The 113,714-nt window shown below is 68.3% G+C and carries 103 protein-coding genes, 1 tRNA gene and 2 riboswitches (1 of these 106 only partly in view); of the genes, 69 read left to right on the top strand and 35 right to left on the bottom strand.

The window, feature by feature from the left end; genetic code table 11:
* The first annotated feature begins 125 nt into the window (after positions 1 to 125).
* From ACLF6J_RS05215 to ACLF6J_RS05190, 6 genes are all read left to right on the top strand, one after another.
* Positions 126 to 407 (top strand): type II toxin-antitoxin system RelE/ParE family toxin, encoded by a 282-nt coding sequence (locus ACLF6J_RS05215; protein ID WP_134353315.1) that lies wholly within the window; start codon positions 126 to 128, stop codon positions 405 to 407.
* Entirely contained in the window at positions 394 to 696 is a 303-nt protein-coding gene (locus ACLF6J_RS05210; RefSeq protein WP_134353316.1) for a HigA family addiction module antitoxin, read from the top strand. Before ACLF6J_RS05215 ends, ACLF6J_RS05210 begins: the two co-directional genes overlap by 14 nt.
* Before the next feature lie 84 nt (positions 697 to 780).
* Entirely contained in the window at positions 781 to 1,098 is a 318-nt protein-coding gene (locus ACLF6J_RS05205; protein ID WP_134353318.1) for a hypothetical protein, read from the top strand.
* Between the two features lie 12 nt (positions 1,099 to 1,110).
* Complete coding sequence (locus tag ACLF6J_RS05200; RefSeq protein ID WP_421076839.1) at positions 1,111 to 2,772, top strand: ABC-F family ATP-binding cassette domain-containing protein; 1,662 nt, start codon at positions 1,111 to 1,113, stop codon at positions 2,770 to 2,772.
* A 202-nt stretch (positions 2,773 to 2,974) separates the two neighbouring features.
* Positions 2,975 to 3,241, top strand: coding sequence for a DUF4190 domain-containing protein (locus ACLF6J_RS05195; protein ID WP_134353322.1), 267 nt, complete (start codon positions 2,975 to 2,977; stop codon positions 3,239 to 3,241).
* 267 nt (positions 3,242 to 3,508) lie between these two features.
* Positions 3,509 to 4,084, top strand: a complete 576-nt coding sequence (locus ACLF6J_RS05190) for an alpha/beta fold hydrolase (protein ID WP_131491875.1) — start codon at positions 3,509 to 3,511, stop codon at positions 4,082 to 4,084.
* A gap of 15 nt (positions 4,085 to 4,099) precedes the next feature.
* Here the strand turns inward: ACLF6J_RS05190 and ACLF6J_RS05185 are convergent, their stop codons facing one another.
* From ACLF6J_RS05185 to ACLF6J_RS05175, 3 genes are all read right to left on the bottom strand, one after another.
* Entirely contained in the window at positions 4,100 to 4,444 is a 345-nt protein-coding gene (locus tag ACLF6J_RS05185; protein ID WP_047523275.1) for a helix-turn-helix domain-containing protein, read from the bottom strand.
* A gap of 107 nt (positions 4,445 to 4,551) precedes the next feature.
* Positions 4,552 to 4,851 carry a Fe-S cluster assembly protein HesB gene (locus ACLF6J_RS05180; protein ID WP_047523232.1) on the bottom strand — a complete coding sequence of 100 codons (300 nt, stop codon included), beginning with the start codon at positions 4,849 to 4,851 and terminating at the stop codon, positions 4,552 to 4,554.
* 107 nt (positions 4,852 to 4,958) lie between these two features.
* Entirely contained in the window at positions 4,959 to 5,468 is a 510-nt protein-coding gene (locus ACLF6J_RS05175) for a GNAT family N-acetyltransferase (RefSeq protein WP_244093622.1), read from the bottom strand.
* 90 nt (positions 5,469 to 5,558) lie between these two features.
* Between ACLF6J_RS05175 and ACLF6J_RS05170 the strand changes: the two genes are divergently transcribed.
* On the top strand, positions 5,559 to 6,104 hold the full coding sequence (locus tag ACLF6J_RS05170; protein WP_134353324.1) for a Dps family protein: 546 nt from the start codon (positions 5,559 to 5,561) through the stop codon (positions 6,102 to 6,104).
* A gap of 20 nt (positions 6,105 to 6,124) precedes the next feature.
* On the opposite strand, the gene ACLF6J_RS05165 is transcribed toward ACLF6J_RS05170, so the two are convergent.
* Complete coding sequence (locus ACLF6J_RS05165; protein WP_134353326.1) at positions 6,125 to 6,640, bottom strand: DUF6328 family protein; 516 nt, start codon at positions 6,638 to 6,640, stop codon at positions 6,125 to 6,127.
* 69 nt (positions 6,641 to 6,709) lie between these two features.
* On the opposite strand from ACLF6J_RS05165, the gene ACLF6J_RS05160 reads away from it, so the two are divergent.
* Positions 6,710 to 6,913, top strand: a complete 204-nt coding sequence (locus ACLF6J_RS05160) for a hypothetical protein (protein WP_134353327.1) — start codon at positions 6,710 to 6,712, stop codon at positions 6,911 to 6,913.
* Positions 6,914 to 6,929: 16 nt separating this feature from the next.
* On the opposite strand, the gene ACLF6J_RS05155 is transcribed toward ACLF6J_RS05160, so the two are convergent.
* Positions 6,930 to 7,523, bottom strand: coding sequence for a 1-acyl-sn-glycerol-3-phosphate acyltransferase (locus ACLF6J_RS05155; RefSeq protein WP_134353329.1), 594 nt, complete (start codon positions 7,521 to 7,523; stop codon positions 6,930 to 6,932).
* 95 nt (positions 7,524 to 7,618) lie between these two features.
* Here ACLF6J_RS05155 and ACLF6J_RS05150 point away from each other — a divergent pair, with 95 nt between their 5' ends.
* Positions 7,619 to 7,765: a hypothetical protein gene (locus tag ACLF6J_RS05150; protein WP_166804714.1), complete on the top strand. Its 147-nt coding sequence runs from the start codon at positions 7,619 to 7,621 to the stop codon at positions 7,763 to 7,765.
* A 34-nt stretch (positions 7,766 to 7,799) separates the two neighbouring features.
* Here ACLF6J_RS05150 and ACLF6J_RS05145 read toward each other — a convergent pair whose 3' ends face one another.
* Positions 7,800 to 9,278, bottom strand: coding sequence for a DHA2 family efflux MFS transporter permease subunit (locus tag ACLF6J_RS05145; RefSeq protein ID WP_134353331.1), 1,479 nt, complete (start codon positions 9,276 to 9,278; stop codon positions 7,800 to 7,802).
* A 164-nt stretch (positions 9,279 to 9,442) separates the two neighbouring features.
* Between ACLF6J_RS05145 and ACLF6J_RS05140 the strand changes: the two genes are divergently transcribed.
* Entirely contained in the window at positions 9,443 to 11,497 is a 2,055-nt protein-coding gene (locus ACLF6J_RS05140) for an ABC transporter ATP-binding protein (protein ID WP_134353983.1), read from the top strand.
* 16 nt (positions 11,498 to 11,513) lie between these two features.
* Here the strand turns inward: ACLF6J_RS05140 and ACLF6J_RS05135 are convergent, their stop codons facing one another.
* Genes ACLF6J_RS05135 through ACLF6J_RS05105 form a run of 7 tightly spaced genes read right to left on the bottom strand, consistent with a single transcriptional unit; the run spans position 11,514 to position 18,854 of the window.
* The gene (locus ACLF6J_RS05135; protein ID WP_134353333.1) at positions 11,514 to 12,287 is read right to left on the bottom strand and encodes an SDR family NAD(P)-dependent oxidoreductase; all 774 of its coding nucleotides are present in this window, start codon (positions 12,285 to 12,287) and stop codon (positions 11,514 to 11,516) included.
* Positions 12,288 to 12,320: 33 nt separating this feature from the next.
* Entirely contained in the window at positions 12,321 to 13,268 is a 948-nt protein-coding gene (locus tag ACLF6J_RS05130) for a glycosyltransferase family 2 protein (protein ID WP_134353334.1), read from the bottom strand.
* Between the two features lie 22 nt (positions 13,269 to 13,290).
* Entirely contained in the window at positions 13,291 to 14,427 is a 1,137-nt protein-coding gene (locus ACLF6J_RS05125) for a cysteine desulfurase family protein (protein WP_134353336.1), read from the bottom strand.
* Positions 14,428 to 14,432: 5 nt separating this feature from the next.
* Positions 14,433 to 15,284 carry a carboxylating nicotinate-nucleotide diphosphorylase gene (gene nadC / locus ACLF6J_RS05120; protein ID WP_134353338.1) on the bottom strand — a complete coding sequence of 284 codons (852 nt, stop codon included), beginning with the start codon at positions 15,282 to 15,284 and terminating at the stop codon, positions 14,433 to 14,435.
* Positions 15,284 to 16,807, bottom strand: coding sequence for an L-aspartate oxidase (gene nadB / locus ACLF6J_RS05115; RefSeq protein WP_134353340.1), 1,524 nt, complete (start codon positions 16,805 to 16,807; stop codon positions 15,284 to 15,286). The genes nadC and nadB overlap by 1 nt, the downstream gene beginning before the upstream one ends.
* Positions 16,804 to 18,141 carry a quinolinate synthase NadA gene (gene nadA / locus ACLF6J_RS05110; RefSeq protein WP_134353342.1) on the bottom strand — a complete coding sequence of 446 codons (1,338 nt, stop codon included), beginning with the start codon at positions 18,139 to 18,141 and terminating at the stop codon, positions 16,804 to 16,806. The genes nadB and nadA overlap by 4 nt, the downstream gene beginning before the upstream one ends.
* Positions 18,138 to 18,854, bottom strand: coding sequence for an NUDIX hydrolase (locus tag ACLF6J_RS05105; RefSeq protein ID WP_134353343.1), 717 nt, complete (start codon positions 18,852 to 18,854; stop codon positions 18,138 to 18,140). Before ACLF6J_RS05105 ends, nadA begins: the two co-directional genes overlap by 4 nt.
* Before the next feature lie 269 nt (positions 18,855 to 19,123).
* On the opposite strand from ACLF6J_RS05105, the gene ACLF6J_RS05100 reads away from it, so the two are divergent.
* The 13 genes from ACLF6J_RS05100 (at position 19,124) to ACLF6J_RS05040 (ending at position 35,367) form a co-directional block, all read left to right on the top strand.
* A complete protein-coding gene (locus tag ACLF6J_RS05100) occupies positions 19,124 to 20,815 on the top strand; it encodes an ABC transporter substrate-binding protein (RefSeq protein ID WP_134353345.1) in 1,692 nt (563 codons plus the stop codon).
* Between the two features lie 41 nt (positions 20,816 to 20,856).
* Positions 20,857 to 21,852 carry an ABC transporter permease gene (locus ACLF6J_RS05095; RefSeq protein ID WP_047523247.1) on the top strand — a complete coding sequence of 332 codons (996 nt, stop codon included), beginning with the start codon at positions 20,857 to 20,859 and terminating at the stop codon, positions 21,850 to 21,852.
* The gene (locus tag ACLF6J_RS05090) at positions 21,845 to 22,822 is read left to right on the top strand and encodes an ABC transporter permease (protein ID WP_047523248.1); all 978 of its coding nucleotides are present in this window, start codon (positions 21,845 to 21,847) and stop codon (positions 22,820 to 22,822) included. The genes ACLF6J_RS05095 and ACLF6J_RS05090 overlap by 8 nt, the downstream gene beginning before the upstream one ends.
* Positions 22,819 to 23,670 (top strand): ABC transporter ATP-binding protein, encoded by an 852-nt coding sequence (locus ACLF6J_RS05085; protein ID WP_047523249.1) that lies wholly within the window; start codon positions 22,819 to 22,821, stop codon positions 23,668 to 23,670. The genes ACLF6J_RS05090 and ACLF6J_RS05085 overlap by 4 nt, the downstream gene beginning before the upstream one ends.
* A complete protein-coding gene (locus ACLF6J_RS05080; protein ID WP_134353347.1) occupies positions 23,667 to 24,545 on the top strand; it encodes an ABC transporter ATP-binding protein in 879 nt (292 codons plus the stop codon). The genes ACLF6J_RS05085 and ACLF6J_RS05080 overlap by 4 nt, the downstream gene beginning before the upstream one ends.
* A 106-nt stretch (positions 24,546 to 24,651) precedes the next feature.
* Positions 24,652 to 24,746, top strand: a riboswitch (glycine riboswitch).
* A gap of 1 nt (position 24,747) precedes the next feature.
* Positions 24,748 to 24,846, top strand: a riboswitch (glycine riboswitch).
* A gap of 53 nt (positions 24,847 to 24,899) precedes the next feature.
* Complete coding sequence (gcvT, locus tag ACLF6J_RS05075; RefSeq protein ID WP_134353349.1) at positions 24,900 to 26,021, top strand: glycine cleavage system aminomethyltransferase GcvT; 1,122 nt, start codon at positions 24,900 to 24,902, stop codon at positions 26,019 to 26,021.
* Positions 26,018 to 26,395 (top strand): glycine cleavage system protein GcvH, encoded by a 378-nt coding sequence (gene gcvH, locus ACLF6J_RS05070; protein WP_046749583.1) that lies wholly within the window; start codon positions 26,018 to 26,020, stop codon positions 26,393 to 26,395. Before gcvT ends, gcvH begins: the two co-directional genes overlap by 4 nt.
* Positions 26,396 to 26,456: 61 nt before the next feature.
* Entirely contained in the window at positions 26,457 to 29,309 is a 2,853-nt protein-coding gene (gcvP, locus tag ACLF6J_RS05065; RefSeq protein ID WP_244093678.1) for an aminomethyl-transferring glycine dehydrogenase, read from the top strand.
* Between the two features lie 216 nt (positions 29,310 to 29,525).
* Positions 29,526 to 31,160: a peptide ABC transporter substrate-binding protein gene (locus tag ACLF6J_RS05060; protein ID WP_134353353.1), complete on the top strand. Its 1,635-nt coding sequence runs from the start codon at positions 29,526 to 29,528 to the stop codon at positions 31,158 to 31,160.
* 101 nt (positions 31,161 to 31,261) lie between these two features.
* Positions 31,262 to 32,188, top strand: coding sequence for an ABC transporter permease (locus ACLF6J_RS05055; protein WP_131491894.1), 927 nt, complete (start codon positions 31,262 to 31,264; stop codon positions 32,186 to 32,188).
* A complete protein-coding gene (locus ACLF6J_RS05050) occupies positions 32,181 to 33,125 on the top strand; it encodes an ABC transporter permease (protein WP_134353355.1) in 945 nt (314 codons plus the stop codon). Before ACLF6J_RS05055 ends, ACLF6J_RS05050 begins: the two co-directional genes overlap by 8 nt.
* On the top strand, positions 33,122 to 34,801 hold the full coding sequence (locus tag ACLF6J_RS05045) for a dipeptide ABC transporter ATP-binding protein (RefSeq protein ID WP_131491896.1): 1,680 nt from the start codon (positions 33,122 to 33,124) through the stop codon (positions 34,799 to 34,801). The genes ACLF6J_RS05050 and ACLF6J_RS05045 overlap by 4 nt, the downstream gene beginning before the upstream one ends.
* Positions 34,798 to 35,367 carry a PH domain-containing protein gene (locus ACLF6J_RS05040; protein ID WP_134353357.1) on the top strand — a complete coding sequence of 190 codons (570 nt, stop codon included), beginning with the start codon at positions 34,798 to 34,800 and terminating at the stop codon, positions 35,365 to 35,367. The genes ACLF6J_RS05045 and ACLF6J_RS05040 overlap by 4 nt, the downstream gene beginning before the upstream one ends.
* Positions 35,368 to 35,372: 5 nt before the next feature.
* Here the strand turns inward: ACLF6J_RS05040 and ACLF6J_RS05035 are convergent, their stop codons facing one another.
* The gene (locus tag ACLF6J_RS05035; RefSeq protein WP_134353359.1) at positions 35,373 to 36,179 is read right to left on the bottom strand and encodes a CPBP family intramembrane glutamic endopeptidase; all 807 of its coding nucleotides are present in this window, start codon (positions 36,177 to 36,179) and stop codon (positions 35,373 to 35,375) included.
* A gap of 101 nt (positions 36,180 to 36,280) precedes the next feature.
* Between ACLF6J_RS05035 and typA the strand changes: the two genes are divergently transcribed.
* Together typA and ACLF6J_RS05025 are read left to right on the top strand one after the other, a co-directional pair.
* On the top strand, positions 36,281 to 38,194 hold the full coding sequence (gene typA / locus ACLF6J_RS05030) for a translational GTPase TypA (protein ID WP_421076838.1): 1,914 nt from the start codon (positions 36,281 to 36,283) through the stop codon (positions 38,192 to 38,194).
* Positions 38,195 to 38,388: 194 nt separating this feature from the next.
* Positions 38,389 to 39,285, top strand: a complete 897-nt coding sequence (locus tag ACLF6J_RS05025) for a phospholipase (protein ID WP_208526525.1) — start codon at positions 38,389 to 38,391, stop codon at positions 39,283 to 39,285.
* Between the two features lie 21 nt (positions 39,286 to 39,306).
* Here ACLF6J_RS05025 and ACLF6J_RS05020 read toward each other — a convergent pair whose 3' ends face one another.
* On the bottom strand, positions 39,307 to 39,855 hold the full coding sequence (locus ACLF6J_RS05020; RefSeq protein ID WP_134353361.1) for a helix-turn-helix domain-containing protein: 549 nt from the start codon (positions 39,853 to 39,855) through the stop codon (positions 39,307 to 39,309).
* Positions 39,856 to 39,959: 104 nt separating this feature from the next.
* On the opposite strand from ACLF6J_RS05020, the gene ACLF6J_RS05015 reads away from it, so the two are divergent.
* From ACLF6J_RS05015 to ACLF6J_RS04990, 6 genes are all read left to right on the top strand, one after another.
* Positions 39,960 to 40,679 (top strand): AzlC family ABC transporter permease, encoded by a 720-nt coding sequence (locus ACLF6J_RS05015; protein WP_134353363.1) that lies wholly within the window; start codon positions 39,960 to 39,962, stop codon positions 40,677 to 40,679.
* Positions 40,676 to 40,990, top strand: coding sequence for an AzlD domain-containing protein (locus ACLF6J_RS05010; RefSeq protein WP_047523077.1), 315 nt, complete (start codon positions 40,676 to 40,678; stop codon positions 40,988 to 40,990). The genes ACLF6J_RS05015 and ACLF6J_RS05010 overlap by 4 nt, the downstream gene beginning before the upstream one ends.
* Before the next feature lie 52 nt (positions 40,991 to 41,042).
* Positions 41,043 to 41,447, top strand: a complete 405-nt coding sequence (locus ACLF6J_RS05005) for a histidinol dehydrogenase (RefSeq protein ID WP_244093623.1) — start codon at positions 41,043 to 41,045, stop codon at positions 41,445 to 41,447.
* A gap of 9 nt (positions 41,448 to 41,456) precedes the next feature.
* Positions 41,457 to 41,777, top strand: coding sequence for a ferredoxin (gene fdxA / locus ACLF6J_RS05000; protein WP_131491902.1), 321 nt, complete (start codon positions 41,457 to 41,459; stop codon positions 41,775 to 41,777).
* A 9-nt stretch (positions 41,778 to 41,786) separates the two neighbouring features.
* Complete coding sequence (gene dapC / locus ACLF6J_RS04995; protein ID WP_134353367.1) at positions 41,787 to 42,899, top strand: succinyldiaminopimelate transaminase; 1,113 nt, start codon at positions 41,787 to 41,789, stop codon at positions 42,897 to 42,899.
* A 140-nt stretch (positions 42,900 to 43,039) separates the two neighbouring features.
* Entirely contained in the window at positions 43,040 to 44,380 is a 1,341-nt protein-coding gene (locus ACLF6J_RS04990) for a citrate synthase (RefSeq protein ID WP_372491360.1), read from the top strand.
* A 132-nt stretch (positions 44,381 to 44,512) separates the two neighbouring features.
* Here ACLF6J_RS04990 and ACLF6J_RS04985 read toward each other — a convergent pair whose 3' ends face one another.
* Together ACLF6J_RS04985 and dapD are read right to left on the bottom strand one after the other, a co-directional pair.
* Positions 44,513 to 45,889, bottom strand: a complete 1,377-nt coding sequence (locus ACLF6J_RS04985; RefSeq protein ID WP_134353369.1) for a DEAD/DEAH box helicase — start codon at positions 45,887 to 45,889, stop codon at positions 44,513 to 44,515.
* Between the two features lie 261 nt (positions 45,890 to 46,150).
* Complete coding sequence (gene dapD / locus ACLF6J_RS04980) at positions 46,151 to 47,098, bottom strand: 2,3,4,5-tetrahydropyridine-2,6-dicarboxylate N-succinyltransferase (RefSeq protein ID WP_134353370.1); 948 nt, start codon at positions 47,096 to 47,098, stop codon at positions 46,151 to 46,153.
* A 65-nt stretch (positions 47,099 to 47,163) separates the two neighbouring features.
* On the opposite strand from dapD, the gene dapE reads away from it, so the two are divergent.
* The 3 genes from dapE (at position 47,164) to ACLF6J_RS04965 (ending at position 49,704) form a co-directional block, all read left to right on the top strand.
* The gene (gene dapE, locus ACLF6J_RS04975; protein WP_131491906.1) at positions 47,164 to 48,237 is read left to right on the top strand and encodes a succinyl-diaminopimelate desuccinylase; all 1,074 of its coding nucleotides are present in this window, start codon (positions 47,164 to 47,166) and stop codon (positions 48,235 to 48,237) included.
* Entirely contained in the window at positions 48,219 to 49,436 is a 1,218-nt protein-coding gene (locus ACLF6J_RS04970; protein ID WP_134353372.1) for a hypothetical protein, read from the top strand. The genes dapE and ACLF6J_RS04970 overlap by 19 nt, the downstream gene beginning before the upstream one ends.
* A gap of 94 nt (positions 49,437 to 49,530) precedes the next feature.
* Complete coding sequence (locus tag ACLF6J_RS04965; RefSeq protein ID WP_017203323.1) at positions 49,531 to 49,704, top strand: DUF3117 domain-containing protein; 174 nt, start codon at positions 49,531 to 49,533, stop codon at positions 49,702 to 49,704.
* 103 nt (positions 49,705 to 49,807) lie between these two features.
* Here ACLF6J_RS04965 and ACLF6J_RS04960 read toward each other — a convergent pair whose 3' ends face one another.
* Positions 49,808 to 50,446: an O-methyltransferase gene (locus ACLF6J_RS04960; protein ID WP_047523069.1), complete on the bottom strand. Its 639-nt coding sequence runs from the start codon at positions 50,444 to 50,446 to the stop codon at positions 49,808 to 49,810.
* Positions 50,447 to 50,535: 89 nt separating this feature from the next.
* Between ACLF6J_RS04960 and ACLF6J_RS04955 the strand changes: the two genes are divergently transcribed.
* Entirely contained in the window at positions 50,536 to 50,910 is a 375-nt protein-coding gene (locus ACLF6J_RS04955) for a twin-arginine translocase TatA/TatE family subunit (RefSeq protein WP_131491909.1), read from the top strand.
* Positions 50,911 to 50,931: 21 nt separating this feature from the next.
* Here ACLF6J_RS04955 and ACLF6J_RS04950 read toward each other — a convergent pair whose 3' ends face one another.
* From ACLF6J_RS04950 to ACLF6J_RS04935, 4 genes are read right to left on the bottom strand one after another with little or no spacing between them, the layout of a single operon-like run.
* The gene (locus ACLF6J_RS04950; RefSeq protein ID WP_047523067.1) at positions 50,932 to 51,426 is read right to left on the bottom strand and encodes a hypothetical protein; all 495 of its coding nucleotides are present in this window, start codon (positions 51,424 to 51,426) and stop codon (positions 50,932 to 50,934) included.
* Between the two features lie 3 nt (positions 51,427 to 51,429).
* Positions 51,430 to 52,569: an Mrp/NBP35 family ATP-binding protein gene (locus ACLF6J_RS04945; RefSeq protein WP_134353374.1), complete on the bottom strand. Its 1,140-nt coding sequence runs from the start codon at positions 52,567 to 52,569 to the stop codon at positions 51,430 to 51,432.
* Positions 52,566 to 53,078: a DUF1003 domain-containing protein gene (locus ACLF6J_RS04940; RefSeq protein ID WP_047523065.1), complete on the bottom strand. Its 513-nt coding sequence runs from the start codon at positions 53,076 to 53,078 to the stop codon at positions 52,566 to 52,568. Before ACLF6J_RS04940 ends, ACLF6J_RS04945 begins: the two co-directional genes overlap by 4 nt.
* Positions 53,078 to 54,346 carry a magnesium transporter MgtE N-terminal domain-containing protein gene (locus tag ACLF6J_RS04935; RefSeq protein ID WP_047523064.1) on the bottom strand — a complete coding sequence of 423 codons (1,269 nt, stop codon included), beginning with the start codon at positions 54,344 to 54,346 and terminating at the stop codon, positions 53,078 to 53,080. The genes ACLF6J_RS04940 and ACLF6J_RS04935 overlap by 1 nt, the downstream gene beginning before the upstream one ends.
* A gap of 85 nt (positions 54,347 to 54,431) precedes the next feature.
* Between ACLF6J_RS04935 and ACLF6J_RS04930 the strand changes: the two genes are divergently transcribed.
* Positions 54,432 to 55,133, top strand: a complete 702-nt coding sequence (locus ACLF6J_RS04930; protein WP_208526526.1) for a general stress protein — start codon at positions 54,432 to 54,434, stop codon at positions 55,131 to 55,133.
* 25 nt (positions 55,134 to 55,158) lie between these two features.
* Positions 55,159 to 55,821: an alpha/beta family hydrolase gene (locus tag ACLF6J_RS04925; RefSeq protein ID WP_134353376.1), complete on the top strand. Its 663-nt coding sequence runs from the start codon at positions 55,159 to 55,161 to the stop codon at positions 55,819 to 55,821.
* Between the two features lie 3 nt (positions 55,822 to 55,824).
* Here the strand turns inward: ACLF6J_RS04925 and ACLF6J_RS04920 are convergent, their stop codons facing one another.
* Genes ACLF6J_RS04920 through ACLF6J_RS04910 form a run of 3 tightly spaced genes read right to left on the bottom strand, consistent with a single transcriptional unit; the run spans position 55,825 to position 59,225 of the window.
* Complete coding sequence (locus tag ACLF6J_RS04920) at positions 55,825 to 56,733, bottom strand: phosphotransferase (RefSeq protein ID WP_134353378.1); 909 nt, start codon at positions 56,731 to 56,733, stop codon at positions 55,825 to 55,827.
* 9 nt (positions 56,734 to 56,742) lie between these two features.
* The gene (locus tag ACLF6J_RS04915) at positions 56,743 to 58,164 is read right to left on the bottom strand and encodes an aminopeptidase P family protein (protein ID WP_134353380.1); all 1,422 of its coding nucleotides are present in this window, start codon (positions 58,162 to 58,164) and stop codon (positions 56,743 to 56,745) included.
* Between the two features lie 38 nt (positions 58,165 to 58,202).
* A complete protein-coding gene (locus ACLF6J_RS04910) occupies positions 58,203 to 59,225 on the bottom strand; it encodes an endonuclease/exonuclease/phosphatase family protein (RefSeq protein WP_047523060.1) in 1,023 nt (340 codons plus the stop codon).
* 100 nt (positions 59,226 to 59,325) lie between these two features.
* Between ACLF6J_RS04910 and ACLF6J_RS04905 the strand changes: the two genes are divergently transcribed.
* Together ACLF6J_RS04905 and ACLF6J_RS04900 are read left to right on the top strand one after the other, a co-directional pair.
* Positions 59,326 to 60,198: a PHP domain-containing protein gene (locus ACLF6J_RS04905; protein WP_131491916.1), complete on the top strand. Its 873-nt coding sequence runs from the start codon at positions 59,326 to 59,328 to the stop codon at positions 60,196 to 60,198.
* A 62-nt stretch (positions 60,199 to 60,260) separates the two neighbouring features.
* Complete coding sequence (locus ACLF6J_RS04900; RefSeq protein ID WP_134353382.1) at positions 60,261 to 61,145, top strand: DUF817 domain-containing protein; 885 nt, start codon at positions 60,261 to 60,263, stop codon at positions 61,143 to 61,145.
* 72 nt (positions 61,146 to 61,217) lie between these two features.
* On the opposite strand, the gene ACLF6J_RS04895 is transcribed toward ACLF6J_RS04900, so the two are convergent.
* Positions 61,218 to 62,738 (bottom strand): DEAD/DEAH box helicase, encoded by a 1,521-nt coding sequence (locus ACLF6J_RS04895; protein ID WP_047523058.1) that lies wholly within the window; start codon positions 62,736 to 62,738, stop codon positions 61,218 to 61,220.
* A 196-nt stretch (positions 62,739 to 62,934) separates the two neighbouring features.
* Between ACLF6J_RS04895 and ACLF6J_RS04890 the strand changes: the two genes are divergently transcribed.
* The gene (locus ACLF6J_RS04890) at positions 62,935 to 63,648 is read left to right on the top strand and encodes a ferritin-like fold-containing protein (protein WP_047523057.1); all 714 of its coding nucleotides are present in this window, start codon (positions 62,935 to 62,937) and stop codon (positions 63,646 to 63,648) included.
* An 8-nt stretch (positions 63,649 to 63,656) separates the two neighbouring features.
* Here ACLF6J_RS04890 and ACLF6J_RS04885 read toward each other — a convergent pair whose 3' ends face one another.
* Both ACLF6J_RS04885 and ACLF6J_RS04880 read right to left on the bottom strand, forming a co-directional pair.
* Positions 63,657 to 63,944, bottom strand: coding sequence for a hypothetical protein (locus tag ACLF6J_RS04885; protein WP_131491919.1), 288 nt, complete (start codon positions 63,942 to 63,944; stop codon positions 63,657 to 63,659).
* A gap of 7 nt (positions 63,945 to 63,951) precedes the next feature.
* Positions 63,952 to 64,176, bottom strand: coding sequence for a DUF3107 domain-containing protein (locus ACLF6J_RS04880; protein ID WP_131491920.1), 225 nt, complete (start codon positions 64,174 to 64,176; stop codon positions 63,952 to 63,954).
* 172 nt (positions 64,177 to 64,348) lie between these two features.
* Between ACLF6J_RS04880 and ACLF6J_RS04875 the strand changes: the two genes are divergently transcribed.
* A complete protein-coding gene (locus tag ACLF6J_RS04875; protein ID WP_134353384.1) occupies positions 64,349 to 67,570 on the top strand; it encodes an ATP-dependent helicase in 3,222 nt (1,073 codons plus the stop codon).
* Positions 67,567 to 71,076, top strand: a complete 3,510-nt coding sequence (locus ACLF6J_RS04870) for an ATP-dependent DNA helicase (protein ID WP_134353386.1) — start codon at positions 67,567 to 67,569, stop codon at positions 71,074 to 71,076. Before ACLF6J_RS04875 ends, ACLF6J_RS04870 begins: the two co-directional genes overlap by 4 nt.
* Here the strand turns inward: ACLF6J_RS04870 and ACLF6J_RS04865 are convergent.
* The gene (locus ACLF6J_RS04865) at positions 71,022 to 72,395 is read right to left on the bottom strand and encodes a phosphotransferase (protein ID WP_244093624.1); all 1,374 of its coding nucleotides are present in this window, start codon (positions 72,393 to 72,395) and stop codon (positions 71,022 to 71,024) included. The genes ACLF6J_RS04870 and ACLF6J_RS04865 overlap by 55 nt on opposite strands.
* A gap of 64 nt (positions 72,396 to 72,459) precedes the next feature.
* Here ACLF6J_RS04865 and nudC point away from each other — a divergent pair, with 64 nt between their 5' ends.
* Positions 72,460 to 73,341: an NAD(+) diphosphatase gene (gene nudC, locus ACLF6J_RS04860; RefSeq protein WP_134353388.1), complete on the top strand. Its 882-nt coding sequence runs from the start codon at positions 72,460 to 72,462 to the stop codon at positions 73,339 to 73,341.
* The gene (locus ACLF6J_RS04855; protein WP_134353390.1) at positions 73,338 to 75,059 is read left to right on the top strand and encodes an ATP-dependent helicase; all 1,722 of its coding nucleotides are present in this window, start codon (positions 73,338 to 73,340) and stop codon (positions 75,057 to 75,059) included. The genes nudC and ACLF6J_RS04855 overlap by 4 nt, the downstream gene beginning before the upstream one ends.
* Positions 75,060 to 75,889: 830 nt before the next feature.
* On the opposite strand, the gene ACLF6J_RS04850 is transcribed toward ACLF6J_RS04855, so the two are convergent.
* A complete protein-coding gene (locus ACLF6J_RS04850) occupies positions 75,890 to 77,281 on the bottom strand; it encodes a zinc-dependent metalloprotease (protein WP_134353392.1) in 1,392 nt (463 codons plus the stop codon).
* 117 nt (positions 77,282 to 77,398) lie between these two features.
* Between ACLF6J_RS04850 and ACLF6J_RS04845 the strand changes: the two genes are divergently transcribed.
* The 3 genes from ACLF6J_RS04845 to ACLF6J_RS04835 all read left to right on the top strand — a co-directional run bounded on the left by ACLF6J_RS04845 (position 77,399) and on the right by ACLF6J_RS04835 (position 82,558).
* Positions 77,399 to 78,490: a YlbL family protein gene (locus tag ACLF6J_RS04845; protein ID WP_134353394.1), complete on the top strand. Its 1,092-nt coding sequence runs from the start codon at positions 77,399 to 77,401 to the stop codon at positions 78,488 to 78,490.
* 77 nt (positions 78,491 to 78,567) lie between these two features.
* Entirely contained in the window at positions 78,568 to 81,477 is a 2,910-nt protein-coding gene (locus tag ACLF6J_RS04840; RefSeq protein ID WP_047523046.1) for a UPF0182 family protein, read from the top strand.
* Positions 81,478 to 81,586: 109 nt separating this feature from the next.
* Entirely contained in the window at positions 81,587 to 82,558 is a 972-nt protein-coding gene (locus ACLF6J_RS04835; protein WP_134353396.1) for an arsenic resistance protein, read from the top strand.
* A 108-nt stretch (positions 82,559 to 82,666) separates the two neighbouring features.
* On the opposite strand, the gene ACLF6J_RS04830 is transcribed toward ACLF6J_RS04835, so the two are convergent.
* Positions 82,667 to 82,740: transfer RNA gene (locus ACLF6J_RS04830), tRNA-Met, on the bottom strand.
* Between the two features lie 94 nt (positions 82,741 to 82,834).
* Between ACLF6J_RS04830 and ACLF6J_RS04825 the strand changes: the two genes are divergently transcribed.
* On the top strand, positions 82,835 to 83,644 hold the full coding sequence (locus ACLF6J_RS04825; RefSeq protein ID WP_134353398.1) for a carbon-nitrogen hydrolase family protein: 810 nt from the start codon (positions 82,835 to 82,837) through the stop codon (positions 83,642 to 83,644).
* 25 nt (positions 83,645 to 83,669) lie between these two features.
* On the opposite strand, the gene ACLF6J_RS04820 is transcribed toward ACLF6J_RS04825, so the two are convergent.
* Positions 83,670 to 84,872, bottom strand: coding sequence for an aminotransferase class I/II-fold pyridoxal phosphate-dependent enzyme (locus ACLF6J_RS04820; protein WP_134353400.1), 1,203 nt, complete (start codon positions 84,870 to 84,872; stop codon positions 83,670 to 83,672).
* 98 nt (positions 84,873 to 84,970) lie between these two features.
* Here ACLF6J_RS04820 and ACLF6J_RS04815 point away from each other — a divergent pair, with 98 nt between their 5' ends.
* From ACLF6J_RS04815 to ACLF6J_RS04805, 3 genes are read left to right on the top strand one after another with little or no spacing between them, the layout of a single operon-like run.
* Positions 84,971 to 86,548: a S1C family serine protease gene (locus ACLF6J_RS04815; RefSeq protein ID WP_134353402.1), complete on the top strand. Its 1,578-nt coding sequence runs from the start codon at positions 84,971 to 84,973 to the stop codon at positions 86,546 to 86,548.
* Positions 86,549 to 86,596: 48 nt separating this feature from the next.
* Positions 86,597 to 87,850, top strand: coding sequence for a CDP-glycerol glycerophosphotransferase family protein (locus ACLF6J_RS04810; RefSeq protein ID WP_134353403.1), 1,254 nt, complete (start codon positions 86,597 to 86,599; stop codon positions 87,848 to 87,850).
* The gene (locus ACLF6J_RS04805; RefSeq protein ID WP_421076837.1) at positions 87,847 to 89,283 is read left to right on the top strand and encodes a CDP-glycerol glycerophosphotransferase family protein; all 1,437 of its coding nucleotides are present in this window, start codon (positions 87,847 to 87,849) and stop codon (positions 89,281 to 89,283) included. Before ACLF6J_RS04810 ends, ACLF6J_RS04805 begins: the two co-directional genes overlap by 4 nt.
* 18 nt (positions 89,284 to 89,301) lie before the next feature.
* Here the strand turns inward: ACLF6J_RS04805 and ACLF6J_RS04800 are convergent, their stop codons facing one another.
* Complete coding sequence (locus ACLF6J_RS04800; protein WP_227991527.1) at positions 89,302 to 90,375, bottom strand: glycosyltransferase family 2 protein; 1,074 nt, start codon at positions 90,373 to 90,375, stop codon at positions 89,302 to 89,304.
* Positions 90,376 to 90,491: 116 nt separating this feature from the next.
* On the opposite strand from ACLF6J_RS04800, the gene ACLF6J_RS04795 reads away from it, so the two are divergent.
* The 6 genes from ACLF6J_RS04795 (at position 90,492) to ACLF6J_RS04770 (ending at position 96,445) form a co-directional block, all read left to right on the top strand.
* The gene (locus tag ACLF6J_RS04795; protein ID WP_134353407.1) at positions 90,492 to 91,775 is read left to right on the top strand and encodes a CDP-glycerol glycerophosphotransferase family protein; all 1,284 of its coding nucleotides are present in this window, start codon (positions 90,492 to 90,494) and stop codon (positions 91,773 to 91,775) included.
* Positions 91,772 to 92,551 carry a biotin--[acetyl-CoA-carboxylase] ligase gene (locus ACLF6J_RS04790; protein WP_134353409.1) on the top strand — a complete coding sequence of 260 codons (780 nt, stop codon included), beginning with the start codon at positions 91,772 to 91,774 and terminating at the stop codon, positions 92,549 to 92,551. Before ACLF6J_RS04795 ends, ACLF6J_RS04790 begins: the two co-directional genes overlap by 4 nt.
* Positions 92,552 to 92,637: 86 nt before the next feature.
* Positions 92,638 to 93,156 (top strand): PH domain-containing protein, encoded by a 519-nt coding sequence (locus ACLF6J_RS04785; RefSeq protein WP_208526583.1) that lies wholly within the window; start codon positions 92,638 to 92,640, stop codon positions 93,154 to 93,156.
* Positions 93,157 to 93,258: 102 nt separating this feature from the next.
* Positions 93,259 to 94,383 carry a 5-(carboxyamino)imidazole ribonucleotide synthase gene (locus ACLF6J_RS04780; RefSeq protein ID WP_134353413.1) on the top strand — a complete coding sequence of 375 codons (1,125 nt, stop codon included), beginning with the start codon at positions 93,259 to 93,261 and terminating at the stop codon, positions 94,381 to 94,383.
* Between the two features lie 143 nt (positions 94,384 to 94,526).
* Positions 94,527 to 94,994, top strand: a complete 468-nt coding sequence (gene purE, locus ACLF6J_RS04775) for a 5-(carboxyamino)imidazole ribonucleotide mutase (protein WP_047523092.1) — start codon at positions 94,527 to 94,529, stop codon at positions 94,992 to 94,994.
* On the top strand, positions 94,991 to 96,445 hold the full coding sequence (locus tag ACLF6J_RS04770; RefSeq protein ID WP_134353414.1) for an LCP family protein: 1,455 nt from the start codon (positions 94,991 to 94,993) through the stop codon (positions 96,443 to 96,445). The genes purE and ACLF6J_RS04770 overlap by 4 nt, the downstream gene beginning before the upstream one ends.
* Positions 96,446 to 96,654: 209 nt before the next feature.
* Here ACLF6J_RS04770 and ACLF6J_RS04765 read toward each other — a convergent pair whose 3' ends face one another.
* Both ACLF6J_RS04765 and ACLF6J_RS04760 read right to left on the bottom strand, forming a co-directional pair.
* Complete coding sequence (locus ACLF6J_RS04765) at positions 96,655 to 97,263, bottom strand: hypothetical protein (RefSeq protein WP_131491938.1); 609 nt, start codon at positions 97,261 to 97,263, stop codon at positions 96,655 to 96,657.
* Positions 97,264 to 97,406: 143 nt separating this feature from the next.
* Positions 97,407 to 99,170 (bottom strand): DUF4012 domain-containing protein, encoded by a 1,764-nt coding sequence (locus ACLF6J_RS04760; protein ID WP_134353416.1) that lies wholly within the window; start codon positions 99,168 to 99,170, stop codon positions 97,407 to 97,409.
* Between the two features lie 122 nt (positions 99,171 to 99,292).
* On the opposite strand from ACLF6J_RS04760, the gene ACLF6J_RS04755 reads away from it, so the two are divergent.
* The 12 genes from ACLF6J_RS04755 to ACLF6J_RS04700 form a co-directional block, all read left to right on the top strand.
* Positions 99,293 to 100,366: a glycosyltransferase gene (locus ACLF6J_RS04755; RefSeq protein ID WP_134353418.1), complete on the top strand. Its 1,074-nt coding sequence runs from the start codon at positions 99,293 to 99,295 to the stop codon at positions 100,364 to 100,366.
* A 101-nt stretch (positions 100,367 to 100,467) separates the two neighbouring features.
* Positions 100,468 to 103,992 (top strand): LGFP repeat-containing protein, encoded by a 3,525-nt coding sequence (locus ACLF6J_RS04750; protein WP_421076836.1) that lies wholly within the window; start codon positions 100,468 to 100,470, stop codon positions 103,990 to 103,992.
* A gap of 30 nt (positions 103,993 to 104,022) precedes the next feature.
* Entirely contained in the window at positions 104,023 to 105,018 is a 996-nt protein-coding gene (locus ACLF6J_RS04745) for a GDP-mannose 4,6-dehydratase (protein ID WP_421076835.1), read from the top strand.
* Entirely contained in the window at positions 105,015 to 106,172 is a 1,158-nt protein-coding gene (locus ACLF6J_RS04740; RefSeq protein WP_134353424.1) for a LegC family aminotransferase, read from the top strand. Before ACLF6J_RS04745 ends, ACLF6J_RS04740 begins: the two co-directional genes overlap by 4 nt.
* Entirely contained in the window at positions 106,169 to 107,338 is a 1,170-nt protein-coding gene (gene neuC, locus ACLF6J_RS04735) for a UDP-N-acetylglucosamine 2-epimerase (RefSeq protein ID WP_134353426.1), read from the top strand. The genes ACLF6J_RS04740 and neuC overlap by 4 nt, the downstream gene beginning before the upstream one ends.
* Positions 107,328 to 108,425, top strand: a complete 1,098-nt coding sequence (neuB, locus tag ACLF6J_RS04730; RefSeq protein WP_134353428.1) for an N-acetylneuraminate synthase — start codon at positions 107,328 to 107,330, stop codon at positions 108,423 to 108,425. Before neuC ends, neuB begins: the two co-directional genes overlap by 11 nt.
* Positions 108,418 to 109,062, top strand: a complete 645-nt coding sequence (locus ACLF6J_RS04725; RefSeq protein WP_166804715.1) for an acetyltransferase — start codon at positions 108,418 to 108,420, stop codon at positions 109,060 to 109,062. Before neuB ends, ACLF6J_RS04725 begins: the two co-directional genes overlap by 8 nt.
* Positions 109,059 to 110,102, top strand: coding sequence for a nucleotidyltransferase family protein (locus ACLF6J_RS04720; protein WP_134353432.1), 1,044 nt, complete (start codon positions 109,059 to 109,061; stop codon positions 110,100 to 110,102). Before ACLF6J_RS04725 ends, ACLF6J_RS04720 begins: the two co-directional genes overlap by 4 nt.
* Positions 110,099 to 110,797 carry a cytidylyltransferase domain-containing protein gene (locus ACLF6J_RS04715; protein ID WP_134353434.1) on the top strand — a complete coding sequence of 233 codons (699 nt, stop codon included), beginning with the start codon at positions 110,099 to 110,101 and terminating at the stop codon, positions 110,795 to 110,797. The genes ACLF6J_RS04720 and ACLF6J_RS04715 overlap by 4 nt, the downstream gene beginning before the upstream one ends.
* A gap of 80 nt (positions 110,798 to 110,877) precedes the next feature.
* Positions 110,878 to 112,272 carry a hypothetical protein gene (locus ACLF6J_RS04710; protein ID WP_208526527.1) on the top strand — a complete coding sequence of 465 codons (1,395 nt, stop codon included), beginning with the start codon at positions 110,878 to 110,880 and terminating at the stop codon, positions 112,270 to 112,272.
* Between the two features lie 52 nt (positions 112,273 to 112,324).
* Positions 112,325 to 113,260 (top strand): ABC transporter permease, encoded by a 936-nt coding sequence (locus ACLF6J_RS04705; protein WP_232762159.1) that lies wholly within the window; start codon positions 112,325 to 112,327, stop codon positions 113,258 to 113,260.
* Positions 113,257 to 113,714, top strand: the 5' portion of a protein-coding gene (locus tag ACLF6J_RS04700; RefSeq protein ID WP_134353438.1) for an ABC transporter ATP-binding protein. The gene runs 277 nt beyond the window's last position; only the first 458 of its 735 coding nucleotides appear in the window; it begins with the start codon at positions 113,257 to 113,259; its stop codon lies beyond the right edge, outside the window. Before ACLF6J_RS04705 ends, ACLF6J_RS04700 begins: the two co-directional genes overlap by 4 nt.

Genomic DNA, 113,714 nt, shown 5'->3' with positions numbered 1-113,714 from the left:
CTTCATTTCGTGCTCGCCGGTGTGCCGCGAATCCTGCGAGCCTATGAGGCTGCTTGGTTATGGCACGTCGCGGGGTCCCGGTATAACGTCTAGCATTATTAACGGGGTCCGTTATATTCTTGGGTGTGATCAGATCGTTCGGGAGTAAGGCGACCGAACGTCTGTGGCGTCGTGAGCGCGTACCGTCGGTCGATCCTCGGATCGTCTCGGTGGCGTTGCGCAAGCTTCGCCAAGTGGGGGCTGCAGAATCGATTGACGATCTTCGTCTCCCGCCAGGAAACCGGCTGGAAGCTCTGAAGGGTGATCGAGCCGGCCAATACAGCATCAGAGTCAATGACCAGTGGCGGATCTGCTTCGTGTGGACCGACGCTGGCCCAGAGGAGGTGGAGATCGTTGACTACCATTGACAAGATTCCCCCGATTCACCCGGGTGAGGTCCTCATGGAGGACTTCATCAAGGGTTTCGAGATCACGCAGAACAAGCTCGCTGTCGCCATCGGTGTGCCGCCGCGTCGGATCAATGAGATCGTGCACGGCAAGCGGGGGATCTCGGCTGATACCGCCCTGCGGCTTGCACGATACTTCGGTGTCTCGGCACAGTTCTGGCTCAATCTTCAGACGCGGTACGAACTGGATCTGGCTGAGGATCGTGCCGCCGAGCAGATCGCGGCGATCACACCACTTCAGGCTGCGTAACGACTGACTCCCACGGATCGGAGGACCTTTGGTGATCGATGAGACCCGGCCGACAGCGGGGTTCGGCAAAGCCGGGAGGCCGTGATGGAGGTCGAGACACCGGATTCGTATCCCGCCGCACTCGGGAGACGACGCACATTGGTCATCCGCGTCTGCCTGGTCATCGTCATCGTGTGGGTGACCGTCTGGGGCCTCATCATGTGCGCGGGTATCGTCCCGCTGGCGGTGATCGCCGGAGCCATCCGTGGTCTGCCGATCGGCTGGCAGCTCATCGACATCTCCTTCGGGGTCGTGGCTGCCGTGCCTCTCACGATCGCACTCGTGCTGACGCGACGACTCGAGAGATCGAATGTCGTCACCGCTGTCGGAGGAACCCCGTCCGTGCACCATCCGCACGGGTGACAGGATTGACGGATGACCGCAACACTCGTGGCCCAAGGGCTGGCCGGCGGGTACGGCCACCGCACCCTGTTCGACTCCCTCGACCTGACCGTCACCGCGGGTGATGTCGTGGGCCTCGTCGGGGCCAACGGCGCAGGGAAGTCGACCCTCCTGAAGCTGCTGGCCGGTGTGGAAGAGCCGCAGGCCGGGACCATTCGGCTCTCGCCGGCGGATGCCTTCGTCGGATGGCTCCCGCAGGAACACGAGCGCGTCGCGGGTGAGAGCGTGGTCGACTACATCGGACGCCGGACTGGGTGTGCGGCGGCGACCAGAGACATGGATGCTGCCGCAGCGGCCCTCGGGGATCCGTCTCTCGCTGCGCCTGGCACAGACCCCGCCGACACCTACTCGGCCGCGCTGGATCGTTGGCTGGCCAGCGGGGCGGCAGACCTCGAAGAGCGGCTTCCGGCAGTGCTCGCCGACCTCGGCCTCGATCTGGGCGAGGATCCGGCCCACACGCTGATGACATCGCTGTCGGGCGGACAAGCGGCGCGCGTCGGTCTGGCCGCACTGCTGCTGTCGCGCTTCGACATCGCGCTGCTGGACGAGCCGACGAACGATCTCGACCTCGACGGCATCGAGCGGCTGGAAGCGTTCGTGCGCGGCCTCCGCGGGGGTGTCGTCGTGGTCAGCCACGATCGCGAGTTCCTCGCCCGATGTGTCACCCGCGTCCTGGAGCTCGACCTCGCGCAGGGGAGCAACCGCGTGTTCGGCGGCGGCTACGACTCGTACTTGGAGGAGCGGGCGACGATCCGTCGACAGCAGCGTGAGAAGTACGACGAGTTCGCGGACAAGAAGGCCGACCTCGTCGCTCGTGCCCGCACCCAGCGTGAGTGGTCGAGCCAGGGCGTGCGCAACGCGATGAAGAAGGCGCCCGACAACGACAAGATCAAACGCAAGGCCTCGGCGGAGTCGAGTGAGAAGCAGGCGCAGAAGGTGCGTCAGATGGAGAGCAGGATCGCTCGGCTCGAAGAGGTCGAGGAGCCGCGCAAGGAGTGGCAGCTCGAGTTCACGATCGGTGCGGCGCCGCGTTCCAGCTCGGTGGTATCCACGCTGAGTTCCGCCGTCTTCCGACAGGGATCCTTCCAGCTCGGCCCGGTGTCGCTCCAGGTGAACGCGGGGGAGCGGATCGGCATCACCGGCCCGAACGGCGCCGGGAAGTCGACGCTGCTGCGCGGGCTGCTCGGGCGGCAACTCCCCGATGAGGGAACGGCGAGCCTCGGTGCGAGCGTGCAGATCGGCGAGATCGACCAGGCCCGTGCGCAGCTCGTCGGCACGCAGCCGCTCGCCGGCGCCTTCGAGGAACTCGTGCCGGAGATGGCGTCCGGGGAGGTGCGCACGCTCCTCGCGAAGTTCGGTCTCAAAGCCGATCACGTGATGCGCGCCGTCGATGAGCTCTCGCCCGGGGAGCGCACCCGCGCAGGACTGGCGCTGCTGCAGGCGCGGGGCATCAACCTGCTCGTGCTCGACGAGCCGACGAACCACCTCGACCTGCCCGCGATCGAGCAGCTCGAACAGGCGCTCGAGTCCTACGAGGGCACTCTGCTGCTCGTCACCCATGACCGTCGGATGCTCGCGACCGTGAAGACCGACCGGCACTGGCGGGTGGAGGCCGGGCAGGTCGTCGAGGTATGACGAGCGTCGACATCGACACGGTTTCCCCGATGTTCGCGGGCGGGCCTGGTAGGCGTCCACTTGGCTCGGTTGAGCGATCCGTGTTGCGGAAGCACCAAGGGGCGGGCCAGAATGTCGCTCAGGATGCCCGACAGTGACGTCGTGGAGCTCCTCGCCCTGAGCCGCAAGCGCTCTGGGTGACCTCTACGACCAGAAGGCCACGATGACCTCGCCCACCACTGCGCCGCGCACGAATATGCTCGCCCTGATCGGCTTCATCGCCGCATTCGTCATGCCTGTCGCTGGCGTCATCCTCGGAGTGTTCGCTCTGCGGCAGCTACGGACACCTGGCAACACCGAGTCGGGAGCTGGACTCGCACGGTGGGCGCTCGTGATCGGGGCGATCGGCACGGTGTTCCTCGTGCTGTTCTTCATCCTGTGGGCCACGCTGTTCTTCTCCGCTTTGAGCGGCCAGCCCATCGGGCGCTGATCCGGGGACCCCATGCGGTCGAAGAAGGCTCGTGCGTCGCTGCCGGGGGACTGGTCCTCTCTGTAGATGCCGCAGCGCTCCGGGGTGGAGGCGCCCGACGCCTCCGAGTCATCGCTCGGTGACACGGCAGCCGGAACATCGTCTCCCTGATCGCCGAGTCGGGATACGCTGGAGGACGGCGGCTCCGGCCGCGGTCCGGTCGCTGGCGTCCGCCGTGGACGTCCCGCCTGAGTTCCTGACACCGACGGCACGAGGAGATTCACGCCGATGACCGACACCCAGATCTTCGAACCCGACGGTCGCGCGATCCCGTTCGTCGATGAAGGCGACGGTCCTGTCAAGCTCGTCCTGATCCAGGAGCGCGATCTGGCGGCCGACGTCCTCGGTGTCGTGGCACACTACCTCGCCGAGGAAGCGGGGTTCCACGTGCTGCGCATCGGCCATCGAGCCGAGGCCAAGCGCGAAGAGGTCTCCCTCGACGATCGGGTCGAGGACGCCCTCGCCGTGATCGACCACGTCGGGTTGGGTGATACCTGGATCGGCGGGCACGGCTTCGGCGGCACGGTCGCACGGGCCTTCGCCTTGGCGCACGCCGACCGGGTAAACGGTCTCGCACTGCTCGGTGTCGAAGAGAACGACCTGCCTCTCGCGCCGGTGATGCCCGTGCTGATCATCCAGGGCACCAAGGACCTCGCCAATCGGTTCGCCAACGGAGAGCAGCTGCAGTCCACGGCACCCGAGCGCGCGAGCGTCAAGAGCATCGACGGCGCTGATCACCTGTTCCCGATGACACACCCGATCGAGACCGCGGTCGTCATCGAGGAGTATCTCGACTGGGATTGAGCCCCTGACGGGCGCTCAGCGCCCCTGACGCTTCTTGTACGGCTTCGGCTGCCCCTTCACAGCGGGCGCCCGGCCCTTGCCCTTCGAGGCTTTGGCCTTGCCTCCGGCCGGGGCAGGGGCGTTGCGCACCGGCTCCGGTGCGGCGGCCACCTCGGCCCGCGCCTCCACCAGCAGAAGCTCGCCGACGGGCGTCAAACGCGTGGGCCCGTCGCGATGGACGATCGGGTGACCCACCTCGGCCTCGAGTTTGTCGATCGAAGTGTAGAGAGAAGCCAGCGGGATGCCGAGCTTCTCCGCCGCGCGCGGGAAGTGCAGTTCGTCCGCGAGGACGACGAAGCGGCGGAGCAGGGAAATCTTCACGATGGCCTTTCGACTGCGCACACGGGCGTGCGAGCTCGCTCCAGGTTACGCGGTGCAGACAGACGGATGCCGCGGCCGAGTCGGCCGCGGCATCTGGAATCCTTCGGTCAGGCGACCTGCGGTGTGACGGCGAACGACACGGAGCCTTCGTCGTCGACGCCGGCATCGAGGATCTTGTCGTCGAGGGCGGCGACAGCGGACTCGTCGAGGAACAGCCGGGTACCGGCGACCTCCACGACCTGGTCCTGCGGCTCCGGGTCGGTGGCGACGAGCACGGCGAGACGTGCACTGCCCTCCGGGCCCTGGGCCTCGGTCGAGTGGATGCGGAGCCCGGCGTCCGGGGCGTCCGTCTGACGGCTGACGAGAGTCGTCACGATTGCGGAGGCGTTGTCGGTGAGGGTGAGCACGAGACTCTCCTTCCGGTTGGGGCATGCCGCGGTCGCGACATGTCCTGGCTACGATGCCCGACGTCGGGAATGCTCTCAACCCCCTTGCGCGTCCTCGGAGGAGACTCTTACCCTGCTCGCAGGTTCTTGCGGAGGAACACCTGCGCGGTGCCGTCGCCGTCGGGAACGCGCTCGTGCTCCTCATACCCGCACGATCGGTAGAGGCGGATGTTCGCCTCGCTCAAGCTCCCCGTGAACAGCTCCGCGACGTCCGCTCCGGACGCCCTCTCGGCGCTCTCGAGCAGTAGTCTGCCGATTCCTTCGCCCTGAACGTCCGGTGCGATCGCGATCCTGCCGATCAGCAGCAGACCGTCTCTCTCGACGTAGCGGATGGCGCCGACGAGGCGCCCGCCGATGCGCGCGGTGAGTCCCGACTCGGAGCGCAGCTCTGCTTCCAACTCGGAGAGCGTCTGGGTCAGGGGTGGCATGTCGACACTGCCGTAGATGGCGGCTTCCGAGACGAAGGCAGCGCGTTGCACCGTCAGCACCTCGCCGGCGTCCTCATCGCTGATCGGGGAGATGACGATTCCCGATCGCGTCTTTTCCTGGTCTTCGTTCACGATGTCCGCGTCACTCACGCGTGTCAGATTCCGGGTTCCGCCCCCGCGGTGTCAACCCCCTCGCTCTCGGCTACGCGCCGGATTAGCGTCGGCCGCAGGAGGTACATCATGGCGAAAAGCACGACCACCAAGAAGGCCGGCGACTCGACGAAGCGCGCGGCGAAGACGACCAGGCAGCAGAACGCGGAGAAGGGCTTCACCGCCTCGAAGACCCTCGCGGACAACCTGCAGGCCGTGCTCGTCGATCTGCTCGATCTCGCGATCCAGGGAAAGCAGGCGCACTGGAACGTCGTGGGGCGCAACTTCCGCGACACGCACCGCCAGCTCGACGAGATCATCGACGATGCACGCACCTTCAGCGACACGATCGCGGAGCGCATGCGGGCCTTGCATGCCGTCCCCGACGGGCGCAGTGCGACCATCGCGAAGACGAGCTCGCTTCCCGAGTTCCCCGCCGGCGAGGTCTCGACCACCGAGACGATCGACCTCGTCACGGAGCGACTGGAGGCGGCGGTCGGAACAGCACGAGACGTGCATGACGCCGTCGACGAGGAGGACCCGACCTCTGCGGACCTCTTGCACGCCATCATCGAACGGCTCGAGCAGTTCGCATGGATGGTCAGCGCAGAGAACCGGAGCCCAGCAGGACGCTGACTGCGGGTGCCGCGGGGCCGTCACTCGGTGGCGGCTCCGCGGGCGTGGGCGCTGCCGCGCATGATCCGCGGAAGCGCCGCCCACAGCGCCGTCACGAGGACCAGCGCCGCGATGAGCGCGATGATGCCGGCGACGCGGTTGACCGTGAAGTCGATGATCAGCGTCGTCACGCCGATGGTCAGCGCGCCGATCACGACGAGGTCGATGCGGACGATCCGCGCCGCGATGCGCACCAGTTCGGGCTTGCGACGCCGACCGAACAGCGCCCGGTGCATCCCCACGGGCGCCAGGGCGAGAATCGTCGCCACCGCCGCAAGAGCGACGAGCACGACGTAGAGATCGCGCTGGAGCGCGTCCATGTCGGTGAAGCGTGGCTGGAAGGCGACCGCGAGGAGGAAGCCGGTGAGGATCTGGGTCCCCGTCTGCATGACGCGAAGCTCCTGAAGAAGCTCTTCCCAGTTGCGATCGGCCCGCTCGTTCGCGGTCTCGTGACGGCCGTCGAGACCGTTCCCTCCACCCGAAGGATCTGATGTCATGGTCTCAGTGTGGGTTCCCCGCTCGGCCGCTGTCCAGACGCTTGCATCCGTGGAACGAAAGAAGGCATGATGACGCTCCCTCCGATCCGCGACTGGTGGCCTGAACTCTCCGAAGACGGGCGACGGGCCGTGCTCGACGCCGATACCCCGCACCTCTACGAGGCGGTGCGCGAGGAGATCCGCGTGATCACCGGTGCTGTCGTCGGGATGGTGGAGTCCTTGAGTGACGAGGATCTCGAGTACGCACGCACACACCCCGCGGAGACGGGCTGATCGCAGGAACCCGCGCTTACGCGGCGTCGGGCTCCGTGGTCTCGGCGCCTTCCTCACGCAGTCGCGGTTCGGTGCGACGCTCGGGCCGCGCGCCGGCCTTGTCCGCGTAGAACGCTCGGATCCGATCCATGTCGGCCCCCACATCGCCGGTCAGATCGATGGTCGGACCGAGCCCGCTCGTCATGGTCGTGCGATCCACGAAGCCGAGCGTCACCGGCATACCTGTCTCGCGAGCGATCCGATAGAACCCCGACTTCCAGTACTCGTTGCCACCTCGGGTGCCGTCGGGTGTCACGACGAGCCCGAAGACGGTACCCGCGTGCACCTGGCCCACGACGTCGTTGACCACCCTCGCGGGGTCGGCACGGTCGACGGGGATTCCGCCGAGCCCACGCATGATCGGACCGCGCCATCCACGGAAGAGGCTCTTCTTGCCGAGCCAATGCACGTCGATGCCGAGTCGCCAGGCGATCGCCAGCATCAACACGAAGTCCCAGTTGGACGTATGCGGAGCGCCGACCAGAACGGTCGGCCGCGTCGGCGCTGCCTCGCTCACGAGCGTCCATCTGCTGAACGCCCAGAACATGCGGGCGAGGAGTCGTTTGGCCATCCCTCAACCGTACGGGAGAACCGCGGTCGATCTGCGGGCATGTCCGACCGTGCGGATCCGGCGCCACCCCTTCCCGACAGGCGTAGCATCGAGGGATGAAGAACACGCGGCAGGATTCCGTGCAGCAGGACGAGCCCGCCGGGCTGCAACCGCTCCTGGACTCCCTGAACCTCCTCGAGGGCGACGCTGCGGGCTACTGCAGCAATGGCGTCTGCCAGTTCCCCGCTCCGAAGAGCGAGTAAGCGACAGACGCCATCGCGGGCCGCCTCCGAACGATCAGTGCCCGGCAGGCAGTGCCTCGCCGGCATCGTCGGAAGGCTTGCGGACGAACGGGCTCAGCGCCACGGCCGCGAGCGAGATGAACGCCGCGATCAGGAACGCCGTGCGAGCACCGGGAGCACCCGCGACCGCGGTCGACAGGCCCTCCTGCTCTCCGGCATGCAGGATCGTGGAGTAGGTCACCAGTAGCAGGGCGACTCCCGTGGCCCCGGCAACTTGCTGCAGGGTGTTCAACACCGCGGAACCGTGGGAGTACAGGGAGCGCTGCAGCGAACCCAGCGAGGCGGAGAACAGCGGCGTGAACGACATCGCGAGCCCGACCGACATGGCCGCCTGGACGATGATGAGCGCCCACCAGATGGTGTGTTCGCCGACCGTCGAGTAGAAGAACAGCGACGACGAGACCAGGATCGTGCCGGGGATGAGCAGCGGGCGAGTGCCGCGCGCATCGTAGACACGGCCCATGATCGGTCCGAGCAGTCCCATCAGCAGGGAACCGGGGAGGAGGATCAGGCCGGACTGGAGCGGGTTGAGCCCGGCGACGTTCTGCAGGTACTGCGGCAGGAGCGTCAGAGTGCCGAACATCGACAGCGCCAGGATCGACATGATGATCACGGACAGCGTGAAGTTGCGGGAGCGGAAGACGCGCAGATCGAGCAGTGCGTCATCGATGCGCTGCAGCAGGAGCTGACGCCAGACGAACAGCCCCAGCGACAGCGCACCGACGATCAGCGAGATGATGCCGGCGGTCTCACCCGATCCGCCCTCGGCACCGAACTGGCTGAGCCCGAACACGACGCCGCCGAAGCCGAGCGCTGCGAGCGGGATCGAGAGGATGTCGAGCGGGACGGACCGGGTCTCACCGAGGTTCGTCATCCACTTCACGCCCATGAGCAGGGCGATCAGCGAGATCGGGAGGATGATCCCGAAGAGTGCGCGCCAGCTGGCGAACTCGAGCACGGCACCGGCGAGGGTCGGACCGATCGCCGGAGCGAGCGAGATCACGAGGCCGACACGGCCCATCATGCGGCCACGCGACTGCGGTGGCACGACGTTCATGATCGTCGTCATCAGCAGCGGCATCATGATGCCGGTGCCGGCGGCCTGGATCACGCGACCGATCAGCAGCACGGTGAAGCCGGGCGCGACGAGGGCCACGAGGGTGCCGAGCGAGAACGCGGTCATCGCGGCGATGAAGACCTGGCGCGTGGTGAACCGCTGCAGGATGAAGCCCGTGGTCGGGATCACGACTGCCATCGTGAGCATGAACGCGCTCGTGAGCCACTGGCCGAGCTCGGGCGGGATGCCCAGGTCGGTGTTGAGGTGGGGGATCGCGATCCCCATCGTGGTCTCGTTGAGGATCGCGACGAAGGCGGCGACGAGCAGCAGCCAGATCACGCGCATGTCGGTGCGGGAGATCTCGCCCCCTGCCGCGGCGGGGGTCGTCGAGATGGAGCCGGTATCGACGGCAGACATGGGCGGCCTCCAGGGCGAAGAAGAAACGGATTTCGCGAGAGTTCGCAAGAGTCAATCAGCGTAACGGCAATCGCCGACATTTCATTCCGAACTCACAGATATCCGTGGAGGACGGGTGCGCGGGCCGTGATGTCCCCGCGCGTGGGTACGCTGGCGCCATGAGCATGGGCGGCGGCATGGGCGGGGGACACCGCGGTGGGTTCCGCGGAGTCGACGAAGACGCGCAGCGGAAGCTGAACGCCGAGGCGCCACGGATCGCCGGGCTGGGTTCGCGGGTGGTCTCGCTCTTCAGCGCCTATCGCTGGCGCATCTTCTTCACGGGGATCCTCGTCATCGTCGGCGCCGCGATCGCCGTCGTCCCGCCCCTGATCGTGCAGCGCATCTTCGACGATGCGCTGTTCCCCGTCGCCGGGGGTGGCCCGCACCTCGAGCTGCTGGCCTGGCTCGTCGCCGCGATGGTCGGCCTGTTCCTGCTCTCCGCGGTGCTCGGTGTCGCCCAGACCTGGCTGACGTCCACGGTCGGCAACAACGTGACGGGCGATCTGCGGGTCAAACTCTTCGAGCACCTGCAAGCGATGGAGCTCGGCTTCTTCACCCGCACCAAGACGGGGGTCATCCAGTCCCGGCTGCAGAACGACGTCGGCGGGGTCTCGGGCGTGCTGACCAACACCGTCACCAGCATCCTGGGCAACGTCGTCACCGTCATCGCCTCGCTCGTCGCCATGATCCTGATCGATTGGCGTCTGACGCTCATCGCCGTCGTCATGATGCCGTTCCTCATCTTCGTCCAGCGCCGTGTGGGCCAGGTGCGTGCGCGGATCGCCGGCGAGACGCAGGAATCCCTCTCCGAACTGACCTCGATCACGCAGGAGACGCTGAGCGTGTCGGGGATGCTGCTGTCGAAGGCGTTCAACCGCCAGCGCACGGAGTCCGAGCGCTATCAGGCGGAGAACCGCAACCAGGTCGTCCTGCAGGTGCGGAGGGCGATGAGCGGTCAGGGCTTCTTCGCGGTCGTGCAGGTGCTCATGGCCAGTGTGCCCGCCGTCATCTACCTCGTCTCGGGGTATCTGATCGCGGGCGGAACCGGGGCCATCACCGCAGGAACCGTGGTCGCGTTCACGACGGTGCAGGCCCGACTGCTCATGCCGTTGATGGGACTGATGCGTGTCTCCCTGGACGTGCAGACCTCTTCGGCATTGTTCGCGCGCATCTTCGAGTACCTCGACCTGGTGCCCGAGATCCAGGATGCCCCCGACGCGATCACGGTCGACCAGGCTCCGGGGCCGCGCGGAAGGCTCGAATTCGTCGACGTCGTCTTCCGTTACCCGGACGCGTCCGCCGAGGCCCGTGCGACCTTGGACGGGGTCTCGTTCGTCGCGGAACCGGGACGGCACGTCGCCTTCGTCGGACCGTCCGGCGCAGGCAAGACCACGATCCTCTACCTGGCTCCGCGTCTGTATGAAGCCAAGGGGGGCGCCGTGCTGTTCGCCGGTGCCGATGTCCGGGAACTCTCCCAGGAGTCGATCATCGACCACGTGGGCATCGTGTCGCAGGAGACGTATCTCTTCCACGCCACCATCCGCGAGAACCTTCGCTATGCCAAGCCGGATGCGACCGAGGACGAACTGATCGCGGCCTGCACGGCTGCCAACATCCACCACATCATCGCCGGGTTCGAGCAGGGCTACGACACCGTCGTGGGCGAGCGCGGGTATCGGCTGTCCGGTGGCGAGAAGCAACGCATCGCGATCGCCCGCGTGCTGCTCAAGGATCCGCCGGTCCTGCTCCTCGACGAGGCGACCTCCGCTCTCGACACCGTCTCAGAACGGGTCGTGCAGGAGGCGCTGGACGAGGCGGCGAAGGGACGGACCACGCTGTCGATCGCGCATCGACTGTCGACCGTGATGGGGGCGGATGTGATCCACGTCCTCGAAGCCGGGCGCATCGTCGAGTCCGGCACCCACACCGAGCTCCTCGCGCTCGGCGGTCTCTATGCCGAGCTCGCAGCGGAACAGGTCGCGGCGTCCCGCGTGCTCGATACCGAGGCCGCAGTCGAACAGGCCGTGACCGGAGGAGCCCCCGTCCCGCTCGCCGATCGTCGTGCGGACAGGGCACCCGCCGACTCTGCGGGCGCCGACGCGGTCGCGACGATCACGGCGGCGGTGCCGTTGCTCGCGGAGCCTCGGCCCGATGAGCCGATCTACCCGCCGGAGTCCTGAGACGCTGTGTTCGGCCTCAGTGCACCGAGAGGCCTCCGTCGACGAACAGCGAGTGTCCGGTCACGTAGGCCGAGCCTGGGCCGGCGAGGAAGACGGCAGCTCCGGCGAAGTCGCTCGGAAGACCGTTGCGGCCGATCATGGTGCGTGCCGCGAGCTCGGCGATCTTCGCAGGATCCTCCTGAAGGCGGGCGTTCAGTGGGGTGAGCACGAACCCGGGCACCAGGGTGTTGCTGGTCACGCCGGTGCCGCCCCATGCCTCCGCCTCAGAACGCATGAGCGACTCCACAGCTCCCTTGGACGCACCGTAGATCCCGCTGCCGACGAAGGCGCGGTGGGCCTGCTGGGAACTGATATGGATGAGTCGGCCGTAGCCGCGTTCCGCCATGCCGGGTGCGTATCGCTGTCCGAGGAGGAAGGGAGCGAGCGCGTTGACCGTCATGGTCGCATCCCAGTCGTCCTCGGTGATCTCCGGGAACGGAGGGCGGATGTTGATCCCGGCGGAGTTGACGAGGATGTCCGGTTCGCCGAACGGCTCCGTGGCCGCCTCTGCGACCGCGTGGATGCCCGCACGGGTGCGGAGATCGCCGACGACCCCCGCGACGCGGCATCCGTGCGCGCGGAGCTCTTCGACGGTCTCGTCGATGCGCGCCTCACCGCGGGCGACGATGACGGTCGCGGCACCGGCGCGGGCGAGCGCGGTGGCGATGCCCCGGCCGATCCCGGAGCTGCCGCCCGTCACGACCGCCGTGCGGCCGTCGAGGGAGAAGAGAGAGGAGAGGTAGTCGTGCATGTCGTGGGTACCTGTTCGGTCGGAGGGCGTGCGTCACCACGCGAGCGCGGCGGCGATGGCGGGGTCGGGCGCGGCGTCGGCGAACTCGGGGAGTGCCCGGAGCTCCGCGATGAACGCATCGACCTCGGCCGCGTAGGCCGGGTCGGGGTGGGTGCTCGCGATCTCGAGCAGGGGTGCGATGTCCATCGCGAGGATCAGGTCGAGGCGGGCGGTGACGGATGCGCGGGCGCCCGCGTCGTGCAGGACGCGGATGCCGCCACGCAACGCCGCGAGGTAGTCGCGCAGGACGGACAGCTGCGACTTGCTCTGCGTGATCGACGTGCCGTCGGCGCGGAGGCGCCATCGCACGACGACGTCGGGGATCACGTCGAAGGCGCGCGCCCGGGTGTACATCAGCTGCGCGACCACCTGATCTTCGTACGCGACACCCTCGGGGAATCGGAGGTCCCGCCAGAAGGCGGTGCGGCTCACCTTCGACCACGCGACGATGTTCGACACCGCCTGCGGGTGCGCGGTGAGGGTCGTGCCGAGTCGCTCCGGTGAGGTCGCGGCCGCCACCCAGGGCTGCACCCGCCCTGCGACGTAGCCGGACCCCTCCGGGCGGGAACGCACGTACGCACCGGCCACGAAGTCGCTTCCGGTGTGGTCGAGCGTGCGGGTCATCCGGGCGAGCGCATCGGGGAGGAGCTCGTCGTCGCCGTCGAGGAATCCGAGGTACCGGGTGTCGACGCGGTCGAGTCCGAGGTTGCGCGCGGCTCCGAGGCCGCGGGAGGCCGGGTGGTGGATCGCCGTGAAGCGTCGGTCCGCAGCCGCGGCCGCATCGAAGATCGCTCCCGTGTCGTCGGTGGACCCGTCGTCGATGAGGATCGCCCGCCACCGGCGCTCGGTCTGCGCACGCAGGGAGTCGAGGGCTGCGGGGGCGAAGGCGGCGATATCGCGTCCGGGGACGACCAGCGTCACGATCGGGTCGGAGGCAGTCACCAGCTGAGTCTATGGCCGGGCATCAGCCTCGGGCCGCGTGCACGGAGTTGGTGACGAGTTCCGCGAGTCGTTCGGGTGCGCCATCGGGCAGTGCCTCCCTGCCGAAGGTGAATCGGACCGAGGTCTGCGCCACCCCGGGGGGCACGCCGCACGCGAGGAGGACGTGCGAGGGGTCGTCGCTGCCCGCCGCGCAGGCCGAGCCGCTCGAGGAGATGATCCCCCGGCGTTCAAGCTCGAGGAGCACCGATTCACCGCTGGTGCCCGCGAAGGTGAAGCTCGCTGTGCCGGGCAGGCGGTGCGCGGGGTCGCCGGTGAGCGCGGCTTCGGGGATGCCGGAGAGCACGAGGGAGATGAACCGTGCCGTGGTCGCCGCGACACGGGGTGCCAGGACCTCCCGCTCGCTCTCCGCGAGTTCCAGGGCGGTCGCCAGTGCGACGGCTCCGGCGACGTTCTCCGTGCCCGACCGACGCCCGCGTTCCTGACCGCCCCCGTGCAGCACCGGTTCCAGGGGTATGCGACCTCGCACGGCCAGAGCGCCGATGCCTTTGGGAGCGCCGAGCTTGTGACCGGCGATGGAGACGGCGTCGGCGCCGAGCCCGGCAAGCGGAAGCCACCCCGCCGATTGCACCGCATCCAGGTGGAGGGGTACGCGAGAAGCCCGGGCCACGGACGCCAGCGCCGTCGCGTCCTGGACCGTGCCCACCTCGTTGTTCGCATGGCCGATGGAGATCAGTGCCGTGTCGTCTCTGATCGCCGACGCGAGCGCAGCCGGTGCGATCCGACCGGCGTCGTCGACGGGAAGCATCGTCACCTCGACCCCGTGGAAGCGTTGCAGGTACGCGGCGGATTCCAGGATCGACTCGTGTTCGATCGGGGAGATGACCAGATGCCGCTTCCCGGCCTCGAGGGCCGCGAGCGTGATGCCCTTCACCGCGAGGTTGTTCGCCTCCGTCCCGCCCGCGGTGAAGACCACATCGCCGGTGCGCAGTCCCAGCACCCGCGCGACCCGGACGCGGGCGTCGTCGAGTGCGCTCGCCGCCGCTTCGCCTGCCGTGTGATGGCTCGAGGGATTGCCGAACACTCCGGTGAGGTACGGACGCATCGCGTCGAGCACCTCCGGACGCACCGGAGAGGTCGCTGCATGGTCGAGGTAGAGCACGATGTTCAGTCGATCCGCAGATCCAGGCCGAGGTCGAGGGCGCGGGCCGAGTGGGTCAGAGCCCCGACTGAGATCACGTCCACCCCGGTGCGGGCGATGTCGCCGACGGTGTCGAGGTTCACTCCACCGGAGGCTTCGACCGTCGCTCGCCCGCCGATCAGGGCGACGCCCGCACGCAGATCGTCGAGGGAGAAGTTGTCGAGCAGCACCGTGTGGGCACCGCCGTCGAGGACGGCCGGGATCTGGTCGAGACGGTCGACTTCGACGACGACGTGCGTGGTGTGCGGCAGCCGCGACAGTGCCTGACGCAGAGCGGTCGCGAGGTCGAGACCCGATCGGGTGAGCACGGCCAGGTGGTTGTCCTTCGCCATCACCGCGTCCGACAGGGAGTAGCGGTGGTTGCGGCCGCCGCCCGATTCGACCGCATGCCGCTCGAAGGCGCGCAGCCCCGGCGTGGTCTTGCGTGTGTCGGCGATGCGCGCAGCCGTGCCCTCGATCGCGCTGACGTACGCCACGGTGAGGCTCGCGATGCCGCTCATCCGCTGCGCGAAGTTCAGCGCCACCCGTTCGGCCGTCAGGATGCTGCGTGCCGAGCCCGACACCGAAGCGAGGACATCGCCCGCGGCGAACTCGTCGCCGTCGCCGACGTGCACGTCGACGATGAGCTCGTCATCGGTGAGCGCGAAGGCGGCGGCGAAGACCGCGCCACCGCTGAACACGCCGGGTTCGCGGGCCACGAGGTCAGCCGTGGCCGTCGCCTCCGCCGGGAGCAGGGTGGTGCTGGTGAGGTCTCCCCAGGGGGCGTCTTCTTCGAGGGCTGCTCCGACGACGCGGGTGAGGGTGGCGCGGGTGAGCATCAGACGGTCTCCAGGATCGATGAGCGGTCGCGGGACGACGGGAGCGCTTCAGGGGTGGGGGCGTCGACGCGATGGTGTGCCCCCACCGAGTCGGTGCGGGCGAGGGCGGCGGCAGCAGTGGCCTCGGCGATCAGCAGCAGGTTCGCGTCTTCGTGCTCCGTGGCCGTGGCCGGAGCGGGGACGGCGGCGGCCCATGCACGCACGGTGGCCCAGGCTCGGGCGAGTTGCGCGCCGGAGCGCAGCAACCCGACGTCCTCCCACATCAGCTGCTGCAAGGCGGTGCGGGTGAAGGCGGGCGGCGCAGACGAAAGGGGCGCGGGCTCGTGGACCGCCGCGGGAGACGGTTCCGGGGAGATCGGGCGCCAGGGAGTCCCGAGCGCGGCCGCGGCTCGGGCCCCGAACACGGCCCCTTCCAACAGGGAGTTGGAGGCGAGTCGATTCGCGCCGTGGACGCCGGTGCGTGCGACCTCGCCGACCGCAGAGAGCCCGGGGATCGTGGTGCGGCCATCGAGGTCGGTGACGATGCCGCCCATCAGGTAGTGGGCGGCCGGAGTGACGGGGATGGGCTCGCGTGACCAGTCGTATCCGCGTTCCCTCGTCACGCGATCGATGGTCGGGAACCGCGCCGCCAGCTTCTCGGCGTCCAGCATCGTGGCGTCGAGACGCACGGGTGTCGCCTGGATCGCTGCGTGCCTCGCGATGGCGCGCGACACGACATCCCGCGGAGCGAGTTCACCGTCCGGGTGACTGTCGAAGGTGAAACGACGGCCGCGGTCATCGACCAGTGTCGCCCCCTCTCCGCGCACAGCCTCCGAGATGAGGAATGCCGGTCCCGACGCCAGGATCGTCGGATGGAACTGGACGAACTCCAGATCGGCGACGGCGGCTCCCGCGCGCAGGGCCGCGGCGATGCCGTCGCCCGTCGCGCCGCGGGGGTTCGTCGTGTGCGCGTAGAGATGCCCGGCGCCGCCGGTGGCGAGGATCACGGCATCGGCGAGGAGCTCGACGGTTTCCCCGCCGACGAGGAGGACGACGCCGCGCGCGGCGTGATCCGCGACGATCACGTCGGTCAGGAGCGCGTGCTCCACGATGCTCATGGACGCCCGGCGGGCAGCGGCGACGAGCGCTGCGGAGATCGCGGCTCCGGTGGCGTCTCCGCCCGCGTGCACGATGCGGGCGTGGCCGTGCGCGGCCTCCCGCCCGAGCTGCAGCTCGCCGTCTGCCGTCCTGTCGAAGGCGACACCTCGGCTGATCAGCTCCGCGATCCGCTCTGCCGCGTCGGCGACGAGCGCTCGCACCGCAGCGGGGTCGGCGAGTCCTGCGCCCGCGTCCATCGTGTCGTCCGCGTGCTGCTCTGCCGAGTCTCCGGGCCCGTAGATCCCGGCCACACCGCCCTGCGCGAGCGCGGTGCATCCGTCTCCGAGCGCACCCTTGGTGACCACCGTCACCGAGTGGCCGGCCTCCTCGGCGTGGAGCGCAGCGGTGAGGCCCGCGATGCCCGATCCGACGACGATGACGTTCATCGCACGCCTGCGGCCACCGGGGGCTTGGCGGCGAGCATCCGCTCCAGCGCCACTCGCGCGGGATCGGCGACGTCGCCGGAGACCGTGATCCGGTTCGGGGTGCGACCCGCCACGAGCTCCTCCAGTACCCAGGCCAGGTAGCCGGGGTGGATGCGGTACATCGTCGAACAGGGGCACACAACGGGGTCGAGACAGAAGATCTCGTGCTGCGGATACTGCGCCGCGAGTCGCCGGACGAGGTTGATCTCGGTGCCGATCGCGAAGACGGAAGGCTCGGTCGCCGCGTCGATCGCCCGCCGGATGTACTCGGTCGAGCCGGCCTCGTCGGCGGCGTCGACAACCTCCATCGGACATTCGGGGTGCACGATCACGCGCACGCCGGGGTGTTCGGCACGGGCTTGCTCGATCTGACCGACCGTGAAGCGCCGGTGCACCGAGCAGAAGCCGTGCCACAGGATCACCCGGGAGTCGAGGAGATGCTCGGCGGACGAACCACCGAGCGCTCGCCGCGGGTTCCACATCGGCATCTGCTCGAGCGGCACGCCCATCGCCTTGGCGGTGTTGCGCCCCAGATGCTGGTCGGGGAAGAACAGCACGCGACGGCCGCGCTCGAAGGCCCACTCGAGCACGGTCTGGGCGTTCGACGACGTGCAGACGATCCCGCCGTGACGCCCCACGAAGCCCTTGATCGCGGCGGAGGAGTTCATGTAGGTCACCGGGATCACCGGTACCCGGCCTTCGGCGTCTGTGGCCTCGAGGTCGCCGAAGACCTCCTCGAGCTGTTCCCAACACTCCTCGACCTGGTCGATGTCGGCCATGTCGGCCATCGAGCAGCCGGCGGCGAGGTTCGGGAGGATCACGGCCTGGTCGGGCTGGGAGAGCAGGTCGGCGGTCTCGGCCATGAAGTGCACCCCGCAGAACACGATCGCCTCGGCGTCAGCCCGGCCTTTGGCGGCGGTGGCGAGCTGGAAGGAGTCGCCGACGTAGTCCGCGTGCTGGACGACCTCTTCGCGCTGATAGAAGTGACCGAGGATGACGACCCGGTCGCCGAGCGTCTCCTTGGCCGCGCGGATCCGTCCGTCGAGCTCTTCCTCGGATGCCTCCCGGTACTCGGCGGGCAGCTCGCCCTGCCGCGGGGCTCCGGTCGGGATGACGTCGCCCATCGAGGAACCGGGACCGTATCCCGGGCGCGCGTCGAAGTCCCAGGGGCCGGCGGCGAGGTCCGTGGTGCAGGTGGCGTCGGTCGACGTGCCGGTGACGATCGCCTGGATCGCATGGTCCACCGAGGGGTCCAGCGGTGGAACGGCGGGAGCGGGTACGAAGGTGATGCTCATCGGGTGCTCGTTTCTTCGGGACCGAGCGGGCCGCGGTCGGCCAGCTCGACATCGGTGTTGTCGCGGTACAGACGTGCAGGACGATGGCTTCCGGTGCGGAAGCGGTCGGTGGGGAGGAGGTTTCCGGCGGCCTCGACCTGGCGGCGGAAGTTCGCCGGGTCGAGGGTCCGGCCGAGGATAGACTCGTAGGCCTCCCGGAGCTCGGCCAGCGTGAACTCCTCGGGGAGGAAGCCTTGGGCGACCCGGCTGTATCCGACCTTGTTGCGGAGTCGCCACAGCGCGTATTCGACGATCTCGGAGTGATCGAAAGCCAGTCGGGGCAGCTGATCCACATCGAACCAGCGCACGTTCTCGGGGGCGCGGCCGGAAGCCTGGTGCGCCGCGATCTGGGCGGTCACGTCGTCCTGGCGGAGCAGCGCCCAGTACACGATCGAGACGACACGGGTGGGGGAGCGGTCGACCGCACCGAAGGCGTAGAGCTGCTCCAGGTAGCTCGGCGCGAGGCCGGTGGTCTCCGCGAGTGTGCGCGCTGCCGCATCGACGGGGGACTCGGCCACCGTCAGCCAGCCGCCGGGAAGCGCCCACTGCTGTGCGAAGGGCTCGCGGGTGCGCAGCACGAGCGGCAGCGCGAGCCGCGCCCGCCCGTCATCCGTGCGCCGCAGCGTCAGGATCACCGTCGAGACGGCGACCCGGATGTCCCTGCTTTGAGTCATAGACACCTTAACCTCCGAGAACGATCTTAGTGTCATGCGGACCCTTAGTGCGCACGTGTGACGCGATCCGTCGCCGAGTCCGAAACGTTATCCGGCGAGCGCAAGGAGCCTTGTTTATCGGCATACGGGTTTGTTAGGTTACTGTCCTAACAAACCCCTTCGTGGTGGCCAGCCGGTCGCCTCCCGGGGCCCGCGAACCCCAGACCCGGGGTTCTGCTCCATCCGGAGCGATCCCTCCTGCAGTGCAGCACCGAGAGGAAACAAGAGAAATGATCCGAAACGGAAAGCGCAAGCTCGCGCTCACCGCCATCGCCGGAGCATCCGTCCTCGCCCTGGGCCTCACCGCCTGTGGCACCGGCGGCAGCGGCGATGACAACGCCGACAGCGACCGCGCCCTTCGTGTCTGGGCCGGCAGCCAGACACCGATCGCCGCGAACTACAACCCGTTCGCACCGACCGTGCTCCATGGCGCGCTCGGGCCGATCTACGAGCCGCTGTTCTTCTTCAACAAGACGGCTGACTCCGAGCCCGTCGGACTCATCGGCGACACGTTCGAGTACAACGAGGACGGCACGGCGATCACGGTCACCCTCAAGCCCGACCTCAAGTGGAGCGACGGCGAGCCGCTCACCGCGGAGGACGTCGCGTTCTCCTTCAAGTACGAGGCCAACAACCCCGAGGGCAACGGCCTGGTCTCCGCCGAGGCCACGGACGACACCACCGTCGTGCTGACCTACTCCTCGGCGCAGTACACGACCGAGTTCCAGCGTCTGGGATCGACCTACATCCTCCCGGAGCACATCTGGGCGGACATCACCGACTTCGCGAACTTCACGAACGAGGAGCCCGTCGGCTCCGGGGCCTACGTCGTCGACAAGACCACGAGCGAGTCGTACACGCTCGTCGCGAACGAGAACTTCCGCGATGCCGACAAGCTCGGCGTCAAGAAGGTCCAGTACATCGCCGTCGACAACAACCAGACCGCTCAGGATCTGCTGGCCGCCGGCAAGCTCGACTGGACGGGCATGTTCATCCCGAACCCGGACGACGTGACCGGCAACGGGAAGATCGACTGGATCAACACCCCGCAGGACCCGACCGTCCTGTACACCTGCTCGAACGCCGACCTCGGCTGCACCGGTCCGCAGACCGACGTCGCCGTGCGCCAGGCGCTCAACGCTGCGATCGACCGCGCCACCATCAAGGACAAGGCGTTCGTCGGTCTGACCGGTGACATCTCGCCGACGTTCGCCCTGCTGCCGCGCGACGAGAAGTGGGTCGCGGACCCGGCCAACGAGGTGAGCCCGCAGGAGGCGAACGTCGCCGAGGCGGGAGAGATCCTCGAGGCGGCGGGCTACACCAAGGGTTCGAGCGGCATCTACGAGAAGGACGGCGTGCCCCTCGAGCTGACCCTCACCTCGGTCGACGGGTGGACGGACTACAACGACGCCGCGAAGCTGATCGCCGAGCAGGCCGAGGCCGCCGGGATCAAGATCACCGCGTCGACGGTGCAGTGGCAGGAGTTCTCCGACGCTCGGCAGGGTGGCGAGTTCCAGCTGATCGTCGGTGGTGTCATCGGCACCTCCGTGGCGGACCCGTTCCAGATCTACCGTGACTGGTTCGGCGGCACCACCGTCCAGTCGACCAGCCCCGTGGGTACAGAGGTTCCGGCGGGCCGCTGGAACTTCAGCCGCTACGACAACCCCGTCGTCGACGAGGCGATCCAGTCGGCCATCAGCACGAACGACGAGGCGGAGAAGAAGGAGCTCTACGGCACGATCCAGACCGAGATCGTGCGTGACCTGCCCTACATCCCGCTCGTCATCAACGCGACCCAGACCTTCTACAACACGAAGGACTTCACGGGCTGGCCGACCGAGGAAGACCTCTACGCCTTCCCGCCGTCCTGGGGTGCGATCGCGGCAGGCTACGTCCTGACGCAGCTGCAGCCGGTCAAGTAACCGAGAGGAGTCGGGGAAGAAGGAAGTCAGGAAACAGTGACATGAAGTTCTATGCACGAAGAATCGGGTTCTACGCGTTCACGCTCTGGGCCGCGATCTCCATCAACTTCCTTCTTCCCCGGCTCATGCCGGGGAACCCGGCCGACATCATGATCGCCAAGATGCAGCGGGCCGGCGGCGAGGTCTCCGAGACGGCCATCCGCAACATCAAGCTCCTGCTCGGCGGCGACGACTCCTCCCTGTGGGAGCAGTACCTGGCGTACTGGGGACGCATGTTCCAGGGCGACCTCGGTGTCTCGGTCACGAAGTTCCCCACTCCGGTGACGGAGCTCATCGCCGGCGCTCTTCCGTGGACGCTCGTCCTGGTCGGCACCGCGACCGTCATCTCCTTCGTGCTCGGCGTCGTGCTCGGCGCCTGGGCCGGATGGAAGCGCGGCACCTGGGTCGACCACCTGATCCCCGCGACCACCGTCCTCCAGTCGATCCCGTACTTCTGGATGGCCCTGATCCTGGTCGCCGTGTTCGCGGTCGGCCTCGGCTGGTTCCCGATCTTCGGCGGCTACGACGTGTTCGACTATCCGGACGGCCCCGAACCGACGTGGGCGTTCTTCACGGATGCCGTGGCGCATGCGATTCTCCCGGCGATCACGATCGTGATCAGTTCGGTCGGTGGCTGGATGTTCGGCATGCGCAACATGATGGTGTCGACCCTCGCCGAGGACTACGTGCTCACGGCGGAGGCCAAGGGGCTTCGTCCGCGACGCATCATGACGACGTACGCGGCTCGCAACGCGGCGATCCCCTCGATCGCGGGGTTCTCGATCACACTCGGCTTCGTGGTCGCCGGTTCCATCGTCATGGAGCAGGTGTTCACCTACCCCGGCATCGGCAAGCTGATGTTCCAGGCCGTGACCAACAACGACTACGCGCTGATGCAGGGACTGTTCCTCGTCATCACCCTGACGGTGCTCGCCGCCAACTTCATCATGGACCTCGTCTATGGCTTCATCGACCCGAGGGCTCGCCAGAATGTCTGACACGAAGAACCCGCTCCTGACGCAGGAGCCGCCGATCACGGCACCGGCCAGCACGATCTCCTTGGCCACTCAGCAAGGACGCAAGAGGCGCCGTATCCTGCCCAGCACCTCACCCAAGTTCATCGTCGGCGCGAGCATCGTGGTCGCGATCGTGCTCTTCGCGATCATCGCGCCCTTCTTCACGCAGGATCCGCGCAGCACCGCGAACCCCGCGCTCCAGCCGCCCTCCGCGGAGCACTGGCTCGGTACGACCAAGCTTGGCAACGACATGTTCGCCCAGCTCGCCATCGGTGCCCAGGGCTCCCTGCTCATCGGCGTCACCGCCGGCGGCATCGCGATCATCCTCTCCCTCTTGTTCGGTGTCCTGGCGGGCTACCTGGGCGGCTGGCGGGAAGACGGGCTCGCGCTCCTCACCAACGTGATGATCGTGATCCCCGGGTTGCCGCTCGTGATGGTGATCGCCTCCTTCGTGCCGCAGCGCAGCTGGCAGCTCGTCGCGTTCGTGCTCGGTATCACGTCATGGGCCGGCGCCGCCTATGTGCTGCGGCTGCAGACGAGGTCGCTGCGCACGAGGGACTACGTCTACGCCTCGAAGGTCGCGGGGGAGCGCTCTTTCCGCGTGATACTCGTGGAGATCATGCCGAACCTGCTCCCTCTGCTCGCGGCACAGTTCCTCTTCGCCATCATTTTCGCGATCCTCGGTGAGGCGGGTCTGTCCTATCTCGGCCTGGGCCCCAATTCTTCGATCACGTGGGGATCGATCCTGAACGACGCCCAATCGGGGCAGGCTCTCGGTCGCGGAGCGTGGTGGTGGTTCGTGCCGCCCGGACTCATGATCGCGTTGCTCGGCGCCGGGCTGTCTCTCATCAACTTCGCGATCGACGAGGTCATCAACCCGAAGCTGCGCAATGCGCCGGAGGCCGCGCGTCGTGTGCGCAAGGCCGCCAAGACCAAGGGAGTCACCGCATGAGCGAGCCGGTGCTGACGGCACGGAACGTGTCGATCGAGTACGAAGTCGACCCGCCGGTGAAGGCGGTGCGTGATGTCTCGCTCACCCTGAACCGCGGGGAGATCCTCGGCCTCGCCGGGGAGTCGGGCTGCGGGAAGACGACGCTGGCGTACGGGATGAACCGCCTTCTCAAGGCACCCGCGCTGATGACGGCCGGGGAGATCGTGTTCCATGACCGAGACGGTCAGGACATCGACGTCGTCGGGCTCGATGGCGAAGGGCTCCGAGCCTTCCGCTGGGACAAGATCTCCATGGTCTTCCAAGGAGCGATGAACTCCTTGAACCCGGTGATCAGCGTCAAGGCGCAGATCTTCGACATCTTCGACACGCACCGCCCTGGCATGAGCAAGAAGGCCAAGCAGGAGCGCGCCGAGGAACTGCTGACACTGGTCGGCGTCGATCCGAGTCGGCTCACGAGCTTCCCGCACGAACTCTCGGGCGGTATGCGGCAGCGCATGATGATCGCGATGGCCCTGGCACTCGACCCCCAGGTCATGATCATGGATGAGCCGACCACCGCGCTCGACGTGGTCGTGCAGCGCGGCATCATCCGGGAGATCATGCGTCTTCGCGAGAAGCTGGGGTTCGCGGTGATCTTCATCACGCATGACCTCCCGATGCTGATCGAGATCAGTGACCGGATCGCGATCATGCTGCAGGGGCAGATCGTCGAGGAGGGGACGGCGGAAGAGATCTACCGCACCCCGCAGCACGAATACACGCGGCGGTTGCTGTCGAGCTTCCCGTCGCTCAAGGGCGAGCGGGGCGACTTCGTCCGCACCGGCGTCAGCCAGGAGGGCGTGCGATGAACGCGAACACCACCACAGAGGCCGCGACCGGCGCCGGGGGGACGGCGACGTTGGAGGCGCGGAACCTGGTGAAGGACTTCCATCTGCGTTCGGGGTTCCGATCGAGCGTCCTGCATGCGGTGAAGGATGTGTCCTTCACGATCGAAGCGGGCAAGACGGTCGCTCTGGTGGGGGAGTCCGGGTCGGGGAAGTCGACGATCGCGCGGATGCTCATGAAGCTGGAGACTCCCACCAGCGGGGAGATCCTCCTCGACGGGAAGCCGTCGGGGACCGGAGGTCGGGCGCTGGAGGCCTATCGCTCGGATGTGCAGATGGTCTTCCAGGACCCGTTCGCCTCGCTGAACCCGTTCCACACGATCGTGCACCACCTGGAGCGGCCGCTGCGCCTGCACCACCCGGAGCTGTCGCGCACGCAGGTGCGGGAGCGCGCGGTGGAGCTCCTCGAGCGTGTGCGGTTGACGCCGGGGGAGAGTTTCGCCGAGCGTCGTCCGCATGAGCTGTCCGGTGGACAGCGGCAGCGCGTCGCGATCGCGCGGGCTCTCGCGCCCGGGGCACGGTTCATCGTGGCGGACGAGCCGGTCTCGATGCTGGACGTGTCGATCCGTCTCGGGGTGCTGAACCTGCTGGCAGAACTGCAGCGCGAGGAGAACCTGGGAGTGCTCTACATCACGCACGACCTGGCGACGGCGAGGCACTTCTCCGACGAGATCATGGTGCTCTACAAGGGCGATGTCGTCGAACGGGGCCCGGCGGACGAGGTCATCCTGAACCCGCAGCACGAGTACACCAAGACCCTCCTGGGCGCGGCGCCCGAGCCGGACAACCTCGGACGTCTCCGTGACGAGGTCCGCCGCGAACTCGGCATCGCGCACTGACGGTCGGCACTCCGCCTTCGAATCGCGCGATTCGAACGCCGTTCCGGAGGATCCGGCACCGAGAATCCGACCGGCTAGACTGGACCCACAACTGAAGACAGGCCGTATGACCCACGCGGGAGAGCCCCGGCGAACGCAGCCGGGCACCGAAGGAGCAAGCCTCCCCGCCAATCTCTCAGGTATGCGTACCGCGCGGGTCCGGCCACTCTGAAAAGCGATCCCGCGACCGTGCGGATCCGCCGACGGTGAAAGCCCCGCCTCTGTGCACGGGTGAAACTCTCAGGCCTATGACAGAGGGGGAGTTCCGAGGGACGGCCCGCCGCCGTTCCGCCCGACACAGCCCGGGAGAACTCCATGTCCGAACCTCGCTACACCCCGTTGCGTGAACGCCACGAAGCGCTCGGCGCCTCGTTCACCGACTTCGGTGGCTGGCAGATGCCGGTCCGCTACACGTCCGACCTCGCCGAGCATCATGCGGTGCGCCAGAGCGCGGGGATGTTCGACATCTCGCACATGGCCGAGTTCACCGTGCGTGGCGACGGAGCCGGGGCGTTCCTCGACCATGCGCTCGCCGGTCGGCTGTCGGCGCTGGCGGTCGGCAAGGCCAAGTACTCGCTGCTGCTCGCCGAGTCCGGCGGGATCATCGACGACGTGATCGTCTACCGCCTGGCCGATGACGACTACCTCATCATCTCGAACGCGGGCAATCGAGACGCGGTGTCCGCTGCGTTGAGCGCTCGCACCGAGGGCTTCGGGGTCGTCGTGCAGGACGTGTCCGACGACTACGCCCTCATCGCCGTGCAGGGCCCGCACGCGGAGGCCGTCCTCGCGGCGACCACCGACCTCACCGATGTCAGCACCCCCTGGGATGAGCAGAAGTACTACGCTTGGGCATCGGCCGGATACGCCGGCAAGCCCGTTCTCCTCGCGCGCACCGGCTATACCGGCGAGGACGGCTTCGAGCTGCTCGTCGCAGCCGACGACGCGGTCGCCCTCTGGGACGCCCTGCTCGCAGCGGGCGCTCCGCACGGACTCGTTCCCGCCGGACTCGCGGCGCGTGACACGCTGCGCCTCGAAGCGGGCATGCCGCTCTACGGCCACGAGCTGAGCCTCGAGACCCGTCCGGCGCAGGCCGGCCTCGGTCGCGTCGTCGTGATGGCGAAGGAGCGGTTCGTGGGCAAGGAGGCACTCCTTGCCTCGGAGCAGGACGACACCTCCGATGCACCGGTGCTGGTCGGCCTCGTCGCCGAGGGCAAACGTGCCGGGCGAGCCGGATACGCCGTGGTCGACGGCGACGGAACCACGCTCGGCGAGATCACCAGCGGGGCCCTCAGCCCGACACTCGGACATCCGATCGCGATGGCCTATGTGCACCCTTCTTCCGCTGACGCGGGAACCGCAGTATTCCTTGATGTGCGGGGGACCAGAATCCCCGCGACCGTGACCGCCCTGCCTTTCTACCGGAGGACCAAATGACCGACCTCGCCGCACTCCACTACACCGAAGAACACGAGTGGATCGCCGCTGACGGCGACACCGTGACGATCGGCATCACCGATTACGCCGCAGAGAAGCTGGGTGACGTCGTGTTCGTCGAGCTTCCCGCGGTCGGCACCGAGGTCACCGCGGGAGCGGTCGTCGGTGAGATCGAATCCACCAAGTCGGTCGGCGAGCTGTACGCGCCGGTCTCGGGAACGGTCGTCGAGATCAACGATGCGGCCGTCGACGATCCCTCGCTCGTCAATGCGGCGCCGTTCGAGGGCGGCTGGCTGCTCAAGGTGTCCGTCGCCGCCGGCGCGCTGGACGGACTGCTCGACCGCGACGCCTACGTCGCACTGACGGAGGGCTGATCGCGCAGTGGTCACTTTCGCCGATCGTCACATCGGACCGACGGATGCCGCGCAGCACACCATGCTCAGCGCTCTCGGTCTGGACATCTCCGGAGCGGACGACGCTCTGAGTCCGGTCGAGACGCTGATGCGTCAGGCCGTCCCAGCGTCGATCTACACCGGCCCGTCGTCTGACGCCGGGAGCGCGACGTCGCGGATCCCTGCTGCCGCGAGCGAGACCGAGGCGCTCGCCGAGTTGCGGGACCTCGCCTCGCGCAACACGGTGAACCGTCCGATGATCGGCCTGGGCTACTACGGCACCATCACGCCGCAGGTGATCCAGCGCAACGTGCTCGAGAACCCCTCCTGGTACACGGCGTACACGCCCTATCAGCCGGAGATCTCCCAGGGGCGCCTGGAAGCTCTCATCAACTTCCAGACGATGGTCGCCGAACTCACCGGGCTCACGACGGCCAACGCGTCGATGCTCGACGAGTCCACGGCCGTCGTCGAGGGGATGCTGCTCGCGCGGCGCGCCTCGAAGTCGACCTCCACGGTGTTCGCCGTCGACGCGGACGCGCTTCCGCAGACCAAGGCGATGCTCGCGACGCGCGCCGAGGCCCTCGGAATCGAGCTCGTCTTCGTCGACTTCGCTGCGGGGGAGGAGCTGCCCGCCGAGCTGTTCGGCGTGTTCGTCCAGTATCCGGGAGCATCGGGTCGGCTCTGGGATCCGACCGCCGTGTTCGATGCTGCGCACCTCGCGGGCGGACTCGCGGTGGCCGCGGCCGACCTGCTCGCCCTCACCCTGATCGCATCGCCGGGCTCGCTCGGCGCCGACGTCGCGGTCGGCACGACCCAGCGCTTCGGCGTGCCGATGGGGTTCGGCGGGCCGCACGCGGGCTACATGGCGGTTCGCGCCGGTCTGGAGCGTCAGCTGCCCGGCCGACTCGTCGGAGTGTCCGTGGATGCCGACGGCAAGCCCGCCTACCGCCTCTCGTTGCAGACGCGCGAGCAGCACATCCGTCGCGAGAAGGCGACGTCGAACATCTGCACGGCCCAGGTGCTGTTGGCCGTCATGGCGTCGATGTATGCGGTCTATCACGGTCCGGACGGGCTCCGCGAGATCGCGACGCAGACGGCCGCGAAGGCCGCATTGCTGCGCGACTGGCTGACGGAGGCGGGCGTCGACATCGTGCATGCCCAGTTCTTCGACACCCTGCAGGTGCGGGTCCCCGGACGTGCGGCCGAGTACGCCGCGCAGGCGCACGACGGCTACGGCATCCTGCTCCATGTCGCAGACGCCGACACGGTCGGGATCGCGGTCGATGAGACCACGACCCTCGGCGAGCTGCACCAGGTCACACGCGTCTTCGGTGGCAAGAACGAGCGGGCTTTCGGGAATTTCGGCGCCGAGAAGCTGCGGGCGCTTCCGGTCGACCTGCTCCGTCAGGACGAGTACCTCACGCACCCCGTGTTCCACTCGCACCGTTCGGAGACCGCCATGATGCGGTACCTCAAGAGCTTGGCCGACCGCGACTACGCGCTCGATCGAGGCATGATCCCGCTGGGCTCGTGCACGATGAAGCTCAATGCGGCGACCGAGATGGCCGCGATCACGTGGCCCGAGTTCGCCGGTATCCACCCGTTCGCGCCGGCCTCCGACGTGCAGGGCTACCTCGAGCTCATCGAGCAGCTCGAGGGCTGGCTCGCCGAGGTCACCGGATACGACGCCGTCTCGCTGCAGCCGAACGCCGGTTCGCAGGGTGAGCTCGCCGGTCTGCTGGCGATCCGCGGCTACCACCACGCGAACGGCGACCAGCACCGCACGGTGTGCCTCATCCCGTCGTCCGCCCACGGCACGAATGCGGCCTCGGCCGTGCTCGCGGGTATGAAGGTCGTCGTCGTCGCGACCGATGAGCTCGGCAACGTCGACCTCGACGATCTGCGCGCGAAGATCGCCCTGCACGCCGACTCCCTGTCGGCCCTGATGATCACCTACCCCTCCACACACGGTGTCTACGAGGAGCAGGTCGTCGAGATCACGGCGGCCGTGCACGACGCGGGCGGGCAGGTGTACGTCGACGGTGCGAACCTCAATGCGCTGCTCGGCTATGCGCGCTTCGGTGATCTGGGCGGCGACGTCTCGCACCTCAACCTGCACAAGACGTTCGCCATCCCGCACGGCGGCGGTGGACCCGGCATCGGACCGGTGGCGGCGAAGTCCCACCTCGCGCCGTTCCTCCCCTCGCACCCTCTCGCGCAGCGCGCCGAGCACTTCGGCGGCTTCACCTTCGACGGCGGGGTGATCTCGGCTGCTCCTTACGGCTCCGCCGGCATCCTGCCGATCTCCTGGGCGTACGTGCGCATGATGGGCGCTGACGGGCTGCGACGGGCGACCGCGGCGGCCGTGCTCTCGGCCAACTACATCGCGGAGCGCCTCTCGGCTCACTTCCCCGTCCTGTACACGGGTGAGAACGACCGGGTCGCGCATGAGTGCATCCTCGATCTGCGTCCACTCAAGGAGGCGACCGGCATCACGGTCGACGACGTCGCCAAGCGCCTCATCGACTACGGCTTCCACGCGCCGACCATGTCGTTCCCGGTCGCCGGCACACTCATGGTCGAGCCGACCGAGTCGGAGGACCTGGACGAGATCGAGCGCTTCATCGAGGCGATGATCCTGATCAAGGCGGAAGCGGACGCCGTGGCCGCAGGACGCTGGCCCGCCGACGACAACCCGCTCGTGCGTGCACCCCACACCGCGGTCTCGCTGATCGCGGGGGAGTGGGGCCACGCCTACACGCGAGAGGAGGCGGCCTATCCCGTGCCTGCCCTCGTCGCAGGCAAGTACTGGCCGCCCGTGCGTCGGATCGACCAGGCCTACGGTGACCGCAATCTCGTGTGCGCGTGCCCGCCGGTGGAGGCGTTCGCCTGAGTTCTTGTGCTCATGTGAGCAGACGGTGCCGCACCTCCGTGGGGTGCGGCACCGTCTTCGTGTCTGCGCGTGTTTCGGCGAGATTACGGATGGTCACCACTCAGTAACGGTTCGTTAGCTGAGCGCGGCGGGGGCGAAGGTGCGGGTTACGCTCAGGTATCCCTGCTCGCTCGATGGTGAGTGCGCAGAATTCCCACGTCCACAGGAGGACACAAAGTGAAGCGCAACAAGATCGCCCTCGCGGGCGTCGCGCTGTTCGCGGTCGGCGCTCTGTCGCTCGCGGGCTGCGCAAGCGGATCCGGCAACAACGGTGACGGTGGCAACGGCTCGAACGCCGATCCCGACGCCATCATCACCACGAACGGCTCCGAGCCCGAGAACCCGTTGATCCCGACCAACACCAACGAGGTCGGCGGAGGCAAGATCCTCGACGAGATCTTCGCGGGTCTGGTCTACTACGACGCCGATGGCGAGCCGGTCAACGACATGGCCGAGGAGATCACCACCGAAGACCCTCAGCACCTCACCGTGAAGCTGAAGGAGGGGCAGACGTTCACCAACGGTGAAGAGGTCACCGCCGACAACTTCATCAAGGCGTGGAACGAGGGCGCGAAGGCCTCCAACGCTCACCTCTCCAGCTACTTCTTCGAGGACATCGAGGGCTTCAGCTACGACGAGGACTCCGAGCTCACCGGTCTGGAGCAGGTGGACGACTACACGTTCACGATCGCGCTCAACAAGCCGGCCTCGGACTTCGCGCTGCGCCTCGGCTACTCGGCCTACTACCCGCTTCCCGATGTCGCTTTCGAGGACATGGACGCGTTCGGCCAGAACCCCATCGGCAACGGCCCGTACATGATCGACGGCGAAGACGCATGGCAGCACGACGTGCAGATCGACCTCGTCCGCAATGACGACTACGAGGGCGGGCGCAAGCCGGCCAACGGCGGTCTGACGATCAAGTTCTACGCCACGCAGGAAGCCTCCTACGCTGACCTGCAGGGCAACGACGTCGATGTGATCGACCAGATCCCGACCAGCTCGCTGCCCGTCTTCCAGGACGAGCTCGAGGACCGGGCCGTCAACCAGCCCTCGGCTGTCTTCCAGTCGTTCACCATCGGCCAGTTCCTCCCGCACTTCAGCGGCGAAGAGGGCAAGCTGCGTCGTCAGGCGCTGTCGATGGCGATCAACCGCGAGGAGATCACCGAGACGATCTTCTCCGGCACCCGCACCCCGGCGGCGGACTTCACGTCCCCGGTCATCGCCGGCTGGTCCGACTCGATCCCCGGCAACGAGGTCCTCAGCTACGACCCCGAGAAGGCCAAGGAACTCTGGGCCGAGGCTGACGCCATCGCTCCATGGGAGGGCGACTTCAAGATCGCCTACAACTCCGACGGCGGACACGACGCCTGGGTCGACGCAGTGAGCAACAGCATCAAGAACACGCTCGGCATCGAGGCCTCGGGCGACCCGTACCCGACCTTCCAGGACCTGCGCACCAAGATCAACGACCGCACCATCACCACGGCGGCACGTTCGGGCTGGCAGGCCGACTACCCGGGTCTGTACAACTTCCTCGGACCGCTCTACGCGACGGGCGCCGGTTCCAACGACGGTGACTACTCGAACCCCGAGTTCGACGACCTCATCTCGGCGGGCATCAGCAACCCTGACCCCGACGCGCAGCTCGAGGACTTCACCAAGGCACAGGAGATCCTGTTCCAGGATCTGCCTGCGATCCCGCTGTGGTACTCGAACGTGACCGGTGGGTTCAGCGAGAACGTCGACAACGTGACGTTCGGCTGGAACTCGGTCCCGCTGTACTACGAGATCACGAAGGCCGGCGAGTAAAGTCTGACGGCACTTCACCCATGAGGCGGTGACGATTCTTCGTCACCGCCTCATGGGCTGTGTTCGCCTCGCTTTCTTTGCCCTCAAGAAGGGACAAGCGGATGCTCGGTTACATTCTGAGACGTCTTCTGCAGGTGATCCCGGTCTTCTTCGGAGCCACCCTGCTCATCTATTTCCTCGTGTTCGCCATGCCTGGCGACCCGATCCTCGCGCTCTTCGGTGACAAGACCCCGAACCCGGCGGTCATCGAACAGCTGCGCGCGCAGTATCACCTCGACCAGCCGTTCCTGGTGCAGTACTGGTACTACATCACCGGCGTATTCCAGGGTGACCTCGGCACCACCTACTCCGGGAGGCCCGTCTCCGCGGTTCTCGCGGCGACGCTTCCTGTGACGGGGCGCCTGGCCGTCATGGCGATCGGCATCGAGTTCTTCCTCGCCATCGTCATCGGCACGATCTCGGCGCTGCGCAAGGGCAAGTTCTTCGACAACGTCTCGCTCATGATCGCGCTCGTCGCGATCGCGATCCCGATCTTCGTCGTCGCCTTCCTCGCCCAGTACTTCCTGGCGATCCAGCTCGGCTGGTTCAAACCGACCGTGGGCGCGGACAACGACTGGGGAGGTCTGTGGCTTCCGGCCATCGTCCTCGGTTTCAGTCTCTATGCGGTCAGCATGCGTCTGATGCGCAGCTCCGTGATCGACACGCTCAACCAGGACTGGGTGCGCACGGCGTACAGCAAGGGCCTGTCACGCAATCGCGTGCTGCCCGTGCACGTGCTGCGCAATTCGCTGATCCCCGTCATCACCAACTCCGCCACCAACTTCGGTGTGCTACTGGTCGGCGCGACCGTGACCGAGGGCATCTTCAACGTCCCGGGCGTCGGAAACACGCTGTTCCAGGCGATTCAGCGCGGTGAGGGTCCGACTGTCGTCTCGTTCGTGACGGTCTTCGTGATCCTTTACGTCTTGGTCAACCTTGTCATCGACCTGCTCTACGGTCTGCTCGACCCGAGGATTCGCTATGCCTGATCCCACCACTCAGAAGCACTACGTTGCTCCCGTCGAGACGGAATCCGTCAACGTCGACGCCGTGCGCATCGCCGACAAGCCCAGCAACCTGTGGCGAGACGCCTGGCGTGACCTGCGCAAGCGCCCGCTGTTCTGGTTCTCGGTGGTGCTGGCGCTCGTCTTCCTGCTGATGGCGCTGTGGCCCACGCTGTTCACACAGGTGCCGCCGAACAGCGACTGTCACCTGTCAGACAGCAACGGCGGCCCGACCGAGGGGCACCCGCTGGGTTTCACTTTCCAGGGCTGCGACATCTACTCCCGTATCGTCTGGGGGTCGCAGACGTCGCTCGCGGTCGGCCTGATCGCCACGGTGATCGCGTCGATCCTCGGCCTCATCATGGGGGCGCTCGCGGGGTTCTACGGAGGATGGCTCGACTCGGTGCTCTCGCGCGTCGGCGACATCTTCTTCGCGATCCCCTACATCCTCGCCGCCGTGGTCGTGATGACCGTCTTCCGGGACTCCCGTTCCGTGTGGACGCTCGCCTTCGCGATCGGTGGGTTCGCCTGGGCTTCCACAGCCCGTGTGGTCCGCGCAGAAGTGCTGAGGGTCCGCCAAGCGGACTTCGTCATGGCGTCACAGGCCGTGGGGCAGTCGAAGTTCCGGATCCTCGTGAGCCACGTCATCCCGAACGCCCTCGCGCCGCTGCTCGTGGTCTCGACCCTCGGGCTCGCGGCGGCGATCGTCGCCGAGGCGACCCTGTCGTACCTCGGTGTCGGTCTCGGCAGTGACGTGATGTCCTGGGGCCTCGACATCGGCAAGGCGCAGGCCTCGTTGCGCGTCGCTCCGATGGCGCTCATCTATCCGTCGATCGCGCTCACCCTGGCGGTGCTCGCGTTCGTGACTCTGGGTGAGCTCATCCGAGACGCCCTCGACCCGAAGGCGAGGGCTCGGCGATGAGCGATCGTATTGCTGATCAGACCCCGCTGCTGAGCGTGCGCGACCTCACGGTCGCCTTCCGCTCTCAGGAGGGGATGCGCGAGGTCCTCCACGGCGTGAGCTTCGACGTCATGCCCGGCGAGACCGTCGCGATCGTCGGTGAGTCGGGCTCCGGCAAGTCGACCACAGCCACGGCCATCGTGAACTTGCTTCCCGGCACCGGAGTGGTGACGAAGGGATCCGTCACGCTGGAGGGACGTGAACTCACGAGCCTCGGCCGTCGGGAGATCGAGTCGGTGCGTGGGCGCGACATCGGATTCGTGCCGCAGGACCCGATGTCGAGCCTGAACCCGGTGTGGAGCATCGGTTTCCAGGTGAAGGAGGCCGTCCGAGCCAACGGCATCGCCCAGGGCCGTGCCGCGGTCAAGGCGCGGACCGTCGAGGTGCTGCAGCAGGCGGGGCTCGCAGATGCTGAGCGCCGACTGCACCAGTATCCGCATCAGTTCTCCGGCGGCATGCGCCAGCGGGCGCTGATCGGGATCGGGCTCGCGGCCAATCCGAAGCTGCTCATCGCCGATGAGCCGACATCGGCTCTCGATGTGACGGTGCAGCGCGTGATTCTGGACCACATGGCAACACTCACGCGGGACAAGGGCACCTCGGTGCTGCTGATCACCCACGATCTGGGACTCGCCGCGGAACGCGCCGAGAAGATCATCGTGATGAACGGCGGCAACATCGTCGAGGCGGGCCCGAGCCGACAGATCCTCGAGGATCCGCAGCACCCGTACACGAAGCGTCTGGTCGCGGCGGCACCGAGTGTGGCGTCGAAGCGGATCCAGGCCGTCGTCGCGGACCGCGGCATCGAGACGCGCGACGACCTCGCCGCGATCCCGCCGACCGTTCGCGTCGCAGGGCTGACCAAGGACTACAAGATCCGCCAGGGGAACTTCCGCAGTGAAGCCTTCCGTGCAGTGGACGATGTGTCCTTCGAGATCCCGCGCGGCAAGACCCTCGCGCTGGTGGGCGAGTCCGGTTCGGGCAAGTCGACCGTGGCGAAGATGGTGCTCAAGCTGGAGGATCCCACCAGCGGCACGATCGAGATCGACGGCCGCGACGTGTCTAACCTGTCGCGCGCGCAGTCCTTCGGTCTCCGTCGTCGGATGCAGCCGGTCTTCCAGGACCCGTACGGCTCGCTCGATCCGCTGCGCAACATCGGCAGCACGATCGCCGAACCCATGCAGATCCACGGTGTCGGCGACAAGGCGTCGCAGCGGGCTCGTGTCAAGGAACTGCTGGAGCAGGTCGCCCTCCCGCAGGCCCTTGCGAGTCGCTATCCGAACGAGCTCTCAGGCGGACAGCGCCAGCGCGTGGCGATCGCCAGGGCCCTGGCGCTCAAGCCGGACATCATCGTCCTCGACGAGGCCGTGTCCGCGCTGGACGTGCTGGTGCAGGATCAGATCCTGAAACTCCTGGCGGACCTCCAGTCCGAGCTGGGCCTGACGTATCTGTTCATCACGCACGACCTCGCCGTCGTCCGCGTGTCGAGCGACCTCGTCTGCGTCATGGAGAAGGGGAAGATCGTCGAGCAGGGCACCGTCGACGAGATCTTCGCGAATCCGCAGGAGGAGTACACCGAGCGCCTCCTCCAGGCGATCCCGGGTGCGTCCCTCACGCTCGGAGGCGCCGGAGCGTGACCTCATCGCAACAACCCGAGGGCGCGCGCACATACCGCGCGCCCTCGGGCGTGGTCGTCCTCGTCTTCAGTGCCCTCCTGGCCTTGTTCCTGCTCGGCGACACCGCCGTTCGGGGAAGCTGGGAGCAGATGCTGCTCGTCGCTCCGTGGGTGCTGCTCGCCCTCTGGATCGTGTACGAGATCAGCTACGTCTCGCATGTCCGCGTGGATGCCCACGGTGTCGTCGTCCAGAACATGCTCCGCCGCACGCGCTTCGACTGGAGTCGCGTGCGCGACGTCGACCTGCGGTGGCAGCTGCTGTTCTCCCTGGATGACGGGCGCGAGGTCAGCTGTTACGGCGGCCCCGCCCGCGCCCGGCCACCCCGCCCCGGTCGCGGGGAGGACGCCGAACCCAAGCCGTCATCCGGCCTTCACGCACTCACGGACATCCGCGACCTCTGGGACGCCGCGCCCGCGTCCGATGCGCCGATCCGACGCGAGTGGGATCGGCCGGCGGTCATCGCGCTCGTGGTGATCGTGATCTGGGCGGTCGTCGCGATCCTCCTCGCCGGTTCCGCTTCGGTCTGATCGACTCAGGCGGGAAGCCCGAACAGTGCGGGCCACGTCGCCGCCGCCCAGGGGTACCCCACAAATGCGGCGGCGTCGATCACGAAGTGTGCGACCAGGAACGGTAGGAGGCGTCCGTTGCGCTGGTACAGCCAGCCGAAGAGCAGGCCCATCGCCAGGTTGCCGAGGAACGCCGGATACCCCTGATAGAGGTGGTAGCTCGCCCGCAGCACCGCCGTGGAGACGATGATCGTCCACGGACTCCAGCCGAGTTGGCGGAGCCGGGTGAAGAGATAGCCGAGCAGGACGAACTCCTCCTGCAGCGATGCGCGGGCCGCGGCCAGCAGCAGGACGGGAACGGTCCACCAATACGCGTCGATCCCCGCGGGGTCGATGGCCACCGTGAGTCCCAGAGCGCGACCGGCGAGGTAGAGACCGAGGCCGGGGATGCCGATCGCCAGGACGAGCAGGATGCCGCGACCGACATCGCGTCCTGACCTGGTGCCGTCCAGACCCAGCCGTGCCAGATGCGGGCGCCGTGACTGCCAGAGCAGGAAGCACACCAGCACCACCGGGATCAGGGAGAACCCGATCGCGAGCACCTGGTAGATGAGGTCGAAGATCTCGCGGTCGCTCCGGGACGGGTTCAGCTTCGCGACCTGGTCGGCGATCGGGACCTCATCCGTGAGCCGGTAGACGAGCTGCACGATCGCATACACGGCGGACTGTCCGAGGCCGAGCGCCAGGACGATCGCGATCTCCCACCACAGTCGCGCACGGGACGGGGCGGGGGAGAGGTCGGGGAGGTCCCACGGAGCCTGCGGTCTGGTCACGATCTCGATGCTACGACCTGCTTTCAGGAACAAGCTCTGTGCTTGCGTTATCCTGGAACGTCGGCTTCCCGGCAAAACCCCACATCTTTTAGGACACCTGCATGGCGCACGCCCTTCGCTCTGACCTCCGCAACGTCGCGATCGTCGCGCACGTCGACCACGGCAAGACCACTCTCGTCGACGCCATGTTGCGTCAGACGGGCTCCTTCGGTGAACACGCCCACGTCGATGAGCGCGCCATGGACTCGAACGATCTGGAACGTGAGAAGGGCATCACGATCCTCGCCAAGAACACGGCGATCACGTACAAGGGCAAGCACGCAGGCGGCGAGGAGATCACGATCAACGTGATCGACACCCCTGGTCACGCCGACTTCGGGGGCGAGGTCGAGCGCGGCCTGTCCATGGTCGACGGTGTCGTCCTGCTCGTCGACGCGAGTGAGGGCCCGCTGCCGCAGACGCGCTTCGTGCTGCGCAAGGCGCTCGAGGCCAAGCTTCCCGTGATCCTCCTGGTCAACAAGACCGATCGTCCCGATGCCCGTATCGCGGAGGTCGAAGAGGAGGCACACGACCTGCTCCTGGGTCTCGCCTCCGACCTGGTCGACGACGTGCCCGACCTCGATGTCGACGCCCTGCTCGACGTGCCTGTCGTCTACGCTTCCGGTCGCGCCGGTGCCGCATCGCAGAATCGTCCCGCCGACGGCTCGCTGCCGGACAACGACGACCTCGAGCCGCTGTTCGAGGCGATCCTCGAGCACGTTCCCGCTCCGGAGTACGACGACGAGCACCCGCTGCAGGCCTGGGTCACGAACCTCGACTCCAGCCCCTTCCTCGGTCGTCTCGCTCTGCTCCGCGTCTTCAACGGCACGCTGAAGAAGGGCCAGACCGTGGCCTGGGTCCGTGCCGACGGCACCACCAGCAACGCGCGCATCACGGAGCTCCTGAAGACCCGTGCTCTCGAGCGCTACCCGGCCGACTCCGCCGGCCCCGGCGACATCGTCGCCATCGCCGGATTCGAGAACATCACGATCGGTGAGACCATCGCCGACCCCGAGGATGTGCGTCCGCTGCCGGCGATCACGGTCGACGACCCCGCCATCTCGATGACGATCGGCACCAACACCTCGCCGCTCATGGGCAAGGTCAAGGGCCACAAGCTCACCGCTCGCATGGTCAAGGACCGTCTCGACAAGGAGCTGATCGGTAACGTCTCGCTCAAGGTCGTCGACATCGGACGCCCGGACGCCTGGGAGGTGCAGGGCCGTGGAGAGCTGGCCCTGGCCGTCCTCGTCGAGAACATGCGTCGCGAGGGCTTCGAACTCACGGTCGGCAAGCCGCAGGTGGTCACGAAGAAGATCGACGGCAAGACCTACGAGCCTTTCGAGCACCTCACCATCGACACCCCGGAAGAGCACCTCGGTGCGATCACCCAGCTGCTCGCGAACCGCAAGGGTCGCATGGAGAACATGACCAACCACGGCACCGGCTGGGTGCGCATGGAGTTCATCGTCCCGTCGCGCGGCCTGATCGGCTTCCGCAGCGAGTTCCTCACCACCACGCGCGGCACCGGCATCGCGAACGCGATCTCGCACGGCTACGAGCCGTGGGCGGGCTCCATCACCACGCGTCAGAACGGCTCGATCGTCGCCGATCGTCAGGGCGTCGTCACCCCGTTCGCGATGATCGCCCTGCAGGAGCGCATGTCGTTCTTCGTGCAGCCCACGCAGGAGGTCTACGAGGGCATGGTCATCGGCGAGAACTCGCGCGCCGACGACATGGACGTGAACATCACCAAGGAGAAGAAGCTCACCAACATGCGTGCGGCCAGCTCCGACACGTTCGAGTCGATGACGCCCCCGCGTCAGCTGACGCTCGAGGAGAGCCTGGAGTTCGCCCGCGATGACGAGTGCGTCGAGGTGACCCCGGAGGTCGTCCGCATCCGCAAGGTGAACCTCGATGCGAACACCCGTGCACGGGAGACGGCTCGCCTGAAGCGCCAGGACGCGAACGTCTGACACCAGCCTCGGACACGCTCCGAGTGAGAGGGTCTCGCACCGCCGGATGGCGCGTGCGGGACCCTCTTCTCATGTAAATCCCAGGTGAGGGATGGTTTTCGTTCAGGTTCGTGAGTCAGGGTGGTTCACTGCGCCGGGGACGAGCTCCCGATGAGTCTCCTGCAACGGCGTACGACAACCCGAAAGTCGACCCCATGCTTCAGAAGACTCGTGCGCTTCGGCGCGCCTCCGCAGCGGCCTCAGCCCGCACAGCGGCCCACCGTCCCCTGTCCGTCCTCGGAGCGGCGGCTGCCGCTCTCCTCGGCATCACCGTGAGCGTCGGTCTCGCGTCCGTGCCCGCGTCGGGTGCGGTGGACATCCCCTCCGTCGTCACCTCGGCTGTCCGTTCCGGTGCAGAGCCCCTGGCGCAGATCACGAAGGTCGCGTCCGCGACGCTGACGCAGGCGAAGGTCGCCGTCGTCGCGGCGGAGACGCTGAACGGCGAGGTCGTCAGCTCGGGCCTCGACCTCGAGACCACGTCGTCCGTCGACACCTCCGATCTGGAGAGCGACATCGACAAGCTCGAAGAGCTCGACGTGACTCCGGTGCTCCTGGTCGTCCCCGTCGCCGAGGAGGCGAAGCAGGAGACGGCGGATGTCGTCGCCGAGACCGCAGAGCTGCGCAGTGCCCTCGACGCAGCCGAGCGGAAACGCGCAGCGGAAGAGGCGGCCAGGATCGCCGCAGAGGAGGCAGCCGCGCGGGCCGCGGCGGAGAAGCAGGCGGCGGCCGCCCTGGCCGCAGCCAACACGCCGGAGGGTGCAAAGGCCACCGCACGGCAGCTCATGTCGAGCACCTATGGATGGGGTGGCGACCAGTTCTCCTGCCTGGACTCCCTGTGGAACAAGGAATCCGGGTGGAACTACCAGGCGTACAACCCGAGCGGCGCCACCGGGATCCCGCAGGCGCTTCCCGGTAGCAAGATGGCGTCGGCCGGTTCCGATTGGCAGACCAACGCCGCCACCCAGGTCGCCTGGGGACTCGGGTACATCTCGTCGGTGTACGGCACCCCGTGCAGCGCGTGGGCGCATTCCCAGGCCGTGAACTGGTACTGACCCGGCGCGGTCACCCCGCGTTCAGCGCAACTCGGAGATGAGCACGGCGCTCGTGTTCGGCTTCGTCGCCTCGAAGATGTGCGCGGCATCGCCGGCATAGGTGAGGTAGTCGCCGGGGTGGAGGACCACGGGTTCGCCCGCGGGTCCGACCCGCGCCTCGCCGGCGACCAGGATCACGTGTTCGATCGTGCCCGGGTGGTGAGGGTCCGACAGGCGGGGATCGCCCGGGTCGGCCTGGATCAGGTACACATCGCGGCGTGCTCCCGGAGGGCTGGCAGAGAGCAGGGTCGCACTGTAGGCCGCGGCGGAGGAGGGAACACCGGCCAGGTCGTCGGCACGGATCAGGGTCGGGGCGTTGGCCTGCTGGTCGACGAGCACCGCGAACGGCACGCCGAGTGCCACGCCGAGTGCCCACAGCGTCTCGACGCTGGGGTTCCCGGAGCCGCTCTCGAGCTGCGAGACCGTGGCCTTGGACACCCCGGCTCGCCGGGCGAGCTCTGAGACCGACAGGCTCGCGGCCTCCCTTTCGCGGCGCAGGGTTCGAGCGAGACGTGTGCGGAGATCCTCCATGTGTTCATCATGTCAAACGATCGTTCGCTTGACTATGCATTCAGAAATGTTCAGAATGATGATCATGCGTTCACTGAAGCGAACACCTGGATGCGATCGGCGCCATGACCGCGGAGCGTGAGGTCTGGCGAGAGGCGCTCGGTGTCGTGCTCGCGACCAGTGCCTATGGGGTCTCCTTCGGTGCGTTGGCCGTGGCCTCCGGCCTGGATGTCTGGCAGACCTGCGTCCTGAGCCTGCTGATGTTCACCGGCGGCTCGCAGTTCGCGTTCGTCGGCGTCTTCACGGCCGGCGGTCTCGCTGCCCTGCCTTCGGCCATCGCGTCGGCGGCCCTTCTCGGGGTGCGCAATGTCGCCTATGGAATGCGGATGTCGCCGATCGTCGGGGGAGGGCCCGGGCGCAAAGCGATCGCGGCGCACTTCACGATCGACGAATCGACGGCGGTGGCGATCTCGCAGAGCGACCCGCGGCTGCGGCAGATCGGCTTCTGGGTGACCGGGGTCGGTATCTTCGTCGGCTGGAACATCACCACCCTCGTCGGCGCGCTCGTGGGTGACGTGCTGGGGGATCCGAAGACGTGGGGGCTGGACGCTGCAGCCGCCGCGGCGTTCCTCGCGCTGCTGTGGCCGCGGCTCCGGCAGCGGCAGGCCATCGCGGTGGGGGTGGCGGCCGCCGTGGTCGCCGCCGCGTTCACTCCGTTCCTCATGCCGGGCCTTCCGGTGCTCGTCGCGGCCGTGGTCGCGATCGCCGTCGGCTGGTTCAACTGGCTCGGACGACCCGTGTCGCCGGCCGAGGAGCCGCTGGATGGCGCGGAGGCCCCCTCATGAGCCTCTGGAGCGCGATCCTCCTCGCGGCGGTGATCTGCCTCGCCATGAAGGCGGCCGGCTATCTCGTGCCGTCTTCGGTACTCGAAGAGCCCCGCGTCGCCCGGATCTCCGATCTGCTGACCGTGGCCCTCCTCGCGGCGCTCGTCGCCGTGCAGACCCTCGGTGACGGACAGGCCATCATGGTCGATGCGCGTGTGCCCGCTCTGCTGGTCGCTGGGGGACTCCTGTGGTTGCGGCAGTCGTTCCTCGTCGTCGTGGTGGCTGCTGCCCTGGTGGCGGCCCTGCTGCGCGTCTTCGGCCTCGCATCGTGAACCCCGGATCTCGTCGGCACACCGCCGGCGCCGGTAAGCTCAACGGGTGCGCGTGAGCTGGTTGTCGAGAGTGCTGTCCTGGGTGGCTGCGGCCCTGGTGGGCGGCGTCTACGGCGTGGCGGGCACCATCGCCCACAGTGTGATGTGGGGGCCCGTCCCGATCGGACTGATCGTCGCTGCGATCGCGTGCGCAGCGATCCTCGTCGCCGTGCGCGCGCTCACCCACGACCGAGGGGCAGCGGTCGCCGCCGGACTGGGGATGATCGGGATGCTGGTGCTGATCTCCGGCGTGGGTCCCGGAGGGTCCGTGGTCGTGCCGGACTCGCTCAGCGGTCAGATCTGGACGTACGTGGTCGCGGGAATCGTGCTCCTGGTCGTCGCCTGGCCCTCCTTCGCCCGGGTCCCGGTGCGCACGGAGGCACCCGCCGCGCAGGAATCCGAGGCGCGCGAGTCGTAGACTGGAGCGGTGACGTATGTGATCGCCCTCCCGTGCGTCGATGTCAAGGATCGAGCCTGCATCGACGAGTGCCCCGTTGACTGCATCTACGAGGGCGAACGCTCGCTGTACATCCATCCCGACGAGTGCGTGGACTGCGGCGCCTGTGAGCCGGTGTGCCCGGTGGAAGCCATCTACTACGAGGATGACCTGCCCGACGAGTGGCAGGACTACTACAAGGCCAATGTCGAGTTCTTCGACGAGATCGGATCTCCCGGAGGCGCGGCGAAGGTCGGCGTCTACGCGTTCGATCACCCGATCGTCGCCGCGCTCCCGCCGCAGGGCGAGTAGGCGCGCGCTGTGAGCGTCCGAGACCTCGACGACTACCCCTGGGATGCCGTCGTCCCGTTCCGCGAGCGTGCGGCCCGACACCCGGAAGGGATCGTGGATCTCTCCATCGGCTCGCCGGTGGATCCGACTCCCGACATCATCCGGCGCGCTCTCGCCGAGGCGACCGACGCCCACGCCTATCCGCAGACGGTCGGCACGCCGACCCTGCGCGAGGCGATTGTCGACTGGTACGCGCGCCGCCGCGGTGTGCCCGACCTTCGCGTCGACAACGTCCTGCCCACGATCGGCTCCAAGGAATTCGTCGCGCTGCTGCCCACGCTGCTCGGTCTGGGGGAGGGCGACATCGTCGTGCACCCCCGAGTGGCGTACCCGACCTACGAGGTCGGTGCCCGCGTCGTCGGCGCGACACCACTCCCCGCCGACGACCCCGCGGACTGGCCGGAGGGCACGAAGCTCATCTGGATCAACACCCCGGGCAACCCGGACGGCCGCACCTGGACGGTGGACGAGCTCGCCGCGGCCGTGCGTCGCGCCCGTGAACTCGGCGCCGTGCTCGCGAGCGACGAGTGCTATGCCGAACTCGGGTGGGACGGCGAATGGGCCACCTCGCCGATTCCGTCGATCCTCGACCCGCGGGTGACCGATGGCAGCCGCGCGAATCTGCTCAGCGTGTACTCCTTGAGCAAGCAGTCGAACCTCGCCGGCTACCGCGCCGCGTTCGTCGCAGGCTGTGCGCGCGTGGTCGGCGACCTCCTCACGGCGCGCAAGCACCTCGGCCTGATGCCGCCCGCTCCGGTGCAGCACGCCATGGCGGTGGCGCTCGGCGACGACGCGCACGTCGCGGCGCAGAAGGAGCTCTATCGCGCTCGGCGGGATGCGCTGCGTCCTGCGCTCGCAGCGGCCGGCTTCCGTATTGATGGTTCAGAAGCCGGGCTGTACCTGTGGGCGACGGAGGGACGGGATGCCTGGGATTCGATGGCGAGGCTCGCTGAGCTCGGCATCCTCGCGGGCCCGGGGCCGTTCTACGGTGCTGACGCCGCGCAGCATGTCCGGCTCGCCCTCACCGCCCCGACCGAGCGCATCCTCGAGGCGGCGCGACGCCTCACTGTCGAAGCTCTGTAGATTATCCCCTTGAAGTGGCCGTCTGTTTGGCGGATGTCACAGTAGGCCGGAGTGCCTACTAGGCTGTAAAAGCGATTCGGTCGTGACCCGACCTGGTGCCTCAGCGCCGTGAGATCGCCAGTTCCGACTTGATCAAGATCATGTCCGACTCCACCGCGACGAGCGGGGGCGGACACCAGGAGGAGGTCCGCGTGAGTGCAGCGGCAGACCAGACGGCGAAGCTGACGATCGGTGAGACGACCGCCGAATTCCCGGTACTGCGCGGCACGGCGGGGCACGACAGCATCGACTTCTCGACGCTGACCCGTCAGACCGGCTACACCGGCCTCGACTACGGCTTCGTGAACACCGCGTCGACGAAGTCCGAGATCACCTTCATCGACGGCGACAAGGGCATCCTGCGCTATCGCGGATACCCGATCGAACAGCTGGCGGGATCGACCAGCTATCTCGAGGTCGCCTGGCTCCTGATCTACGGCGAACTGCCCTCGGCATCCGAGCTCGCGGAGTTCGACGAGAAGATCCGCCGCCACACGCTGCTGCACGAAGACCTCAAGCGCTTCTTCTCCGCCCTGCCGCACACGGCGCACCCGATGTCGGTGCTGTCGTCGGCGGTCGCGGCGCTCTCGACCTACTACGAAGGTCAGACCGATCCGCACAACCCCGAGCACGTCGAACTCAACATGGTGCGCATGCTCGCCAAGCTTCCGGTGATCGCGGCGTACGCGCATAAGAAGAGCGTCGGCCAGGCCTTCCTCTACCCCGACAACTCGCTGAGCTTCGTGGACAACTTCCTGAAGCTGAACTTCGGTGTGCACAGCGAGGAGTACGAGGTCAACCCGGTGATGTCGAAGGCTCTCGAGCTGCTCCTCATCCTGCACGAAGACCACGAGCAGAACGCCTCGACCTCGACCGTCCGCCTCGTGGGCTCCACCGGTGCGAACCAGTTCGCGTCGATCTCCGCCGGCATCCAGGCTCTCTCCGGCCCGCTTCACGGCGGCGCGAACGAGGCTGTGCTGACCATGCTCGGGCAGATCCGTGACTCTGGTCAGAGCGTTTCGCGCTTCGTCGAGCGGGTGAAGAACAAGGAAGAGGGCGTGAAGCTGATGGGCTTCGGGCACCGGGTCTACAAGAACTACGATCCGCGCGCCAAGCTCGTCAAGGACGCGGCCGACGAGGTGCTTTCCTCGCTGGGCGTCACTGACCCCCTCCTCGACCTGGCCAAGGAGCTCGAGGAGCTCGCGCTCGCCGACGACTACTTCCGCGAGCGTCGCCTGTACCCGAACGTCGACTTCTACACGGGTGTGATCTACAAGGCGATGGGCTTCCCCACGCGGATGTTCACCGTGCTCTTCGCGATCGGACGTCTGCCCGGCTGGCTCGCGCAGTGGCGTGAGCTGCAGCTCGACCCGCAGACCAAGATCGGCCGCCCGCAGCAGCTGTACACCGGATCCTCGGAGCGCTCTTTTCCGACCCGCTGAGTCTCGGCCGCGCGCGACCGTAAGCGGTCGAGGCCCCCTCTGCCCGCCGACGCCCCCTCACACTGACGACTGTCAGAGGGGGCGTCGACGCGCTGAGGGGGCCTCGACGTGAAAAGAGTGGGGCGGGACGCGTCAGCGCCCCCGGCCGCCGCCCTGACGGGACTGGCCGCTCTGCGTGGAGTAGCCTCCGCCCTGGCCTGCACCGGATGCGCCGGAGCGGGGACGGCGACGACGACGGGAAGGCGGGTTCGCCGCCGCGTTCCGCTCGCCGCCCGCGGGACGCTGCTTCGAAGACTGACGCTGCTGCTGCGGCGCCTGCACCGGGGCCGGGCGCACGTGCGGTGCGCGCTCGGGGACGAGAGCGGTGACGGCCGCCGTGGTCACGTCCTCCAGCGGAGCGCTGATGGCGGCCTTGCGCAGCAGATCCTTGACGTCACGACGCTGCTCGGGCAGCACGACGGTCACGACCGTACCGGCGGCTCCGGCGCGCGCCGTGCGACCGGAACGGTGCAGGTACGCCTTGTGCTCCACGGGCGGGTCGACGTGCACCACGAGGTCCACGTTGTCCACGTGCACCCCGCGCGCAGCGACGTCGGTCGCGACGAGCACACGCACGCCGCCGTCCTCCGGCGCCGCGGAGAATGCGCCGAGGTTGCGCTCGCGAGCGTTCTGCGAGAGGTTTCCGTGCAGGTCGACCGCGGGGATGCCTGCAGCGGTGAGCTGCTTCGCGAGCTTCTTCGCCTGGTGCTTGGTGCGGGTGAAGAGGATGCGGCGCCCGGTGCCCGATGCGAGGTCGCGCACGAGCGCGGTCTTGTTGTCGGTCGAGTCGACCACGAGCACACGGTGGGTCATCTCGCCGACGGGCACGCTCTCCTCATCGACCTCGTGGCTGACCGCGTTCGAGAGGAAGCGGCGGGCCAGGGTGTCGATGCCGCGGTCGAGCGTCGCGCTGAACAGCAGGCGCTGACCGCCGGCCGGGGTCGCCGTGAGGATGCGGGTGACACCGGGGAGGAAGCCGAGGTCGGCCATGTGGTCGGCCTCGTCCAGCACGGTGACCTCGATCGCGCTCAGGCGCACGACCTGCTGCTTCATGAGGTCTTCGAGTCGACCGGGGCAGGCGACCACGATGTCGACGCCGCCGCGCAGCGCCTGCTCCTGCGGACGCTGGCTGACGCCGCCGAAGACGGTCGTGACGCGCAGGCCCGCGGCGGCGGCGAGAGGAGCGATCGTCGCAGCGATCTGGGTTGCGAGCTCTCGGGTCGGAGCGAGGACGAGTCCGCGCGGCAGGCCTGCGCGGCGCTGCCGCCCGGACGCGGCGAGTCGCGCGACGAGCGGGAGCGCGAAGGCGATGGTCTTGCCACTGCCCGTGCGTCCGCGGCCCAGGAGGTCGCGTCCGGCAAGCGAGTCGGGGAGCGTGTCGCGCTGGATGGCGAACGCTTCGGTCTTGCCGGAGTCGGCGAGAACGGCGGCGAGCTCGGCGGGAACGCCGAGTTCAAGGAAAGTAGACATGCAGAAACTCCGTCAGCGCACGAGTGAACGGCGCGAGATAAGGGGTGAGGTGGGCGACGGCGCAGGAATTGCGCATCGGTTCGCCGTTCGAAAGGCCAGCTGATGCTGGTGATGGGAGCAGTTCCGCTCGCTTCGGTCCTCGGAGACCCCGTGACGACGACGATGTTGTGGGACCGGCGGTCCGTGCAACGAGGTCAGTCTATCAGCGCGGGCATGCCGTCAGCTGCATGCCCGCTGCGTGCGCGAGTCGTCGACGGCGGATCAGGCGTGCAGCGCCTCGTTCAGCGTCACTCCGACGCCCGCCCGTCGCACAGCCTCGACCGCCCCGCTGAGCGAGTTGCGGCGGAACAGCAGTCCGTCCTGGCCCGAGAGTTCCGCACCCTTCACCGTCCGCCGCCCGCCATCCGGCGTCGCGGGACCGTCGGCGAGCACGACCTTGGTGCCGGCTGTCACGTAGAGACCCGCTTCGACGATGCAGTCATCGCCGAGCGAGATGCCGATGCCGGCGTTGGCGCCGAGGAGCGTGCGCGCTCCGATCGACACCCGGTGCGTGCCGCCGCCCGAGAGGGTGCCCATGATGGAGGAGCCACCGCCGATGTCGCTGCCGTCCCCGACGACGACGCCCTGCGAGATGCGCCCTTCGACCATCGAGGCACCGAGAGTGCCGGCGTTGAAGTTGACGAAGCCCTCGTGCATCACCGTCGTGCCGGGGGAGAGGTAGGCGCCGAGGCGCACGCGGGACGCGTCGGCGATGCGCACGCCGGCCGGCTGGACGTAGTCGGTCAGACGGGGGAACTTGTCCAGCCCCTGCACCTGGATGCCCGCGCGCTGGAGGTGCGGACGATGACGCGCGGCGACGTCGGGGTGCACCGGTCCGGCGTTCGTCCAGGCGACGTTGGGCAGGTGCCCGAAGATGCCGTCGAGGTTCAGCTCGTTGGGACGCGCCACGAGGTGCGAGAGCGCGTGCAGACGCAGATACGCGTCGGCGGTGGAGGCGGGGCCTTCGTCGAGGTCGATCTGCAGCTGCACGACCTCGACCGTGACGTCTCGTCGCTCGTCGCGTCCGACGAGGGGTTCGAGTGCGGCGACGGCCGCCTCATCCGCGACGAGCTCCCCGCGTCGCACCTCCGGGTACCAGGCATCGAGAACCGTGCCGTCCCCGGCGATCGTGGTCAGTCCGATACCCCATACCGTGCGTGCGTCGCTCATCCCTCCACGCTATCGCGCCCGGCCGGCGACGACTTCACGCATGACGGGGAAAGTAGGCTGGACGCATGGTGCTCGATCTGACCGCGTCCTCCGTCGAACTCACTCGTGCGATCTGCGACATCCCGAGCGTCTCCGGCGACGAGAAGACGCTGGCCGATGCGATCGAGGCCGCGATCTCGCCGTTGGCCCATCTCGAGGTCTTCCGGCACGGGAACACGATCGTCGCCCGCACCGACCTCGGCCGTGCGCAGCGCGTCGCGATCGCCGGTCACATCGACACCGTGCCGATCAATGCGAACCTCCCGACGCGGGACATCGAGATCGACGGAGTGCCCTACCTGTGGGGACGCGGCACGGTCGACATGAAGGCCGGCACCGCCGTGCAGCTGAAACTCGCGGCCGAGCTCACCGCTCCCGCCGTCGACATCACCTGGATGTGGTACGACAACGAGGAGATCGAAGCCTCCAAGAACGGTCTCGGGCTGCTCGCGGCCGTTCGTCCCGATCTGTTCCAGGCGGACTTCGCGATCCTCGGCGAGCCGTCCAACGGTGAGGTGGAGGGGGGCTGCAACGGCACCCTCCGAGCGCTCGTCCGGACGACCGGCGTGCGAGCACACAGTGCCCGCGCCTGGATCGGCGAGAACGCGATCCACAGTGCCGCGCCCATCCTCACCCGGCTGGCGGAGTATCGCGCCAAGGAGGTGCTCGTCGAAGGGTTGCTCTACCGTGAGAGCCTGAGCGCCGTGCGCATCGCGGGTGGCGTCGCGGGGAACGTCATCCCCGATGCCTGCGAGGTCGAGGTCAACTACCGTTTCGCTCCCAACAAGTCGGCTGCGGACGCCGAGTCCCATCTCCGCGGTGTTCTCGCGGGCTTCGACATCGAGATCACGGACGCCGCCGAGGGTGCGCGCCCCGGGCTCGACGCCGAGATCGCGAAGCAGTTCGTGGCTGCTGTCGGCGCGGAGCCGCGACCGAAGTACGGATGGACGGATGTCGCCCGGTTCTCGGCCCTCGGCATCCCTGCGGTGAACTACGGCCCGGGCGACCCGCACCTCGCGCACCACGACGAGGAGCGCGTGCCGCTCGCGCAGATCGACGCCGTGGAGCGGGGCCTGCGCGTATGGCTCGCTTCGCACTGAGTGCGGCCCGCCGGTGGGCGCAGACACCGCTCGCACTGCGCATCGCCTTCATCTATCTCGGTGCGCGGGTGGTCACCACCGCCTTCTTCCTCGTGGCGGGCTCCCTGTCGACCGGGGCCTCTCGGTTCGGTGCAGACGCGGGCGTCGTCGACTTCATCCTCGGTTGGGACGCCCAGTGGTATTGGCTCGTCGCCGAGAACGGGTATCCGACCGACCTCCCCCTGACCGACTCCGGGGAGGTCGCCGAGAACGCCTGGGCGTTCATGCCGGTGTTCGCCTATGCGGCCAAGACGGTCGGGTTCCTGTTCGGCTCGTGGGGCGTCGGCGCTCTCGTGATCTCGTTCGTCGCCGGGTACCTCGCCTGCCTCGCCCTGCACCGCCTGCTCCGTGACCGCATCGGAAACGGCGCGGCGACCTGGGCGGTCGTCTTCTTCGCCGCCGGGCCCATCGCGGCCATGTTCCAGGTCGGCTACGCCGAGACCCTTTTCCTCCTGCTGCTGTTCCTCGCACTCGACGCGACCGCCGCGCACCGCTACTCCTGGCTCTACGTGCTCATCCCGGTGATGGCCTTCACCCGCCCCGGTGTACTCGCCTTCGCCCTCTACCTGGGGCTGCACGGGATCATGCGATGGGTTCGTCGGAAGGAGGATCCGCTGTCCGGTCGCGAGATCGCGCACATCCTCGCGCTGGGTGCGCTGGCGAGCGTGACCGGCTTCGCCTGGCAGGTGATCGCCGGCATCGTCACCGGCGACCCCGGCGCGTACCTCGCCACCGAACTCGCATGGCGTCGCCACTGGATCGTCGGTGGTGTCGACGGTTTCGTCCCGTTCGAAGGCTGGGTCCAGGCAGCGCAGTTCTGGTTCGGTTTCTGGGGGCTTCCGCAGTGGTGGGGGCCGATCGCACTGGCGCTGCTGGTCGTCGGGCTCGCGGCCACGCTGCTGTACTCCCCGCAGGTCCGCGCCCTGGGCGGAGACCTGCGGCTGTGGAGCGCGAGCTACCTGCTCTACCTGCTCGCGGTGTTCTTCCCCCAGTCGAGCACCTTCCGTCTGCTCCTGCCGCTCAGCCCGATGTGGGGTGCGGTCGCCGTCCCGCGCTCACGGCGTTGGAGGCTCGGGATCCTCGCGCTGTGTCTCGTCGGTCAGTGGTTCTGGATCTACCACATGTACGCGCTCGGGAACACGTTCTGGCAGGTGCCGTGATCGTGAAGCTCGACCCAATTGTTGCTCGGTGACCTCCAGGTCCCGGTGACACCCGATAAACTCATCCCATACCACCGGAGGAAAGGGAGCCACGATGGCAGCGATGAAGCCGAGGACCGGAGACGGACCCATGGAGGCCGTGAAAGAAGGACGACTCATCATCGTGCGTGTTCCACTCGAAGGCGGCGGCCGACTGGTCGTCTCCGTGAACGACGCAGAGGCCAAGGAGCTTCACGACGTGCTGGCCGCCGTCGTGGCACCGGCCTGATCGATCTCGGATCCGCGTCCGCGGATCCGGAAGGGCGGTGGATCCTCGGATCCACCGCCCTTCGTCGATTCCGGGCTCTTCGGGAGCGATCCGTGCGGAGGGCTCAGTCGCGCTCGGGGAGGCTGATGAGCTGCAGCAGGCCTTCGGCGGCAGGGGATACGGTCGCGAGCACTGCCGACGATTCCTGCGTCTCCTGCACCAGGGAACGGTAGGCGGACGTGATCTCGTCGCGCTGGACGGGATCGGCGACGCGGCCGCCGGCGAGGACGCGGGGGACCAGTACCAGGCCGCCGGTGCGGGCGAGACGAAGCCCGTGTTCGACGTACTCGATGATGTGCTCGGGGTCGGCGTCGACCAGCACGATGTCGTAGGACGCCTCGTTCATCCGAGGCAGCACGTCGATGGCGCGTCCCGTGATGAAACGGACCCTCGTGGAGGGGACCCTCGCATCGGCGAACGCCTGACGTGCGGCTGCGAGGTGCTCGGGCTCGTTGTCGATCGTGGTGAGCACAGCTTGGGGGGCACCGCGCAGGAGCCAGAGGCCGGAGACACCGGCACCGGTGCCGATCTCGACGATCGACCGCGCACCCGTCGCGGCGGCGAGCACGGCGATCTGGGAGCCGACGACCGTGCTGACCGGCATCGCGCCCAGCTCGACCGCATGTGCCCGAGCGCGGGCGATGGAGTCCGGCTCCACGATGGACTCGCGAAGGAAACGCGCGTTCGCGTCGTGCTCGCTCATGGCCTGTTCTCCCTGCCTGCCCGGTGATTCCCTCCAGCGTATTCGCTCGTCGCGCGCGGGGACCGCAGGCGCGGCGGTAGCCTGTAGAGATGACGTTCGGGCTCACCTTCGAGAAGATGCTGCTGATCGGCCTCATCGCGGTGCTGATCATCGGTCCTGAGCGTCTTCCGCGGGCCGCCGAGAGCTTCTCCCGCATGGTCCGCAAGGCCGGCGAATACCTTCGCGACACCAAGAGTCGGATGCGCCAGGAGATGGGGCCCGAGATCGACGACGTCGACTGGCGAAAGCTCGACCCCCGTCAGTACGACCCGCGTCGGATCATCCGCGACGCCCTGTTCGAGGAGCCGCAGCCGGCGACGCCGGTACAGGCCAAGGAGACGATCGCCGAGCCCATCGCCCCCCGCGCCGCCCCGCAGGAGTTCAGCGCGACGAACCGCCCCCCGTTCGATCCCGAGGCCACCTGACCTTCAGGCGCGAAGGGGCTCTCAGGAGATCCGTGAGCGCAGGGTCGCGATGTCCGCGTCGCTGAGCAGGGCACGGGGGATGGCGGTCGCCGCGCTCGTCCCACGCACCTTGAGCAGCACCGCATCCCTGCCCACGCGCATGCTCTGGAACGTCCCGTAGGCGATCTCCGACTGTCTCCTGCCGCTGCCCAGCCTCAGCACGTCGTCTTCGAGCTGTGCCCACACCACGGTCTCGACGGGCATCGCCGTCCGCACGGCCTGGCGGGCGGACGACACCGACATCACGACGGCGAACACCGCGAGACCGATGATCAGCAGCGGCATCCAGCCCGCGCCGAACGGCGGTTCTGCGCCCGCGGGCAGGGGGGTGCTCAGATTCAGGATGCTGAGCGTCAGCGCGCCGGCGAGTGCGACCCACATGACGATGGCAGCCGGCCGGGTCAGCGAGTAGATCGCCGCATCGCGAGCCATCCGCTGCAGCAGCCCCTCGTCGATCGTCAGGGAGCGGGGAGGCATCGGTCACTCTTCCTTGCGTGGTCCGCCGACGGTCATCGGCAGCGAACGGCCGGAGAGGCCGCGTCCCCGCCGGGTGAGCGCGCGAGCGAGGTCGTGGATCGCGGTGGCTGCGGCATCCGTGGCTGCTCCCGAGACGAGGGGCGCGCCGGCGTCTCCGCTCTGGCGCAGCGCAGGGCTCAGGGGGATGGAGGCCAGCAGCGGGACGACCTCGTCCGGTTCGGAGAGCGCATCGGCGACGGCCGCTCCTCCGCCCGACCCGAACAGGTCCAGCACGGTTCCGTCGGGGAGCGTGTAGGCGGCCATGTTCTCGACGACGCCGATCACCTGCTGACCGGTCTGCCGTGCCACGAGACCGCTGCGGATCGCCACGTCGGAGGCAGCGGTCTGCGGAGTCGTCACGACGAGGACCTCGGCGTGCGGGAGCAGCTGTCCGATCGAGATGGCGATGTCGCCCGTGCCGGGCGGCATGTCGATGAGGAGCACATCGAGGTCGCCGAAGAAGACGTCGGTGAGGAACTGGGACACGGTGCGATGCAGCATCGGCCCCCGCCAGGCCACGACGGACTCGCCGTCGCGCAGGAACATCCCGATCGAGATCGTCTTCACGCCGTGGGCCACCGGTGGCAGCATCAGGTCGTCGATGCGGGTCGGCTGCGTCCCGGCCGGGATCCCGAGGAGGCCGGGGATGGAGAAGCCATGCACGTCGGCATCGACGAGTCCGACCGAGAGTCCCTGGTCGGCGAGGGCGACCGCGAGGTTGGCGGTGACCGTCGACTTGCCCACTCCGCCCTTGCCGCTCGAGACGAGGATCACGCGGGTGAGGGAGTCGGGGCCGAACGGCATGTGCCGTGCCGGGCGACCGTCGCGCAGCTTCTCGGTCAGCGCCTTGCGTTCGGCGGGGGTCATCACGCCCACCTCGACGTCGACGTCCGTGATGCCGGGGACGGACGCCGCGGCCTGTCGCACGTCCGCTTCGATTCGGGCCGCGGCGGGGCAGCCCACGATCGTCAGCACGATGCCGACCTGGGCGTGGGCACCGTCGACGGAGATGTCGCGCACCATGTCGAGGTCGCCGATCGGTCGACGCAACTCCGGGTCCGTCACGGCGGAGACCGCGGTGCGGACGAGGTCGGCCTCGGTCACGATGCGGCGCCCCCCGATGCCCTGTCGTCGGTGTCCTCGAGTTCGGCGAGCAGGGTCTTCAACTCCTGGCGCAGCACGTCTCGGGTCACGGTCTGCGAGTTGCGCTCCTCGAGCGCCATGCGCAGTGCCACGATCTCGCGGGCCAGGTATTCGGTGTCGGCGAGGTTGCGCTCGGCGCGCTGGCGGTCCTGCTCGATCTGCACCCGGTCGCGGTCGTCCTGGCGGTTCTGCGCGAGCAGGATCAGCGGTGCGGCATAGGAGGCCTGCAACGAGAGCATGAGCGTCAGGGCCGTGAACCCGAGCGCGGCGTCATCGAAACGCAGATGCTCGGGCATCAGGGTGTTCCAGACGATCCAGACCACGCAGAACAGGCTGAGGATCACGAGGAACGCTGGCGTCCCCATCGCCCGCGCGACCCACTCGGTGAACCTTCCGAAGCGGTCGCGAGAGGTGGTGCGCGGGCGGGCCGTGCTGCGTCCCGGCGCGTCCAGACGCGACTCGCGGGCCATCAGCTCGTCTCCTTCGCAGCGGCGGCGATGTCGTCGCTGTCCTGTGAACGCCAGTCATCGGGGAGGAGATAGTCGAGCACGTCGTCGATGCTGATGGCGCCGACCAGCCGATGGGCTGCGTCGATCACCGGCAACGAGACGAGGTCGTAGCTCGCCAGCAGACGTGCCACCTCGGCCGCCGACGCGGTGACGGGAACGGGCTCGAGGCTGTCATCGAGGATCGCTCCGAGTCGTTCATGCGGGGGATAGCGCAGCATCCGCTGGAAGTGCACGAGCCCGAGCAGGCGACCGGTGGGCGTCTCGAACGGGGGGAGTGTCACGAACACGGCCGCGGCCAGCGCCGGGTGCAGCTCGTGGCGCCGGATCAGAGCCAGGGCCTCGGCGACGGTCGCATCGGCCGACAGGATGATGGGTTCCGGGGTCATCAGACCGCCGGCGGTGTCCGGGCCGTAGCGCAGCAGCATCCTGACGTCCTCGGCCTCCTCGGGCTCCATCAGCTCGAGGAGCTGCTCCAGGCGGTCCGGGGTGAGCTGGGCGAGCAGGTCGGCGGCATCATCCGGCTCCATCTGGTCGAGGATGTCGGCCGCGCGCTCGTCGCCGAGCCGGTCGAGGATGTGCACCTGCTCGTCCTCGGGCATCTCCTCGAGGGCATCGGCGAGGCGGTCGTCCGAGAGCTCCTCGGCGACCTCGATCATCCGCTGCTGCGGCAGATCGAGAAGAGTGTTCGCGAGGTCGGCGGCATGCAGTTCGGAGTACGAAGCGACGAGCTGTTCGGCGGACTGGGATTCGCCCGGCGCGCGTTCCTCGGCGACCTCGTTCCACGCGGCGAACGTCGTGGGCCCCTTCGCGAAGGGAGAGGCGCTGGTCTTCGGCCGACGCAGGAAGAGCTGACTGATGGCCCATTCCCCGAGGCGATTGGGCTCGATCGCCACATCCTCGATCACGGCGGTACCGCTGCCGTCGGAGAAGCTCACGCGTCTTCCGAGCAGCTCCGCGAGCACCCGCACCTCGCCGGCCCGCGGAGAGAAGCGTCGCACGTTGATGAGTCCGGTGGTGATGACCTGACCGGAGCGGATCGATGTGACGCGGCCGATCGAGAGGAACACGTGTCGTCGTCCGGGGATCTCGACCACGAGACCGATCACGCGGGGTGCCGCGGTACTTCGGTACACCACGACGACGTCCCGGACCTTGCCGAGCCGGTCGCCGACGGGATCGAAGACGGCGCACCCGGCCAGGCGCGCGGCGAAAACCCGTTGTGTGCTCACCCCTCCAGAGTAGTCGGCGGGCCCGGTCATCGGCGGGATGGCCGCGCCTCGGGCGGTCTGACGGTGCGCGTGGAAGAATAGTCGGATGAGTATGCTGAACCGCCCCGCGAACAGCTCGGAGACCGGCGAGATCGTCGCTTCCACGCGCGACTACGAGAACGCACAGAAGACCGTCTCGAAGCTGATCGCCGGGGAGGTCCCGGCACGGGACATCGCGATCGTCGGGCAGAGCGTGCGGACGGTCGAGCGCGTGACCGGCAAGCTCGGTTACGCCGCGGCCGCCCGCTCCGGCGCCATCAACGGAGTCCTGATCGGCCTGTTCCTCTCCGCGATCCTCGTGCTCGGCAACCCCGAGGTCCCGATCCAGCTCTTCGTCGGCTTCGTCCTCATCGGCGTCGCGGTCGGGATGCTCCTGAGTCTCGTGACCTACGCGATCGTCCGGCGTCGTCGCGACTTCGCGAGCGTCACGCAGTTCGCGGCGGATCACTACGAGGTCACCGTCCAGTCCGCCTCGCTCGCCAAGGCTCGCGACGTGCTCGGCGCGACGCGCGTCGCTCCGGTCCGGCCTCCCGTGAACCTCGACGAGCCGCCGCGATACGGAGAACGGATCACGCCTGGCGCGACGGCGCCGGCACCCGAGGAGCCCGTGATCCCCCCGCGGCCGGCAGACCCCGTTGCCGAACCGGCCGCCGATCCGGAGCCGGGTACGCCCGAGCCCGGGACGCCCGCACCGATCGAGCCCGACGCGACGCCGGGTGCAGAAGGCGCCCCGGGCGAGCGGGCGTGACGACGATCCCCGGACGTTCCTCCTGATGGTTGAGATCCAGGTCGCGCTGCCGAAGGGAACCACCGTCGTGTCGGCCGACTGGACGCGCGGCGACAACGGGGCGACGGTGATCGTCGCCCACGGTGCGGGAACGGGAAAGGACCATCCCTTCCTCACCGGGTACGTCGAGGCACTCCGCGCGATCGGCTTCTCGACACTGCGCTTCAACTTCCCGTACGTGCAGCAGGGGCGGCGGATGCCGGGGCCGGCCGCGCATGCGATCGCCACCTGGAACGCGGTCACGACGTTCGCGCGCACATCAGACCCCGCGGCGACCGTCTGGGCGACGGGGAAGTCCTACGGCGGACGCATGGCATCGATGGCGGTCGCGGAGGGCCTACGGGTGGACGGACTCGTCTATCTCGGCTATCCCCTTCATCCGCCAGGTCGGCCGGAGAAACCGCGGGTCGAGCACCTGCCGGCGATCACCGTGCCACAGCTCTTCGTGGAGGGGACGAACGATCCCTTCATCCAGCCGATCTCGCAGTTCGAACAGGCTGTCGCGACCTGTCGGGAAGCCCGGATCGTCTGGATCGAGGGCGGCGGGCACACATTCGAGGTGAAGGGCCGCAAACTCCCCGCAGAGCAGATCGGTGCGTCGCTCGCCCCGATCGTGGCCGAGTTCGCCCTCGGAGGTGCTGTCGCCTGACTTTCAGCCGACGAGCATCGACAGCTCGGGGTCCGCGAGCACGCGGCGGACGGTGGAGATCCCCAGCGCGCTCATCTGCGGGTTCGACTTCTCGTAGTACCACCCGAGGCCCAGCGCCTGTTGCAGGGCCCACCCGGCACCCCGCTGCCACTCGGCCTCACCGGCGGAGACACCGTCGCGGACGAGGCGTCGGGTCGGGGCATCGAGGAGGTGCCAGGCGGCGACGAGGTCGAGCGCAGGGTCCGCAGGTCCGAAGTCCCCGCCGTCGAGCACGCCCGCCAGCCGGACCTCGTCGTCGCGCTCGATGACCAGGAGGTTGAACGGCGTGAGGTCGCGGTGGCACATCAGCGGAGCGTCGGCGGGCGGAAGCGCGCACAGGGCCGCCCAGAGCTTCGCGGTGCGTGCCACGTCGATCAGGTGTGCGCTCCGCGACAGACACTCCGAGACCCACTCATCGTGGTCGCCGAGTCTTCCGCCGCGGCCGTTCCCGTCGAACACCCGTCCGCGCACGTCGACCGCGCGCAGTGCACGGATGAGGACGACCAGATCGTGAGCGAAGGCTTCCGACGCGGCAGCACGCACGGGGCCCGGCGGCTCGCCGTCGATCCAGGACTGGACGGCCCAGGCCGAGTCGAACTCTTCCGACGCGGCAGCGATCCCGTAGGAGCGCGGGGCGGGGAACGGACTCGCTGCGGCCAACTCATCGAGCGCCGCGGCCTCACGCGCGAGAGTGGGCTCCGATGCCGCGAGGCGCGGGAAGCGGGCGACAAGGCCGTCGCCCACCCGGATGATCCTGTTGACCGTCCCGGTGGACGAGACCGGTCGCAGCTCCTCTCGGCGCAGCTCGGGGAAGCGGCGCGTGATCAGCCGTGCCGCGACCTCGGTCTCGAGCGCGAGCTCACCGTCGTGCATCCGCCGAGGTCAGCTCTGGAGCCGGGCGATCCATGCTTCGACCTCGTCGGCCGTGCGGGGGATGTCGGCCGAGAGGTTCACGGGGCCGTCCTCGGTCATCAGGATGTCGTCCTCGATCCGCACGCCGATGCCACGGAGCTCTGCGGGCACCGTCAGGTCGTCGATCTGGAAGTACAGCCCGGGCTCGATCGTGAACACCATGCCGGGTGTCAGGACGCCGTCGTAGTACATCTCGCGGCGCGCCTGGGCGCAGTCATGCACGTCGATGCCGAGGTGGTGGGAGGTGCCGTGCACCATGTACCGACGGTGCTGGCCGCCCTTGTCCGCGTCGATCGCCTCGTCAGCGGTCACCGGCAGCAGGCCCCACTCCGCGGTGCGTGCGGCGATGACCTTCATGGCGGCCGCATGTACGTCACGGAAACGGACGCCCACCCGTGCAGCGGCGAACGCGGCGTCGGCGGCCTCGCGCACGGTCTCGTACACTCGGCGCTGCACCTCGGTGAAGGTTCCCGAGACGGGCAGCGTTCGGGTGATGTCCGCCGTGTACAGGCTGTCGGCTTCGACACCGGCGTCGACGAGGATCAGATCGCCCGGGGCCACGGTGCCGTCGTTGCGGGTCCAGTGCAGGTAGCAGGCGTGCGGACCGGACGCCGCGATCGTGTCGTAGCCCTCGCCGTTGCCGTCTTCACGGGCGCGGCGGTGGAAGACACCCTCCACGACACGTTCGCCGCGGGCGTGCGCGACGGCGGACGGAAGCTCGCGGACGATGTCGTCGAAGCCGTTCGCGGTGATCTCGACGGCACGGCGCATCTCGGCGATCTCGAACTCGTCCTTGATGAGGCGCAGCTCGGACACGAAACGGGTGAGGGTCTCGTCCTCGTCGAGTACGAGCTCTCCCTCCACGGCCTCGAGCTCGTGGAGATGGGCGGTCGCGATCTCCAGGTCGGCCGCGACACCGTCCAGGGACGGGCGTGGGCCGATCCAGAACTCACCGATCGTGGCGTCGGCGTAGAACTCCGTCGTGGTGCGGTCGGCGCGCTCGCGGAAGAAGAGGGTGACGTCGTGACCCGTGTCGGTCGGCGCGAAGACCAGGACCGAGTCGGGCTCGGCATCCGCGGCCCACCCCGTGAGGTGGGCGAAGGCGGAGTGTGCCCGGAAGACGTAGTCAGTGTCGTTGCTGCGCTGCTTGAGCGATCCTGCGGGGATGACGAGACGCTTCCCGGGGAAGGCGGCAGAGACCGCGGCTCGACGGGCGGCGGCGTACGGTGCCTGTGCGCGCGGAGCGGGAAGGGTTTCCGGACGCTCGGCCCATCCCGTCGAGATGGTGTCGAGGAACCCTTGCGGGAAGGGCTGCTTGCGGTTCGTGTTGCTGTTCTCGACAGACGCTTCGACGGTGGCTTCTGCGATCGTGTCGCGTTCTCCGGTGCTCATCCCTCCAGTCTGTCACCTGCAGGGCGGGTTGCGGGAGTTCAGCCGGCCGGCTCCAGCTGGACGACCAGCGCACGGTGGTCGCTGCCCCCGGCATCGCCGAGGACGACCGAGCCCGTCGGTGTCCAGTTCGGCGAGGCCATCACGTGATCGATCGGCGCCCCGGCGAGGGGCGGGAGCGAGCTCGGCCACGTTCCCGCGAGACCGTTGCCGGTGCGCGACGCGACATCGCGGCAATATCCGATGTCACCACCGTCCACTCCGAGGGGCGCCATGTGATCGATCGTCGCATTGAAGTCTCCGGCCAGGATGAAGTCGCCCTGCGGACACTGATCGGCGATCCACTGCAGATCGCTCTGCCACTGCTGCATCTCTTCCACGCGGGGAGCGACGGCATGCACGGCGACGATCGTGGGTCCGGAGCCGTCGACCGGCATCAGCACGACACTCGGCACGGAGCCCGTGTTGCTGCTGCCGTCCTTCGAGGATTCGATCACCGAGTACTCTCCGAGGTCGGGGGCCACCAGCACCGTGGTGTGCCAGGACTGGGGGCCGTTGGGGACATCGGGGCGGAACTGCACGTGGTGCACCCACATCGGATGCCCCTGCTCGCGCAACATGATCGCGATGCGCTCGCCGACGTCCTCGGTCGTCTCCGGCAGGGCCACGACATCGGCGCCCTGAGCGAGGATCTGCTGGGCGATCACCTCGGCGGACACGGCTTCGCCCGCTGTGTTCCAGGTCAGCACCCGGATGCTGCTCTCCGTCTTCTGCGGGAGCTCGGTGGTGCCGAAGCCGCGGGTCGCTCCGATGACGCCGGTCGCCCCCGCGCCCAGCAGCGCGACGATGAGGACCGACGCGGCGAATCCGCGCAGAGGACGAGCGAAGAGCAGCAGGAGCGCGAGCACGGCGATCACCAGGAATCCGCCGAGGACCAGGCCGCGCGCGGACACCAGCTGCGCGAACGGATAGGTCTGCTCGAGACGGAAGAACTGCGGCCACACGACGATCGCCGTCGCGATCGCGAGCAGGACGGTGAAGAGGATCCCCAGTAGTCGAAACATCCCCTCAAGCCTAGGAGCGCCGCCTGTGAAGTCCCTGCCCCGACATCCGCTTCCGTGTGCCTCCGCGCCCACTGGCCGTCGCCCTCGGTACGCTCGGAGGATGGCCTCTCCGTCCGCCGGGTTCGCCGGTCCCGCCGACCTGCACCTGCACTCCAACCAGTCCGACGGGACGGAGGCGCCGGCCGAGGTGATCAGGCAGGCGCACGCACACGGGATCCGCACCGTGGCGCTCACCGATCACGATCGCTCCACCGGCTGGGATGAGGCCGGTGACGCCGCCGTCGCGCTCGGCATGACCTTCATCCCCGGGATGGAGCTGTCGGCGAAGCACGAGTGGCGCAGCGTGCACGTGCTCGGCTACCTCTTCGATCCCGGAGACCCGGCTCTGCGGGCCGAGACCGATCGCATCCGCGGGGATCGGATCGGGCGCGCGGAGCGGATCGTGCGCAACATCGGACGGGACTACGACCTGCACTGGGATGACGTGGTCGCGCAGACGGCTCTGGATGCGACGGTCGGGCGCCCTCACATCGCGGACGCTCTCGTGGCGAGGGGCATCGTGCGCGATCGCACGGAGGCGTTCGACGGGATCCTGCATCCGCGCGAGGGATACTATGAGCCGCACTACGCCCCGGACCCGCTGACCGCGGTGCGCCTGATCACGCAAGCCGGGGGAGTGGCTATCATCGCCCACCCGGTCACCGCGGGTCGCGACCGGATGATGCCCATCCCGTACATCGAGCGGCTGATCGCGGCCGGACTCGGCGGCTTCGAGGTCGATCACCGCGAGAACACCGAAGCGGGCAAGCGGATGCTGCGCGAGCTGGCGCAGAAGCACGACCTCATCGTCACAGGGTCCAGCGACTATCACGGCAGCGGCAAGCCGAACCGTCCGGGGGAGAACACGACGTCCGACGAGATGGTCGCCCGCCTCCTGGCGCAGGGCACCGGCATCGCCCCGCGCTTCCCCTGACGGTCGGGATACTGTCGGGATACTCCCGGTGACCTGTCGACCGGGAGGGCTACATTCCGAGCATGCAACGAGCGACGTCCCTGGAACGCCGTGTCGATGCGTGGGCCCACCGCCTGCTCCTCGGCGCCCCGACGAGCGGTTTCCGCTCCGGCCTGATCGAGTTCGCGGTGTTCGTGGTCAAGCAGGCATGGGCGTGCGTGTTCGGGGCCACGCTGTTGCTCGTGATCATCGCGGCACGGTTCTGGTACCCGCCGGACGCGGCGCTCGCGCGCAACGATGCCCTCACCATCGCCGCCGTGCTCATCCAGGTGGCCATGCTCGTGTTCCGCTGGGAGAGCGGACGAGAACTGTGGGTGATCGTCCTGTTCCACCTCACCGGAACCGTGATGGAGCTGTTCAAGACCGATGTCGGCTCCTGGGCGTATGCCGCGGACGGTTTCCTGCGCATCGGCGGAGTGCCGCTGTTCAGCGGGTTCATGTATGCCGCTGTCGGCTCCTACATGGTGCGCGTCTACCGGCTCTTCGACCTCGGCTTCACGCGATACCCGCAGCGGTGGATGACGGCGATCCTCGCGATCGCGATCTACGTGAACTTCTTCGCGCACCATTGGTGGTGGGATGCGCGGTGGATCCTGCTGGCTGCGGTCATCGTGCTGTGGCTGCCGACGGTGATGCACGCGCGTATCTGGCGTCGGACGATCCGGATCCCGCTGCTCGTCGTGTTCGTCGGAGTCGCCGTCTTCATCTACCTGGCGGAGAACATCGGCACCTGGGCGGGAGCATGGGCATACCCCGATCAGGCGGGGGGATGGCAGCCGGTCTCGGCGAGCAAGCTGAGTTCGTGGTTCCTGCTCATGATCATCTCGGTCGTGCTGGTCGCGTGGGTCTATCCGCCGCAGGTTCCTGCGGCGATACTCCACGGGGAGCGGGCGGCGTCTCTTCGCTGAGCGGCGGCGACGACGAAGGGCGCGTGCTGCGGAGTTCGTCCGCGGCACGCGCCCTTCTGAGAGGTCGAGGTGTCAGGCTCCGGTGACCGGCGCTGCGCCTGCGCCGGAACCTCCACGGCGACGACGGCGACGGCGCGCCGGCGCGGGCTTGCCGTCGTGGTGCTCCTTGCCCGCCCCGTCGTGGGTGCCGGCGCCCTCAGCGCTGCGGTCTGCGGCCGGAGCGGACTGTCCTTCGCCGGTGGTGGCCCCCGACGCGCCTTCGGTGAAGGTCGAACCGACCGGAGTCGCGCTGTTGCGGCGACGGCGACGGCGACGCGTCCCGGTCTCGTCGGTGCCTTCCGCGGCGGCGTCCGCGGCACGCTCGGGCCGACGGGTGCGCTCCGTCTTCACGGATTCGGTCTTCGGCGCGGACACGAGGCGGCCCTTCGTGCCCTGCGGGATGTCCAGGTCTTCGTACAGGTGGGGGCTCGACGAGTAGGTCTCGACAGGCTCCGGCTGACCGAACTCGAGCGCCCGGTTGATGAGGGCCCACTTGTGCAGGTCCTCCCAGTCGACGAAAGTGACGGCGATGCCGGTCTTGCCCGCACGCCCCGTGCGGCCGGCGCGGTGCAGGTACGTCTTGTCCTCGTCGGGGATGGTGTGGTTGATGACGTGCGTCACGTCGTCGACGTCGATGCCGCGGGCGGCCACGTCGGTCGCGACGAGAACGTCACGCTTGCCTGCCTTGAACGCGGCCATCGAGCGCTCGCGCTGGTCCTGCCCCATGTCGCCGTGCACGCCGCCGACGTTGAAGCCGCGGTCGTTGAGCTCGTCGACGAGGCGCTGCGCCGCGCGCTTGGTGCGCGTGAAGATCACGGTCTTGCCGCGGCCCTCGGCCTGCAGGATGCGAGCGATGATCTCGTCCTTGTCCATCGAGTGCGCGCGGTAGACGAGGTGCTTGATGTTGGCCTGGGTGAGGCCCTCGTCGGGGTCGTTGGCGCGGATGTGGATCGGGTTCGACATGAAGCGGCGGGCGAGGGCCACGATCGGGCCGGGCATGGTCGCCGAGAACAGCTGCGTGTGGCGGACGGCCGGGACCTTCTGGAAGATCTTCTCGATGTCGGCGAGGAAGCCGAGGTCGAGCATCTTGTCGGCCTCGTCGAGCACGACCTCCGTCGCGTTGGAGAGGTCGAGCAGGCGCTGGCCCGCGAGGTCGATCAGGCGGCCGGGAGTGCCGACCACGATCTGCGCGCCCGCCTTGAGCTGGTCGATCTGACCCTCGTACGCCTTGCCTCCGTAGATGGCGACGACGCTGGTGGAGCGGTTGCTGGTGAGCAGGTCGATGTCTTCATAGACCTGCACGGCGAGCTCGCGGGTGGGGACGACGATGAGTGCTTTGACGCCGTGCTCCGGGTCCTTGCCGAGGCGCTGCACGACGGGGATGCCGAACCCGAAGGTCTTTCCCGTGCCGGTCTTCGCCTGGCCGATGATGTCCTGCCCCGGAAGGCCGAGAGGGATGGTCTGCTCCTGGATCGGGAAGGCATCGATGATGCCCTTGGCCGCGAGTGCGTCGACGATGTCCTGATCGATGCCGAGATCGGCGAAAGTTGTCACTTTATTCAGATTGCCTGTCCGGCGACCCTGGGGGATCGCCACGTAAACGGATCCACGCCGTCTCTTGTGCCACAGGCGCGGGGCCCCGCTCCGACGGCGGGGACACGCCCAGCCTACCGGAGGGGTGGTGCGGACCAGGAAGGAGGGCCCGGCGCGGGTATTGTGAATCCCGTGGTGGACTCAGGAGGAAGACCTCGTGGTTAAGTGGTTCTGGCAGCGCGATGACGCGCCACGGCGAATCCTCACCCTGCGCAGCCGAGGCGAGCAGAGCGATGCGACGAGGGTCGACTTCGCCGAACTCGCCCCCGAGCTCGATCGGTTCCTCGGTCAGGCCGCGTACCTGCAGCTGGGCTACTTCGAGACGCTCACCAGGCTCATCCGGGCGACCCCCGAGCTTTCCGAGAAGGAGTCCCTGTCGCGTGCGGCCGGGGCGGCGTTGACGAAGCATCGCGGGATCGTCGAGGTCATCGCCGAGCGCGGTGGCGACCCCACGCAGGTGATGCTGCCGTTCCGCGAGAACCTCGACGCGTTCCGACGCAAGACCATCGGTGCGCGACCGCGGGAGACGCTCCTCGCCGTGTACATCACCGCCGGGATGCTCGACGACTTCTACCTCGCGCTCGCGTCGAGCTACGGCGAGACCGGTCGTCGGGTGGCGGAGATCCTCCGCGAAGACGATGCCGGCCATGAGATCGTCGCGATCATCCAGGAGACGATCGAGAGCGATGAGGAGTGGCGGTCCCTGCTGTCGATGTGGGCGCGGCGCCTCGTCGGTGACACCATCCTGGTCTGCCGTTCCGCACTGCGGCCGGAGCTGCTCCAGGTCGACGACGAGCGCGTCGAGCCGGTCTACACCGAACTCATGGGCGCGCACGCGCGCCGGATGGATGCGATGGGCCTCGCGTCCTAGGTTGCCCGTCAGATGCCGAGTGCCGCCTTGGCATCTGCATCGGACCGCTTGCGCATCCCGGTGATCGCCACCGTCACCAGCGCGGCGACGACGGGAGCGCCGAGCACGCTCGCGAGCCACAGCCAGATGCTGTCCTCACCGACGCCGGCCCACTGCAGACCCGTGTAGGTGATCGCTGAGACCGCTGTGGCCACGGCGGGCGCGAGCGCCACTCCGCGCAGCTCGCGCCCGGAGATCAGGAAATGCACCGCGATGCCCAGGGCACACGCGCCGATCAGTGCGAGCAGGATGTACATCGTCTGCTCAGGCGACGAAGCCGACGCGACGCGATTCCTCGGTGCCCAGTTCGATGTAGGCGAGGTTCGCCGTGGGGACGATGTAGGAGTTGCCCTTCACATCGGCGAAGCTCACGTGCGTGGCGTTCTGCTCCAGCGCCGTGGTGACCTGGGTGCGGACCTCGTCTGCGCTCACGCCGGTGTCGAAGCTCAGTTCGCGGCCGGTGTTGATGATGCCGATGCGGATTTCCACGCGTGCTCCTTGAAGTTCGGGGACTGGCCCAACTCTACCCCGCGGGCATCGGGCGGGATCGGCACCCCGCGTCGGTTTCGCCGTGAGCGCACAGGCCGGGGGTGGCGGGTCGCGAGGGTGTCGCGTGCAGGCGCGCACGACGATGTCCCCGCGTCCGGATAGCGTGGAGGGCATGACACCGGATGCCGCGCAGCGAGCTGTGATCGCCGCCGAGCCGTTCGCCTCCGGTGTCATCATCGGGGCGCCGGGAACAGGGAAGACGCGAACGCTCGTCGACCGCGTCGTGCACCTGCTCGATGCGGCCGATCTGCGACCGGAGCAGGTGCTGGCACTCACGCCGAGCCGCCAGGCCGCGACCGCACTGCGTGACCGGATCGGTGTCCGCATCGGGCAGGCGACTCCGGGGCCGTTGGCGCGATCGCTCGGTTCCTTCGCCTTCCAGCTGGTCCGGGGGGCGATGGTGCGCGAGGGAGCGGAGCCGCCTGCGCTGCTCACCGGAGCCGACCAGGACCGCATCATCGCGGATCTGCTCGCCGGTGACGCCGAAGACGGTCGCATCCCCTGGCCGGACGCGCTCAGCGGCTCGGTGCGCGCGTCGAAGGGATTCCGTTCGGAGCTCCGCGCGTTCCTCGCGGAGTGCACCGAGATCGGGGCCCGGCCGGACGAGCTCCGCGCGTCGGGGAACGACGTGTGGGTGGCAGCCGCGGAGTTCCTCGTCGAGTACCGGACGGTACTCGACGCTCTGCGTTCCGCGCACCGCGACGCCGCGGACCTGCTCAGCGAGGCAGCTGCCATCCTGCGCTCGGCCGAGGCGGCGACGCTCGGCCCGCTCGCGCCGTTGCGCGTCGTGCTGATCGATGACGCACAGGAGCTCACCCGCGGAGGGATCGATGTCGTCAGAGCGCTGCGGGGGCGGGGCATCGCGGTGCTGGCGTTCGGCGATCCCGATATCTCATCCGGGTCGTTCCGTGGCGCGAGCCCGGAGCTCTTCGCGCAGCTCGCCGGTGCCGTCGGCGAGGTGCATGTGCTCGACGGCGCGCACCGGCAGCATCCGGCGCTCACCGCCTTGACTCGCACCGTCACACAGGCGATCGGAGTCTCCGGACGCGTCGAGCATCGTCGGGCGCCGGTGCCCGTCGACCCGGAGGAGGTCGATGCGCATGTGTCGACCTTCGTCGCCCCGTCTCCCTATGAAGAGCTGGACCGCATCGCCGGTGTGATGCGCGACTGGCATCTGTCCGAGGGAATCCGCTGGGATCGGATGGCCGTCATCGCTCACGACACGCGTCAGGTGACCACGCTGGAGACCGAGCTCGCGGCCAGGGAGGTCCCCACGCGCGCCGCCGGTGTGCAGCGTCCGCTCGGGAGCGAAGGGATCGTGCGTGACATCGTCGGCATCGTGCGCCTCGCGTTGACGCCGGTCGAGGAGCGCACCCCGGAGGCGCTGGAGGAGGCACTGCGCACCCCGTTCGGGGGGATGGACGCGATCGGGCTCCGCCGTCTCCGCGCCCGCCTCCGGCACATCGAACTCGCACAGGGCGGGTCGACGCCGGCGCGCGAGCTGCTGCGCCAGGCGATGGCGAACCCCAGCCACCTGACGCTCATCGACTCGCCGGAATCCCGCTCCGCCGAGCGCTTCGCGGAGACGATCGAGGCGGTGGCGCGTGCCGCCGACCAGGGCGAGACGATCCACGATCTGCTGTGGCGGGTGTGGGAGCAGGCTCGTGCCGTCGACGGTCGGCGTCTGCAGGTGGCGTGGCGCGAGATCTCCCTGCTGCCCACCGGAGCGGAGACGGCCCGTTCGCTCGACGCGCTCGTCTCGCTCTTCGACGCGGCGAAGCGCTTCGTCGAGCGCACTCCGAACGAGAAGCCCGAGGCCTTCGTGCGAGACGTCCTCGACAGCGAGGTCCCCGAGGATTCCCTGTCGACCCCGGACCGTCCTGGCAAGGTCACGCTGCTGACTCCGGCCACGGCGCTCGGCACGGAGTTCGACGCCGTCGTCGTCGCCGGGGTGCAGGACGGCGTCTGGCCCAACGTCCGTCTCCGCGGCGGTCTGCTGCAGACCTGGCGTCTGGCCGATGCGCTCGAAGCCGCTCGCACCGGCGTGAGCATCGAACCGCCCGGGGTACTGGACCGCCGGCGGGCAGCGTTGCATGACGAGCTCCGCCTGTTCGTGCGAGCCGTATCGCGGGCACGGAAGCGACTCCTGATCACCGCGGTCGATGACGACGACCTCACCCCGAGCCCGTTCTTCGCCTTCCTGCCCGCCCCGCACCCGCCGGAGCGCCACGCATCGGCCGAGCATCCGCTCACTTTGCGGGGGCTGGTCGCCCGGTACCGACGGACGCTGACCACGGCGCACTCGGATTCGCTCAGACGCGACGCGGCAGGCCAGCTCGCCGTCCTCGCCCGAGAAGGCGTGCCGGGCGCCGACCCCGCCGAGTGGTACGGCGTCACGGCCCCCTCCACGCAGGCGCCGCTGCGCGATCTCGCCGTCGACGGCGCGCGGGTCTCGCCCTCGAAGATGGAGTCCTTCGAGGAGTGCGGACTCAACTGGGTCGTCTCGGCTCTCGGCGGAGACACGGTGATGCCGCCGACGGCGGGGATCGGCACGATCGTGCACGAGGCGATGGAGCGGGTGCCCGACGGCGATGTCGAGCAGATGCGTGCGATCGTCGCGGAGCGATGGCCGGAACTCGACTTCGAGACCGAGTGGATCGGCCGCAAGGAGCGTCGACGCGCCGATCTGCTCGTCGGGCGCCTGCACACGTATCTCGGCGAGGTGCGCCGCGAAGGCGGGCGGGTCCTCGGCAGCGAGGTGGAGTTCCGTTTCGCCGTCGACGTGGTGGCTGAGGGCGATGCGCAGGCGGTGCCCGCCGTGCATCACGTCGGGGAGGACCGCGCGAACCAGGCGATCATCCACGGGTACATCGATCGCGTCGAGGCGTATCCGCCGGATGCGGGCGAGCACGGCGCCGCACGCGGACGCGGCTGGGAACGGATGTCTGGCGGCCCGGACGGCCGCATCGTGGTGGTCGATCTGAAGACCGGGAAGAACGACCCCGAGTCGGATCCCGGTGTGCGCGAGCACGCGCAGCTCGCGGCCTATCAGGTCGCCGTCCAGCAGGGCCTGGTGGAGGACGCTCCGCCGGGGTCGTTGGCCGGGGCGCGTCTCGTGATCGTCTCCAAGACGCTTGCCAAGAGCGAGTACCGCATCGCGCATCAGCACACGCTCAGCGACGAATCGCGGGCGGCCTTCCTGCGCCGCGTCTCGGATGCCGCCCACGGCATGTCGGCGTCGAGCTTCACGGCGCAGGTCGAGTCGCACTGCGCCGACACCCAGCGCCGCGTGCATCCGTGTCGCATCCACACCGTCCCGGCGGTGAGCGCATGACCGGGTGGAGCGGCGGCGAGGGGATCTCGGCGACCGACATCGCGGCCGCGCTCGGACAGCCTCCGCCCACACCCGCGCAGCAGCGGGTGATCGAGGCGCCCCCGGAGCCGGCGCTCGTCGTCGCCGGAGCAGGCAGCGGCAAGACCGAGACCATGTCCGGGCGAGTGGTGTGGCTCGTCGCGAACGGGCACGTACGACGTGACGAGATCCTCGGACTCACGTTCACCCGCAAGGCCGCGGGAGAACTCGCGGAACGGATAGGCGACCGCTTGGCGGTCATCGACGAGTACGGCCACCGGGGCCTGCTGCCCCATCTGGCGCAGATCGTGGCCGACGGCTCCCTTCGCCGTGTCGAGGAGTCCGCCGAGGGCCGGCAGCGCGAGGTGGTGCGCAGGCATGTCCTCGACGAGCTCGCCGCTCATCACGGCACCGGGTGGGACCCTGCGATTCCCCGCGCGGCGGAAGACGTGATGATCCGTCCGCGGGTGTCGACCTACAACGCCTTCGCTGACGGGATCGTCCGCGAACATGCTGCGCGCATCGGCCGTGATCCCGACGTGGCCATGCTCAGCCAGGCCGCCTCCTGGATGCTGGCCCGTGAGGTCGTGCTCCGCAGCGATCTTCCTGAGCTGGAGAACATCGACTTCGCGCTCGGCACGATCATCGACGCGGTCCAGCGCCTCGCCGGCGACGCCCTCGACCATCGAGTCGACCTGGAGGTGGCAGAACGGATCGCGCGGGACCAGGCACTCGCCTTCGCGCCCTACCGGGGCAATGCCGACGTGGAGAAGGCGGCCGTGAACCTGCTCAGCCTGCCGACGCTCTCCCGTCTGGTGCGTGACTACATCGCCGAGAAGGAGCGCCGCGGCGTGCTCGACTTCGCCGATCAGGTGGGTGGTGCATACGACATCGTCGAGTCCGCGCCCGACGTGCGCGACGAGCTTCGGGAGCAGCATCGTGTGGTGCTGCTCGATGAGTACCAGGACACGTCGGTCATCCAGACCCGCTTCCTCGCCGAACTCTTCCGGGACTCCGCGGTGATGGCGGTCGGCGACCCCCACCAGTCCATCTACGGCTGGCGCGGTGCGAGCGCCGACAACCTCTACGCCTTCTCGCGGACGTTCTCGAGCACCGGAACGGCGCAGACCTACAGCCTCATGACGAGCTGGCGCAACGACCGCGGCATCCTCGGCATCGCCAACCGTGTGCTCGAACCCCTGCAGCGGCCGGGACTCGACGTGCCGCCCCTTGAGCCTCGTCCCGGAGCGGGGGACGGCTCGGTGTCCGTCGAGTACGCGTTCACGGTCGATGACGAGGCCTCCGCCGTCGCGGATTGGTTCGCCGCGCGGAGGGAGGAGCATGAGGCGCGCGGGGTCGGCGCTGCGCAGAGTCTGCGTCCGCACACCGGTGCGATCCTGTTCCGGTCGAAGCGTCACATGCAGACTTTCGCGGCTGCGCTCGCCGCGCGGGGCATCCCGCACCGCATCCTCGGCCTGGGCGGGCTGCTCGCGACTCCCGAGGTGGTCGATGTCGTCTCGACACTCCGGGTCGTGCACGACCCCACGGCGGGGTCCGCCCTGATCCGCCTCCTCACGGGACCCCGCTTCGGGGTGGGGGTCGCCGACATGGCCGCCCTCTACGACCTCGGTCGCGCGCTCTCGGAGCGGGACACCGCGTTGGCACCGCTGCCGGAAGAGGTGCGCGTGCGGTTGCGTTCCTCGCGCGGTGCCGATGAGGCGGTGTCCATCGTCGACGCGGTCGACGTGGTGCGCGCGGTGCGTGACGACTACCGTCTGCTCGAGACGATCAGCCCGGACGGACGTGCACGCGTCCGTGCCGCAGGGGAGATGCTGGAACGGCTCCGGCGGGCGGCGTCGCAACCGATCCCGGAACTGATCCGTCTCATCGAACTCGAGCTCCGACTCGACATCGAACTGGCCGCCAACGAGACACGAGGGCCGGCCCGGATCGCCGCCACGCAACTGCGGGCGTTCACGGACGAGGTGCGGGCCTTCCTCGCGGCCGACGAGCGAGGGAGCATCGGGAGCCTGTTGGCGTGGCTCGACAAGGCCGAGAGCACCGACGAGCTGATGCCGCGCCCTGAGCCTCCGGAGCCGGGTGTCGTGCAGCTGTTGACCATCCACGGCTCGAAGGGCCTGGAATGGGATGCGGTCGCCGTCGTGCGTCTCGTGGTCGACGAGCTCCCCAGCCGTGTCTCCGACACCTCGGGGTGGTTCGGCTTCGGCGTGGTTCCGTTCGCCCTCCGCGGTGATCGGGATGCGCTCCCTCGCTTCGAGTGGGACCCCGTCGAGGCGATGGGGGAGGAGACGGATCCGCAGAAGAGGCAGAAGCTCGCGCAGGCCTCATTGTCAGGCGGCGCGACGAAGGCGAATCCGCTGGGCGGCGCGCTCAAGCGCTTCAAGGACGCGTACCGGGCGTATCAGCAGCAGGAGGAGCGGCGTCTCGCCTACGTCGCGGTGACACGTGCGCGGACCGATCTCCTGCTCAGCGGCGCACATTGGGCGGGCCAGAAGGCGCCACGGACGCCGAGCCCGTACCTGGTCGAGGCGATGGAAGTGGTGGGAGTCGAGCCGATCGCCCCGGTGGATCCCGACGACAACCCTTACGACGGTCCCGGATCGACCCTGCATTGGCCGCTCGACCCGCTGGGTGCCCGGCGCGCGACCGTCTCGGCGGCAGCGAGGGCCGTCGACGAGGCGGTCCGTGTCGGTGTCGCCGAGCCGTCGATCGAGCTCACGCGATTGTTGGCCGAACGTGCCGCCCGGCAACGCGGGAACGATGCCGAGGCCCCGACCCGTGTGCCGGCATCGCGGTTCAAGGACTACGTGACGGATTTCTCCGGCACGCTGTCGTCGATCGTCCGGCCGATGCCGGAGAGACCGTACCGACAGACCCGCCTCGGCACCCTCTTCCATGCGTGGGTGGAACAGAGATCCGAACTCGTCGGCGTCGGCACGCGTGTGGACGAGGCGCTTTGGGAGGTGGACGAAGACGACGTCGCCCCGGATCCCGCGGTCGGAGCGACGGCGGGATCCGACGCGCCGGGGGCATCGGCGGATGCCGCTGATCTCGCGGTCCTCCAGGCGACGTTCGAGCGCAGTGAGTGGGGCCCGCTGCAGCCGATCGCGGTGGAGATCGAGATCGACTTCGCCCTCGGCGCCGGGTTGCCGGACGTCGATGCGGGATCGGCGCACATCGTCATCTGCAAGCTCGATGCCGTGTACCGGCGTGCCGATCGCGGTGACCGCATCGAGATCGTCGACTGGAAGACGGGCAGGGCTCCGCGTACGGCGAAGGAGCGCGACGAGCGGATGCTGCAGCTCGCGCTCTATCGACTCGCATACCACCGACGGTACGACGTGCCGCTGGAGGCGATCGACGTCGCGCTGTATTACGTGGCGGACGACCTGATCATCCGCGGCGACCGGGTCTACTCCGAGGAAGAGCTCTTCCAGCGCTGGAGTGCCGCGCGCGCCGCCCGCTGAGCCTCGTCCGAGTCGTTTTCGTCGAAATCGCCGTACTCGTCGTCGGACCGCGGGGGACGCGGGTGGGAGTCCTCGCGCGCGTCGGCCGGACCGCTCGTCCCGGCGAACAGGCTCGCGACCCCGGAGAGATCTTCGGTCTCGATATCCAGCATCCCGGCACGACGGTCGGCGTCGTCGACGCGCTCGCCGGACACGGTCGTCGTCGGTGCGGTGGAGGACGCGGTCACCGGGGCTTCCCCGTCTTCCCCGTCTTCCCCGTCCGCCCACAGCTCCTCGGGGTTGTACGCATCGGTGTGCATCGACGTGTCGACCTCGGCGACGGCGTCCTTCGGCACGCGGTCGAGAGCATCGAGTGCGGAGTCGACGCCGACACCTCGGGCGTCGATGATGGCGAGGTCGTCGGTGCGCAGTCCCTCGGCGAGTGCCTCCAGCAGGGACGCCGCATCGTCGACGATGTCGGGCCGATGCATCGCGTCGCCGTGCACGAGCCAGCGGGCGAACTCCAGCTCGGCGAGAAGGCGGGCGCGTACCTCGAGGCCGGCGTCCGGCGCCCGGTCGATCGCGTGAGAGTACGCGCGCTGGACGTCGTCTGCGGCGTCCGGTGCAGCGGACAACCAGGAGAGGTCGAGGGCAGGGTCGCCCACCGAGAGGCCATGCCAGCCGACCACGCCGACCACCTCGGGGCCGCGCTCGGGGTGATCGTCGAACAGGAAGGAGGTCGCCTGCACGCCGCCCAGGATGACGGTGGATTCGAAGCGCCACAGCTCATCGTCGGCGACGGCGTCACGCCACCGCACGGTGAGGCGCGCGGGGACGCGGCCGGTGGCGGCCGCGGTGTCGACCAGGCGCTCCAGCTCTGCGCGGCTCTCCTCGGCGCTGCGCGTGGCGAGACCGGCACCGCGCACGACCGAGGTGGGCAGGCCATGGACGGCAGCGATCGAGGCGCCCATGGACTCCGCGGCGCCGCGACCGGCGGGCACCATGGCCGCCTCGATCTGGAATCCGGGGAGGAGTTCGGTGACGAGAGCACGTCCCTCGCCGAGCCGAGTCTCGCCGATGTAGGCCGGGGCACGGAAGGGGAGCATGGCGCGTGCCCCGTCGGTCAGCGCGCGCAGGGCGAGCGCTTCGGCAGCCAGTTCCCGCGCTGTCTCGTCATCGTCGGCGACGCGGATCGCGAGCTCACGGCCGTCGGTGAGAGTGGCGATCGCCGAGTCGAACCGTCCATCGCCATCGGCGCTCAGACGGCGCGCCCCCGTGACCTCCGCCCCGGGCAGTGCAGCGGTCACTGCCGCGGCTAGAGTGAAAGGAGAGCGTCCCATGCCCCCAGGGTAGGTCGGCTCAGGGGCGGTCCCGCCTCCGCCACGCCCGTGAAAGAGGGAGTCGATGACCAGTCAGCGCCCGTCTCTCGACCGTGCAGCCGAACTCCGCGATGAGGCGGACGTCCTCGAACGCCTCCGAGAAGACCCCGCCACCCGCGTGATCGTCGTCCGTGAAGGGCGCGTCCGGGTGGTCGATTCGACGTTGCTGCGGGTTCCTCCCTCGGCCGTCGTCGAAGCCACCTGGGCTCTGCTCGGACGGGATTCCGATGGTGCCGTGGTGCTCCTCGCCGCAGCCCCTCCGGAGACCGATTCCCTCGACGCAGCGCCGGATGAGATCTGGCTCGGGCTCCGCGACCTCGGCGGCCGTATCGACGGTCAGGAGTCCGAACTCCTCATCGGCGCCATCGCCCTCGCCGGCTGGCTCCGCGATGCACCGTTCTGCCCGACATGCGGGGGTGGGACGGAGCTGCGGCAGGCGGGATGGTCACGACGGTGCCTGGTGTGCGCTCGCGAGCACTTCCCCCGCACCGACCCGGCGGTGATCGTCGCGGTCGAGAGCCGCGACGGCGAGCGGCTGCTGCTCGGAGCGAACGCGAACTGGGGCGGCCGTATGTACTCCTGTTTCGCCGGGTTCACCGAGGCAGGGGAGTCGCTCGAGTCGACCGTGCACCGGGAGATCGAGGAGGAGTCGGGCGTGCGGCTGTCGTCGCTGCGGTATGTCTCCTCGCAGGCCTGGCCGTTCCCGCGTTCCCTCATGGTCGGCTTCCGGGCCGTCGTGGACGAGGAGTCCGCTGCGCTCGCCGATGGTGAGGAGATCATCGACGTGCGCTGGTTCTCCCGTGCGGAGATCGGCTCCGCGCTGGCAGGGCGGGGGCCGGTGGGCCTCCCCGGGCCCGCGTCGATCGCCCGCGCGCTGATCGTCGACTGGTACGAGGAGCGCGCGTGAGCGCACTCGATGCCCTCGACGAGCGGCAGCGAGCGGCAGCATCGGTCCTGCGCGGACCCGTGGCCGTGCTCGCGGGCGCAGGCACGGGAAAGACACGCGTCATCACGCATCGCATCGCCCACGGCGTCGATACCGGGGCCTATTCGCCCTCCCGCGTCATGGCGGTCACGTTCACGGCCAAGGCCGCCGGCGAGCTGAGGGGGCGTCTGCGGGCGCTCGGCGTCGAGGGAGTCGCCGCTCGGACGTTTCACGCGACCGCGCTCGCGCAACTGAACTTCTTCTGGCCGACGCTCGCGGGTTCGCCCGCTCCGTCGATCATCGACAACAAGGTACGGATGCTGGGGCAGGCGGCCGATGCGATCCGGTTGCGGCCCAGCACCGCGACTCTCCGCGACATCGCCTCCGAGATCGAGTGGCGCAAGGTCTCGATGCTCTCGATCGACCAGTATGCGGCGCTCGACCGTCCGATCAGCGGAGTGGACACCGGTCAGCTCATCGAACTGATGCGCGGGTACGAGGCATTGAAGGATGACCGCCGTCAGCTCGATTTCGAAGACGTGCTCCTCGCCTGCGCGGGGATGCTGGAGACGGAGCCGCGGGTCGCCGCATCCGTCCACGAGCAGTACCGGCACTTCACGGTCGACGAGTTCCAAGACGTCTCACCGCTGCAGAACCGGCTGCTCGAACTCTGGCTGGGAGATCGGCACGACATCTGTGTCGTCGGAGACGCCAGCCAGACGATCTATTCCTTCGCCGGCGCCGACCAGCGCTTCCTGCTCGAGTTCGAGCGTCGTCACCCCGACGCCACGGTGGTGCGGTTGGAGACGAACTATCGTTCCCAGGCGCCGATCCTGACCGTGGCGAACGCGCTGATGCACGGACGCCCCGGTGCGCTCGAGCTCGTGCCCGCGCGCGAGCAGTTCACGGCCGATGCACCCACCGTGACTGCGTACGACTCCGAGAGCGAGGAGGCCGCGGGGATAGCGGCCTCGATCTCGGCTCAGCTCGCCGCAGGGGCATCGCCCTCGGAGATCGCCGTCCTCTACCGCGCGCACGCCCAGTCCGCGGTCCTGCAGCAGGCGCTCGCGGCCGAGGGCATCGCGACGACGGTGCTGGGGGGTACTCGCTTCTTCGCGATGCCGGAGGTGCGTCAGGCCATCCTGGCGCTGCGGGCGGCGGCCGTGGCTCCCTCCGAGCACGGGTTCCTCCCCGCGGTCCAGCGGGTCCTGCGCGAGCTCGGACTCACGGAGGAGCCGCCGGCTGCGGGCGGTGCGCAGCGGGGTGGATGGGAGGCGCGTCGTGCCATCCTGCGCCTCGCGGAGGATGCCGGTCCCGAGGCGGATCTGCGCAGCTTCAGCGACGCGCTCATGGCCCGCGCGAAAGACCAGCATGAGCCCACGATGCGCACGGTGACCCTGTCGACCCTGCATGCCGCGAAGGGACTCGAGTGGCCCCACGTGCACCTCGCCGGGTGGGCCGAGGGGTCGTTGCCGATCTCCTACGCGACGAGCTTCGAATCGGTCGATGAGGAGCGGCGCCTGGCCTACGTCGGTGTCACGCGCGCCGCGAGGACGCTGTCGCTGTCGTGGGCGAGAACGGCGGGGCGGGGAGAGCGGGCTCCGTCGAGGTTCCTCGCTGAGATGGGTACCACGGCTCGCGGCACTGGCATTCTTCGTGAAACCTCACCGAATGCCACCCGGTCGAGCCGTCGGCGCTGACCTGCGCGACACGGCTCTCCGACGCCGGATGTTCCCCCAGGAGCACTGCGGCGATCCGTCCGGCCTCGGCGACCTGCACCGCGCGGATCGGCCCGGGATCGCGACCGATCAGCTGTGCGTGCAGCAGGGGCCAGGCCGGGTCGAGATCCGTGGCGTGTGCGTCCCGGCAGGCGAGGCACGCGGACGCTCCGGGGATGACGAGGGGGCCGACCGTCACGCGTCCCGGTTCGAACGACACGGGAAGGTGCGGGATGTCGTCACGGAGGAAGCGGGCGAACGGCAGAGCGGCGGCGGCACCTCGCACGAGCACGACGGCGACAGCGGGTGGCTGAGCGGGATCGACGAGGGTGATGCCCTCGTCCACGAGCGACTCCCGCACGCGGTATTCGCACCTGCCGTCGGAGATGCCGATGCTCTCGACCCAGGCGGGGCGGGCCGCGGCTGGCTCATCGACCAGGAGCGGCTCCACCCGGGCGAGCAGGGCGCGAGCCTCTTCGCGCGGGGCGCCGGCGGCATGGGCGATCACGTCGAACGATCCCCGGCGGAAGGACGAGCGCAAGCGGCTGAGGAGGCGCTCCACCCAGGGGGCGACAGCATCGAAGCTCAGGGCACTGTCGTAGCCGAGCTGGAGCGTGCATTCGTCGCGCCACAGCAGTGGCGCGTTCGGGTCCACGCGCGTGAGGATCGGGGGAGTGAGCGGCATCCCTCCGATTCTGGAGGGGGCACGCGCACAGCGATCGCCACTCCGCCGCTTCGGTGGAGAACTCCCTGCAATTCGCATGACGGGGGAGGAGAAGTGCGACTTCTCGGTTCCGTCCGCGACGTGTCGGTCAGACGGGTCGGTCGCCTTCCGGGGCAGCGTCGTCGCCGTCGCTGTCCTCGGGCTTCTCCTCCGCGAAGTCGTCGCCGTCGAGCAGCCGCGCCAGCGCCTCGTCGAACTCGTCGGCGACCGGCTGCTCACCGCGCTCTGCGGCCTGCAGTCGCGCCACGAGCGCCCGGGGGTCGTCGATGTCGTCGGCTGTCGGCATCAGGTCGGGGTAGTCCCACAGCGAGTCCCGTGTACCGATACCCACGGCGTCCGTCACGGCCTGCCACATCGCCGACGCCTCCCGCATCCGCCGCGGACGAAGCTTGAGCCCGACGAGTGCGCCGAGCGCGTCCTCCGCGGGGCCGCCCACCGCGCGCCTCCTGCGGGCTGCTTCCGCGATGCGCGCACCGTCGGGGAGCCGCGAGGTCGCCTGTGCGGTCACCACGTCCACCCACCCGTCGATCGTCGCGATGAGGTTTTCCAGCCGGGTCAGCGCCTCGCGCTGGGCTTCGCTCTGCACAGGGAGCAGTGCGCCACCCTCGATGGCCGCACGCAACTCCTCCGGGTCGGAGGGGTCGAGCCGGCTCGCGACGTCTTCCAGAGCATCCACGTCGACCGTGACGCCGCGGGCGAAGTCCGTGATCTGCGCCATCACGTGCAGGTGCAGCCATTTCGCGTGCCGGTAGAGACGCGCGTACGCGAGCTCCCGGGTGGCGAGGTAAAGGGCGATCTGGTCTTCCGGGATCTCGAGGCCCTCGCCGAAAGCGGTGAGGTTCTGCGGGATCACGGCCGCCGTGCCGGCGGGGAGCACAGGAATTCCCACGTCGCCACCGGAGACGACCTCGAGCGAGAGGTTCCCGAGTACCTGCCCGAACTGCGCCGCGAACACGGATCCGCCCAGACCCCGCATCAGCTTTCCGGCGCCCTGGACGACGCCGCGCATCTCCTCGGGGACCTGCGTGTCCAGCGCGGAGGTCAGTGCATCGGCGATGCTGGTCGACACCGGATCGGCGATCTCCTTCCACACCGGAAGGGTCTTCTCGACCCACTCGCCGCGCGTCATCGCGATCGGGGATTCGGCGAGCTCCGAGATCGTGGTCGCCTCGCCCAGCCACAGGTTGGCGAGGGAGAAGGAATCGGCGAGTGAGGTGCGTGATCCGCCGCTGATGCCCTGCCCGTCGCGGTTGGCGATGAACAGGGCCTGACGCAGGGCGTTCTCCCAGGGGTCGCCGCCGAACGCGCCCTGGAGCTGCGACATGATCGTCTGCATCATCGCGGGGTCGAGGCTGAAGCCGTCCATGCCTTCGAACGCGCCGCGCAGCGCCTCGGGGTCGATGTCGCCACCGCCCTGGTTCGCGAGCATCCGTCGGAGGAACTCCTGGAAGTCCTCGGGGGTCGGGTCGTTGTCTGCCATGTCGCTCGCCTCTCAGCACATCTCTTGCCGTGGCATCTACGCTAGTCACAGGTTTCTGCGCGCGACCCCGATGCGGGCAGATCGGTGTACGCCGCTCGCGAACGACGGAGGAATGCTGTGGATCGAACGCGGTCTGGAAAGCCTGGACTCGGAGTCTGGGCGCTGATCGTCGCGCTCGTCGCCCTCGTCGTACTGACGTTCCTGCCGTCGCCCTATGTGATCCAGCGGCCCGGTCCGGTCTACGACACGCTCGGCACCGCGACCGACAAGGACGGCGACGAGGTTCCGCTGATCAAGGTCGACGGCGCCGAGACGTTCGAGACGGCCGGCACCCTGGATCTGACCACCGTGCAGGTCGTGGGGAACCGTGAGCGAACCCCGAGCTGGTTCGAGCTGGCCCTGGCCTGGATGGACTCCTCGCGTGCCGTCGTGCCGCTGGACTCCGTCTTCCCTGAAGGCGTGACGACCGAGCAGCGCGACGAGCGCAACGCCACGCTGATGATCGACTCACAGCACGAGGCCACCGCAGCCGCGTTGAACGAGCTCGGGTACGACACCGGCGCGCAGGTCGTGGTGGTCGACGCCGTCCCCGACTCGCCGGCACAGGGCGTGCTCGAGGCCGACGACGTGATCACCGCGATCGACGGCGCACCAGTGGCCTCGGCGACGCAGCTGCGAGAGGCGATCCAGGTGGCGGCGGGCGACCCCGTGACGCTCACCGTGCTGCGTGATGACGAGGAGCAGACGGTCGAGGTGACACCGGTGGAGCACGTGGAGGGCGGGGTCACGACCTGGCTCATCGGCGTCACGCTCCGCACGGACTACGACTTCGAGATCGATGTCACCATCCAGTTGGACAACGTCGGCGGGCCCAGTGCAGGGATGATGTTCGCGCTGGGGATCATCGACACCCTCACGGAGGGGGAGCTCAACGGTGGGGAGAACATCGCCGGCACCGGGACCATCGACGCCGCGGGCACCGTCGGTCCGATCGGCGGGATCCGGCAGAAGTTGTACGGTGCGCGCGACGCCGGCGCGGCGTTCTTCCTCGCGCCCGAAGCGAACTGCGACGAGGTCGTCGGGCACGTCCCGGACGGACTCCAGGTGATCCGCACCGCGACGCTCGACGAGTCGCTCGCCGCGCTCGAGGTGATCGCCGACGACGGCGACGTCGCCGCGCTGCCGACGTGCGAGACCGCCGGCAGCTGATCCCCGACCCGGCACCGTGACCTCGCCGTGACCGGGATGACAGCCTGCGCACAGTGAGCGATGCCTAGGATGGAGGGGTGACCTCGACCTCAGCTCCGACTCCGGCCACGCCTCGAACGTCCCGACGTATTCTCGGCATCTCTCTGGTGATCATCGCCGCCCTGATCGCGGTGTTCTTCGTGTTCGCCTCCCTCTACACCGAATTCCTCTGGTTCGACCAGCTGGGCTTCACCGGTGTCCTCACCACGCAGTGGATCGCCACGGCGGTGATGTTCGTGGTGGGCTTCCTCGGAATGGCGGTGCCGCTGTTCGTCGCCATCCAGCTCGCGTACCGGCTGCGCCCGGTGTACGTGCGGCTCAGCTCTCAGCTGGACCGCTACCAGGAGGTCATCGAGCCGCTGCGTCGACTCGCGATGTGGGGCATGCCGATCTTCTTCGGGCTGTTCGCCGGATTCGCCGCCGCAGGGCAGTGGAAGACGGTGTGGCTCTGGGCCAACGGTGTCGCCACGTCCAGTGTCGACCCGCAGTTCGGCATCGACACCGGGTTCTACATGTTCGCGATGCCGTTCTACTCGATCCTGCTCGCGTTCGTGTCGGCGGTCCTGCTCCTCGCACTCCTGGTCACCGCGCTCGTCTCCTACCTGTACGGATCGGTTCGTGTGGGCCAGGGAGAGCTGCGCATCTCCAAGCCTGCGCGTATCCAGCTCGCGGTCATCGCGGGTCTCTACCTGCTCGTGCAGGCGGCGAGCCTGTGGCTCGACCAGTACAAGACCCTCGTCGAGCCCGACGACCGCATCACAGGTGCGGCGTACACGGGTGTCAACGCGACGATCCCGGGCCTCGCGATCCTCGCCATCATCGCCGCCGTCGTGGCGATCCTGTTCTTCGTCACCGCGGTCATCGGCCGCTGGCGCTTCCCGCTCGCGGCCACGGCGCTCCTGATCGTCGCCGCGCTCGTCGTCGGGGTCGGCTACCCCTGGGTGGTCACCACCTTCCAGGTGAAGCCGAACCAGAACGCCTACCAGGCGGAGTACTACCAGCGGAACATCGACGGCACGAAGGAGGCCTACGGCGTCGCAGACCTCGAGACCACGCCGTTCGCCGCCAAGACGGACGCCGAGGCCGGTCAGCTGCGCGCCGATGCCGAGACCACGGCGTCGACCCGCATCATGGACCCCAAGGTCATCCCGCCCACGGTGCGTCAGCTCGAGCAGTACCGCGGTTACTACCAGTTCCAGACGACCATGGACGTCGACCGCTACGAGATCGACGGCCAGATGCAGGACACCGTGGTGTCCGTGCGTGACCTCGACATGTCCGGTCTCGGCGACGGTGACAACTGGAACAACCGTGTGGCGGTCTACACGCACGGCTACGGTCTCGTGGCCGCCGCGGGCAACCAGCGGACCTCGGACGGCGAGCCGGTGTTCCTCGAGCGCGGCATACCGTCCTCCGGGTTCCTGACGGACCGGGAGAACTTCGAGCCTCGCGTCTACTTCGGCGAGAAGTCGCCCGAGTACTCGATCGTCGGAGCGCCCGAAGGCGCCGAGCCGGCCGAGATCGACTACCCGCGGGGCAAGGACGGCTCCAGCGAGACCAAGACGACGTTCTCCGGGGACGGCGGACCCAAGATCGGCGACACGTTCACGAAGCTGCTGTACGCGCTGAAGTTCCAGTCCGAGCAGATCCTGTTCTCGAACCTCGTGAACGAGGAGTCGCAGATCCTCTACGACCGCGATCCGACGACCCGTGTGCAGAAGGTCGCGCCCTACCTCGAGCTCGACAGCGATCCGTACCCGAGTGTGGTGGACGGTCGTATCGTCTGGATCGTCGACGGCTACACCACGAGCCAGACCTACCCGTACTCGACGAGCGTGAGCCTGTCGGACGCGATCGCCGACTCCAACGTCACGTCGCCGACGCTGGCCATCGACGACATCAACTACATCCGCAACTCGGTCAAGGCCACGGTCGACGCCTACGACGGCTCCGTGACGCTGTACGCCTGGGACGATGAGGACCCGGTCCTCAAGACCTGGCAGAAGATCTACCCGTCGACGCTGAAGCCGATCAGCGACATGTCGGGTGAGTTGATGAGCCACGTGCGCTACCCGACGGACCTGTTCAAGGTGCAGCGCGACATCCTCGGCGTCTACCACGTCGACAAGGCCGGCTCCTTCGCACAGCAGGACAACCGGTGGCAGACGCCGAACGACCCGCGCAGCGAGTCGATGCTGCAGCCGCCGTACTACCTGACGATGCAGATGCCCGGCCAGGATTCCCCGCGGTTCTCGATGTTCTCGACGTTCATCCCGAACTCGCAGGGCTCGGGCGGCAGCCGCGACGTGCTCATGGGCTACCTCGCGGTGGACTCGGACGCCGGTTCGGAGAAGGGCGTGAAGGCAGAGGGCTACGGCCAGCTGCGGATGCTCGAGATCGACACGGACACGACGGTGCCGGGCCCCGGCCAGGTGCAGAACACCTACAACTCCGACACGTCCGTCGTGCCTCAGCTCAACCTGCTGCAACAGGGAGAGTCGGAGGTCATCTACGGCAACCTGCTGACGTTGCCGGTCGGTGGCGGTCTGCTCTATGTGCAGCCGGTGTATGTGCAGTCCTCCGAGGGTACGCAGCTGCCGCGTCTGCAGAAGGTGCTGGTCGCGTTCGGTGATCGCGTCGCTTTCGAGAACACGCTGACCGAGGCTCTGGACACGCTCTTCGGCGGTGATTCCGGTGCCACCGGTGGTGACGACACGGTCGAGCCGAGTGACCCGGACACGGAGAACCCGGACGCCGGCGAGACGCCGACCGAGCCCACGCAGCCGACGGATGCGCAGGCCGACGCCTTGGCTGCCGCGCAGCAGGCACTGGTCGACCGTGAGACGGCGCTGCAGTCGGGTGACCTCACGAAGTTCGCGGAGGCCGATGAGCGCCTCACCGCGGCCGTCGAGAAGCTCCTGGAGCTGGACGCCGCCGCCGAGAAGTGAGTCGTCCCGCACCGCAGTGAATGGGCGCCCCCGTGAGGGGGCGCCCATTCCTGTTCCGGCGGCGCGGCTCAGATTCGCGAGTGGTCGTGCGGCAGGACATGCTGGTGGCATGCGAAGCGTGATCGTCTGGGGTGAGCGTCACCAGGTCGCTCTCTATCTCGTGGCGATCGCCGCGGGTGGCGTGCTGGGTCTGCGGGTGCCCTCTGCTGCGCGTCCGCTCGAAATCGCGATCACCCCGGTGCTCGCTGTGCTCCTCTTCGCCACCTTCCTCGGAGTGCCCTTTCCGGCGATCGGCCGGGCGTTGCGCGACGGGCGGTTCCTCGCCGTCCTCCTCGCGGTGAACTTCGTGATCGTGCCCGTGGTGGTGTTCGGGCTCTCGCGTTTCGTGGCGCAGGACGCGGCGTTGCTGGCCGGCGTCCTCCTGGTGCTGCTCACCCCCTGCGTCGACTATGTGATCGTGTTCACCGGGCTCGGGGGAGGGGCGAAGGAACGGCTGCTCGCGGCAGCACCGATCCTGATGCTCGGACAGATGCTGCTGCTCCCGCTCTTTCTGTGGTGGTTCGTCGGCGTGGACCTGGTTCGAACCGTCGAGCTCACCCCGTTCATCGAGGCCTTCGTCTGGGTGATCCTCCTGCCCCTCGCGGCCGCGGGGGCGGTGCAGTACGCGGCGTCTCGGTGGCGGTGGGGGCGGAGCGTCGAGGCGGTGGCGGCCGATGCGATGGTGCCGCTGATGATGCTGACGCTCGCCGTCGTCGTCGCCTCCCAAGTGCACGGCGTGAGTGCGCGCCTGGCGGACCTCTGGGTCGCCGTGCCGATCTTCCTCGGGTTCGCCGCCCTGATGCTCCCTCTCGGCGCAGTCGCCGGTCGTGTCTCGAAGCTCGGCGTCCCCGCTCGACGTGCGATCGTCTTCTCCGGCGCGACACGCAACTCGCTCGTCGTCCTTCCGCTGGCGCTCGCGCTTCCGGCATCCTTCGCTCTCGCACCGTTGGTGGTGGTGACGCAGACGATCGTCGAGCTGATCGTGATGGTGGTCTTCGTCCGGCTCATTCCGCGATTCATCCGAACCGGGGAGATCTCGTGATCCGGGCGGCTCCGCGCCCGCGGGCGACGTCCACGCGCGCGTGCTCCTGCAGGAAAGGCGAAAGGCCCTCTGATCTGGATTTCTCTAGATCAGAGGGCCTTTCATTTGTTGCGGGGACAGGATTTGAACCTGCGACCTCCGGGTTATGAGCCCGGCGAGCTACCGAACTGCTCCACCCCGCGGCACAAGAAGTAACTTATCACGGAATGCGGACCTCGGCGAATCGAGGCGCCCGGGGATGACGCCTCGGGCGTGTCGATGCGGGAGGATGGATGTATGTCCGAGACAGCAGCCGTCCCCGTCGCCGTGTGTCAGTTCGCGCCGACCGCTTCCCGTTCGGAGAACCGCGAGAAGATCGCGGAGTTGACGGCGGAGGCAGCGGCTCGCGGGGCCAGGTTGATCGTCTTCCCCGAGTACTCGAGCTACTTCGTCGACCCGATGGACGAGAGCCTCGCGGCGAACGCGGAAGACCTCGACGGGGACTTCGTCACGACGCTCACCGGACTCGCCGCCGATCATGCGGTCGTGATCGTCGCAGGGCTGGTGGAGCGCGCGTCGGACGACCGCCGCGTGCGGAACACGCTCGTCGCGGTGCGGGGTGACGGCATCCTCGCGGTCTATCGCAAGCAGCACCTCTACGACGCGTTCGGGCAGACGGAGTCCGACTGGATCGAGGCCGGCGAGGTGGGGGAGGCATCGACGTTCGAGGTCGCCGGTCTGCGGTTCGGGCTCATGACCTGTTACGACCTGCGTTTCCCGGAGGTCGCCAGGTCGCTGGTCGACGCGGGGACCGATGCGCTGGTCGTGCCTGCGGAGTGGGTGCGAGGTCCGCTCAAGGAGCACCACTGGACCACGCTGCTCGCCGCGCGTGCGATCGAGAACACCGTGTACGTGGTCGCGGCGGACCACCCCACGCCGATCGGCGTCGGGCATTCGCAGATCATCGATCCGCAGGGCGTCGTCCTCGCCGGGGTCGGCACCGCGCCCGGAATCGCGGTGGCGGTCGTGGAACGCTCTGCGATCGACCGGGTGCGCGCCGTGAACCCCTCGCTCCGTGTGCGGCGGTACGCCGTCGTGCCGCGCTGAGGGAACGATCCGGTCCCTCGAACGCTCAGGCGGTGAAATCGGCCAGGCGGGACGCCGCCTTCTCCAGGACATCCACTCGCTTGCACGCGGCGAAGCGCACGAGGCCCGCGTACTCCTGTCGATGCGGTTCCGACACGAACGCGGTCAACGGGATGGCGACGACTCCGACACGTTCCGGCAGCGCTCGGCAGAACGCCGCGGCGTCCCTGCCGCCGAGCGCGGTCGCATCGGCCACCGTGAAGTAACCGCCCTGTGGCGTGTGCACCGTGAACCCGGCCGCGCGCAGTCCGTCGCCGAGGATCCCGTGCTTGTGGGCGAGCGCGGATGAGGCATCGGCGAAGGTGGAGTCGTCGAGTCGGAGCCCCGTGGCGACGGCGGGCTGGAAGGGGGATCCGTTCACGTACGTGAGGTACTGCTTCACCGTGAGCACCGCCGTGATGAGAGCGGCGGGTCCGTGCACCCAGCCGATCTTCCATCCGGTGACCGAGAAGGTCTTGCCGGCGGAAGAGATCGTCAGGGTGCGCTCGGCGGCGCCGGGCAGCGTCGCGATCGGCGTGTGGGGTGCCTCGAAGGAGAGGTGCTCGTACACCTCGTCAGTCACGATGACGGCGTCGTGCCGCGCAGCGAGCCGCACCACCGCGGTGAGGACGTCGTGTCCGAAGACCGCACCCGTCGGATTGTGCGGGTCGTTGACGAGGATGATCCGCGTGCGATCGTTCACGGTGGCCGCGAGCTGGTCCAGATCGGGCTGGAAGTCGGGCGCGCGGAGCGGAACCGTGCGCAGGCGCGCTCCCGCCAGAGCGACCGCTGCGGCGTAGGAGTCGTAGTACGGCTCGAAGACGACCACCTCGTCGTCGGGACCGTCGATCAGTGCGAGCAGCGTGGCCGTGAGCGCCTCGGTCGCCCCTGCCGTCACGATCACCTCGGTACCGGGGTCGACATCGAGCCCGTAGAACCGGCGTTGATGCTCGCTGATCGCCTGGAGCAGGTCGGGTACGCCGCGACCCGGCGGGTACTGGTTCGCCCCGTGGGCGATCGCGGCCCGAGCGGCTTCGAGCACCTCCGGAGGGCCGTCCTCGTCGGGGAATCCCTGTCCGAGATTGATCGCCCCGGTTCGGGCCGCGGCAGCGGACATCTCTGCGAAGATGGTGGGCGCGACGGTTCCGTCTGCGGCGAGCAGACCGGCGCCCGCCGCCGTGCGACGCCATGCGCCGGGGATGACACTCATGAAGAACAGGCTAAGGCCATAGCTGAAACTCATCTTCGACATAAGGAACGCACAGACACAGGCGTCATTCTGAAGTGGTCGTTGAAGGAGCACACACCATGAACGAAGACAACACACAGGACCACTCGGTACCCGCGTCGAACGACGCCGTGCCGTCCACCGAGGCAGCAGAGGTCGCCGCTCAGCCGGCGACGGAGGCCGCCGCTGACACCACCGCGCCGTCCGCCGTTTCGCCGGGTCCCTCCGCGCCGGCTCCCGTCGCCCCCGTCCAGGGACACGTCGTACCGCCGACCTTCACCTCGCAGGTGCCGGCGGCGCCCGTGGTCGAGCCCGTGCCGCACGTCTTCGCCGCCCCCGCGAACTCCGCGACGGCAACGGCCCCTGGTGCCGCGTTCGGCATCCCCACCGCCGCGTCCTACACGCAGCCCACGCAGCCCCTCGGTGCGGACACGCTTCCCGGCGAGGCGAAGGCCAAAGACCAGAAGTCCCGAGGCGGCGCGAAGATCGCGGCATTCATCGTCGCGGCCGCGCTCGTCGGCGGTGTCGCCGGGTTCGGTGGCGGCGCCTTGCTGAACGGTCTTCAGAACCCGCCGTCCTCCGGCACGGCCTCGGGGCCGCAGACCGTCACGGTCAACAACCCCGGGTCGGTCAACGAGACCACCGCCGTCGCGACGTCTGCCCTCCCCTCCGTGGTCACCATCGAGGTCGCGGGATCCCAGGAGGCCGGAAGCGGCTCCGGTGTCATCATCAGCGATGACGGCTACGTGCTCACGAACACCCACGTGGTGACGCTGGGCGGAGCCGTCGCCGATCCCACGATCCGGGTGACCGCCTCGGATGGGAAGCTCTACGAAGCCACGGTCGTGGGCACCGACCCGATCTACGACCTCGCCGTGATCAAGCTGAAGGACGCCAAGGGGCTCACGCCCATGAAGTTCGCCGATTCGTCGAAGCTCAACGTCGGCGACACCACGGTCGCGCTCGGCGCCCCGCTCGGCCTGGCGAACTCGGTCACCACCGGCATCGTCAGCGCACTCAACCGGAGCATCCAGATCGCGTCGTCGGCACTGCCGGACTCGTCCTCCGAGGATGCTCCCGAGCAGCAGTCGCCTGACCAGGGCCAGGGGCCCTTCCAGTTCGACATCCCCGGAAACTCCGGTCAGCAGACGTCCGATTCCATCTCGATCGCCGTGATCCAGACCGACGCCGCCATCAACCACGGCAACTCCGGGGGTGCGCTCGTCAACAGCAAGGGCGAGTTGATCGGCATCAACGTGGCGATCGCGAGTTCGGGCAACTCCGAGGACTCCGGTTCCATCGGCATCGGCTTCGCCATCCCGTCGAACATCGCCAAGCGGGTCTCCGACGAGATCATCGCCGACGGCGCAGCGACGCACGGCCTCCTCGGCGCCTCCGTCCAGGACGCCTCGAACGTCGAGGGCGCGACCGTCGCCGGCGCGTACATCGCCGAGGCGAGCGACGGCGGCGCTGCGGCGGCAGCCGGCATCGAGAAGGGTGACATCGTCACCTCGTTCAACGGGGTTCCGATCACCAGCGCGACCGACCTCACGGCGCAGGTCCGCGCGGCAGCGGCCGGCAGCGATGCCCAGGTCACCTACGTCCGTGGCGGCAAGTCCTACGACATCGAGGTGACGCTCGGCGAACTCGCCGGCTGAGTCCCCGGTCTCACAGAGAAGGACGCCGCCCCGCGATAGGCTCGCGAGGTGGCGTCCTTCTCTTTCGGTTCCGGCAACGCGGCCAAGCTGCTCCGGATCCCGTTGTACGCCGTCGGGCGCCTCGGCACCTTCCTCGTCCCGCGTGGGCGACGCTGGGTGTTCGGCTGCGGCGCAGGCATCGGCGACGGAGCCCTCGCCCTGTACCACTACGCTTCTTCGCTCGGCCACGAGACCCTGTGGCTCACCGGGTCCGCGCGCGAGGAGCGGGAGGCGACCGCTCTCGGCATCCGCTTCGTCCGGAAGAACGGTCTGCGCGGCTGGTGGGCGACAGCCGGAGCGGGTGTCCTCGTCGTGACGCACGGCCTCGGCGACGTCAACCGCTACGCCGTCGGCGGCGCTTTCGTCGTCCAGCTCTGGCACGGGATCCCGCTGAAGAGGATCGGACTGGATTCGCCGGCCACGACGCAGGTGCCGAAGGTTCCCGGAGCACCCCTTCTACGCCGGGTGATCGCCCTCCTGTACCGTGCGACCGCCCAGCGGATCCGCGTGCTGCCGGCGGCTTCGACCCGTGCCAGGGGGCGATTGGAATCGGCATTCGGTCTTGGGGACGATCGGGTGGTCGTGACCGGTGAGCCGCGCGTCGATGTGCTCTCCGCCGGCTCGGGTGAGGAACGTCGGAACGCAGCCTCCGCGGTTCTCCACCGCGTCGTCGGGGAGATCCCGGAGGGGGCGCGGACGATCCTGTATGCGCCGACCTGGCGTGACGGAGCGCCCGATCCGGCGGTGCCGTCCGCCACGGAGTGGGTCTTGATCCTCCGCCTCCTCGAAGAGCAGAACGCGGTGCTGCTCGTGAGGTCGCACCCTCTGGGAGCGGGGGGCTATGTGCCACCGCTGCCGAGCCGGAGGGTCCGCGCGCTCGGCGCGTCCGTCCTGGCCGATGCGACGCCTGCGCTCGCCGCCGTCGATGTGCTGGTCACCGACTACTCCTCGCTCGCGTACGACGTCGGACTGCTGAGGACGCCGGTGCTCTTCCTGGCCCCGGACGCGGCAGAGTATGCGCGCACTCGAGGCTTCTACGGTCGGTTCGAGGAGGTCGCCGGCTCCGCGACGGCCGCGGACTGGCCCTCGCTTCTCACGCAGCTCGAGCACCTCCTGTCCGATGCCGACTCGTACGACGCGGCGTCGGCACGTTCCGCTACGCTCAGCGCGACGATGCATGCGCATCGGGACGGTCGCAACACGGAGCGCGTGTACCGCGTGATCCGCGCACGGGGGATCCCCGCGCCGAAGGGAGCAGTATGACAACGGCCCGCATCGATGACGTGGCAGAGACGCTGGTCATCGCAGGGACCGGTCAGCGTCCGGCCACGGCGGCGCTCGTCGGACCGCGGGCGCGGGTGGAGGCTCGCGTCAGCGGAGGCGGCAAGACCTGGAAGGCCACGTTCGCCTTGCAGGCCTCGCGGTGGGGCGGGCCTTCGCTTCCGCTTCCCTCCGGCGCGTATGAACTGCGGATCGCGGACGCCGACCTCGACGCTCTGCACATCGATCCCGTCGTCCTCCGCGGTGTACGCGTCGCCGTCACCGGGAGCGCTGTCCGCATCGCACCGCCGATCGACCCCGTGTACGAGACCGCCGAGGGGCGATCGACCCTCGAGGAGCGGTATGTCGCGCAGTCCGGCGGCACCGAGAACGCGGTCTTCTTCGAGAGCTTCTACGGCCGCAGCGTGGGCTGCAATCCGCGGGCGATCGACCGGGAGCTCGCAGCGAGGGCGCCTGGTGTGCGGCGCTACTGGAGCGTCGTCGACCTCTCGGTCGAGGTGCCGGACGGGGCGATCGCGGTCGTCGAAGGAAGCCCGCAGTGGTGGCACGCGCGGGGCGCTGCCCGGCTCCTCGTCGTGAACGACTGGCTGCGCCGTCGTTTCGCCCGCAAGCCCGGACAGAAGGTCGTGCAGACCTGGCACGGGACGCCGTTGAAGCGTCTCGCGCTGCACCGTCCCGGTTTCGATCCGCGTCGGATGGCAGCCGTGGTGAAGGAATCGCGTCGATGGGACGTGCTGCTGGCTCAGAACACGTACTCCGAGCGCATACTCCGCAAGGCATATGCGTTCTTCGGGCGACCGATCTGGGTGGAGGGGTATCCCCGGAACGACGCGCTGATCACGGGAGATCCCGCCGCGATCCGCAAGGATCTGGGCATCGAGCCCGAGGAGCGCGTGCTTCTCTATGCCCCGACCTGGCGTGACGATCGCGCGGAGATGGTCGACTTCGTGGATGCGGAGCGTCTCGCCCGGGAGGCGAATGCCGTGGTGCTCGTGCGTGGGCACTCGCGGACGCTGGAACAAGGACGAGACCGTGCCGGAGCGCGCGTGATCGACGTGACGGGCTACCCGGAGACCGCGCGTCTGCTGCTCGCTGCGGACGCGCTGATCACCGACTACTCCTCGGTGATGTTCGACTTCAGCGTCACGGGTAAGCCGATGTACTTCCTGGTACCGGATCTCGACCACTATCGCGGTCAGTTGCGAGGTTTCTACTTCGACCTCGCGGAGCGGGCCCCGGGTCCGCTGGTGCGTACTCAGGAGGAGCTGGCCGCGGCGCTCGAAGACCCGGAACACGAAGCCGCGTTCGCCGAGCGCTATACGGCGTGGCGACGACAGTTCAACTCCCGCGACGACGGCCGTGCTGCCGAGCGGGTGGTCGATCGCATCCTCGACCTCGGTTTCGTCACACCCTGATCCGGCCGCTCACCCGTCTCAGGGGAGTGGCGTGTTCCGGGTGCCCAAGCGCGAAGCATCCACGGTGTCCCGAGCGCCTCGGAGCACGCCGCCGAGGAACCCGATGCCCCACGAGAGGTGCATCGTGGGCAGGACGAGCAGAGTCCACAGCCGTTGGCGCGCACCGCCGCCGCCGGGCGCGAGAGCGACGCCCATCACCAGCAACACGTACAGGGCGAGTGGCCCGTAGACGAGGATCGAGGCGACCCAGGAGACCGCGCCGGTGATGACTCCTGCCAGCTGGAGCGCCCCCAGGACGAGGGCGAGCGCGGCCACGAGCACGAGCGCGGGGGGAGCGAAATAGCGGAGGCCGTTGCGTCGCCCGAAGCGGCGCACCAGCTCACCCCGCCAGGCGCCCGTCGCGCGGAACTGCCGCGCCAGCCGCGTCCAGCTCTCGCGGGGCCAGTAGGTGACGGACAGGTCGGGATCGAACCAGACGCGGTGACCGGCCTGTCGGATGCGCAGGTTGAGCTCCCAGTCCTCGCCGCGCCGGATCGTCTCGTCGAAGAGACCCACCTCATCGAGAACCTCACGGCGCATGACGCCGAGGTAGGCCGACTCGGCCTCGCCCTCCTGCGAGCTTCCGTGGTAGGCGCCTCCGCCGAGTCCGACGGGGGAGTTGTAGAGGCGTGCGACGGATTTCTGGAACGGCGTACGCCCTTCGGCGTGCATGACACCGCCGACGTTGGCCGAGGCCGTGCGTTCCAGCGTGGCCAGCGCTCGGGCGGCGTAGCCGGGGGAGAGTTCGGAGTGCGCGTCGACGCGGACGATCGTCGCGTAGCGGCTGGCGCGGATGGCGGCGTTCAGCCCCACGGGGATGTGCGCAGCCGGGTTGCCGACGAGCCGGATGCGCTCGTCCGTCTCTGCGAGCCGCTGGGCCAGCTCCGTCGTCCCATCGGTGGAGGGGCCGAGAGCCAGCACGAGCTCCGTGGGCACATCGACGTCTTGAGCGAGCACGGACTCGACCGCGTGCTCCAGGTAGGCGTGTTCGTTGAGCACCGGCATCACGAAGGACACCCCGGGCAGGGGAGCGGCTGACTCGTCGGCTGGCACATGACGATCATGTCACGGCGGCTTCCGGCTTTGCCTGAGGGGAAGCCGTCATGCGCGTCGCAGCCCGGATCGTTCACCGGCCGGGGCACCCCGCGTGGACGAACTACTCTGGAGGGATGGGTGCACTGTCTGACGCGAAGAAGGCGTACCGTCTGCTGAAGCGGGCGCTCGCATCCCGGACCGCCGTCCAGCGGGTGCGTCGTCGCCTCGCCGAAACCGAGCCGTATCCGACGGGGCACTTCAAAGTGGCGGTGTACTTCGCCGACGGTGCGGTCAACATGTACCAGATGCGGCAGTGGTATCGTCCGCTCGCGGAGCTCGCCCGCCGCTGGCCGGTCGTCGTGCTCTCGCGGCAGGCGACGGGCACCGAGAAGCTCCTGGACGAGGCCTCGCCTCCGGTCGCGTTCGTGCCGAAGGTCCGCGATCTCGAGCGCTTCATCGCGACGCAGGACATCCGCATCGTGCTGTACGTCAACCAGAACACCCGCAACTTCCAGATGTTCCGTTACGGGCGGCGGTGGCACGTGTTCATCAACCACGGCGAGTCCGACAAGATGTACATGACCACGAACCAGTACAAGGCGTACGACTATGCGTTCGTGGCCGGCCAGGCCGCGCGGGACCGCCTCTCGCGGACGCTCTGGGACTACGACGTGGATCGTCGCACGATCGAGATCGGGCGACCTCAGGCCGATCACTACTCCGGCACGCTGCCCTTCGTCCCCGATGACCGTACGGTCGTGCTGTACGCCCCCACGTGGGAGGGCGACCGGCCCAGCGCGCACTACGGATCGATCGCATCGCACGGCGAAACCCTCGTGGCACGCCTGCTCGCCACCGGACAGCACCGGGTGATCTATCGTCCGCATCCCCGCAGTGGCGTCGTCGATGAGGCCTACGGCGCCGCGCATCGACGGATCATCGCGGCTATCGCTGCGGCGAACGCCGCGGACCCGCGCGCCCAGCACGTCTACGACGACGGCCCCGAGCTCGGCTGGCAGCTCACCGCCGCGGACGTCGCGATCGTCGACATCTCCGCCATGGTCTACGACCGGCTCGCTGCGGGGAAGCCGCTGATGATCACGCGCCCCACGGACGACCAGGCCTCTGTCGACACGCAGGGCTATCTGTCCGACTGCGAGTGGCTGACCGCCGAGTCGGCGGCGGACGTCGTCGCCGAGATCGAGCGGGTGCGGGTCGATGAGGCGGCGATCGCCCGACTGCGGATGTGGGTGCAGCACTACTTCGGTGACACCACACAGGGGGTGGCGACCGCGAAGTTCCATGCCGCCGTGGACGGGCTCATGCAGGAGTGGGAACGGTGGCAGGCCCACGAGGTCGGGGCGGTCCGCGAAGACGAGGATGACGACGACGAAGAAGCCGACGAGGAGGACGCATGAGCATCGGCTTCCCGCGCTCCACCGCGATCGTGCCGCGCCTGGAACAGGTGGCGCGAACGGGGTCGACGAACGCCGACCTTCGCGGGCACGCGCACGACGCGGACGGCTGGCCGCACCTCTCGGTCCTGGCGACGCACGACCAGACCGCGGGTCGCGGGCGGCTCGATCGGACCTGGGTGGCGCCGGATGGTTCAGCCCTTGCGGTTTCCGTGCTGTTGCGCGCTCTTCCGGCGGAACCGGCGTCGCGGGGCTGGATACCGCTGCTCGCGGGACTGGCGATGGCGGAGGCCGTGGCCGCGCAGCTCCCGGACGAGGAGGTCGCGGTGAAGTGGCCGAACGACGTGCTCGTCGACGGTCGGAAGATCTGCGGAATCCTCGCTGAGGCGGCGTCGGACGCCATCATCGTCGGCGCCGGAGTGAACACGGCGATGACGGTGGAGCAGCTTCCCGTCGCCACGGCGACATCGTTCGCGGCGCAGGGCGTCGACGTCGACGAGGATCGGCTGCTCGCGACCTACGTGACGGCGCTCGACACCCGGCTCACGGACCTCGTCGCCGCCGCCGGAGACGCCGTCGCGAGCGGCGCCCACGGTGCCGTCACCGAACGATGCGCGACTGTGGGGCAGACGATCCGGGTGTCGATGCCGGGCGATCGCACACAGGAGGGCACGGCCGTCGGCCTCGATACGGAAGGGCGGCTGCTGGTCGTCTCCGAAGGCGTGGAGCACGCGATATCCGCGGGTGACGTCGTGCACGTGCGTCCTGCGGGAAGCTGACACGCCGAGACACACACGGGCTTGTCGGGGATCACAGGCACAATGGTGGGGTGACCCAGCCTGTGACGCTCGGCGGACGGCCTCTGATGCCGCCGCCCGGCACGCCTTCGGAGGAGTTGCTGATCGCACGCTTCCGGGGCCATGCCCGTCGACTGTTCTGGTCTGCACTCGTCCTCATCGCGACATTCGGCGCGACGGCCTACTTCTACGGCAACCTCCCGGCGGGGTATGAGGACTGGATGCTGCTCTCCGCGGCGGGCGCGCTGGTGCTTCTCGCCGTGGTGCTGCCGTTCATCGTCTGGTACTCGCGGAGCACGACGGTCACCACGCGACGTGTCATCGCCCACCACGGCGTCGGTGCCCGTCGACGCCGGGAGATGTCCCACGCTCGCGGCTACACGATCGCCGTCCGACGCGGGCCGCTGCAGCGCGTGTGGGGTGCGGGCACGATCACCCTGTCGAACGGCGTCGACGCGCCGATGCGTCTCGCGAACGTACCGAACGTGACGCTGGTCCATGAGACTCTCGCCGACCAGATCGAGGTCGGGCAGATCCTGGCGCATCGCGACGCGCAGGCGGGCGGAGACGAGTTCGATACGGCGTGACCACGATCCGTCCTGCGGGCGATCGACGATCGCGCAGGTGAGACGTGTCCGATCCTCCTGCGCACGTGCGGGAGAATGGGGTCGGACGAAGGGAGACGGCACATGGCTTTGCGTGTTGGCGTGATCGGTGGAGGGCAGCTGGCCCGGATGATGATCGCTCCGGCGGTCGAACTCGGGCTGGAGATCCGGGTGCTCGCCGAAGACGAAGGGATGTCCGCCGGACTCGCCGCGACGGCGGTCGGCGACTATCGCGATATCGACGTGGTGCGTGCGTTCGCCGCAGGAGTCGACGTCGTCACGTTCGACCACGAGCACGTGCCGCAGTCCGTGCTGCGTGCCCTCGTCGCCGATGGTGTGGTCGTGCACCCGGGCCCCGACGCTCTCCAGTTCGCGCAGGACAAGCTGGTCATGCGCGCCCGCCTCGCCGAGCTCGGCGTCCCTCAGCCGGACTGGGCCGCGGTACGCGACGTCGCTGAGCTGCAGGCGTTCCTCGATGCCCACGCGGGCGCCGGTGTCGTGAAGACGCCTCGGGGCGGCTACGACGGCAAGGGTGTGCGCGTCGTCCGCGCGGCGGAAGAGGCGCAGGACTGGCTCGATGCGCTGGCCGAAGACGATGCACTCCTCGTAGAGGAACTCGTCCCCTTCGTCCGCGAGCTCGCCCAGCAGGTGGCGCGTCGCCCCAGCGGCGACACTGTCGCGTACCCCGTGGTGGAGACGGTGCAGCGCGACGGCGTATGCGCGGAGGTCATCGCCCCGGCACCCGCGGCAGCCGAGCGCCTCGTGCAGGTCGCTGAGGAGATCGGACGCACCATCGCGGAGGGACTCGGTGTGACGGGCATGCTCGCCGTGGAGCTGTTCGAGACCGACGATGAGCGGATCCTCGTCAACGAGCTGGCCATGCGACCGCACAACAGTGGTCACTGGAGCCAGGACGGCGCCGTCACCGGACAGTTCGAGCAGCATCTGCGCGCGGTCGTCGATCTGCCGTTGGGGAGCACGGCTCCTCGTGCAGCCTGGTCGGTGATGGTGAACATCCTCGGCGGTCCGGCGGAGGGCACGCTCGAGGAGCGCTTCCCCGCGGCGATGGTCGAGCACCCGCAGGCGAAGATCCACACGTACGGCAAGGCGCCACGGCCCGGTCGCAAGGTCGGTCACGTGAACGTCGCGGATGACGATCTCGACGATGCCGTGTACATCGCGCGTGCGGCCGCCGCACATTTCGCCTGAATCCTGCACGCCGGCGCACCTCTCACGGTCGGACATGCGGGACAAGACGCGCGCCGTTCGGGGTTTCTCACAGCGGTAGACCGTAGCCTGATCTGGTGACTGAGCCACTGCACTCCTCCGCTGCCCCTCTGGTCGGCGTCGTGATGGGATCCGATTCCGATTGGCGCGTGATGAGCGATGCGTCTCAGGCGCTCACCGACTTCGGCATCCCGCATGAGGTCGAGGTCGTCTCGGCCCACCGCACACCGGACAAGCTCATGTCGTATGCGCGGGAGGCACGCTCCCGCGGTATCCGTGTGATCATCGCCGGCGCCGGGGGAGCGGCCCACCTTCCGGGCATGCTCGCCTCGATGACGCCGCTGCCCGTGGTCGGTGTTCCCGTGCCGCTCGCCTACCTCGACGGCATGGACTCCCTGCTCTCGATCGTGCAGATGCCCGCCGGCATCCCCGTCGCGACCGTGTCCATCGGCGGCGCCCGCAACGCGGGGCTCCTGGCGGCCCGCATCCTGGGGACGGCGGATGCGGATCTCGCCGACCGGGTGGACGCGTACGCCCGCGATCTCGAGACACAGGTCGAGGAGAAGAACGAACGGTTGAAGGGGTCGCTGTGACCCTTGCGCCTCCGCGCGCAACACAGCGCCCGCTCATCGAGACACGCCCTCTGCGGCACCCGGATGTCGCTGACCCGGGGATGATGGCCAAGCGCGGGTGGTGGCTCGTCGCCCTCAATCTCCTGGTCCCCGGATCTGCGCAGGTGCTCGCGGGCAACCGCAGGCTCGGCCGCTTCGGGCTCGGCGCGACTCTGCTGGCGTGGCTGCTCGTGGTGGTGGCGCTCGGCCTCGCCCTCTTCGCCCGCCCGGCCCTGCTGTGGCTCACGATCGGAGGCGGGCTGTTCTCCGCCGCGATCCTCACCGTCGTCCAGGTGCTCCTCGTCGGCTACATCGTGCTCTGGGTCGTGTTGACTTTCGATGCCCTGCGGCTGGTGCGACTCGTGAAGGTTCCCGGACCCTCTCGCCTCGCCATCCCGGTCGTCGCGCTGGTGCTGCTGGGGGTCGTGAGCGGTGGCGTCGGGTATGCCGCGACCGCGGTGGGGTCGGTGCGTAGCACGATCGGGGCGATCTTCGGACAGAGCGGACCGAGCGTCGAGCCGAGCGACGGCTACTACAACATCCTGCTCCTGGGTGCGGACAGCGGCGACGGGCGTGACTCGATGCGCTTCGACAGCATCTCGGTCGTCTCGGTGAACGCCGATACCGGGGCCGTGACGATCACCGGCATCCCGCGTGAACTCCCGAACGCGCCGTTCAGCGAGGGGAGCCCGATGCAGGAGCTCTACCCGAACGGCTTCGAAGGGCACGGATCTTCCACCTGCGGGTGGAACGGATGGATGAACCACATCCGCAACGCCGCGGAGGTGTGTCGGGAAGACGGCGGCACCGGGCTCTACCCTGACGCGAAGGCCAACGGCTCCGAGCCGGGTATCGAAGCGACGAAGGACGCGGCGGAGGGTGTTCTCGGAATCGAGATCCCCTACTACGTCTTCGTCGACATGCACGGGTTCGCCGAGCTCGTCGATGCGCTCGGTGGAGTGCAGATCAACGTCACCGAGCGTCTGCCCAAGGGCGGACCGCCGGAGGGCTGGACCGGCACCGATGTGAACGAGTGGGCTATCGGCTGGATCGAGCCGGGGGAGCAGCGGATGGACGGTGACACCGCCCAGTGGTATGCCCGTTCGCGCTACACGACGAGTGACTGGGATCGGATGAAGCGTCAGCGGGAGCTGCAGGAGGCGATCCTCGCGCAGTTCACCCCGCAGACGGTGCTCACGAGGTTCAACGAGGTGGCGGCGGCGGGGACGGCTCTGATCAGCACGGATCTCCCGTCGGACAAGCTGCCGGAGTTCTTCGATCTGATGCTCAAGGCGAAGGAACAGCCTGTCACGACGATCGAGCTCACCCCCGATTCCGGAGTGGATGAGCACCAGCCGGACTACGCGTACATCCACGATCTGATCCGGCAGACGTTGCACCCCCCGACGGAGACGCCGACCCCCGCGCCCTGACGCGGTGCCTTCCAGTCATCGGGTGCACTCCGTCGCGGCGGGAACGGGCGAGGTGGGCGCCGGGTGCGCGACGAAGCCCACGGTCACCACCGTCGAGGAGGAGGAGCCGTGGGCTGGCGGTGCGCCGGCCGGACGCACCAGACGACGGTGATCGGAGGGGGAGGGATCACCGTCGTCCAGTCGACCACCGCGCGAGGCGGCAGCCGGACCTAGGCGCGCTTGCGGCGAGATGCTCCGACGGCGACCAGGGCGCCACCGGCGACCAGCGCTGCGGCGCCACCGCCGAGGACCCACGGCGAAACGCTGCCGCCGGTGAGGGCGAGTTCGAACCCGCCGGCAGACGCCGCGTTGTCTCCGCCCGTGAGCGGCAGCTCGGTACCCGCCGGAGCCACACCAGGATCGTGGTCGCAGGACGTGGCCGCGTCGTGGCCGTGCGAAACCGTGATGGTGGCGGTGTACGAACGCGATCCGTTGAAGGAGACGGCGTACGAGCCTTCACCGTCGGCCGGGGGTCGGAACGTGTAGGTCAGTCCGCCGTCTGCGCCAGCGGTGCTGCCCGAGCCCGCGGCCCGAGCGGCCTCGAGTCCGGAGATGGAGACGCTCACGTTCTCGGAAGGCAGGAAATAGCCTGCTCCGAAAACGATGGTCGAGACCTCGCAGGTGTCGATGATCGGATCGCTGACCTTGACTCCCGGAGGCGTCGGGTAGTCGTTGGACGACGCGGTCGGAGCGAGCGTCGGCGCCGCCGTCGCTACGGCCGGCGCAGCGAGTACGAGCGCGCCAGCGGTGAGGCTGATGGCAGCCAGTTTCTTCAGCATGATTTCTCCCCAGAATTTCACGCGGAATCGCCTCCGGATACACCCCTGCATCCGACTGCGTGAAGCCTCCCTGCCCCCACGGCAGGTTTGCAGACTCCAGATATTCCCCAGTGAGTCGACAGTACCCTATCGAGCGGGGAATGTCACGATGCGCAGGCCAGTGGCTTGCGTGTCGCATCGGGCTCGTCGACCAGCGGTGTGTGCAGGATCTCCGTGAGCCGCTCTCCGGCGCCGGTTCCCTGGTACTCCACGGTGATCGTCGTCGACTCGCCCGGCGCGAGCGAGACCTCGTGCTGCACCACGGAGCGGCCATCGAGCATGGCTGTCTGCACGCCCTCTTCTTCGCCGTCCCGGTCGATGTGGGAGGGCGTCGCGCCGGCAGGGCCGTAGACCGCGATGAGAGTGCGCACCGTGCCGGCCGGGACCCCGTAGTAGCCGTCCCCGGTGACGTAGGCGGGGAGGGACGTCGCGGCGTCCGCGGGCGCGGCGTTGGTCCACGTCACTTGCACCTGGGTCGTCGGCGCGCCGTTGCAGGTGCCCACGGAAGTCGAGAAGGCGCCACGGGCGTAGTAGTCCATCTTCCCGCCGGTGCTGTCGTTGATCAGCACGCCCACGTAGGTGGCGTCCGCATCGTCCTCGGGGATCGTCCCTCCCAGCGCGGACGAGGCGAGGAACCCCTCTTCGTCCGCGTGCGCACTCCAGATGCGGATCCGGCCCTCCTCGGCGGATTCGGCCAGGGCTCCGATCAGCGCCTTCGGGTCCCCACCGGACAAGGCTGCGCTGAAGAGCGCACCGGCCGCTTGGGCGAAGATCTCATCCTGTACGGCGGGGTCGGGGACGGCCGCGTAGATCTCCGAGAGCAGGATGCCGGTGATGTTCTCGGCGGTCGCGGTGAACGGCCCGAATGTGAGGTCTCCCGTCACGGCCATCAGGTTCTCCGCGACGATGGCGTCGACGGCGATGACGCCATCGACCGTTCCACCGAATCGTCCCGTCCACCGCGCGGCGATGGTCTCTCCGGCCTCGGTGAAGTCCGGGATGCTGGTGATGTTCTGCAGGAAGCGGCCCGGCCGATCCTCGAACAGGGCGACCGTCGAGTCGCTGAGCGGCAGGGGGGTGTCGAGGGCGGGGAAGTCCCGTGTCGAAGCCTGCTTCTGGAGGGTGATCTTCCCGTTCTCCGCGTGGAGCAGAGCGACTGAGCCGATGATCCCGCCGGACGAGCGCAGCTCTGCGTTGTTCTGCATCGCCAGCACGTAGTTGCGTGGGCCTTCCCCTCCGAGCATCGTCGGCAGGAGGACGGCGGCGCCGTGGAGTGCACCGACCGCGGTGGCAGCCTCGGTGACGGCGGACCGCATCTGATCGATGGCCTCTGCGAGCGGCGGGAGGGTGGCGTCGGCGTCGATCCGTCTGGCCTGCAGCTCCGCAGTTCCGAGCGCGGTGCTCGCCGTGCCGAGCGGCTTCTCGATCTCGGCGAACGGGGCGAGGTCGATGGTGCCGCCCACGAACCCGAGGCTTGCGAGATCGAGGCCGTCCGCCACCTCCAGCAGAGGGGCGAGCGCATCCGTCGAGACGCTGTCGGCGATGTCCGCGATCTCGCTCACGGCACGGAAGTTCGGACCGAGCCAGGGGACGAGGCCGAACGCCTGCCACACCGGGTCCGAGGTCAGGTCGGCGGCCGAGGCTGCGCTGCGTGCGACGCTCCGGGCGACCGGCTCCGCGCCGTCGAGGTCTCCCGCCGCGATCGTCTTCTTCAGCTGCGTCGCTCCGTCTGCGACGTCCTGGAGGTCGTTCACCGCGCCGATCCCCCGGACGGTGACCCACCCGATCGCGATGAGGAGCAACGCGAGGAACGCGCCGATGGTCCACCCGATCCATCGGCGTCTGACGGGAAGCCGGCCATCGCTCACCCGAGCATTCAAGCATGAACGGTGGTGCCGGTGGTGGCCGGAAACTGTGGGAACGCTGATATTCGTGCGCCACGGGTGGTGCGCTCCACGGGGGCGTCGCGGCCCGAGGATAGCCTGAGCGCATGGGAGCTCGGCTGCGTTTCGTTCTGGATCAACTCGGCCAGATCGTCGACCCCGATCTCGCCTCTGCCGCCGTGGATCTGGCCGACGGCGTGATCGCGACAGCGCCCTCCGGTTGCACGGTGGACCTCATCGTTCCGGCGGGCTCCGAGGCGACGATCCGCGGCGTGGGAGAGGTGCGCACCCTCGGTCTGGCGCGTCGTGAACTGGCTGCCTCCTGGCAGCTCGGCATCGCTCCCGGGGTCGGGGGTGGCATGATCCATTCGCCGAGCCTGTTCGCTCCTCTCGTGAAACACGATCGCGTCCACGACGATGACCAGACGACGGTCACCCTGTGGGACCTGCGTGCGTGGGATGCGCCGGAGCTGCTGCCGAAGAACCAGGTCTCCTGGCAGCGAGGGATGCTCCGCCGGGCGGTCAAGCATGCCGATGCCGTCGTGGTTCCCTCCCACGCGGTCGCTGCGCGGCTCTCCGAACTCGCACGTCTGGGTGATCGTGTGCGCGTGATCGCGGGGGCGCCACCTCGGGGGTTCGTCGTCCCGGATGACGCCGATCGTCGCCGGAATGCGCTGTCGCTGCCGGAAGAATACGTGGTGCTCACCGGGTCGGAGTCGTCCTTGCGGGACGGTTTCCGCGGGGCCGCGGCGGCGGGGATCGAGGCTGTCGTGCTCGATGCTCCGGACGGGGCGGAGCCTCGCTACGTCGAGATCGCATCCGCAGCAGGCCTCCCGGAGCGTCGCGCCCATGTGCGGGGTGCGCTGGCGGTCGAGGATCGTGCGGCCGCGCTCGCCGGTGCGTCGGTCTTCGCTGCGACCGGCGACTTCGCGGGCTGGCCCTGGCGGGCCGTCGAGGCGATGGCCCTCGGGGTCCCTGTCGTGGCTGTCGACACCGGCTCCCATCGCGACGTCATCGCCGACGGCGGCACTCTCGTCACGGGGGACGAGATCGCTGATGCGATCGAGCAGGCGGCGGGACCGGCGGCCGAGCGACTCCGGATTCTCGCGTCCGACCGGTCGAGGGCGTTCTCCTGGGCCAGCTCGGGGGAGCGCCTCTGGAGCCTGCACGCCGACCTGTGATCCGCTGAGAACCACCTGCGCATCAGGGCGACACGCCGAAAACTTGCGTCGCGAACGGCGCAACAGTGGCATCATCGCGTAACTTCCGTCACACTGGTCACATGTCTCGACGTGCCCCACGCTCGCGAAACACCCTGAGGACCTACCCACTCCTCACCTGTTTCCTCGCTGTCTCCGCTCTGGTGATCGGTACGGTGGTCCCCGCCGCTGCTGCCCAGGCCTCCGTCTCCGCGCCCACGGCGAGCGTCGCGAGCGCCGTGGCGGATCCGGCGGCGACCGGGATCGCGAAGAGCACGCTCGTCGGCTTCACGCCGGGAAACATCATCAGCGACGCCGTGTTCACGAACAAGAAGACGATGACCGAGGCGCAGATCCAGAGCTTCTTCAACAGCAAGGTCTCGCGATGCCTCGGCGGTCGGGATGAGAACAACGAGCCGATCGTCTGTCTCAAGGACTTCCGGATGAACACCGTCACGCGGCCCGCAGACGCGTACTGCTCCGGCTACTCCGGGGCGGCGAACGAGTCTGCGGCCCGCATCATCTATCGCGTCTCCCAGGCCTGCAACATCAACCCTCAGGTGTTGATCGTCATGCTGCAGAAGGAGCAGGGGCTGATCACCCACGTCTGGCCGAGCGCGTGGCGCTACCGGATCGCGCTGGGGCAGGGATGTCCCGATACAGCCCCGTGCGACCCGAACTACATCGGCTTCTTCCATCAGATCTACGGCGCGGCGCGTCAGATGCAGATCTACATGGAGGGCAAGTGGTTCCAGTGGTACGCCCCGGGCAAGACCTGGAACATCCTCTACAACCCGAAGGCGTCTTGCGGGTCGGCCCCGGTCTACGTCGCGAACAAGGCGACCTCGGCGCTCTACTACTACACGCCGTACCAGCCCAACGCTGCCGCCCTGCGCGCGGGCTACGGCGAAGGCAACAGTTGCTCGGCGTACGGCAACCGCAACTTCTACAACTACTTCACTGATTGGTTCGGGTCCACGCAGGCCGTGGACCCGCTGGTCGAGATCGCGCGGCTCTACACGAACCTCGGAGGCTCGTCCGGTGTCCTCGGTGCGGCCGGCGCTCAGCCCTCCTGCTCGAGCTCGTCGGCTCGATGCACCTGGACCTATGCGAAGGGCGTCATCACCTGGACGCGCGCACTCGGGCCGCTGACGGTGTATGGGGACGTGTACACGACGTACGCGGCTCAGGGCGGATTGGGCGGCAAGCTCGGCTACCCCGCTGCGACGCCCAAGGCGGTCACCGATCCGAACGGGGATGGGATCTCCCAGCAGTTCTCCAAGGGATGGATTCACTCCTCGACGCGTGGGACATTCGCGTCTTCGGCGACCGTGATGACGGCGTACAGCTCGGCAGGATGGCTCCGGGGCGCTCTCGGGTGGCCGACGAGCGCGGAGTCCTGCGCGTCGCAGCGCTGCGTTCAGAGTTTCGCCGGTGGCGCGATCCGATACGACACCGGTAAACCCGCATACGTGGTCCCCCCTGTGGACGATCCTCAGATCAAACCCGTCTATGTCGCCCAGGGAGGCGCGAGCGGGCCTCTGGGATACGCGGCCGCGGCGTTGCAGACGGTCGTCGACCCCAACGGCGATGGTCTCGCACAGAAGTTCGACGGCGGATGGGTTCATTCATCCGCGTCCGGGACGTTCTCCTCCTCGGCGACGATCATGACGGCGTACAGCAAAGTGGGGTGGGTGCGGGGAGCCTACGGGTGGCCGACTGGTGCGGAGACGTGTTCAGGCGATGTCTGTGTTCAGACCTTCCAGCGCGGTGTGCTCCAGTACACGAAGGGTGCAGCGGCGGGCCCGGCTGCGGAGGTCACGAATGCCGCGATCAAAACGGCCTATCAGGCGTCCGGTGGATCCACGGGCCCGCTGGGGTATCCCCTGAAGGCTGTGCAGCGGGTTACCGACAAGAACGGCAACGGTTACGCGCAGCAGTTCGCAGGCGGCTGGATCCACTCGAGCGCGCGCGGTACGTTCGTGACGTCGTCTCAACTCATGGCTCAGTACTCGGCCGCCGGATGGATCCGGGGCGCCCTGGGCTGGCCGAGCGGAGCGGAGACATGCAACGATCTCGGGTGCACGCAGGCATTCGCGAACGGCACGCTCTCCGCGGCGACCGCGGGCTCCGACGGCACGAAGCTGACGGCGAGCATTCGTGCCCTGCACGAGAGCATCGGAGGGACCGCGGGGTGGATCGGCGCGCCTACGGCTGCGGTGCAGCACGTGACCGACCCGCAGGGCAATGGTGACGCGCAGCGATTCGCGAACGGGTGGATCCATTCCTCGGCCAAAGGTTCGTACGCCTCGTCGACGCGCATCATGACGGCGTACAGCGCGGCCGGGTGGGTCCGGGGCGAGCTGGGATGGCCCATCGCGGCGGAGGCTGCGGTGACGGACCCGAATGGAAACGGCGTCGCTCAGCAGTTTGCCGGTGGCTGGATCCACTCGTCTGCGAAGGGATCCTTCTCCTCGTCCGCGGCGATCATGAAGGCGTACAGCGCGGCGGGTTGGCTGCGGGGGCGCCTGGGGTGGCCGACCGGTGCGGAGACCGCGGTGACGGACAAGAACGGCGGTGGTCCCGCGCAGAAGTTTGCCGGTGGTTGGATCCACTCCTCTGCGAGCGGGTCGTTCTCCTCTTCGGCGGCGATCATGAAGGCGTACAGCGCGGCGGGTTGGCTGCGGGGGAGCCTGGGGTGGCCGACCGGTGCGGAGACCGCGGTGACGGACAAGAACGGCAATGGTCTCGCGCAGAAGTTCGCCGGTGGTTGGATCCACTCCTCTGCAAGCGGGTCGTTCTCCTCTTCGGCGGCGATCATGAAGGCGTACAGCGCGGCGGGGTGGCTCCGAGGTCCTCTCGGCTGGCCGACGACTGCGGAGACATGCAACGCCGGGTCGTGTGTCCAGTCGTTCACCGGAGGCACGATCCGTTATCAGGTCGGGTCCCCTGCGGTCACGATTCTTACGGCAGACAACGCAGCGATCCAGAAAGCCTACGAGGCCGCCGGGGGAGCCGCCGGATTCCTCGGCAACGCAGCGGCGGCGGTCCAGACGGTCACGGACAAGAACGGCAACGGGTTCGCCCAGAAGTTCGACGGCGGCTGGATCCACTCCTCGGCGAAAGGAACGTTCACTTCCTCGACGACGATCATGGACGCGTACAGCGCCGCCGGGTGGGTGCGGGGAGCCTTGGGATGGCCCGTCACTACGGAATCGTGCGTGGACGGAGTTTGCCGGCAGGCATTCGACAACGGCGCGATCCGAATCCGTGGGCCGCAGGAAGATGTCTTCCTCACGTCGACGAACGCGGAGATCTCGCGCCTTTACAGCTCGTTGGGGGGCGCCAAGAGCACGCTCGGCATGGCGGATTCCGCGGTGCAGACCGTCACCGATCCGAATGGCAACGGCTTCGGCCAGGCATTCACCGGCGGGTGGATCCACTCCTCCGCCTCCGGCGCATTCGCCTCCTCCGCCGCCATGATGAAGCTCTACAGTGCGCGCGGCTGGATCCGTGGCGACTTGGGCTGGCCGACGAGCGCGGAGACATGTACGGCGACCACGTGCACGCAGTCCTTCGCCAACGGCACGCTGTCGTACGCCAAGTAGGAGGGAAGCGCGCTCGGATAGACTGGTGGCATGAAGGTACTGCTCACAGGAGCTGACGGATTCATCGGATCGCACCTCGCGGAGCAGCTCGTCAGAGATGGTCACGACGTCCGAGCGCTCGTGCTCTACAACTCGTTCGGCTCCCGCGGGTGGCTCGACGGCATCTCGGACGAGGTCGCGCGGGAGATCGAGTTCCTGCCCGGGGACGTCCGCGATCCGGCCCTGATGTTGTCCGCGGTGAGCGACCGCGACGCGGTGCTTCATCTGGCTGCCCTCATCGCCATCCCGTATTCCTACGCGGCTCCCGATCTGTACGTGCAGACGAACATCCAAGGCACGCTCAATCTGCTCAACGCAGCGCGTGCGGCGGACGTCAGCCGGTTCATCCACACCTCGACGAGCGAAGTGTACGGAACCGCGCGGTACGTTCCCATGGACGAGGGCCACCCGCTGCAGGGTCAGTCGCCGTACTCGGCGTCCAAGATCGCAGCAGACCAGATGGTGAACGCGTACCACGCCTCCTTCGGCCTGCCCGCCGTCACGATCCGTCCCTTCAACACGTTCGGCCCGCGACAGTCCGCTCGTGCGGTGATCCCGACGATCGTCAGCCAGCTGGCCGCAGGCAAGCGGGAGGTCCAGCTCGGTGCCCTCTCGCCGACGCGTGACTTCACCTACGTCCCCGACACTGTTTCCGGCTTCACGACTGCCCTGACCAGCACCGCCGGGGTGGGAGAGGTCATCAACCTCGGCGTCGGCTTCGAGGTGTCCATCGGACAGACCTTCGATCTCATCGCCGAGGTGATGGGCGTTGATGCTGTCGCCACCGAAGATCCGGCGCGACTGCGCCCCGCGAACTCCGAGGTGGAGCGACTCTTCTCCGACAACACCAAGGCTCGGGAGGTTCTCGGCTGGCAGCCGAAGCACGACGGTGTCGACGGCTTCCGTGAGGGCCTCCGTGCCACGGCGGAGTGGTTCACGGACCCCGCCAACCTGGCGCGCTACCGCACCGACGCGTACGTCGTATGAGCGCGCCCGAAGACTTCGTCCGTACGATCCGTGATGTCGTCGGCGCCGAGCCGTTCGTCGGTCTGCACGTTCCCGACATCGCTGAGCGGGAGAAGCAACGGGTGCGCGAGTGCCTCGACTCGACCTTCGTATCGAGTGTCGGCGCCTTCGTGACGGAGTTCGAGCAAGGTGTCGCCGACTTCACCGATGCGCGGCACGCGATCGCCGTGTCCAACGGGACGTCCGCGCTGCAGGTGGCGCTGGAACTCGTCGGTGCCGGCGAGGGAGATGATGTGATCGTCCCCGCCCTGTCTTTCGTGGCGACCGCGAACGCGGTCTCACATACCGGAGCGCAGCCCTACTTCGTCGACAGCGATGAGACCACGCTCGGCCTCTCCGTCGCTGCTGTCGCGGATGTACTGCGCTCCGCCCGATCCACGTCCGAGGGATTGGTGAACGCGGCCACAGGCCGGAGGATCGCGGCGATCGTCCCGATGCACACGCTGGGACATCCGATGAACATCGCGGAACTCGTCGCGCTGGCGGGGGAGTATGAGGTCCCGGTGGTCGAGGACGCCGCGGAGTCGCTGGGCAGCCGCGTCGGCGAGGCACACACCGGCACGTTCGGTCGGCTAGGCATCCTGAGCTTCAACGGAAACAAGATCCTCACCACGGGCGGGGGTGGGATGATCCTCACCGACGACGATGAGCTCGCCCGACGAGCGCGTCATCTCACCACGACGGCCAAGCTCCCGCACCGGTGGGAGTTCGAGCATGACGAGGTGGCATACAACTATCGGATGCCGAATCTCAATGCCGCACTCGGCGTGGCCCAGCTGGAGCGACTGCCAGGCTTCCTCGCCGACAAGCGGCGGCTCGCCGCCCGCTACCAGGCCGCTTTCCTCGGCGCCCCCGACGTCGAGTTCCTCACCGAGCCGCAGGGAACCGAGAGCAACTACTGGCTCTGCGCGGTGCGCGTAGCCGGCGGCCTCGCACGCCGAAACGCCCTCCTCGAGGCGGCCAACGACGCCGGTCTGCAATGTCGCCCGTTCTGGAACCTCCTGCACGCACAGGCACCGTACCGTCACCTGCCGCACGCGCCTCTGCCCGTCGCGGAGGCCCTGCACGCCTCTGTCGTCTGTCTGCCGAGTTCTCCGGCCCTGGCAGCGTCATGAGAACGATCGCCGTCGTCACCGGAACTCGTGCGGACTACGGTCTGCTTCGAGGGTTGCTTCGGGCGATCGAGGACGATCCGCAGTTGGACCTGCAGCTGATCGTCACGGGCACCCACCTCAGCGATGCATTCGGGCGCACCGTCTCCGAGATCGAGCGCGATGGGTTCACCGTCGCCGCTTCGGTACCCATCTGGTCAGGAGCGGACACGGCGCTCGCGGCAGCCGCCGACATCGGGCGTGCTCTGCCCAGCTATGCCAACGCGTTGCACGAGATCGCGCCTGACATCGTCGTGGTGCTCGGGGATCGTCTGGAGGCTTTCGCGGTCGCCGTTGCGGCGACGATCCTGTCGGTGCCCGTTGCGCACATCCACGGCGGAGAGATCACCGAGGGGGCGATGGACGACGCGCTCCGGCACTCGATCACCAAGATGGCGTATCTGCACTTCACCTCGACGGCGGAGCATCGTCGTCGAGTGATCCAGTTGGGGGAGGAGCCTCAGCGAGTGTTCTTCCACGGTGCGCCGATCGTCGACATCCTCGACACGTTCGATGCGATGCCGCGTCACGAGGTGGAGGAGCGATTCGGCATCCGACTTCCCGAGCCGAGCGCACTCGTGACCTTCCACCCCGCGATCATGGACGTCGCACCTGCAGAGCAGCTGCTGGAAGAGCTCCTCGACGGACTCTTGGCGGTGGACGACCTGCATATCGTCATCACAGGTTCGAACTCGGACATCGGCACCGAGGCCGTTCGTGAGCGGATCTCCCGATTCGTTTCCGAGCATCCCGAGCGGGTCGACTATGTCGAGTCCTTCGGGCAGCGCGCGTACCTCAGCACGATGCGCGCAGCATCGGTCGTGGCGGGAAACTCGTCGAGCACCGTCCTCGAGGCACCGGTACTTGGCGTCCCATCGGTGCTGGTCGGTGACCGTCAGAAGGGCAGGCCGATCGCTGAGAGCGTCGACGTGCCAGAACCCACGGCGGACGCCATCGCTGCGGCGATTCGACGACGGATAGCTTCTGGGCCGGTGATCGCCGACGAGAGTCCCTTCGGGACCCCGGGTTTCGCTGCGCGTACTGCCGCCACTCTCCGGGACGCGGAGATTCCGCAGCCTCCGAAGAAGTCCTTCCACGATCTCGAGAGGGGAGATGACAATGACCGCTGACGTCTTTGTGATTGCGGAGGCCGGGGTGAACCACAACGGTTCTCTCTCCATCGCCAAGGATCTGGTCGATCTCGCCGCCGACGCCGGCGCCGACGCCGTGAAGTTTCAGACCTTCTCCGCCGATGCTCTCGCGCTGGAGTCCGCGGACCTCGCAGACTACCAGCGTCTCTCCGACCAGGACGTGCGCAGCCAGCATGACCTCCTCCGCGGGCTCGAGCTGACTCATGACGAGTTCAGGGCCCTGCGGGCGCATTGCGACCAGCAGGGTATCGGCTTCCTCTCCACGGCCTTCGATCTCGATGGACTCGACTTCCTCATCGAGGAGCTGGGAATACCGGTCGTGAAGATCGCATCCGGCGATCTCACCTTTGCTCCACTCCTGGTCAAGGCAGGACGTAGCGGGCTTCCGGTGATCCTGTCCACGGGAATGGCGGATATGGACGAGATCGCGAGAGCATTGCGATTCCTCGCCGCCGGCGTGGCGCAGGCACACGGTGTGCTCGATCGATCGGAGCGCCTCACGGAGGGGGCGCTGGAGAGGGCGTGGGAGGCGCGAGACCAGTATGTCCGGTTCGCCGAACACGTGACGGTCCTCCACTGCACGACTGAGTACCCCGCCGCCGACCAGCACCTCAACCTGCGTGCCATGCAGACCATAGCGGGGGCTTTCGGCCACCGGGTGGGCTACTCCGACCACTCGCTCGGGGCGCTCGCGTCCGTGCTCGCTGTGGGGCTCGGAGCGACCGTCCTGGAGAAGCACTTCACTTTCGACGTGACCGCGGACGGCCCGGACCATGCTGCGTCGCTGGATCCCGACGGGTTGCGGGATTACGTCGCTGCGCTACGACGGGTGCCGACCATGCTCGGATCGTCGGAGAAGAGGGCGCAGAGCGTCGAAGAAGGAAATCGACAGGTCGTGCGGCGCAGTCTGGTGGCCACACGCGACATCGCAGCAGGATCGATGATCACAGAGGATGCGGTCGCGTGCTTCCGACCGGCGACTGGCCGCACCCCCTTCGATTTCTGGGAGGTCGTCGGTGGCACGGCTTCCCGGTCCTATCGCCGCGGCGAGCTCATCGATGGCTGAGCTGATCCTGCTCGGCGGTGGCGGACACGCGAGATCCGTCCTCGCGGCGCTGCGTGCCGAGGAGGTCACCGTCCTGGGGTATCTCGCGCCACAGGAGGGTGACCTCGGCGCAGATTGCCCGTATCTCGGCGACGATGGCGTACTCGCAACGCTCGACCCTGACGAGGTGCTCTTCGTCAACGGTCTGGGTTCGACCTCATCCACCCGGGCCAGGCGCGACATCTACGAACGGGCGGTGGCGCGCGGTTTCCGTGCCGCGCAGATCGTGCACCCGCGGGGATTCGTCGACCCGGGGGCTGAGCTGCACGATGGCGTCCAGGTGCTCGCGGGAGCGTTCGTGAACACCGGAGCCGTCATCGGCGAGAACGTGCTGATCAACTCCGGTGCGATCGTCGAACACGATGCGGTCGTGGGCGCCCACGTGCACGTGTCTCCAGGCGCGGTCGTCGCGGGTGGCGTCCGGATCGGCCACGGAGCTCACATCGGACTCGGCGCCCGCGTCATCCAGGGTGTGTCGCTGGGATCCGGTAGCGTCGTCGGAGCCGGTGCCGTCGTGATCGCGGACGTTCCGACAGGAGCAGTCGTCGTCGGCGTGCCAGCACGAGCGACCGGATCCGAGAGGAGGGAGTCGGCATGAGCTCGAACACTGATCTGTCCGTGTACCCGGGTACCAGCATCCGCGATGCGCTCTTCCAGCTTGACCGCAGTCGGCGGCAGGTCGTGTTCGTCGAGGACGCAACGGGCCGACTCGTCGGTGCCGTCAGCGACGGGGACATCCGCCGAGGGTTGCTCGCAGGGGCTTCGCTCGAGGACCGCGTCGACCGAGTGATGAACACGAATCCGGCGACGGTGCCGCCGACCGCGACGCAGGACGCCGTGGACGCGTTGAAAGCGCAACGCGGCATCAGGGTCGTCGCTGTGGTCGACGAGGGACGAATCGTCGATGTCGTAGGTGAAGGCGAGCACATCGCGACTCCGCTTCCCACTCCGGTCGTCCTCATGGCCGGCGGGCGTGGCCAACGGCTCTACCCGATCACGAAGGACATTCCGAAACCACTCGTGCCGCTGGGCGACACACCGATGATCGACATCATCCTGGGACGGCTTCGCGGCCAGGGATTCCGTCGGGTGCACGTCTCCGTGAACCACCTCGGGCACCTGATCGAGGAGCATCTGGGCGATGGCACGGAGCATGGACTGGAGATCACCTATCTGCATGAGCCGATGCCACTCGGCACCGCGGGTGCGATGGCTCAGCTGCGCGGAGAGATCGACTCGCCGTTCGTCGTGATGAATTCTGACCTGCTGACGGAAGTCGACCTCCGACGGATGCTCGGCTTCCACCTCGATGCGCAGGCTGACGCGACGATCGGTGCGCGAGAGTACGGCTTCGAGATCCCTTACGGGGTACTCCGCCGTGACGGGCATCGGGTCGTCGGACTCGCGGAGAAGCCCTATCACCGAGAGCTTGTCAGCGCGGGGATCTACGTTCTCGAGCCGAGCGCACTCGATCTCCTGGAGCAGGACGAATACTGTGACATGCCCACCCTGTTGGCGCAGTTGATGGCTGCCGATCGTCAGGTCTCCGCCTATGAGATCCGCGAGGAGTGGATCGATGTGGGGCGGCCGGAGGATCTCGAACGCGCGAGACGGGCGTGGGAAGGGAGAGAGGAATGAGGATCTGCACGATCACCGTTCGCGCAGGGTCGAAAGGAGTACCCGGCAAGAACCTCCGAGTCGTCGCTGGACGGCCGATGTTCGGACACTCGGTGGCGCAGGCGGCGGCGACCGGGCTCTTCGACGAGGTCGTCGTCTCGAGCGACTCTGAGGAGATCCTGGCCCTCGCTCCGGAGTTCGGCGCCACTGGCGTCGTGCGCCGCCCTGCGGAGATGGCCACGGACACGGCTGGCAAGGTTCCCGCCATCGCCCATGCCGTACGAACAACGGAGCAGCGCACCGGAAAGACCTACGCTGTTTGCGTCGACCTCGACGCGACGAGCCCGTTGCGCACCCTCGACGATATCCGCACCGCCGTCCGGATGTTCGAGGAGTCGGATGCCGCCTCGTTGATCACGGGTTCGGAGGCGAGACGAAATCCGTACTTCAATCTCGTTGAAGAGCAACCCGATGGCACGGTCGCCGTGAGCAAGCAGCCTGGCGATGCGGTGTTGCGTCGTCAGGATGCACCGCGATGCTTCGACATGAACGGTTCCATCTACGTGTGGCGACGGGATTCGCTGCTCCAGGACCAGGTGGTCTTCCTCCCCTCCACGATTCTCTACGAGATGCCCACCGAACGTTCGATCGATGTGGACAGCGAATTCGACTTCCGCGTCGTCGAGTGGCTCATGGGGCAACGGGACGATCTGTGAGCTCCGACCCGAACGGCCTCGACGCACGAACTTCCGACGCGGTGCGGAAGTTGCTTGCTCTCGAAGACGACGCACCGGACGTGCTTCGTGAGATCCTTCCCGGAGCGTCAGTACCGTTCTGGGCGCAGGTGCGGATGCGAGTGGCCTGGCTGCTGTCCGCACAGACGACCGGCAGCCTGGATGTGGCGCCCGGGACCTGGTCCCGATGGGCGGAGGCGCGGCGCGTGGCGAGAGCGCAGCTGCCCAGCCGGTGGGACGCACCGCGTCGGGCCGCACAGCACGACGTTTGTTTCTACGTCGCCGGCGGCACGCTTGCGAGCGAGCGAGGTTCCGCGCGCAACTGGCTCGTCGACGACTTCGCGGCGGCAGCGGAGAGCGCGGTCGTCGTCCAGCAGAAGCCGTTGCCCTCTTCACTGGGGCCACCCTGGTTCCGACCGACAGTGAGCATGGATGCCGCGAACGCGCGGGTGACCATGCGCGTGCGGGGCAAGCACCCCACCGAGGCCGCTGTGCGTTCCATCGACTCCCTACTCTCCGATTTCGCTCGTCGGCTGGGTCAGGAACCACAGGCATTCGAGAAGATCCGGCAGCGTGCGATCCGTGATGAGAATTATCGCGTGCCCCAGCTGGACGAGCTGCGGCGCTTGATCGACAGGGTCCGTCCCCGCGTCGTCCTCTTCGACAACGGCTCATATACCTATCACAGCGAGTCGGTCGGATTGTTCAAAGATGGCGGGGCCTATGTCGCGGAGCCTCAGCACGGCTGGATCGGTCCGTCGCACGCCGCGTACAACTATGGCCGGCTGTTTCAAGAGCCCGAGCTCCGCAGGGCGTTGCCGGACGAACTGCTGACCTTCGGTGACTTCTGGTCTGATTCGATACGTCATCCCGGGCGGGTGACGGCGATAGGCAAGCCGCATCTCGAGCGTCAGGCAGCCGCAGCGCCCGCACGTCGCGCTCCGCAGCTGCTCGTGGTGTCTTCGCGCACGCACCCGGAACGAACCGACGCGTTGGTCGTCGAACTCCGAGAGCTTCTCGACGACAGCTGGGCAATCGTCTTCCGCCCGCATCCCGGCGAACGGGACGAGACGGCGCGTCGCTACCCGCGACTCGCCGCCGCGCCGGGAGTGATCGTCGACGAGGAGCCGGACGTGTACGAGTCGTTGAAGCGGACCACCGTGGTCCTCGGCGAGGCGAGCACCGTGCTCTTCGAGGCGCGGGCATTCGGTTGTGAGGTGATCCCGCGTGACAGCCCTTTCGCCGCTGGGGTGATCGGCGACGCTTTCGGCGAACGTGTGCAGGACGCTGCACAGATCGCAGAACGGATCCGTGTCTCGCGGAAGCCTCAGACCGCCGGTCGAGCGGCTGACGAGAGCATCTGGGCTCCCCACGCTGTCCAGACATTTCGAGGATGGCTGGACGAACGGCTCGACGCGGACGGTGTGCGGCGTGCAGGAAGCTCCGAAACCCCCTGACATAGAATGGTGCCGTCGCGGCAGTGGCCGCCGTGCGCCGATTGAGTGGACTGTGACTGAAACCCGAGATCTCTTCGCTGCCATCCCGCGCACCGAGTTCGATACCCCCGGCAAGAGCCATGGGCTGATCGATGTGGTGCGATGGCGCTATCTGTTGCGCCTGCTCGTCCACACCGGGGTGACGACCAGATATCGGAACTCCGTACTGGGCTGGGTGTGGTCTTACGTGCGCCCCGCCGCCCAGTTCTTGGTCTTCTGGGTCGTCCTCGGCATCTTCATGAACCTGGATCGCGTACCCAACTACGCGATCTATCTCTTCTCGGGCATCGTCGTCATCAACCTGTTCTCCGAGGGGTACAAGAACGCCACGGGCTCGATCGTCGGAAACGCGGCGCTCGTGCGAAAAGTGTTCCTGCCGCGACAGCTGTTCGCCGTCTCGGCGGTGCTGGTGTCGTTCGTGCACTTCTTGCCGCAGGTGGGGCTCCTGCTCGTCGTGTGCATGCTGATGGGGTGGCTCGGACATGTCACGGTGCTGGGCATCCTCGGCGCGCTGGCCGGAATGTTGATCGTGATGATCTTCGCACTCGGTCTCGGGCTCCTCTTCGGAGCGGTGAACGTGCGCTTCCGGGATGCGGAGAACATCGTCGAGTTGATGCTGCTCCTCGCAACGTGGGCATCGCCCGTGCTCTACGCATGGACCATGGTGTACGAGGCCGTCGTCGACAAGCTCGGCTGGCCTTCGTGGCTCGTCGAGGTGTACATGCTGAATCCGATCACGCAGGGTGTGGAACTTTTCCACTACGCCTTCTGGCGTCCCACCAGCCAGGAGCTGGTCGACGTCGCCGGGTATGCCGGCGACCCGCTCCCACCGATGCCGCCGGACCTCGCCATGAACACGCTGTGGACCGCTCTCATCGCCGTCGGCACGCTGCTGATCGGGCAGCTCGTTTTCCGACGCCTGGAAGGAAAGTTCGCACAGGACCTATGAGCGACACTGCATTGCGTCCGAGCATCATCATCGATGGTGTCCGCAAGACGTTCACCCTGAACCATGCGTTCTCGCTGAAGGACACCGTGGTGTCGTGGATCCGGCGTCGAAAGCTGACCTCGACATTCGAAGCGCTCAAGAGCGTCGACCTCGTGATCGAAGAGGGGGAGTCGGTCGCCATCCTCGGCATGAACGGCTCCGGCAAGTCCACTCTGCTGAAGCTGATCTCGGGGGTCATGGAGCCGGATGCGGGAGAGGTGCTGACGCGGGGACGCGTGGCGGGGCTCATCGAAGTGGGGGCGGGGTTCCATCCGGAACTCTCCGGTCGAGAGAACGTGTTCCTCAATGCGGCGATCCTCGGGATGAAGAAGCACCAGATCGAGGAGCGCTACGACGAGATCGTCGCATTCAGCGAGATCGAGGAGTTCATCGACCAAGAGGTCAAGCACTACTC

This window comes from Microbacterium sp. IO18 (genome assembly GCF_049099505.1).
Lineage (GTDB): Bacteria > Actinomycetota > Actinomycetes > Actinomycetales > Microbacteriaceae > Microbacterium > Microbacterium aurugineum.
Note: the sequence above shows the minus strand (reverse complement) of the source record. Positions and strands in the feature narration are given on the sequence as shown.

Coding starts and splice junctions, on each gene's coding strand:
- ACLF6J_RS05205 (WP_134353318.1), top strand. CDS start 781: ATGGAGGTCGAGACACCGGATTCGTATCCCGCCGCACTCGGGAGACGA.
- ACLF6J_RS05200 (WP_421076839.1), top strand. CDS start 1,111: ATGACCGCAACACTCGTGGCCCAAGGGCTGGCCGGCGGGTACGGCCAC.
- ACLF6J_RS05195 (WP_134353322.1), top strand. CDS start 2,975: ATGACCTCGCCCACCACTGCGCCGCGCACGAATATGCTCGCCCTGATC.
- ACLF6J_RS05190 (WP_131491875.1), top strand. CDS start 3,509: ATGACCGACACCCAGATCTTCGAACCCGACGGTCGCGCGATCCCGTTC.
- ACLF6J_RS05170 (WP_134353324.1), top strand. CDS start 5,559: ATGGCGAAAAGCACGACCACCAAGAAGGCCGGCGACTCGACGAAGCGC.
- ACLF6J_RS05165 (WP_134353326.1), bottom strand. CDS start 6,640: ATGACATCAGATCCTTCGGGTGGAGGGAACGGTCTCGACGGCCGTCAC.
- ACLF6J_RS05160 (WP_134353327.1), top strand. CDS start 6,710: ATGACGCTCCCTCCGATCCGCGACTGGTGGCCTGAACTCTCCGAAGAC.
- ACLF6J_RS05155 (WP_134353329.1), bottom strand. CDS start 7,523: ATGGCCAAACGACTCCTCGCCCGCATGTTCTGGGCGTTCAGCAGATGG.
- ACLF6J_RS05150 (WP_166804714.1), top strand. CDS start 7,619: ATGAAGAACACGCGGCAGGATTCCGTGCAGCAGGACGAGCCCGCCGGG.
- ACLF6J_RS05145 (WP_134353331.1), bottom strand. CDS start 9,278: ATGTCTGCCGTCGATACCGGCTCCATCTCGACGACCCCCGCCGCGGCA.
- ACLF6J_RS05140 (WP_134353983.1), top strand. CDS start 9,443: ATGGGCGGCGGCATGGGCGGGGGACACCGCGGTGGGTTCCGCGGAGTC.
- ACLF6J_RS05135 (WP_134353333.1), bottom strand. CDS start 12,287: ATGCACGACTACCTCTCCTCTCTCTTCTCCCTCGACGGCCGCACGGCG.
- nadC (WP_134353338.1), bottom strand. CDS start 15,284: ATGCTCACCCGCGCCACCCTCACCCGCGTCGTCGGAGCAGCCCTCGAA.
- nadB (WP_134353340.1), bottom strand. CDS start 16,807: ATGAACGTCATCGTCGTCGGATCGGGCATCGCGGGCCTCACCGCTGCG.
- nadA (WP_134353342.1), bottom strand. CDS start 18,141: ATGAGCATCACCTTCGTACCCGCTCCCGCCGTTCCACCGCTGGACCCC.
- ACLF6J_RS05105 (WP_134353343.1), bottom strand. CDS start 18,854: ATGACTCAAAGCAGGGACATCCGGGTCGCCGTCTCGACGGTGATCCTG.
- ACLF6J_RS05100 (WP_134353345.1), top strand. CDS start 19,124: ATGATCCGAAACGGAAAGCGCAAGCTCGCGCTCACCGCCATCGCCGGA.
- ACLF6J_RS05095 (WP_047523247.1), top strand. CDS start 20,857: ATGAAGTTCTATGCACGAAGAATCGGGTTCTACGCGTTCACGCTCTGG.
- ACLF6J_RS05090 (WP_047523248.1), top strand. CDS start 21,845: ATGTCTGACACGAAGAACCCGCTCCTGACGCAGGAGCCGCCGATCACG.
- ACLF6J_RS05085 (WP_047523249.1), top strand. CDS start 22,819: ATGAGCGAGCCGGTGCTGACGGCACGGAACGTGTCGATCGAGTACGAA.
- ACLF6J_RS05080 (WP_134353347.1), top strand. CDS start 23,667: ATGAACGCGAACACCACCACAGAGGCCGCGACCGGCGCCGGGGGGACG.
- gcvT (WP_134353349.1), top strand. CDS start 24,900: ATGTCCGAACCTCGCTACACCCCGTTGCGTGAACGCCACGAAGCGCTC.
- gcvH (WP_046749583.1), top strand. CDS start 26,018: ATGACCGACCTCGCCGCACTCCACTACACCGAAGAACACGAGTGGATC.
- gcvP (WP_244093678.1), top strand. CDS start 26,457: ATGCTCAGCGCTCTCGGTCTGGACATCTCCGGAGCGGACGACGCTCTG.
- ACLF6J_RS05055 (WP_131491894.1), top strand. CDS start 31,262: ATGCTCGGTTACATTCTGAGACGTCTTCTGCAGGTGATCCCGGTCTTC.
- ACLF6J_RS05050 (WP_134353355.1), top strand. CDS start 32,181: ATGCCTGATCCCACCACTCAGAAGCACTACGTTGCTCCCGTCGAGACG.
- ACLF6J_RS05045 (WP_131491896.1), top strand. CDS start 33,122: ATGAGCGATCGTATTGCTGATCAGACCCCGCTGCTGAGCGTGCGCGAC.
- typA (WP_421076838.1), top strand. CDS start 36,281: ATGGCGCACGCCCTTCGCTCTGACCTCCGCAACGTCGCGATCGTCGCG.
- ACLF6J_RS05025 (WP_208526525.1), top strand. CDS start 38,389: ATGCTTCAGAAGACTCGTGCGCTTCGGCGCGCCTCCGCAGCGGCCTCA.
- ACLF6J_RS05020 (WP_134353361.1), bottom strand. CDS start 39,855: ATGGAGGATCTCCGCACACGTCTCGCTCGAACCCTGCGCCGCGAAAGG.
- ACLF6J_RS05015 (WP_134353363.1), top strand. CDS start 39,960: ATGACCGCGGAGCGTGAGGTCTGGCGAGAGGCGCTCGGTGTCGTGCTC.
- ACLF6J_RS05010 (WP_047523077.1), top strand. CDS start 40,676: ATGAGCCTCTGGAGCGCGATCCTCCTCGCGGCGGTGATCTGCCTCGCC.
- ACLF6J_RS04990 (WP_372491360.1), top strand. CDS start 43,040: ATGTCCGACTCCACCGCGACGAGCGGGGGCGGACACCAGGAGGAGGTC.
- ACLF6J_RS04985 (WP_134353369.1), bottom strand. CDS start 45,889: ATGTCTACTTTCCTTGAACTCGGCGTTCCCGCCGAGCTCGCCGCCGTT.
- dapD (WP_134353370.1), bottom strand. CDS start 47,098: ATGAGCGACGCACGCACGGTATGGGGTATCGGACTGACCACGATCGCC.
- dapE (WP_131491906.1), top strand. CDS start 47,164: ATGGTGCTCGATCTGACCGCGTCCTCCGTCGAACTCACTCGTGCGATC.
- ACLF6J_RS04970 (WP_134353372.1), top strand. CDS start 48,219: ATGGCTCGCTTCGCACTGAGTGCGGCCCGCCGGTGGGCGCAGACACCG.
- ACLF6J_RS04965 (WP_017203323.1), top strand. CDS start 49,531: ATGGCAGCGATGAAGCCGAGGACCGGAGACGGACCCATGGAGGCCGTG.
- ACLF6J_RS04960 (WP_047523069.1), bottom strand. CDS start 50,446: ATGAGCGAGCACGACGCGAACGCGCGTTTCCTTCGCGAGTCCATCGTG.
- ACLF6J_RS04955 (WP_131491909.1), top strand. CDS start 50,536: ATGACGTTCGGGCTCACCTTCGAGAAGATGCTGCTGATCGGCCTCATC.
- ACLF6J_RS04950 (WP_047523067.1), bottom strand. CDS start 51,426: ATGCCTCCCCGCTCCCTGACGATCGACGAGGGGCTGCTGCAGCGGATG.
- ACLF6J_RS04940 (WP_047523065.1), bottom strand. CDS start 53,078: ATGGCCCGCGAGTCGCGTCTGGACGCGCCGGGACGCAGCACGGCCCGC.
- ACLF6J_RS04930 (WP_208526526.1), top strand. CDS start 54,432: ATGAGTATGCTGAACCGCCCCGCGAACAGCTCGGAGACCGGCGAGATC.
- ACLF6J_RS04925 (WP_134353376.1), top strand. CDS start 55,159: ATGGTTGAGATCCAGGTCGCGCTGCCGAAGGGAACCACCGTCGTGTCG.
- ACLF6J_RS04920 (WP_134353378.1), bottom strand. CDS start 56,733: ATGCACGACGGTGAGCTCGCGCTCGAGACCGAGGTCGCGGCACGGCTG.
- ACLF6J_RS04915 (WP_134353380.1), bottom strand. CDS start 58,164: ATGAGCACCGGAGAACGCGACACGATCGCAGAAGCCACCGTCGAAGCG.
- ACLF6J_RS04910 (WP_047523060.1), bottom strand. CDS start 59,225: ATGTTTCGACTACTGGGGATCCTCTTCACCGTCCTGCTCGCGATCGCG.
- ACLF6J_RS04905 (WP_131491916.1), top strand. CDS start 59,326: ATGGCCTCTCCGTCCGCCGGGTTCGCCGGTCCCGCCGACCTGCACCTG.
- ACLF6J_RS04900 (WP_134353382.1), top strand. CDS start 60,261: ATGCAACGAGCGACGTCCCTGGAACGCCGTGTCGATGCGTGGGCCCAC.
- ACLF6J_RS04885 (WP_131491919.1), bottom strand. CDS start 63,944: ATGTACATCCTGCTCGCACTGATCGGCGCGTGTGCCCTGGGCATCGCG.
- ACLF6J_RS04875 (WP_134353384.1), top strand. CDS start 64,349: ATGACACCGGATGCCGCGCAGCGAGCTGTGATCGCCGCCGAGCCGTTC.
- ACLF6J_RS04870 (WP_134353386.1), top strand. CDS start 67,567: ATGACCGGGTGGAGCGGCGGCGAGGGGATCTCGGCGACCGACATCGCG.
- ACLF6J_RS04865 (WP_244093624.1), bottom strand. CDS start 72,395: ATGGGACGCTCTCCTTTCACTCTAGCCGCGGCAGTGACCGCTGCACTG.
- nudC (WP_134353388.1), top strand. CDS start 72,460: ATGACCAGTCAGCGCCCGTCTCTCGACCGTGCAGCCGAACTCCGCGAT.
- ACLF6J_RS04850 (WP_134353392.1), bottom strand. CDS start 77,281: ATGGCAGACAACGACCCGACCCCCGAGGACTTCCAGGAGTTCCTCCGA.
- ACLF6J_RS04835 (WP_134353396.1), top strand. CDS start 81,587: ATGCGAAGCGTGATCGTCTGGGGTGAGCGTCACCAGGTCGCTCTCTAT.
- ACLF6J_RS04825 (WP_134353398.1), top strand. CDS start 82,835: ATGTCCGAGACAGCAGCCGTCCCCGTCGCCGTGTGTCAGTTCGCGCCG.
- ACLF6J_RS04820 (WP_134353400.1), bottom strand. CDS start 84,872: ATGAGTGTCATCCCCGGCGCATGGCGTCGCACGGCGGCGGGCGCCGGT.
- ACLF6J_RS04815 (WP_134353402.1), top strand. CDS start 84,971: ATGAACGAAGACAACACACAGGACCACTCGGTACCCGCGTCGAACGAC.
- ACLF6J_RS04805 (WP_421076837.1), top strand. CDS start 87,847: ATGACAACGGCCCGCATCGATGACGTGGCAGAGACGCTGGTCATCGCA.
- ACLF6J_RS04795 (WP_134353407.1), top strand. CDS start 90,492: ATGGGTGCACTGTCTGACGCGAAGAAGGCGTACCGTCTGCTGAAGCGG.
- ACLF6J_RS04790 (WP_134353409.1), top strand. CDS start 91,772: ATGAGCATCGGCTTCCCGCGCTCCACCGCGATCGTGCCGCGCCTGGAA.
- ACLF6J_RS04785 (WP_208526583.1), top strand. CDS start 92,638: ATGCCGCCGCCCGGCACGCCTTCGGAGGAGTTGCTGATCGCACGCTTC.
- ACLF6J_RS04780 (WP_134353413.1), top strand. CDS start 93,259: ATGGCTTTGCGTGTTGGCGTGATCGGTGGAGGGCAGCTGGCCCGGATG.
- purE (WP_047523092.1), top strand. CDS start 94,527: ATGGGATCCGATTCCGATTGGCGCGTGATGAGCGATGCGTCTCAGGCG.
- ACLF6J_RS04765 (WP_131491938.1), bottom strand. CDS start 97,263: ATGCTGAAGAAACTGGCTGCCATCAGCCTCACCGCTGGCGCGCTCGTA.
- ACLF6J_RS04755 (WP_134353418.1), top strand. CDS start 99,293: ATGGGAGCTCGGCTGCGTTTCGTTCTGGATCAACTCGGCCAGATCGTC.
- ACLF6J_RS04750 (WP_421076836.1), top strand. CDS start 100,468: ATGTCTCGACGTGCCCCACGCTCGCGAAACACCCTGAGGACCTACCCA.
- ACLF6J_RS04745 (WP_421076835.1), top strand. CDS start 104,023: ATGAAGGTACTGCTCACAGGAGCTGACGGATTCATCGGATCGCACCTC.
- ACLF6J_RS04740 (WP_134353424.1), top strand. CDS start 105,015: ATGAGCGCGCCCGAAGACTTCGTCCGTACGATCCGTGATGTCGTCGGC.
- neuC (WP_134353426.1), top strand. CDS start 106,169: ATGAGAACGATCGCCGTCGTCACCGGAACTCGTGCGGACTACGGTCTG.
- neuB (WP_134353428.1), top strand. CDS start 107,328: ATGACCGCTGACGTCTTTGTGATTGCGGAGGCCGGGGTGAACCACAAC.
- ACLF6J_RS04725 (WP_166804715.1), top strand. CDS start 108,418: ATGGCTGAGCTGATCCTGCTCGGCGGTGGCGGACACGCGAGATCCGTC.
- ACLF6J_RS04720 (WP_134353432.1), top strand. CDS start 109,059: ATGAGCTCGAACACTGATCTGTCCGTGTACCCGGGTACCAGCATCCGC.
- ACLF6J_RS04715 (WP_134353434.1), top strand. CDS start 110,099: ATGAGGATCTGCACGATCACCGTTCGCGCAGGGTCGAAAGGAGTACCC.